This is a genomic window from Rarobacter incanus (genome assembly GCF_006715765.1).
In the GTDB taxonomy this organism is placed as follows: domain Bacteria; phylum Actinomycetota; class Actinomycetes; order Actinomycetales; family Cellulomonadaceae; genus Rarobacter; species Rarobacter incanus.
On record NZ_VFNV01000001.1, the window covers coordinates 1 to 115,343 of the forward strand.

94 protein-coding genes and 2 tRNA genes (1 of these 96 running past the window's edge) are annotated in these 115,343 nt (G+C 64.3%); 81 read left to right on the top strand and 15 right to left on the bottom strand.

The features are described from left to right. A partial coding sequence (locus tag FB389_RS00005) for a M1 family metallopeptidase (RefSeq protein WP_246043442.1) occupies window positions 1-1,010 on the bottom strand: 1,010 nt, incomplete at its 3' end. Window positions 1,011-1,138: 128 nt separating this feature from the next. Between FB389_RS00005 and FB389_RS00010 the strand changes: the two genes are divergently transcribed. Then, on the top strand, window positions 1,139-1,756 hold the full coding sequence (locus FB389_RS00010; protein ID WP_142110796.1) for a mycothiol-dependent nitroreductase Rv2466c family protein: 618 nt from the start codon (window positions 1,139-1,141) through the stop codon (window positions 1,754-1,756). 28 nt (window positions 1,757-1,784) lie between these two features. Here the strand turns inward: FB389_RS00010 and FB389_RS00015 are convergent, their stop codons facing one another. Both FB389_RS00015 and FB389_RS00020 read right to left on the bottom strand, forming a co-directional pair. Further along, the gene (locus FB389_RS00015; RefSeq protein ID WP_142110797.1) at window positions 1,785-3,053 is read right to left on the bottom strand and encodes an alpha-amylase family protein; all 1,269 of its coding nucleotides are present in this window, start codon (window positions 3,051-3,053) and stop codon (window positions 1,785-1,787) included. 51 nt (window positions 3,054-3,104) lie between these two features. Next, a complete protein-coding gene (locus tag FB389_RS00020; protein WP_142110798.1) occupies window positions 3,105-5,114 on the bottom strand; it encodes a M13 family metallopeptidase in 2,010 nt (669 codons plus the stop codon). 103 nt (window positions 5,115-5,217) lie between these two features. Between FB389_RS00020 and FB389_RS00025 the strand changes: the two genes are divergently transcribed. Then, window positions 5,218-5,667, top strand: coding sequence for a ribose-5-phosphate isomerase (locus FB389_RS00025; RefSeq protein ID WP_142110799.1), 450 nt, complete (start codon window positions 5,218-5,220; stop codon window positions 5,665-5,667). A gap of 105 nt (window positions 5,668-5,772) precedes the next feature. Beyond that, window positions 5,773-6,636 (top strand): Fpg/Nei family DNA glycosylase, encoded by an 864-nt coding sequence (locus tag FB389_RS00030; RefSeq protein WP_142110800.1) that lies wholly within the window; start codon window positions 5,773-5,775, stop codon window positions 6,634-6,636. A gap of 41 nt (window positions 6,637-6,677) precedes the next feature. Here the strand turns inward: FB389_RS00030 and epsC are convergent, their stop codons facing one another. The 4 genes from epsC to FB389_RS00050 form a co-directional block, all read right to left on the bottom strand. Further along, entirely contained in the window at window positions 6,678-7,271 is a 594-nt protein-coding gene (epsC, locus tag FB389_RS00035) for a serine O-acetyltransferase EpsC (RefSeq protein WP_142110801.1), read from the bottom strand. Window positions 7,272-7,406: 135 nt separating this feature from the next. Beyond that, entirely contained in the window at window positions 7,407-8,342 is a 936-nt protein-coding gene (cysK, locus tag FB389_RS00040) for a cysteine synthase A (RefSeq protein WP_142110802.1), read from the bottom strand. Window positions 8,343-8,647: 305 nt separating this feature from the next. Next, complete coding sequence (locus FB389_RS00045; protein ID WP_142110803.1) at window positions 8,648-8,971, bottom strand: hypothetical protein; 324 nt, start codon at window positions 8,969-8,971, stop codon at window positions 8,648-8,650. 118 nt (window positions 8,972-9,089) lie between these two features. Next, window positions 9,090-9,163: transfer RNA gene (locus FB389_RS00050), tRNA-Gly, on the bottom strand. A 206-nt stretch (window positions 9,164-9,369) separates the two neighbouring features. Here FB389_RS00050 and FB389_RS00055 point away from each other — a divergent pair. The 12 genes from FB389_RS00055 to FB389_RS00110 all read left to right on the top strand — a co-directional run bounded on the left by FB389_RS00055 (window position 9,370) and on the right by FB389_RS00110 (window position 24,332). After that, window positions 9,370-9,443 (top strand) — tRNA-Pro (locus FB389_RS00055). 447 nt (window positions 9,444-9,890) lie between these two features. Beyond that, the gene (locus tag FB389_RS00060) at window positions 9,891-10,517 is read left to right on the top strand and encodes a DUF4956 domain-containing protein (protein ID WP_142110804.1); all 627 of its coding nucleotides are present in this window, start codon (window positions 9,891-9,893) and stop codon (window positions 10,515-10,517) included. Further along, complete coding sequence (locus FB389_RS00065) at window positions 10,514-11,308, top strand: polyphosphate polymerase domain-containing protein (RefSeq protein WP_142110805.1); 795 nt, start codon at window positions 10,514-10,516, stop codon at window positions 11,306-11,308. Before FB389_RS00060 ends, FB389_RS00065 begins: the two co-directional genes overlap by 4 nt. Before the next feature lie 2 nt (window positions 11,309-11,310). Further along, entirely contained in the window at window positions 11,311-13,128 is a 1,818-nt protein-coding gene (locus FB389_RS00070) for a carbohydrate-binding domain-containing protein (RefSeq protein ID WP_170207797.1), read from the top strand. Window positions 13,129-13,389: 261 nt separating this feature from the next. Further along, on the top strand, window positions 13,390-14,280 hold the full coding sequence (locus tag FB389_RS00075) for an HNH endonuclease (RefSeq protein WP_142110807.1): 891 nt from the start codon (window positions 13,390-13,392) through the stop codon (window positions 14,278-14,280). A gap of 127 nt (window positions 14,281-14,407) precedes the next feature. Next, a complete protein-coding gene (locus FB389_RS00080; RefSeq protein WP_142110808.1) occupies window positions 14,408-15,004 on the top strand; it encodes a DNA-3-methyladenine glycosylase I in 597 nt (198 codons plus the stop codon). A gap of 87 nt (window positions 15,005-15,091) precedes the next feature. Beyond that, window positions 15,092-15,457, top strand: a complete 366-nt coding sequence (locus FB389_RS00085) for a VanZ family protein (protein ID WP_211344922.1) — start codon at window positions 15,092-15,094, stop codon at window positions 15,455-15,457. Between the two features lie 404 nt (window positions 15,458-15,861). Then, on the top strand, window positions 15,862-17,184 hold the full coding sequence (gene tig, locus FB389_RS00090; protein WP_142110810.1) for a trigger factor: 1,323 nt from the start codon (window positions 15,862-15,864) through the stop codon (window positions 17,182-17,184). A 226-nt stretch (window positions 17,185-17,410) separates the two neighbouring features. Beyond that, window positions 17,411-18,034 (top strand): ATP-dependent Clp protease proteolytic subunit, encoded by a 624-nt coding sequence (locus FB389_RS00095; RefSeq protein ID WP_142110811.1) that lies wholly within the window; start codon window positions 17,411-17,413, stop codon window positions 18,032-18,034. A 30-nt stretch (window positions 18,035-18,064) separates the two neighbouring features. Further along, entirely contained in the window at window positions 18,065-18,748 is a 684-nt protein-coding gene (locus FB389_RS00100) for an ATP-dependent Clp protease proteolytic subunit (protein ID WP_281282006.1), read from the top strand. A 153-nt stretch (window positions 18,749-18,901) separates the two neighbouring features. Then, window positions 18,902-20,173, top strand: coding sequence for an ATP-dependent Clp protease ATP-binding subunit ClpX (clpX, locus tag FB389_RS00105; protein WP_142110812.1), 1,272 nt, complete (start codon window positions 18,902-18,904; stop codon window positions 20,171-20,173). A 385-nt stretch (window positions 20,174-20,558) separates the two neighbouring features. Then, a complete protein-coding gene (locus tag FB389_RS00110) occupies window positions 20,559-24,332 on the top strand; it encodes a discoidin domain-containing protein (protein WP_170207798.1) in 3,774 nt (1,257 codons plus the stop codon). A gap of 50 nt (window positions 24,333-24,382) precedes the next feature. On the opposite strand, the gene valS is transcribed toward FB389_RS00110, so the two are convergent. Further along, on the bottom strand, window positions 24,383-27,118 hold the full coding sequence (gene valS / locus FB389_RS00115) for a valine--tRNA ligase (RefSeq protein WP_142110814.1): 2,736 nt from the start codon (window positions 27,116-27,118) through the stop codon (window positions 24,383-24,385). Between the two features lie 376 nt (window positions 27,119-27,494). On the opposite strand from valS, the gene FB389_RS10350 reads away from it, so the two are divergent. Further along, on the top strand, window positions 27,495-27,665 hold the full coding sequence (locus FB389_RS10350; RefSeq protein WP_170207799.1) for a hypothetical protein: 171 nt from the start codon (window positions 27,495-27,497) through the stop codon (window positions 27,663-27,665). Between the two features lie 131 nt (window positions 27,666-27,796). On the opposite strand, the gene proC is transcribed toward FB389_RS10350, so the two are convergent. Then, window positions 27,797-28,603: a pyrroline-5-carboxylate reductase gene (gene proC / locus FB389_RS00120; RefSeq protein WP_142110815.1), complete on the bottom strand. Its 807-nt coding sequence runs from the start codon at window positions 28,601-28,603 to the stop codon at window positions 27,797-27,799. Window positions 28,604-28,659: 56 nt separating this feature from the next. Continuing rightward, the gene (locus tag FB389_RS00125; RefSeq protein WP_211344923.1) at window positions 28,660-30,006 is read right to left on the bottom strand and encodes a serpin family protein; all 1,347 of its coding nucleotides are present in this window, start codon (window positions 30,004-30,006) and stop codon (window positions 28,660-28,662) included. Window positions 30,007-30,219: 213 nt separating this feature from the next. On the opposite strand from FB389_RS00125, the gene phoA reads away from it, so the two are divergent. The 4 genes from phoA to FB389_RS00145 all read left to right on the top strand — a co-directional run bounded on the left by phoA (window position 30,220) and on the right by FB389_RS00145 (window position 38,039). Beyond that, entirely contained in the window at window positions 30,220-32,481 is a 2,262-nt protein-coding gene (gene phoA, locus FB389_RS00130) for an alkaline phosphatase (RefSeq protein ID WP_142110816.1), read from the top strand. Window positions 32,482-32,895: 414 nt separating this feature from the next. Then, complete coding sequence (gene ileS, locus FB389_RS00135; protein ID WP_142110817.1) at window positions 32,896-36,165, top strand: isoleucine--tRNA ligase; 3,270 nt, start codon at window positions 32,896-32,898, stop codon at window positions 36,163-36,165. Continuing rightward, window positions 36,162-37,535 carry a bifunctional folylpolyglutamate synthase/dihydrofolate synthase gene (locus FB389_RS00140; protein ID WP_142110818.1) on the top strand — a complete coding sequence of 458 codons (1,374 nt, stop codon included), beginning with the start codon at window positions 36,162-36,164 and terminating at the stop codon, window positions 37,533-37,535. Before ileS ends, FB389_RS00140 begins: the two co-directional genes overlap by 4 nt. A gap of 54 nt (window positions 37,536-37,589) precedes the next feature. Then, entirely contained in the window at window positions 37,590-38,039 is a 450-nt protein-coding gene (locus FB389_RS00145) for a DUF4233 domain-containing protein (protein WP_142110819.1), read from the top strand. Window positions 38,040-38,377: 338 nt separating this feature from the next. On the opposite strand, the gene FB389_RS10885 is transcribed toward FB389_RS00145, so the two are convergent. Further along, window positions 38,378-39,292: an HNH endonuclease signature motif containing protein gene (locus FB389_RS10885; RefSeq protein ID WP_342776005.1), complete on the bottom strand. Its 915-nt coding sequence runs from the start codon at window positions 39,290-39,292 to the stop codon at window positions 38,378-38,380. A 439-nt stretch (window positions 39,293-39,731) separates the two neighbouring features. On the opposite strand from FB389_RS10885, the gene FB389_RS00150 reads away from it, so the two are divergent. The 22 genes from FB389_RS00150 to FB389_RS00255 all read left to right on the top strand — a co-directional run bounded on the left by FB389_RS00150 (window position 39,732) and on the right by FB389_RS00255 (window position 63,108). Continuing rightward, a complete protein-coding gene (locus FB389_RS00150; RefSeq protein ID WP_142110820.1) occupies window positions 39,732-39,938 on the top strand; it encodes a hypothetical protein in 207 nt (68 codons plus the stop codon). 1,457 nt (window positions 39,939-41,395) lie between these two features. Beyond that, window positions 41,396-41,830, top strand: a complete 435-nt coding sequence (gene ndk, locus FB389_RS00155) for a nucleoside-diphosphate kinase (protein WP_142110821.1) — start codon at window positions 41,396-41,398, stop codon at window positions 41,828-41,830. 51 nt (window positions 41,831-41,881) lie between these two features. Continuing rightward, window positions 41,882-45,430 carry a chromosome segregation protein SMC gene (gene smc / locus FB389_RS00160; RefSeq protein WP_142110822.1) on the top strand — a complete coding sequence of 1,183 codons (3,549 nt, stop codon included), beginning with the start codon at window positions 41,882-41,884 and terminating at the stop codon, window positions 45,428-45,430. Window positions 45,431-45,458: 28 nt separating this feature from the next. Further along, the gene (ftsY, locus tag FB389_RS00165; protein ID WP_142110823.1) at window positions 45,459-46,637 is read left to right on the top strand and encodes a signal recognition particle-docking protein FtsY; all 1,179 of its coding nucleotides are present in this window, start codon (window positions 45,459-45,461) and stop codon (window positions 46,635-46,637) included. A 193-nt stretch (window positions 46,638-46,830) separates the two neighbouring features. Beyond that, a complete protein-coding gene (locus tag FB389_RS00170; RefSeq protein ID WP_142110824.1) occupies window positions 46,831-48,114 on the top strand; it encodes an ammonium transporter in 1,284 nt (427 codons plus the stop codon). Next, on the top strand, window positions 48,114-48,452 hold the full coding sequence (locus FB389_RS00175) for a P-II family nitrogen regulator (RefSeq protein ID WP_142110825.1): 339 nt from the start codon (window positions 48,114-48,116) through the stop codon (window positions 48,450-48,452). The genes FB389_RS00170 and FB389_RS00175 overlap by 1 nt, the downstream gene beginning before the upstream one ends. A gap of 62 nt (window positions 48,453-48,514) precedes the next feature. Continuing rightward, on the top strand, window positions 48,515-50,320 hold the full coding sequence (locus FB389_RS00180; RefSeq protein WP_142110826.1) for a [protein-PII] uridylyltransferase family protein: 1,806 nt from the start codon (window positions 48,515-48,517) through the stop codon (window positions 50,318-50,320). Between the two features lie 62 nt (window positions 50,321-50,382). Beyond that, the gene (gene ffh, locus FB389_RS00185; RefSeq protein WP_142110827.1) at window positions 50,383-51,981 is read left to right on the top strand and encodes a signal recognition particle protein; all 1,599 of its coding nucleotides are present in this window, start codon (window positions 50,383-50,385) and stop codon (window positions 51,979-51,981) included. Window position 51,982: 1 nt separating this feature from the next. After that, window positions 51,983-53,095 carry an amidohydrolase family protein gene (locus FB389_RS00190; RefSeq protein ID WP_246043443.1) on the top strand — a complete coding sequence of 371 codons (1,113 nt, stop codon included), beginning with the start codon at window positions 51,983-51,985 and terminating at the stop codon, window positions 53,093-53,095. A gap of 213 nt (window positions 53,096-53,308) precedes the next feature. Beyond that, window positions 53,309-53,737 (top strand): 30S ribosomal protein S16, encoded by a 429-nt coding sequence (gene rpsP / locus FB389_RS00195; protein ID WP_142110829.1) that lies wholly within the window; start codon window positions 53,309-53,311, stop codon window positions 53,735-53,737. Then, window positions 53,737-53,976, top strand: coding sequence for an RNA-binding protein (locus tag FB389_RS00200; protein ID WP_142110830.1), 240 nt, complete (start codon window positions 53,737-53,739; stop codon window positions 53,974-53,976). The genes rpsP and FB389_RS00200 overlap by 1 nt, the downstream gene beginning before the upstream one ends. 109 nt (window positions 53,977-54,085) lie before the next feature. Then, window positions 54,086-54,619 (top strand): ribosome maturation factor RimM, encoded by a 534-nt coding sequence (gene rimM / locus FB389_RS00205; RefSeq protein ID WP_142110831.1) that lies wholly within the window; start codon window positions 54,086-54,088, stop codon window positions 54,617-54,619. Next, window positions 54,616-55,419: a tRNA (guanosine(37)-N1)-methyltransferase TrmD gene (gene trmD, locus FB389_RS00210; protein ID WP_142110832.1), complete on the top strand. Its 804-nt coding sequence runs from the start codon at window positions 54,616-54,618 to the stop codon at window positions 55,417-55,419. The genes rimM and trmD overlap by 4 nt, the downstream gene beginning before the upstream one ends. 170 nt (window positions 55,420-55,589) lie before the next feature. Then, on the top strand, window positions 55,590-55,952 hold the full coding sequence (gene rplS / locus FB389_RS00215) for a 50S ribosomal protein L19 (protein ID WP_142110833.1): 363 nt from the start codon (window positions 55,590-55,592) through the stop codon (window positions 55,950-55,952). Next, on the top strand, window positions 55,949-56,755 hold the full coding sequence (lepB, locus tag FB389_RS00220) for a signal peptidase I (RefSeq protein ID WP_246043444.1): 807 nt from the start codon (window positions 55,949-55,951) through the stop codon (window positions 56,753-56,755). The genes rplS and lepB overlap by 4 nt, the downstream gene beginning before the upstream one ends. Before the next feature lie 56 nt (window positions 56,756-56,811). Continuing rightward, window positions 56,812-57,534 (top strand): ribonuclease HII, encoded by a 723-nt coding sequence (locus tag FB389_RS00225; protein WP_246043445.1) that lies wholly within the window; start codon window positions 56,812-56,814, stop codon window positions 57,532-57,534. 34 nt (window positions 57,535-57,568) lie between these two features. Continuing rightward, window positions 57,569-57,868 carry a DUF2469 domain-containing protein gene (locus FB389_RS00230; RefSeq protein WP_142110834.1) on the top strand — a complete coding sequence of 100 codons (300 nt, stop codon included), beginning with the start codon at window positions 57,569-57,571 and terminating at the stop codon, window positions 57,866-57,868. Between the two features lie 70 nt (window positions 57,869-57,938). After that, the gene (locus tag FB389_RS00235) at window positions 57,939-58,331 is read left to right on the top strand and encodes a YraN family protein (protein ID WP_342776006.1); all 393 of its coding nucleotides are present in this window, start codon (window positions 57,939-57,941) and stop codon (window positions 58,329-58,331) included. Next, window positions 58,328-59,896, top strand: coding sequence for a YifB family Mg chelatase-like AAA ATPase (locus FB389_RS00240; RefSeq protein WP_142110835.1), 1,569 nt, complete (start codon window positions 58,328-58,330; stop codon window positions 59,894-59,896). Before FB389_RS00235 ends, FB389_RS00240 begins: the two co-directional genes overlap by 4 nt. Further along, on the top strand, window positions 59,896-61,086 hold the full coding sequence (gene dprA, locus FB389_RS00245) for a DNA-processing protein DprA (protein WP_142110836.1): 1,191 nt from the start codon (window positions 59,896-59,898) through the stop codon (window positions 61,084-61,086). Before FB389_RS00240 ends, dprA begins: the two co-directional genes overlap by 1 nt. 113 nt (window positions 61,087-61,199) lie before the next feature. After that, the gene (locus tag FB389_RS00250; protein ID WP_211344924.1) at window positions 61,200-62,147 is read left to right on the top strand and encodes a tyrosine-type recombinase/integrase; all 948 of its coding nucleotides are present in this window, start codon (window positions 61,200-61,202) and stop codon (window positions 62,145-62,147) included. A gap of 49 nt (window positions 62,148-62,196) precedes the next feature. Then, on the top strand, window positions 62,197-63,108 hold the full coding sequence (locus FB389_RS00255) for a FliA/WhiG family RNA polymerase sigma factor (protein ID WP_142110837.1): 912 nt from the start codon (window positions 62,197-62,199) through the stop codon (window positions 63,106-63,108). Between the two features lie 22 nt (window positions 63,109-63,130). Here the strand turns inward: FB389_RS00255 and FB389_RS00260 are convergent, their stop codons facing one another. Further along, on the bottom strand, window positions 63,131-63,715 hold the full coding sequence (locus FB389_RS00260; protein WP_170207800.1) for a M23 family metallopeptidase: 585 nt from the start codon (window positions 63,713-63,715) through the stop codon (window positions 63,131-63,133). A 285-nt stretch (window positions 63,716-64,000) separates the two neighbouring features. Between FB389_RS00260 and rpsB the strand changes: the two genes are divergently transcribed. From rpsB to FB389_RS00320, 12 genes are all read left to right on the top strand, one after another. Beyond that, window positions 64,001-64,846 carry a 30S ribosomal protein S2 gene (rpsB, locus tag FB389_RS00265; protein WP_142110839.1) on the top strand — a complete coding sequence of 282 codons (846 nt, stop codon included), beginning with the start codon at window positions 64,001-64,003 and terminating at the stop codon, window positions 64,844-64,846. Window positions 64,847-64,896: 50 nt separating this feature from the next. Next, window positions 64,897-65,748, top strand: coding sequence for a translation elongation factor Ts (gene tsf, locus FB389_RS00270; protein WP_142110840.1), 852 nt, complete (start codon window positions 64,897-64,899; stop codon window positions 65,746-65,748). Between the two features lie 78 nt (window positions 65,749-65,826). Next, entirely contained in the window at window positions 65,827-66,552 is a 726-nt protein-coding gene (gene pyrH / locus FB389_RS00275) for a UMP kinase (protein ID WP_142110841.1), read from the top strand. 25 nt (window positions 66,553-66,577) lie between these two features. Further along, window positions 66,578-67,135, top strand: coding sequence for a ribosome recycling factor (gene frr, locus FB389_RS00280; protein WP_142110842.1), 558 nt, complete (start codon window positions 66,578-66,580; stop codon window positions 67,133-67,135). Beyond that, window positions 67,135-68,001: a phosphatidate cytidylyltransferase gene (locus tag FB389_RS00285; RefSeq protein ID WP_142110843.1), complete on the top strand. Its 867-nt coding sequence runs from the start codon at window positions 67,135-67,137 to the stop codon at window positions 67,999-68,001. Before frr ends, FB389_RS00285 begins: the two co-directional genes overlap by 1 nt. A gap of 4 nt (window positions 68,002-68,005) precedes the next feature. Next, on the top strand, window positions 68,006-69,154 hold the full coding sequence (rlmN, locus tag FB389_RS00290) for a dual-specificity RNA methyltransferase RlmN (RefSeq protein WP_142110844.1): 1,149 nt from the start codon (window positions 68,006-68,008) through the stop codon (window positions 69,152-69,154). After that, window positions 69,151-69,696, top strand: coding sequence for a DivIVA domain-containing protein (locus tag FB389_RS00295; RefSeq protein ID WP_142110845.1), 546 nt, complete (start codon window positions 69,151-69,153; stop codon window positions 69,694-69,696). The genes rlmN and FB389_RS00295 overlap by 4 nt, the downstream gene beginning before the upstream one ends. Before the next feature lie 60 nt (window positions 69,697-69,756). Continuing rightward, window positions 69,757-70,947 (top strand): 1-deoxy-D-xylulose-5-phosphate reductoisomerase, encoded by a 1,191-nt coding sequence (dxr, locus tag FB389_RS00300; protein WP_246043446.1) that lies wholly within the window; start codon window positions 69,757-69,759, stop codon window positions 70,945-70,947. Between the two features lie 43 nt (window positions 70,948-70,990). Continuing rightward, complete coding sequence (locus FB389_RS00305; RefSeq protein ID WP_142110847.1) at window positions 70,991-72,274, top strand: M50 family metallopeptidase; 1,284 nt, start codon at window positions 70,991-70,993, stop codon at window positions 72,272-72,274. Between the two features lie 66 nt (window positions 72,275-72,340). Then, entirely contained in the window at window positions 72,341-73,474 is a 1,134-nt protein-coding gene (gene ispG, locus FB389_RS00310; protein WP_211344992.1) for a flavodoxin-dependent (E)-4-hydroxy-3-methylbut-2-enyl-diphosphate synthase, read from the top strand. A 13-nt stretch (window positions 73,475-73,487) separates the two neighbouring features. Further along, the gene (locus tag FB389_RS00315; protein ID WP_142110849.1) at window positions 73,488-74,378 is read left to right on the top strand and encodes a GNAT family N-acetyltransferase; all 891 of its coding nucleotides are present in this window, start codon (window positions 73,488-73,490) and stop codon (window positions 74,376-74,378) included. 112 nt (window positions 74,379-74,490) lie between these two features. After that, window positions 74,491-76,257, top strand: a complete 1,767-nt coding sequence (locus tag FB389_RS00320) for a proline--tRNA ligase (protein ID WP_142110850.1) — start codon at window positions 74,491-74,493, stop codon at window positions 76,255-76,257. Here FB389_RS00320 and FB389_RS00325 read toward each other — a convergent pair. Further along, a complete protein-coding gene (locus FB389_RS00325; protein WP_170207801.1) occupies window positions 76,254-77,291 on the bottom strand; it encodes a DUF4439 domain-containing protein in 1,038 nt (345 codons plus the stop codon). The genes FB389_RS00320 and FB389_RS00325 overlap by 4 nt on opposite strands. 145 nt (window positions 77,292-77,436) lie before the next feature. Here FB389_RS00325 and FB389_RS00330 point away from each other — a divergent pair, with 145 nt between their 5' ends. The 14 genes from FB389_RS00330 to FB389_RS00395 all read left to right on the top strand — a co-directional run bounded on the left by FB389_RS00330 (window position 77,437) and on the right by FB389_RS00395 (window position 100,024). Next, window positions 77,437-78,009 carry a ribosome maturation factor RimP gene (locus FB389_RS00330; RefSeq protein ID WP_142110852.1) on the top strand — a complete coding sequence of 191 codons (573 nt, stop codon included), beginning with the start codon at window positions 77,437-77,439 and terminating at the stop codon, window positions 78,007-78,009. A gap of 1 nt (window position 78,010) precedes the next feature. Next, a complete protein-coding gene (gene nusA, locus FB389_RS00335; RefSeq protein WP_142113335.1) occupies window positions 78,011-79,072 on the top strand; it encodes a transcription termination factor NusA in 1,062 nt (353 codons plus the stop codon). A gap of 27 nt (window positions 79,073-79,099) precedes the next feature. Continuing rightward, complete coding sequence (locus FB389_RS00340; protein WP_142110853.1) at window positions 79,100-79,468, top strand: YlxR family protein; 369 nt, start codon at window positions 79,100-79,102, stop codon at window positions 79,466-79,468. 50 nt (window positions 79,469-79,518) lie between these two features. Beyond that, window positions 79,519-82,407, top strand: coding sequence for a translation initiation factor IF-2 (infB, locus tag FB389_RS00345; protein WP_142110854.1), 2,889 nt, complete (start codon window positions 79,519-79,521; stop codon window positions 82,405-82,407). A 90-nt stretch (window positions 82,408-82,497) separates the two neighbouring features. Continuing rightward, window positions 82,498-82,938 (top strand): 30S ribosome-binding factor RbfA, encoded by a 441-nt coding sequence (gene rbfA / locus FB389_RS00350; RefSeq protein WP_142110855.1) that lies wholly within the window; start codon window positions 82,498-82,500, stop codon window positions 82,936-82,938. 134 nt (window positions 82,939-83,072) lie between these two features. After that, the gene (gene truB / locus FB389_RS00355) at window positions 83,073-84,047 is read left to right on the top strand and encodes a tRNA pseudouridine(55) synthase TruB (protein ID WP_170207802.1); all 975 of its coding nucleotides are present in this window, start codon (window positions 83,073-83,075) and stop codon (window positions 84,045-84,047) included. A 117-nt stretch (window positions 84,048-84,164) separates the two neighbouring features. Then, the gene (locus tag FB389_RS00360; RefSeq protein WP_142110856.1) at window positions 84,165-85,475 is read left to right on the top strand and encodes a TrpB-like pyridoxal phosphate-dependent enzyme; all 1,311 of its coding nucleotides are present in this window, start codon (window positions 84,165-84,167) and stop codon (window positions 85,473-85,475) included. A 34-nt stretch (window positions 85,476-85,509) separates the two neighbouring features. Further along, the gene (locus tag FB389_RS00365; protein WP_142110857.1) at window positions 85,510-86,466 is read left to right on the top strand and encodes a bifunctional riboflavin kinase/FAD synthetase; all 957 of its coding nucleotides are present in this window, start codon (window positions 85,510-85,512) and stop codon (window positions 86,464-86,466) included. 130 nt (window positions 86,467-86,596) lie between these two features. Next, window positions 86,597-86,866, top strand: a complete 270-nt coding sequence (gene rpsO / locus FB389_RS00370) for a 30S ribosomal protein S15 (protein WP_142110858.1) — start codon at window positions 86,597-86,599, stop codon at window positions 86,864-86,866. A gap of 240 nt (window positions 86,867-87,106) precedes the next feature. Continuing rightward, window positions 87,107-89,332 carry a polyribonucleotide nucleotidyltransferase gene (locus tag FB389_RS00375; RefSeq protein WP_142110859.1) on the top strand — a complete coding sequence of 742 codons (2,226 nt, stop codon included), beginning with the start codon at window positions 87,107-87,109 and terminating at the stop codon, window positions 89,330-89,332. Window positions 89,333-89,737: 405 nt separating this feature from the next. After that, a complete protein-coding gene (locus FB389_RS00380) occupies window positions 89,738-93,697 on the top strand; it encodes an MGH1-like glycoside hydrolase domain-containing protein (protein WP_142110860.1) in 3,960 nt (1,319 codons plus the stop codon). An 87-nt stretch (window positions 93,698-93,784) separates the two neighbouring features. Continuing rightward, entirely contained in the window at window positions 93,785-98,209 is a 4,425-nt protein-coding gene (locus tag FB389_RS00385) for a glycoside hydrolase family 97 N-terminal domain-containing protein (RefSeq protein WP_142110861.1), read from the top strand. Window positions 98,210-98,768: 559 nt separating this feature from the next. Then, the gene (gene dapB / locus FB389_RS00390; protein WP_281282007.1) at window positions 98,769-99,545 is read left to right on the top strand and encodes a 4-hydroxy-tetrahydrodipicolinate reductase; all 777 of its coding nucleotides are present in this window, start codon (window positions 98,769-98,771) and stop codon (window positions 99,543-99,545) included. Further along, window positions 99,545-100,024: a tetratricopeptide repeat protein gene (locus FB389_RS00395; RefSeq protein WP_142110862.1), complete on the top strand. Its 480-nt coding sequence runs from the start codon at window positions 99,545-99,547 to the stop codon at window positions 100,022-100,024. Before dapB ends, FB389_RS00395 begins: the two co-directional genes overlap by 1 nt. A 74-nt stretch (window positions 100,025-100,098) precedes the next feature. Here FB389_RS00395 and FB389_RS00400 read toward each other — a convergent pair whose 3' ends face one another. Then, a complete protein-coding gene (locus tag FB389_RS00400) occupies window positions 100,099-100,662 on the bottom strand; it encodes a TIGR00645 family protein (protein WP_142110863.1) in 564 nt (187 codons plus the stop codon). Between the two features lie 140 nt (window positions 100,663-100,802). Here FB389_RS00400 and FB389_RS00405 point away from each other — a divergent pair, with 140 nt between their 5' ends. The 5 genes from FB389_RS00405 to FB389_RS00425 all read left to right on the top strand — a co-directional run bounded on the left by FB389_RS00405 (window position 100,803) and on the right by FB389_RS00425 (window position 107,861). After that, complete coding sequence (locus FB389_RS00405) at window positions 100,803-101,621, top strand: thymidylate synthase (RefSeq protein WP_142110864.1); 819 nt, start codon at window positions 100,803-100,805, stop codon at window positions 101,619-101,621. Next, complete coding sequence (locus tag FB389_RS00410; protein WP_142110865.1) at window positions 101,618-102,232, top strand: dihydrofolate reductase; 615 nt, start codon at window positions 101,618-101,620, stop codon at window positions 102,230-102,232. Before FB389_RS00405 ends, FB389_RS00410 begins: the two co-directional genes overlap by 4 nt. 4 nt (window positions 102,233-102,236) lie before the next feature. Further along, entirely contained in the window at window positions 102,237-103,142 is a 906-nt protein-coding gene (gene dapA / locus FB389_RS00415; RefSeq protein ID WP_142110866.1) for a 4-hydroxy-tetrahydrodipicolinate synthase, read from the top strand. A gap of 31 nt (window positions 103,143-103,173) precedes the next feature. Further along, entirely contained in the window at window positions 103,174-104,856 is a 1,683-nt protein-coding gene (locus tag FB389_RS00420) for a ribonuclease J (RefSeq protein ID WP_142110867.1), read from the top strand. Window positions 104,857-105,044: 188 nt separating this feature from the next. Then, window positions 105,045-107,861: a DNA translocase FtsK gene (locus tag FB389_RS00425; protein WP_142110868.1), complete on the top strand. Its 2,817-nt coding sequence runs from the start codon at window positions 105,045-105,047 to the stop codon at window positions 107,859-107,861. A 138-nt stretch (window positions 107,862-107,999) separates the two neighbouring features. Here the strand turns inward: FB389_RS00425 and FB389_RS00430 are convergent, their stop codons facing one another. Next, window positions 108,000-109,307, bottom strand: coding sequence for a CapA family protein (locus FB389_RS00430; RefSeq protein WP_170207803.1), 1,308 nt, complete (start codon window positions 109,305-109,307; stop codon window positions 108,000-108,002). A 124-nt stretch (window positions 109,308-109,431) separates the two neighbouring features. On the opposite strand from FB389_RS00430, the gene pgsA reads away from it, so the two are divergent. From pgsA to miaB, 8 genes are all read left to right on the top strand, one after another. Then, window positions 109,432-110,022 carry a CDP-diacylglycerol--glycerol-3-phosphate 3-phosphatidyltransferase gene (gene pgsA, locus FB389_RS00435; protein ID WP_142110870.1) on the top strand — a complete coding sequence of 197 codons (591 nt, stop codon included), beginning with the start codon at window positions 109,432-109,434 and terminating at the stop codon, window positions 110,020-110,022. Beyond that, window positions 110,015-110,533 carry a CinA family protein gene (locus FB389_RS00440; protein ID WP_142110871.1) on the top strand — a complete coding sequence of 173 codons (519 nt, stop codon included), beginning with the start codon at window positions 110,015-110,017 and terminating at the stop codon, window positions 110,531-110,533. Before pgsA ends, FB389_RS00440 begins: the two co-directional genes overlap by 8 nt. Before the next feature lie 154 nt (window positions 110,534-110,687). Continuing rightward, the gene (locus FB389_RS00445) at window positions 110,688-111,017 is read left to right on the top strand and encodes a helix-turn-helix domain-containing protein (protein WP_142110872.1); all 330 of its coding nucleotides are present in this window, start codon (window positions 110,688-110,690) and stop codon (window positions 111,015-111,017) included. Between the two features lie 6 nt (window positions 111,018-111,023). Continuing rightward, a complete protein-coding gene (locus FB389_RS00450) occupies window positions 111,024-111,245 on the top strand; it encodes a DUF3046 domain-containing protein (RefSeq protein WP_142110873.1) in 222 nt (73 codons plus the stop codon). Window positions 111,246-111,513: 268 nt separating this feature from the next. Beyond that, entirely contained in the window at window positions 111,514-112,530 is a 1,017-nt protein-coding gene (recA, locus tag FB389_RS00455; RefSeq protein WP_142110874.1) for a recombinase RecA, read from the top strand. A 22-nt stretch (window positions 112,531-112,552) separates the two neighbouring features. Next, window positions 112,553-113,059 carry a regulatory protein RecX gene (locus tag FB389_RS00460; RefSeq protein ID WP_170207804.1) on the top strand — a complete coding sequence of 169 codons (507 nt, stop codon included), beginning with the start codon at window positions 112,553-112,555 and terminating at the stop codon, window positions 113,057-113,059. A 112-nt stretch (window positions 113,060-113,171) separates the two neighbouring features. Continuing rightward, window positions 113,172-114,725, top strand: a complete 1,554-nt coding sequence (gene rny / locus FB389_RS00465) for a ribonuclease Y (protein ID WP_142110876.1) — start codon at window positions 113,172-113,174, stop codon at window positions 114,723-114,725. Window positions 114,726-114,768: 43 nt separating this feature from the next. Continuing rightward, window positions 114,769-115,343, top strand: partial view of a tRNA (N6-isopentenyl adenosine(37)-C2)-methylthiotransferase MiaB gene (gene miaB / locus FB389_RS00470; protein ID WP_142110877.1) — the beginning only. The gene runs 1,027 nt beyond the window's last position; the window shows 575 of its 1,602 coding nt (coding positions 1-575); the start codon lies at window positions 114,769-114,771; the stop codon falls past the right edge of the window.

Sequence of the window (115,343 nt, forward strand, 5' to 3'; positions counted from 1 at the left end):
GCCTCGGCGGTGGCCAGGGTCGATGCCCATTCGGCAAACGATTCATTGAGCCACAGGTCGTTCCACCACTTCATCGTCACCAGGTCGCCGAACCACATGTGGGCGAGCTCGTGCAGAATCGTCACGACCCTGCGTTCGCGGATCGCGTCGGTGACCTTGGAGCGGAACACGTAGGTTTCCGTGAACGTGACGCATCCCGCGTTTTCCATTGCCCCCATGTTGTATTCGGGCACGAAGAGCTGGTCGTACTTTTCGAACGGGTAGGGAACATCGAAGCGCGCCTCGTAGAACTCAAATCCCGCGCGCGTGATGTCCATGATGTAGTCGGCGTCGAGGTGCTTGGCCAGGGATTCGCGGCAAAAGACACCCAGCGCGATGGTGCGTCCGTCGCGGCTAGTGAGTTCGCCGCGCTCGACGTGGTAGGGGCCCGCGACCAATGCGGTGATGTACGTCGAAATCTTCTGGGTTGGCGCGAAGGCCCAGGTGGCGGTGCCGTCCGCGTGATCCTGCGGGTCGGGGGTGGGTGAATTCGATACGACCTGCCAGTTGCTCGGTGCCTTCACCGTGAAGGTGAAAGTCGCCTTGAGGTCGGGCTGCTCGAAGGTTGCGTACATGCGGCGCGCGTCGGGCACCTCGAACTGGGAGTACACGTACGCCTGGTCATCGACGGGGTCAACGAAGCGATGCAGTCCCTCGCCGGTGTTGGTGTAGCCGCAGTCTGCGACGACCCGCACGGTGTTGTGCGCGTGCAGGCCGCGCAGGGCGATACGCGAGTCCGCGAACGCCGCGGCTGGGTCGACGGGTTCCCCGTTGAGCTCAATCTCGCGCACGCGCGGGGCGACCAGGTCAAGGAAGGTTGCTTGCCCCGGGGTCGCATCGAACTCGATGACCGTGGTCGAGGTGAACGTTTTGGGCCCCACCGTGAGATCGAGCGAGACGTCATAGGTCTTGACGTCGACGACCTTGGCGCGTTCGATGGCTTCTGATCGGGTCAGGTTTTCCCCAGGCATTGTGCTCCTTGATGTGGCAGCGAAATGGGTCATCGGTTTAGTTCCCTCAATCAATCTTTCCATGCATTTGCGTGGGGTGCCTAAAAGTTTGCGCCACTTTCGCTCTCGGCGTGCATTAGCGTTGAGTCATGACTGAAACAACCCAAGCAGGCATCGCCGACTTCTGGTTCGACCCTTCGTGCCCGTGGGCGTGGATGACGTCACGATGGATGGACGAGGTCACCGCTGTTCGGCCGGTTACGGTCCGGTGGCACGTCATGTCGCTTGCGGTGCTCAATGAGGGGCGGGACCTGCCCGAAAAGTACCAAGAGCTGATGAAGCGCGCCTGGGGCCCGGTCAGAGTCGTTATCGCGGCGCAAGCGGGCCACGGCGACGGCATCGTCAAGCCCCTCTATGACGCGCTGGGAGAACGCATCCACCTGGCCGGGCGCACCGACTTCGACGCCGTGATCGCCGAAGCGCTTGACCAGGTGGGCCTGCCCGCGTCGCTCGCCGCCGCGGCGCACACAGACCGTTTTGATGAGGCGCTGCGTGCCTCGCACGGCAAGGCGATCGAGTTAGTCGGGGACGACGTGGGGACCCCCGTGGTGGCTTTCGGCGGCGTTGCGTTCTTTGGGCCCGTCGTAACTCCCACCCCGCACGGGGAAGCGGCCGGCCGGTTGTGGGACGGCTGCGTCCTGGTCGCCTCCACGCCGGGCTTCTACGAGCTCAAGCGTTCGCGGACTCAGGGCCCGATCTTCGACTGACCCGGCCGCGGTACCCGGTTGCGCGCCGTCACTTTGGCCACCGCCACAGCACCGCACCGCAGTGGTCGCGGATCGATGCCGCGCCCTCCCCGGTCGCATCAATGGAGGTTTCGATCCAACGGTTTTCGGTGGCCTGCGCTGCCCGGGAGCGGTACACGATGGTGGTGTTGGTGAGTTCCGTGGTTTGGGTGCGTGCCGTGTGGAGCCACGGGTTGCGGCGGCGAATGGCGATCAGATCCTGGTAGGCGCGGTGGGTCCTGGCCCCCAAATCCGAAAGCTGCGCGGGCGACTGCGGAAACGGCGGCCTGATATCGTCGTCGCCCCCCTCGCGTTCCTGCTTCAGCCCGGTGAATCCCTGCTCGTCCCCCGCGTAAAGTGATGGGACGCCACCTACCGTGAACAAAATGGCGGCGGCCAGCACCGCGCGCGACTGCCCGATCCGCGATGCTATCCGGGTCACGTCGTGGTTGCCCACGAACGTTTGCGGTACAAAGGTTTCGAGGAATTCGTTATGCCGGCCCAGCGTCCAATCCAACTCGAATAGGTTGCGTTCGAGCAGCGACGACCACACCGCCTTCCACAACTCGTATTGGGTCAAAGAGTCGGCTCCGGACCCGGCGATGAACGCCGCATAGTCGCCGTGAATCACCTCGCCGAGGAACCAGGCACGCGGGTGGGCTACGCGCACTCTCGCCAGCGCCCGCGCCCAAAAGGAAACCGGGACGGAGTAGGCGGCGTCCAAGCGCCATCCATCCGCGCCGCGGTCCAGCCAGTAGTTCATGACCGAAACGACGAAGTCGATCGTCCGCGCCGACTCGTGGTTCAAGCGAACCAGGGATCCGTGCCCCTCAAACACCGCCGCGCGCGGGCCCCCGGGCGCATCCCAGTCGATGTCGAACAACTGGGCCGCGGGTGAATTGCGGCCTGCGGCAAGAGCCTGAAGGAATAGGGGATGACGATCCCCGACGTGGCTGAAAACCCCGTCGAGCACCACGCGCAACCCGCGGGCGCGGCAGCAAGAAACCAGCCGCGCGAAATCCTCTTCATCACCAAGTCGTGCATCGATCGCGAAGTGATCCGTCGTGTCGTACCCGTGCGACTGCGATGAAAAGACGGGCCCCAGCAAGAGCCCCGAGGCGCCCAGCTCAACGGCGTAGTCAAGCCACGCATCGATGCGGGCGAGCCGGTGATGCGGTCCCGGGCCCTGGTCGGGAACGCGGATCGGCGCTCCGCAAAAACCCAGCGGGTACAACTGCCACCAGATCACGTGATCGGTCCAGCCCGTATCCGAGTGCATGAAGAAGCCTCCTGCCTCTTATACCTAAGACGCCCAAGGTGCGCGTGGGCGCTACCAGATCGTCACGCGCGCTGCGGGATCCAGGTACAGGGCATCGGTGGGGGACACGTCGAAAGCCTCGTAGAACGCATCGACGTTGCTGACAATGCCGTTGCACCGGAACTCGTTGGGCGAATGGGGATCGACGCTGATTCGTTGGACGAGGGCCTCGTCCCTGATCTTTTGTCGCCATACCTGCGCCCACGAAAGGAACACCCGCTGAGCGCCGCTCAATCCATCGATTACGGGTGCCGAGTCGAGCGACCCGCCCAGCGCGAGTTCATACGCGCGCAGGGCGATGGACAGCCCGCCCAGATCGCCAATGTTTTCCCCGATCGTCAGTCCACCGTTGACGTGCGGGCCGTCAGGACCCAACTGGCGCGGAACAAACGCATCGTATTGGGCAATCAGTGCCTTGGTGCGGGACTCGAATTCCGCGCGGTCATTCTCCGTCCACCAATCGACCAGCCGTCCCTGCCCGTCGTACCGCGAGCCCTGGTCATCGAAGCCGTGGCCGATCTCGTGGCCGATAACGGCCCCGATGCCACCGTAATTGGCTGCATCGTCGGCGTCGATGTCGAAGAACGGCGGTTGCAAAATGGCGGCGGGGAAGACTATCTCATTCATGCCCGGGTTGTAGTACGCGTTGACGGTCTGGGGCGTCATGAACCATTCGTCGCGGTTGATCGGTCCACCCAGCTTGCGCAGTTCGAAATCGAGGTCGAACAGGTTCGAGGCCCGCACATTCCCGACCAGGTCCGCGGCGTCGAACTCCAGTCCCGCATAGTCGCGCCACACTGCCGGGTAGCCGATCTTCGGGGTGAAGCTGTCAAGCTTCGCGAGCGCACGCTGGCGGGTTTCGGCGCCCATCCACTCCAGGTTCGTGATCGATCGGCGGTACGCCTCAATCAGGTTCGCGACCAACTCATCCATGCGTGCCTTGTGCGTCGCGGGGAAGTGGCGTTCGACGTACAGCCTCCCGACAACCTCGCCCAGCGCGCCTTCCACCAAGGAAACCCCGCGCTTCCAGCGGGTCCGCACCTCGGTTGCCCCCGTGAGGGTGCGCCCGTAGAAATCGAAGTTGAGGTCCACCGCGGCGCCGTGCAGGTACGGCGAATACTTGCGCAGCACGTGGAAGACGGCCCACGCCTTAATGGTCTCCAGTTTGGCCTGCTCCCACACCTGGCCCAGGCCGGTAAAGAAGCTCGGCTCGCGCACGATCAGGCGCGGGAAAGCGGTTTGCGGAATACCGACCGCGTGAGCCCACGCCGACCAGTCGAAACCGGGCGCCGAGACGACCAGGTCCCCGAGCGACATCGGGTTATAGGTCGCCTGCGCGTCGCGCTTGCGCACCGCATCCCAGTGGTGTGAAGCGACCTCAGTTTCGAAGTCAACGATCGCTGCGGCCGCGCTCGCGGCGGCGGGGACCACATCGCCCAAGGCAGCCCCCGCTTGGGTCAGCACCTTTTCGATGTGCGCGCGGTAGGCGGCCAGGGTCTGTGCGTGCTGTTCCTCGCGGTAGTACGCCTCGTCGGGAAGGCCCAAGCCGGCCTGCATCAGGTAGAGCGCGTATTCATCCGGGTTCACGCGGTCCGTGTCGACCCAGAACCCGGCGAGGGCGGGCCCCCCCGCGCGTTGCAGCCTCGCGAGGGTGACAAGGGCCTCGTCCTTAATTGTGCATGCGGATATCGCCTCCAGGTCGGCCCGCAGGGGTTCGTAACCGGCCGACTCCAAGGCTGCCTCGTCCATGAAGCTGCCGAACAGCGCGGCCACCTTGCGCAAGTTGGGATTCGAATCTTCGCTGGAAGCCCCCGTGATGATGTCCCGCACCTGCTCCTCGGCGCGGTCGGCGAGTTGCCGGAAGGGGCCGTCGGCGGCGCGATCGGCCGGGATTTCGTAGGCATCGATCCACGGGCCGTTCACGTGCCGGTACAGGTCGTCCTGGGGGCGGATGCGGGGGTCGAACTGGCCGGTTGCTATGCCGCTTCGCTGCTGGTTGGGTGTGGATGTCGACTCAGTCATAGCCACAAGCCTACGTGTCGATGCTGAACGGTGACGCGCGCGCTCAGTTGCGGTGCCCGGCCCGGTTCCGCAGTTTGCGCATCGATGGGGCAAAATGGTGGCCATGCGCGTTCACATTGCCACTGACCATGCCGGATTCGAGATCAAGGAGCAGCTTAAGGCCGACCTGGGTTCCGACGGGCACGACGTTGTCGATCACGGCGCATTCGTTTTCGATGCCGAAGACGACTATCCGTCGTTCTGCTTCGCCGCAGGCGAGGCCGTCGTGGGCGAGCCGGGGTCCTTGGGCATCGTTATCGGCGGGTCGGGCAACGGCGAGCAAATTGCGGCCAATAAGGTGCGCGGCGTGCGCGCGGGCTTGGCCTGGTCGATCGAGACGGCGCGGCTCGCTCGCCAACACAATGACGCGAACATCGTCGCGGTTGGTGCAAGGCAACACACCTATGCCGAAATCCTCGAAATGATCCGGGTCTTCTTGGCGGAGCCGTTCACCGGTCTTCCGCGGCACCAGCGCCGCATCGACGAGGTCGCCGCCTACGAGGCGTCGCGCTGACCATCGAATTTTCACCGACGAGTTCCCCGCCTCCCGCCCGGCTGTCCACTGTTGTGGCGCCCGGTCGCTGGTTTACCCTGCGGTCGGTCGGGTCCGGAGGAAGCGATGCCTGAGGGGCACACTGTTCACCGGCTCGCGCGAGTCATCACGGAGCTGTTTCGCGGGTCCGCGCCAATAGCTTCGAGCCCGCAGGGCCGGTTCGCGGGCGGCGCCGCGCTGATTTCCGGGCGCATGTGTGCGGGCGCGGAGGCGTACGGAAAGCAGCTATTCGTCGCTTTCGAGTCCGCCGATCCCTTGTTCATGCAGGTGCACTTGGGCCTTTACGGATCGTGGACGTTCGCCGGAGACGGCACGGTCGCCGTTTCGCACGCCATTGGTGCGCCGCGCAAACGGGTAGGGGAGAAGGACACGAACCTGCCCGCGGGGGTCGCCTTTCCGCCGCCGCCGCGCGGGCAGGTGCGCGTGCGATTGTTGGGGCAGCACGCCGTGGCGGATCTGACGGGGCCCGCGGTGTGCAAGGTCATCACTGATGCCGAGCGGCAAGCGGTGATCGCGCGACTGGGACCAGATCCCATCCGCCCCGACGCGGATCCGCGTCGGTTCTTTGCCGCGATCGACCGGCGGTCAACGCCTATTGCGGTTGCGCTGATGGATCAGTCGGTCATCGCCGGGGTTGGCAACATCTACCGGGCGGAATCGCTTTTTCGCGCCGGGCTGGACCCGCATACGCCAAGCCGGAAGGTCGCAGCGGCGAGGGTTCTCGCGCTGTGGTCAGATCTTGTCGAGACAATGCGCCGGGGCGCCGCGACGGGAACGATCGTGACGACGCACGATCGGGATTCGGCGGGCGGTCCGTTCTACGTCTACCGCCGCCAGGGCTTGCCCTGCCTGGTGTGCGGCAATGCGGTGCGGGCGGAGGAATTGGCGGGTCGAAAACTGTACTGGTGCCCCTCATGTCAACGGGGGTAGGGGCCAGTTCGACGCTGCCGATTTTGCCGTTGCGCTGCCGATTAGATCACGTATTCAACGAGGAGCGCCGGGTCTTCCAAAGGTTCACCGGCGGTTCGCCGTCTTGCCGCCCGCGTCTTAGCTGGCACGCCGATCGCTACGGTTCCGGCCGGGACGTCTTTGACGACCACAGCGTTCGCCCCGATCTGCGATCCGTCGCCGATCCACACCGGTCCAAGGATTTTCGCGCCCGAGCCAACAACTACGCAGTCGCCGAGGGTTGGGTGGCGCTTGCCGCGGGACATGGAGCGTCCGCCGAGCGTGACTCCGTGAAACAGGACAACATCGTCGCCGATTTGGGCTGTTTCTCCAATGACAACGCCCATGCCGTGGTCGATGAACAGCCGACGTCCGATACGTGCACCGGGGTGGATCTCCACGCCGGTCAGCGTGCGGTTGAGCTGAGATACCAATCTGCCGACGAGCCTGCCCCCGGGCCGGCGCCACAGCGCGTGCGCGACGCGGTGCCCCCACACGGCGTGCAGGCCCGGGTATGACAGCACGATTTCCGCGGTAGTCCGGGCCGCGGGGTCCCCGCGTCGCACGGCATCAACATCCTCGCGGATCGTTTCCAGGATGCGTCCCAATCGGCTCATGCAAGCGGTTCCTTCTGCGGTGTTCTGGCGAGACTGGGCGTGGTGCCCGGGAAAGTGGCTAAGGCGCGGTTCGCGGTGCGACCATTGTGGGGCCGCGCCGCGAACCGCGCCAAACAGCTGCGCTAACAGGTGAGATCAGTCGGACAGGCCTTCGAATAGCGGGGTCGACAGGTAGCGCTCGCCGAAGTCGGGGACGATCACGACGACGTTCTTTCCCGCATTCTCGGGCCGGGCGGCAACATCCAGCCCGGCGCGGATCGCCGCGCCGGAGGAGATGCCAACCAGCAGCCCCTCGGCTGCCGCGGTCTGCTTGGCCGTATCGATTGCGACCTGGGAAGGAACCGCGATGACCTCGTCATAAATGTTGGTGTCAAGCACCTCTGGAACGAAGTTGGCACCAATCCCCTGGATCTTGTGCGGCCCGGCCTGTCCCTCGCTGAGCAGCGGAGATTCTGCGGGCTCCACCGCGACGATCTTGATGTCCGGGTTGTGTGCTTTGAGGGCCTCGCCCGCACCGGTGATGGTCCCGCCGGTGCCGATGCCTGCGACCAGGATATCGACCTTGCCGTCGGTGTCGTTCCAAATCTCTTCACCGGTCGTCTTGCGGTGGATCGCGGGGTTGGCGGGGTTGGCGAACTGGCTTGCCAGGATCGCGCCGGGGCGTTCGGAAGCAACCTTTTCTGCTGCCGCCACAGCGCCCTTCATGCCCTCCGATGCGGGAGTGAGGATCAACTCGGCGCCGAAGGCGCGCAACAGGGCACGGCGTTCCTTCGACATGGATTCGGGCATGGTGATCACGACGTTGTAGCCGCGGGCGGCCCCGACCCATGCCAGGGCGATCCCGGTGTTGCCGGAGGTTCCTTCGACAATCGTTCCGCCGGGCTTCAGGGCCCCTGATTCCTCCGCCGCATCGACGATCGCGACACCGATGCGGTCCTTGACCGAGTTGGCTGGGTTGTAGAACTCGAGCTTCGCAAGGACGTTGGCGTCGATGCCATCGGCTAGCTTGTTGAGGCGAACAAGTGGAGTGTTGCCGACCAATTCCGTTGCGTTGTCGAAAATGCGAGACATGTGTGGTTTCTCCTCGTGAGGTGTGTGCATGCAGAGGTACTGTGCGCGTGTGCCCGAATGGCTTTGCGGGGTGTGTGGGCGAGCGGCCGTGTCGCTCGGTTGCGGTGGTGCCGCAGGCATCAACAACAGCGACAACATGCGCGGGCAGTGAGGCAAGTGCCTGCCATCTGCGTGCGCACGATTCGAACTCCTGTGTTGGCTTGTGAGGAGGCGCTCCTTGGTTTGCGCCTTCGTCGATCATACGCGCTAGGTGCCGACGTAGCGCTATACGACGTCGCGATTCGTCTCACGATGTGGAACGGGGCCTACCTTACGATCATTGCCACCCACAGCAGCGTGGAGGCGGCGAGGCAAGCGGCGATGAAAACCCGAAGGAACTGGAACCAGTCGAAGCGGCCCTGTTTGCCGTCGTGCCCGCCATCGCCGCGCCCGGGGCGGCTCACGCGTCCGGTTCTCTTGGCGGCCCTGATGTCCGCGCGAATCGCGCGCCTATCGCGATGGGACAGTCCGCGGGGCCCGTTTTGTCCGCCGGGGAGCTGCTTGCGCGAATCGCGAACCTTGTATTCTTCGGGCTCGTGAGAGCCTGTCCCGCCCATGCGGTTCGAAACCCAGGGATCCAGTGGCGCCATGAAACCATTGTGACAGTTCTTTATGGATAGGTACCAAAGAGTGCAGGATGCTTGCGTCCGCCGACCGCCTTGCGGCCGCGATTCGTGCGGAAGCTCGCCGGGTCGGCCCGGGTTTGCGTGGAGCGGACGACGGGAATCGAACCCGCGTAATCAGTTTGGAAGACTGAGGCTCTACCATTGAGCTACGTCCGCAGGGCGCACTTTGGCGGTGCGTCCGCGTAGAACTATACCAATATGGGGCCCCGTTGCAGAATCGTTGCGATGGTGGGCGTTCGTGTAGGACGGGTTTCGTGGAGCGCTGCCGGGCGCCGCGTTTGGACTACTGACGATTCGCCATCCTTGGCTTCGCACGGCTACACTTGCCAGCGGTCGCGGTTCGGGCAAATGCCCTGAGCGAGCGGGGTGTGGCGCAGGTTGGTAGCGCGTCCGCTTTGGGAGCGGAAGGTCGCAGGTTCAAATCCTGTCACCCCGACAAATAGGAGGTCTGGCGTTTGCCGGTCGACCAGCGCGCGCTCTGGCCGGTTGAGTCGAGCGCGATGCGGTCGTAACGATCCCGCGCGCCTTGTCATTGATCTCGATACGCGCCTGCGGCGCACTCGATCGGCGGGGGGCGGCGCACTCGGTCAGCGGGGGGCGGCGCACTCGATCAGCGGGGGGCGGCGCACTCGATCAGCGGGGGGCGGCGCACTCGATCAGCGGGGGGCGGCGCACTCGATCAGCGGGGGGCGGCGCACTCGATCAGCGGGGGGCGGCGCACTCTATCAGCGCGCCCGCGGCCACTTGCTCAGCGGCTCGACCGAATACCCCGCCGCCCGCAAAGAGCGATACAAAGTTTTCACACTGAAGCCTCACAGGAACGACCTGGGTCGGTGCCCCCTAATGGATATCAACAGGAATCCACCGACGTTAGGAACCGGCCATGGCTACCCTCACCATGATCGCTGCAGACATAGTTGCGATCACCGTTTTGACATTCGCGATGTACTTCCGCCGCCACCGCAGGCGCGATCTGGTGGTCGCGTTCCTGGGCGTCAATATCGGCGTCTTGGCCGTCGCGATCGAACTGGGCCAAACGTCAGTCGGAATGGGTCTGGGCCTTGGCCTGTTCGGAGTCCTGTCAATCATCCGGCTGCGCTCGACGGAGATATCGCAACGCGAGGTCGCCTACTATTTTTCGGCCCTCGCGCTCGGCCTGATCGCGGGCTTGACCACCGCGGTCAATCCGGTCACGCTCGCACTCATGGCGGCGATAGTCGCGGTCATGTGGATCGGGGACAGCCCGAAGATGTTGCGCGGATACCGTTCGCAGGTCGTCGTCCTCGACCATGTTTACTCGGGCAGGACCCGCATCGCGGCGGCACTCGAAGAGCTGCTCGACGCGGACATTGAGGACTTCACGGTGCAAAAGACCGACACGGTCAACGATTCAATGATTGTCGAAGTGCGATACCGCACCAGGCCCGAACCCGCACGGGGAAGCCTAAGCGATCCCGAGGAAGCGGCGCTGGCGCGCCTGGCCGGGAGGCCGGGGGAGGTGGCACGGTGAACTCGTCCATAATTTCCGATTTGGCCAAGGACCTTCCCCTCATCGGGCTGGATCAATTGCCGCCCGAGGCCGCACTACTGTCCAGGATCGACCGCAAGTACGTGATGGAACACGATCGCGCGATCGACCTTCTAAGAGCAGCGCAGCGGCGAGCGAACCAGCAGGCGGCAACCTACGGTTCAATCGTCGCCGGCGCGCAGGCGATCGCGCGATATCAGTCGCTCTATTTCGACACGCAAGATCGCGCGAGTTACCAGGGTGCCGCCGCCCGACGCAGGCGCCGTTTCAAGGTGCGCACGCGATCGTACCTGGATACCGGCACCAGCTTCCTCGAGGTGAAGACCAGGCAAAATCGCGCCGGGTCGGTCAAAACCAGGATCCCCATCGCCTTTGCCCCCGGCATGCACCAACTCACCGCCGTCGAACGCAACTTTGTCGATGAGCGCCTGCAGGACGCTCGGATCACGGCCACGGATGTGGGTGCGCTGGCGCCGGTCATCTCGACGCGCTACGACCGATTGAGCCTTTTGCAGCCGGACGGAGCCAGCCGCGTCACCATCGACACCGACTTGCAGTGGGGGGCGGGCGGCCAGATCACGACGGCCGGCGGGTTGGTAGTTGTCGAAACGAAATCCACAACGGGACGCAGCGAGTTCGACAGGCTCCTGTGGGAACGCAGGATCAGGCCCACGAAAATATCGAAGTTTGGCACCGGATGCGCACTGATGTGGCCGGAACTGCCGGGAAATGCTTGGGCTCGCGTCGTGCGGACCATCAACGGAGGGAAATGAAAATGGCTACGAAACTGAAGAAGACACGCAGGCGCGTCGGTATTGCGGCGGGTGCCGCAGCGGCGCTGATCGCGCTGGCCGCGTGCGGATCGGGAACCAGCGGGACCACCAATGCTGCGACGTCAACGCCCGCAGCCCAAACCGTCGCGGCGGGCCAAACGGCCGCGGAACTGATCGCTGCGAACGCGGATGTGAACGTCGTTGATTCTTCTGCCTGGGACGGGGCAACGCCAACGGAAGTGTCCTTGTCGGGGACGAATGCCACGGTTACCGGCGACAACGCCACCTCAGTTTCCACCTCGTCTGACGGGGTCACAACGATCAGCGCCGCTGGCGTGTACCGGCTTGGCGGGGACTCTTCCGGTCGCGTTGTGATCGATGCGCGGGACGAGGCCACCGTCATCCTGATCCTGGACAACGTCACAATCGACACCGACTTGGGCCCAGCTATTCAGGTTGATTCCGCTGACGCGGTTGCACTGGTGACCGCGGCAAATTCGCAAAACACCCTCAGCGACGCTTCGTCGTACGAAGAGGACGCGGATGCTAACGCGGCGGTCTATTCGCAGGCGGATCTGACGATCGCCGGAACCGGCGAACTGACTGTCAACGGGCGCGGGAATGATGGCATTTCGTCGCGCGACGATCTGGTGATCGCTTCGGGGACGCTCACGGTCACGGCGGCCGATGATGCGCTGGTGGGCAAGGACGCGGTGAAGATCGTTGACGGGACCATCACGCTCAATGCCACAGGCGATGGCATCAAATCGAGTCAGGACGAGGACGATACCAAGGGATTTGTCTGGCTGGCCGGTGGCTCGGTGAGTGTGACAGCCGGAGACGATGGCGTGCAAGCGGCCACGGATGTGGCGGTCACCGGCGGCACGTATTCCGTCGCGGCCACCGACGATGGCATGCACGCGGACGTCGCCTTGAGCGTCGACGACGGGACGATCGACATAGCCAAATCCGAAGAGGGGCTTGAGGGGTTCGCGGTCACCCTGGGCGGCGGCGCCACATCGGTTGTCTCAAGTGACGACGGAATCAATGCGGCGGGCGACGCCCCGGGCACCGAAACCGATAGCACGGACGAGGCCACCGACGAATCTACAAACGCCTCTTCAGACCCCGGCAGCGCGAGCTATTCCGATGTGTCCGCGCAGACCGTAGCAACCGAGGACTCCACCGGTGATTCCGCGAGTCAGCAGGCAACCGCCGATTCGTCGAACGGGCAGGTGCAGGCGGACGGGCAGGCGCAGGCGGACGGGCAGACGCCGGCAAATGGGCAAGGCGATGGCACGCCGCCTGCGGGGAGCGGCTCCGACAATGGCGCCGGCGGGGGGCAAGGCGGGCCCGGCGGTGGACCTGGTGGCGGCGGCGGTGATGAAGCGGACGGCGGACAGTCCTTGACCATCACCGGCGGAACTATCACCCTGCAAGTCGGCGGCGATGGGCTCGATTCGAACGGGTCCTTGAACATCACCGGGGGGACAACCACGATTTCGGGCCCGGCTGGTTCCGGGAACGGGGCACTCGACGCCAATGGTGATTTCACGGTGTCGGGTGGGACTCTGGTTGCCGCATGGTCCGGCGACATGTCGATCAGTCCGACGGGACAGGCGTTCGTGCAAATCTCGCTCGATTCGCAACAGGCCGCCGGATCCGAGATCGAGATAGTGGACGAGGCCGCCGCCACCGTTGCCTCCGTCACCCCGACGGAGGCTGTGAAGGCCGTATTCGTGTCGACCCCGGACATTGCGTCTGGGACGACGTATACGGCAAAGGTCGGTGACACCACTGTGGGTAGCGCATCCGCGTAAGCCATCGGTCGACCGCGTAATCGACCCCCGGTTTCGCGGCTGTTGGCCGATAGGGCACCGGCGCCGCAGGCGCGCAACGTGATCCGTGCAAGTTGCTGGCGGGATCGCGCTGCGCGCCTGTTCTTTGTTGCGCAGGCACCCTGGTAATTACGTGCGGCGGACCGGCCCACGACGCAAACTTGGTCGTGGTCTGCAATTTCCAGAAATGGATAGGGGAGAAAGTCCATTGATCTTGCTCATGATGCATGAAAAGCTGCCCGCGTGGAATCGGTAGTTGAGCACGAGCTGCGAGGGCGCATCATCGAGGAGGTTTTGTCGAATGCTGGTGCGAACGGCGGATTTCTACACCGTGATGAATTACTGAATTTCAGCGTCGACGGCCGCAAGTTCCCGCTCATCGACTTTTCACGTGGAATCCGCAACCCACGTGACTTTGCGTCAACATTTTCGGTTGTGCAGTCCGTCCACGGACCCTACGAAGATCTTGAATCCGAAGACGGGCTATTGCATTACGCATACGAGAAGGGGGATCCGTGGGGCGGATCGAACGTCAAGCTCCGCAATGCAATTGAAACCGGGGTCCCGCTTGTCTTGTTTCGGAAAGAGACCGTCGGGATCTACACGCCGATCGCTCCGGTGTACGTTGTGGACGAGTACCCAGAGGATCGTGTCTTTGTGATCGCGCTTGATGAGGCATTCCGTTTCATGGGCGACGTGCGGCAACTCACGCCACCCCAGCGGGACTATGCGCGGCGGTTGGCGAAGGTTCGGTTGCACCAGCCCGCCTTCCGGACGCGCGTTCTCACCGCATACCGCATTCGCTGCGCGATCTGCTCCCTTGCTCATGGATCGTTGCTCGATGCAGCCCATATAATCCCGGATTCTGAACCTGATGGGTCACCGACAGTTTCAAATGGCCTGGCGCTATGCAAGATCCATCATGCCGCTTACGACCAGGATCTCATTGGGGTATCTCCCGATCTACGCGTAGTTGTCGATGCCGAACTGTTAGCGGAGCGGGATGGGCCAATGCTCCTTCATGGTCTTCAGGAAATGCACGGCCGTTTGCTGACGACGCCTAGTAGATCGGTTCACCACCCTGACCGCGAAAAACTCGAATGGCGGTACAAACGATTCCTATCCTTTGCGTAGTTGGGAGGTACCGAGTCCTTAACATTGTCGGATGCGTGCCTACGGGGCGCACTTCGATAGCGAAATATCTTCCACAGGTTGCCCGCGCGGCGGGCCCGGGGCGCGGGCAACCTGACAGAATCGGTTTATGGAAGGCATCCTCGCGGCAGACTCGGGCCTCGTTCTTGGCATAGATGGTTTAGCGCGCCCTGGCTGGGCGGCGACCGACCCGCTCATGCGCGACTATTACGACCGTGAATGGGGAAACCCCGTGCGCGACGAGGCCGGCCTCTTCGAAAGACTATCCCTGGAGGTCTTTCAATCCGGGTTGGCATGGGCGACTATTCTGCGAAAGCGTGAGGCATTTCGCTCCGCGTTCCGCGGGTTCGCGCCCGACGCTGTGGCGGGGTTCGACGACCGCGACGTGGACCGCCTGCTTGCGGACTCGTCGATCGTGCGCAACCGCCGCAAGATAGAGGCGACAATAGCGAATGCACAGGCGACCGTGGCGTTGCGTGCGGAGGGCGGGTTATCGGCACTCATCTGGGGATTCGCTTCGCCGCAGCGGTACACGCCCCGCTCCGTGACGGAAATCCCCACCGAATCCCCGGAATCGGTGGCGCTCGCGAAGCAATTGCGTGACCACGGTTTCAGGCATGTTGGTCCCGTCACGATGTTCGCGCTCATGGAGGCGGTGGGCGTCGTAAATACCCACGTCGTTGGCTCGCATCGGCGCGCTTGCTGAAGCAGGCGCGAATCCGGTCCTTGGCGGTCCGCTTGCTGGGGTGAATCGTGGATACGTGTGTGGGACCATGGTGCGGTGCCAAATCGAGTGAGGGTTCCCAGGTGGTTGCTGTGGGTTGCCTTCATTGGTGCGGTCGCGGTCCAGCTCTATGGCTTGTACGCGCCTGACGCCCCGGGGCCCGACGCGGGAATACCCCATTTCGACAAGGTCGGTCACTTCTCGATTTTCGCCGCGGTCGCTGTTACGGGGACATGGCTCTGCTTCAGTTCCTGGTGGCTGGGTCTGGCATTGGTCATCCACGCGGGAGCCTCGGAAGTGCTCCAGACAGCTTTTCTTCCTCACCGCGCCGGGGATCCGGCGGACTTCGTAACGGACCTCATCGGCATCGCTGTCGGACTATGGGTGGGTCACCTCACCCGAAGAATGGTCGCCCCGCGCACCTCAGACTGCTAGCGCGGGGGCGCACGTCGTTGTGGCAATGCGACTCGGCGACGCCTTGCGGAGGTGGGGGGATTTTCGCGGGTTGTTCTCTCGGGTTGTTCTCGCGCGGTGCTTTCGTAGGGCGTTCTGTGGGGCCTTCTGTGGGGCGTTCCTCGAGAGCCTCCGCGCCGATACCAAGGTGTCTCGGACCACACCCCCACGGCCGCCCGCTTGGCAGCCGAATCGAAGAAAACGGACGCGTCCATGGGCGACGACGCTCATCGGCCGGAGCATGTGTATTAGACTGTTGTGGTTGCGCCTGTATCGATGCAAAATTCAGTGAAATTCGCCGGAGCGAACATCGAAACGCGGTGCCACAGGCAATCCATCATCCATAGCGCCGGTCGCGGCGCGTCAACCCGTTGGAGTACACCGAAGTGAAGAGCGCTGTCGAAACCCTTGAACCCACCAAGGTCAAGTTGACCGTTGAGGTCACCTACGACGAGCTCAAGCCGAGCATCGACGAGGCGTACAAGGTCATTGGCAACCAGATCCAGGTTCCCGGTTTCCGCAAGGGAAAGGTGCCCGCGCGCATCATTGACCAGCGCATCGGCCGCGGTGCGGTACTTGAGCAGGCCATCAATGAGTCGCTGGGCGGCTTCTACGGGGAAGCGGCACGCGACGCGAAGCTGCGTCCGCTGGGTCGCCCGGACGTGGAAATCACCCGCGTACCCGACACCGATGACCCCACCGGAGAACTCCACTTCACGGCCGAGGTCGAGGTTCGCCCCGAAATCGAACTTCCCGAGCTAGAGACGATCACCGTCACGGTCGGCGATATCGAGGTTGCCGACGAGGACGTCGAGCAGCGACTAACCTCGCTGCGCGAGCGCTTCGGCAGCCTAGTGGGAACCGATCGCCCGGCCGCCGACGGCGACTTTGTTGTCATCGACTTGGAAGCCAAGACCGATGACGAGGTCCTTGACACGGTCAAGGGTGTCAGCTACCAGATCGGCTCCAACACGATGCTTGACGGTCTAGATGAGGCGCTGGACGGGCTGTCTGCCGGCGAATCGACAACGTTCGAATCGTCGTTGGTTGCGGGCGAGCACGCTGGCGCTTCCACGCAGATCACGGTGACGGTTGAGCAGGTCAAGGAGCGCCAGCTCCCCGAGGCTGACGACGACTTTGCCCAACTCGCGAGCGAGTTCGACACCCTTGCCGAACTGCGCGATGACTTGCGCGAGCAGATCGCCGAGCAGAAGAAGCAGGGACGAGCAACCGAGGCGCGCGACCTGCTGCTCGAAGAATTCAAGGGCATCGAGGTTCCGTTGCCGCAGGGAGTCATCGACGCGGAGGTCAACAATCACCTCGAGGGCGAGGGACGCCTTGAGGACGACGAGCACCGTGCCGAGGTGACCAAGGAAGTCAGCGAGGGCTTGCGCAACCAGATCGTTCTCGACACGCTGGCCGAAAAGCTCGCGGTCAAGGTTGGCCAGGGCGAATTGATCGAATTCTTGCTGAACGCGGCGCGTCAATATGGGCAGGACCCCAACGAGTTCATCAAGAACATTGACCAATCGGGCCAGATCCCCGCGGTCGTCGCCGAGGTTGCTCGATCGAAGGGTGTAGTTCTTGCCCTCCGCGAGATCAAGGTCGTCGATGGTGCGGGAGAGGCCGTGGATCTGTCCGAGTACCTGGTTGTTCCGGAGGACGGCGAGGGCGACGACGAAGACGAAGCCGAGACCACCGAAGACTGACGCATACGCACGTTTCGAGGGACGCTTTCACGAAATGCCGTGAAAGCGTCCCTTTTGCGTCATCCATGTCCAATGGTCACCGCGGCAAATGGGTGCGCCGTCAGCGAAACAAGGTGCGAAAGTGCGCATTCGGTCTCGTGATCGCGCTAGTGTCTCAGCGTGGGCCGAACTTCGGCCGCTATGACAGGCCCGGACCATCCGGGGTCCGAACGTGTGAGGAGAAGGCGTGAGCGATTTTGTGCCTGAGGCAGCCCGAGGCGAAGCCGGTGGGTTCGGTCTCAACGACAGTATTTACAACAGGTTGCTCAAGGAGCGCATCATTTGGCTCGGCTCGGAGGTTCGTGACGAGAACGCAAACGCGATTTGCGCCCAGTTGATGCTGCTCGCAGCGGAGGACCCCGAAAAGGACATCTACCTGTACATCAATTCGCCGGGCGGATCGATTACCGCCGGTATGGCGATCTACGACACCATGCAGTTCATCAAGCCCGATGTGGCCACGGTCGCCATGGGCCTCGCCGCTTCGATGGGACAGTTCCTCCTCTCGTCGGGCGCTCCGGGCAAGCGGTATGCCACCCCGCACGCGCGGATCATGATGCACCAGCCCTCCGGCGGCGTTGCAGGCACCGCCACCGACGTTCGCATCAATGCGAAGCTGATCATGCACATGAAGCAGGTGCTCTCCGAACTGACGGCGGAACAAACCGGGCAGTCGCTCGAGAAGATTCTTGCCGACAACGATCGTGACAATTGGTTCACGGCCCAGGAGGCCCTGGAATACGGCTTCATCGACCAGGTTGTGGAAACTTCGCAAGCCGTCGCCGGTGGCGGCGGAACCGCCCAGTCCTGACCAATCGCCCATCTCTTAAAGGAGTAAAACGTGAGTATCGAATCACAGTATCGAGAGACTGCAAGGCGATTGGCCGGCGACGGGGGATTGATGACACCGTCAGCGCGCTACATCCTGCCGCAGTTCGAAGAACGCACGGCCTACGGAGTCAAGCACCTCGACCCGTACACCAAGCTCTTCGAAGACCGCATCATTTTCCTCGGGGTCCAGGTTGACGACGCATCCGCGGATGACGTCATGGCGCAGATGCTCGTCTTGGAGAGCCAGGACCCGGATCTCGACATCAAGATGTACATCAATTCGCCTGGCGGTTCTTTCACCGCAATGACCGCGATCTACGACACGATGCAGTTCGTCAAGTCCCGGATTCAAACAGTCTGCCTTGGGCAGGCGGCCAGCGCCGCATCCGTGCTGCTCGCCGCCGGGCACCCCGGCCTGCGACTCGCTTTGCCGAACGCGCGCGTGCTGATTCACCAACCCGCGATCTACGAGGGCTCGTACGCGCAGGCGACTGACATCGAGATTCAGGCGAACGAATTGGACCGGATGCGCAGCTGGCTGGAGTCAACGCTTGCCGCGCACACCGGGCAGGATATCGAGCAGGTTCGCAAGGACATCGAGCGCGACAAGATCTTGTCGGCTCAGCAGGCCAAGGAGTACGGCCTGGTCGATCAGGTCCTGGAGAGCCGCAAACCCATTGCCGTCTCGCTCTGATCAAGGTTGCCCCGTTTTCGGGGCGGCATGCTGACTTTCGCTGCGAGTTAGTGTGCAATGGGTAGACCAGATGAGTGGATTGATCCCCGCGTTTGATCGGTCGGGGCAACGGTGGACGCCGTTTCCCCGACCGGCGGCATTGGAAGGAAAGTGATGACTCGAGTTTCGGACGGCTCGGACTTGCTGAAGTGCTCTTTTTGCGGAAAGACGCAAAAGCAGGTCAAGCGCCTGATAGCGGGTCCGGGCGTCTACATCTGCGACGAATGCATCGAGTTGTGCAACGAAATCGTCGAAGAAGAACTCAACACCGACTCCGCCACGCAGGACTTGGAGCTACCAAAACCGCAAGAGATCTTCGCTTTCCTGGAAGAGTTCATTGTTGGCCAAGAATCGGCGAAGAAGGCACTCTCCGTCGCCGTCTACAACCACTACAAGCGAGTGCGAGCAGAAAGCGCGGCGCGGGGCGTGGGCGATGAACCCCCCGTAGAGATCGCGAAGTCGAATATCTTGCTGCTAGGCCCAACCGGCACCGGCAAAACCTATCTGGCTCAAACCTTGGCAAAGCTCCTCAACGTTCCCTTCGCGATCGCGGACGCGACTGCGCTGACCGAAGCCGGATACGTCGGCGAGGACGTTGAGAACATCCTCCTCAAGCTGCTGCAGGCCGCTGATTTTGACGTCGAACGCGCCCAGCGAGGCATCATCTACATCGACGAGATCGACAAGATCGCGCGCAAGGCCGAGAACCCATCAATCACCAGGGACGTGTCCGGCGAAGGCGTTCAACAGGCGCTTCTCAAGATCATCGAGGGAACCGTGGCATCGGTGCCGCCGCAGGGCGGACGTAAGCACCCCCACCAGGAGTTCATTCAGATAGACACCTCGGGCGTGCTGTTCATATGCGCCGGCGCATTTGCGGGCCTTGAGGACATAGTCGCACAGCGCGCACGCAAGCGGGGAATCGGCTTCGGCGCCCCGCTGGTATCCAAGGACGAGGGCGATCTTTTCGCGGAGGTGAAACCCGAGGACCTGCACAAATTCGGGCTGATCCCCGAATTCATCGGTCGACTCCCCGTCGTTGCCAATGTCGCAAAGCTGGACCGCTCGGCCCTCATTGCCATCCTGACGGTGCCACGTAACGCCCTGGTGCGGCAATACCAAAAGATGTTCGAGCTCGACGGCGTCGAACTGGAATTCACCGACGACGCGGTCGGCGCGATCGCGGACCAGGCGCTCGAACGGGGCACTGGCGCGCGCGGACTGCGGTCGATCATGGAAGACGTATTGCAGCAGGTCATGTTCGAGGTTCCGAGCCGCGATGATGTCGAGAAGGTCGTTGTCACGGAGCAGACCGTAGCCGACCGCTCGTATCCGACGATAGTGCTGCGCACCCGCAAGCGCGCTCATCAAGAAAAGACAGCCTGACCGGCTCGTCGATTTACCCCCTCGGGGCGGGGGCCGGCTTCTTGGGTTCTAGTGATCGTTGCAGCACCTGCCCGACCGGAAGGTTCCCGGGCAGATGGAATCCAAGGAATACCAAGGCGTTTTCTACGCCACTGTGAGGCAAGCGCAAGCCGCACGATAGGCGCGCAGAAGTCACTGGTCCCTCACCGCTGCTCCCAAGAAATGCCGTCGGCGAATAATAGGCGCCGCCAACGAGTCAAACCGGTTTGATTCCTGCTATGCTCGATCACGACACGGTTACCCGGGGAGCGGGAGTGTCGCAAGAGGCGCGCGACGATGCGGGCTAATGGTACGGACGCGATGGAGCGGTGTAGTGCGTGCGAGACGTGTGATTTCAACAATAGTCGTGACAATTCTGGCGGTGGGAGCGGCAATGACGCCCAGTGCCCACGCGTCCTCATCGGTGCAGGCATCATCGTGGAGCATCGACGGTTTCACGACCAATCCAAGTCCCAGCTTCGGCGACTTCTCGTGGCAGGATCGGGCGAAGGCGTTCGACGATTTTGCATACGACTGGACCGATCGAGGCGTCTACTCGACCATCCGGACCGACTCGACGGCACTGAACATGCCGGCCGGGGAAACCACCTACAAGATGCCCGCCTACTACGGTGATCAGCGCGTCCAGAGCGCCGGCCCCAACGGTGGGGACGGTTACCAAGAATCGGTGACCCAGCTCGCCTCCGTCATCAGCGCGACGCTGGTCGGCATCGACAAGTCCGATCAAGCCTGCGACCAACCGGGCAATGCGGCGAAGCGCTGCGACTACGTGCGCATGCTGCAGACCTTTTTCCGAGGTGCTTCAACCCAGGTGGCTGGGAACACTCCGATCGCAGGCGGCGATGGTGTGCCCGGGACGCTAGACGGGTGGTATCAATTCCTCCCCAACGTGCTCTACTCGATGGTCGGCGAGCAGTACCCCGACTCGCAGAACATGGATGCGATCCAACGATCCATCGCGAATAAGTTCTACGACATGGTCGTGGAACGAGGCTCCGCCAACGCAAATTTCAACATGTGGGACTACGACTTTGTCGCAATGAAACCGTACTTGAAAGGTAACTCGTCGGCCGACAACAAGTCGCAGGCGGCGGAACTGGCCGTTGCCACCGCGTTCGTGCTGGTCAATGCGCACGAACGATTCGGTGACCAGAAGTACCTGACCGCTGCCAAATGGGCCATGGACGCCATCGAGCGATCACAGGTCAATACGTACTACGAGGTCATGACGTTGCTGCAACCGTACATGGCGGCCCGGATGAACGCCCTGTACGGGACCCATTACGACGTCGCCAAGGGATTCCGCTGGCTCATGGAGGGCTCGGCGGTGCGCGGCAATTGGGGCACGCTCGGGTCGCGGACGGGGCAGGACACCGTGTGGGGAGGAAAGACGGTTTCCGGGCTGCAAGGCAGCCTATCGGATAAGGGACCCGGCGACGGCACCGACAGGGAGAGCGGATACGTCTTCGCGATGAACTCCTTCGCGAGCCCGTGGTTCGCCGCGACGGCGAAGTACGACACGCAGTACGCCAATCTCGTTGGAAAGTGGTTGCTCAACGTCAACAGCGCCGCACGCTTCTTCTTTGCCGACCAACTCGCCGCGAGCGAACAATACTACGGCGCGGACTTCATAGACGGCTCATCTACGGGCGGGGCGGGCTCGGCAACCGGTTGGGACAAGGACGACCGGGCCGCGGCGATCGCGTACGAATCCCTACAGTCTTACCCTAACAAGGGAATCCGGGCGCTCTCTGATGTGCCGGAACGATCGGGCAACTGGGGGGTCGGATCCGCAGCAAAGGGCCTCGGTATGTACGGGTCAGCCTGGATCGGCTTCATGTCCGTCATCCACCCAACGAACGTGTCGAATGTGCTGCGGATCGACCTTAACAAGCTGGATACGTACGGGGAGACAACCTACCCGACGTCCTTGATTTATAACCCGACATCGACTCCGCAGCAGATCGAGGTGCCGGTTCAAGGCAAGGGCAAGGACCTGTACGACTCCATAACCGGCAAGGTCGTGGCACCGGGCGTCGACACAACGGCCCGCGTGCAAGTGCCGGCAGGGAACTCAGTAGTCCTCGTCGAAATCCCGAGCACGGCGACGGTGGCCTCGTCGGGGATTATGACACTGGCAGATGGCGCGCCGATCGCATACGACGTCGCCGACACCGGCAACATCGCTGAGCACAAGGCGGTAACCACCATCCCCGCCAGTGCCGCGGCAAGCGCGCTGGTCGATGGCGACCGATCCACCGCATGGAAGAGTGCGGGGGGAATCGAAGCGAGCGCCGTGGTGGACACCGGGTCCGTGCGCGGGCTGGGACGCGTGACCCTAGCCTGGGGTAGTACACACCCGCGAACCGTTGCGATCGCGACTTCGACGGACGGGTTCACGTGGACCGAACCGCAATCGTATGCCTCGTTGGGCGGCACCGAGACCATCACTTTGGCGGCCCGCGATGCCCGCTACGTGCGAGTCGCGGTGAGCGACGACGCGTTCGAACTGGGGGAGATCGGGGTGTCTATAGCCGATGTGGCCCGCGGTGCGCGGGTGAGCGTGGCGGGGACGGCGGGAGCCGGCGTCAATGCCGCTCAGTACATCACGGATGGTTCACGCGGGACGCGCTGGGAGTCGCGTACGTCCGATGATCAGTGGGCGGTGGTCGACCTCGGCTCGCGGCAGGCCCTCGGCGCGGTCAACATCGACTGGGAGGGCGCCTACGGGAAGGATTACTCGATCGAGACGTCTATCGATGGGGTCAACTGGTCGGTGGCGGCCGTCGAGGTGGGCAATAGCTCGGCGGGCGTGCGCACCACCTCGTTGGCGCCGGGCAGCAGCGGACGATACGTCAGGTGGGCTGGCACGAAGCGGGGCACCTCCTGGGCCTATTCGATGTGGTCGCTTGAGGTTTACGGCCGCGAAGGGGTCACCCGCGTGGGGCAGGCGTACTTCCCCGCTGGACAGGTCGTAGCGGGCAGCGAGTTCACCGTGACCGGGGCCGGATACGACCCGGGGGAGGCCGTGCGGATCTCCGTTGGCGGCGTGCTATCCACGCAGGTCACGGCGGACGGCAATGGCGGATTCGCGGCCACGCTCACGGCACCTGCGGAGGCTGGTGACAAGGAAATTGCCGCATTAGGGACGAGTTCCGGGTCCTCCACCGCCGGCTCGATCCACATCGTTGCGGCGCCCGTGGAGCCGGGCGATCCCGGCGACCCCGGCGACCCCGGAACGCCCGGCGCTACCACGACGACCGTTAAGGTGTCCGCGGGCACGATCGAGGCCGACGGCCAGGACGGGTCGGTGCTGGTGAGCGTGAGCGGGACGGGCGACACGATCCCGGTTGGGCAGGCAGGCGTGTCCATCGACGGCGCTGCATCGCAGGTTAGTGAAATCCGCGAGGACGGAACAGCGCGGTTCACGATTCCCGCCACTCTTTCGGTAGGCAGCCACCGAATCGTCGCCACCTTCACCCCCAGCGACGACGAAGCTTGGCAACCGTCCCAGAGCGCGGCCGCCACGGTTGTGGTCGTGAAGGCAAACGCGACCCTTTCCGTCAGCACGGGGACCGCGTGGGTCGGTGAGGCCTTGACCGCGACCGTGCGCGTGAGCACAACGAGCGCCTGGACCCGAGGTCGCGTGTGGGTGACCGCGTCGTCCGGGGGTGGAACCTGGGTGAGCGTCGGGAGGTCTAAGACGGCGGTCGTGCGGTTGCCCGCCCCGCGGCGCGCCGGAAAGATCACTGTCAGCGCCGTGCTACCGGTGCAAGATCGCATGGCGCAGGCCTCGGCCGTGGCGAGCACGCACGCGGCCAAGGCGCGCGCGAAGGTCACGGCGAAGGCGTCCAAGAAGCGGGTCAAGTGGGGGGCGAAAGTGCGCATCCGCGTGCGAGTCACGTCCAAGGTCACGCTGCAACGGGCGGGCACCGTCACGATCTCGGTCAATGGCAAGAAGGCAGCGCGAATCCGCGTGCAGGCCAATGGCAAGGCGACGGCGACGATCCGCATCCGGGAAAAGACACGCGTCGCAAAGATCCGCGCCGCATACAGCGGGTCGGCGAACGTGCAGGCGGCGAAATCGCGGACGACGAAAGTCAAGGTGCGAAAGGGCTAGCCAAGAACAGCAGGGCATCCGATCGAGATCGGAAAGGCGACGGTGAGCGGCTAGTTCGCTGATCGCTTCGCCGGCGGCTCACCGAGCTCAACCGCTAGAACCGCGATGCCGCCCTGCGTGGAAGCATCCACTTCCGCATCCGGAACGGTTGCGATGTCGACCGGGCCCGTGACGCGACCGGCAGAACGGACATCGTCAAGTACCGCCGCTAGGGCAGCATCTGCCGACGTGGGCACTGCAAGCGATACATCAAGAATCGGCGTCTTCATCGAGACCTTCGCTTCGGACTTGGTTCGGCGCAACGCGGCCAGCGCGTGACCGGCAACGGAAAGCAGCGCGGGATCCGTGTCCCGGGCCGCAGCCCGAAGGTGATCGGACGTCGGCCACGCGGTTGCGTGAATGGAACCTTGCCGCCACCATGACCACACCTCGTCCGTAGCGAACGGCAGGTACGGGGCGAACAATCGCAGCATCGTATCGATCGCCAGGGCAAGGGCCGTGCGGGCCGACTGCGTTAGCGCCGAAAGCTGCTCGTCACCCGCGCCGTAAGCTCGGTCCTTGACCAGTTCGACGTAGTCATCGCAGAACGCCCAGAAGAATGTCTCAGCCAGTTCCAGGGCGCGGGTGTGATCGTAGGCGCGCAGCGCGGCAGTCGCCGAGTCTACGACATCGGCCAGACCCGCCAGCATCGCCCTGTCGAGAGGGACAGTGACCGCTGCGGGGTCCAAATCGATCGTGCTGATGCCTTCCGCATCGGCGCCGTAGGAAAGGGCCAGCTTCGACGCGTTGAGAATTTTGATCGCCAGGCGGCGTCCAATTTTCATCTGACCGACCTCGAACGCGGCGTCGGTGCCGAGCCGCGCGGATGCGGCCCAGTATCGAACGGCGTCCGAGCCGTGCTCGAGGAGCAGCCCCATGGGGGTCACAACGTTGCCCTTCGACTTCGACATTTTCTTGCGATCCGGGTCCAATATCCAGCCAGAGATCGCGGCATCGGACCACGGCAGTTCGCCGAACTCCAGGTGAGAGCGCACGACAGTTGAGAAAAGCCAGGTGCGGATGATGTCCTGACCCTGCGGGCGAACGTCCATGGGGAAGACCTTGGCAAAAAGCTCCGGGTCATCGAGCCACCCACCCGCGATCTGCGGGGTGAGAGAGCTGGTCGCCCACGTGTCCATGATGTCGGGGTCCCCAACAAATCCGCCGGCCTGTCCGCGCTGCTGTGCCGTGTATCCCGCGGGCACGTGGCTGGAGGGATCGATCGGCAGCTCATCCTCGCTGGGTACGATCGGCGCATCCCAGTGCGTTTCGCCCGCGGCGTCCACCGGGTACCAAACCGGGAACGGCACGCCGAAGAAGCGCTGGCGGGAGATGAGCCAATCGCCGTTGAGCCCGGAAACCCAGTTGGCGTAGCGCACCCGCATGAAATCGGGGTGGAACTCAAGGTCTTCGCCCGCGGCCAGAAGTTCGCCCCGCAGATCGCGGGCGCTCCCGTCGGCGCGCACCCAGTCGCGGCCTCCGTTGCGCAAGTACCACTGGCGGGAGGTCACGATTTCGAGTGGCTTGTCGCCCTTCTCGAAGAAATTGGTCATCCGCTGCGTTGCCTTGGGTTCGCCGTCTAGATCGCCCGCGTCGCGCAGCGCATCGACGACGATCTTGCGTGCGGAAAACGTTGTCTTTCCCTCAAGCTCGGAGAAAACCGCGCGGGCGGCCTCGTCCTTGATCCACTCGGGTATTTCGGCCACGATGCGCCCGTCGCGGCGAATGATTGAACGGGTAGGCAACTGCAACTCGCGCCACCACTGCACGTCGGTCAGGTCACCGAAAGTACAGCACATGGCGATGCCTGCGCCCTTGTCGATCTCGGCGCCGGGGTGCGCCAGGACGGGAACCTCGACGTTGAAAACGGGCGACGTCACCGTGGTGCCGAACAGGTGCTGGTAGCGCTCATCGTCGGGGTGGGCAATGAGGGCGACGCACGCGGCCAACAGTTCGGGCCGGGTCGTTTCGATGTAGACGGGTGTGCCATCGCTCTGGTGGAAGGCGACCCGGTGATAGTGGCCGGGGTATTCGCGGGCTTCGAGTTCGGCCTGCGCAACCGCGGTCTGGAACGTCACGTCCCAAAGGCCCGGGGCCTGCGCCTGGTACGCCTCGCCGCGCGCGAGATTCCGCAAGAATGCGGCCTGCGCAACCTTCTGCGCCCGCTTGCCGATCGTCTGGTAGGTGTGCTCCCAATCCACCGAGAGCCCGAGCCTGCGCCACAGCGCCTCGAACTGCTTTTCATCCTCGACGGTGAGCCGCTCACACAACTCAACGAAATTGCGGCGCGAGATGGGTTGCTGATCGGCCGCCTTGACGCTTTTGCCTTCGGCGCCCTGCAACGGCGGCTCGTAGCCCTCGACGTAGGGAAGAGACGGGTCGCAGCGCACGCCGTAATAGTTCTGCACCCGCCGTTCGGTGGGCAGGCCGTTGTCGTCCCACCCCATCGGGTAGAACACCTTCTTGCCGTTCATCCGCATGAAGCGCGCGATGACGTCGGTGTGCGTGTAGCTGAAGACATGGCCGACGTGCAGCGACCCCGAGACCGTCGGCGGCGGCGTGTCGATCGCGAAGACCTGTTCGCGCGTCGCTGTGCGGTCGAAGGCATAGGTGCCATCCTGCGCCCACTGCGCGTCGAATTTTTCTTCCAGTCCGTCCGTGCTCACCCTGTCCGGGACGCCCGCGACCGTGGCGGTCAGCGGGTATTCGGGCACGGCCAAATCATTGTTTGCAGGGGAGGTGCTCATGGTGTCCTATTCTTCCACAACGCTGGGGTGCACAATCGATGGGCGGGCGCGGGGCCTTTGGTTGTCATTTGATCGACGAGGCCGCCCATTGTCCGCATAGTGAGAATCGCTGGTGGTGCGGTTGCGGCCGGGGTGCCCCCGCACCACCATGGACGGTATGAGCGAATCACACACGACGAATGCGCGCCGCACGCGCCGCCGCGTCGTTCTCGCTCGAATGTCCTGTTGTTGTTGATGCGGCCCGCGCGGCGCTGATCGAGCCGCCGCCACCCCGCACGCGCCGCCGCGCTGCCAGCGTCCGATCCGGGTGATCCGCTGGCGTTTCCGGCGGGGCGGGAATCCACTATCGACAAGAACTATTCTTGAGGACCCCGACATGACACCGGCAGCACACCTAGAACGCTACCTTTCGAGTCTTATTCAATCGGTTCGTTCCGAGACGCTTTCCGGGGAGGAAGGCACGCGCGCCGCATCCGCCGTGATCGTCAGCATCGAGCACCTGGTCGCGCAGGATATTGAAGCCTACACGCGCCGGCGCAGCGCGTAGAGATCGCCCCGTCGCTTGGCGTTAGGCGCCGAGCGTGTGGTGTTTAGGCGCCGAGCGTGTGGTGGTTGGGCGCCGGGCGTGTGGTGTTTAGGCGCCGAGCGTGTGGTGGTTGGGCGCCGGGCGTGTGGTGTTTAGGCGCCGAGCGCGCGATCCTTGGCAATGGTTGCGCGCACTCCGGCGACTACGGCGCTATAGAAGCCCTGGTCTTCCATCGCGAGCAGTCCCGCGACCGTTGTGCCGCCGGGGGATGACACCACGTCTGCAAGTTCCCACGGGTTCTTGCCGGATTCGAGCAATAGTGTGGCGCTTCCCAGCACGGCCTGCGCGGCAGCTTCCGTCGCAAGCGCTTTTGGCATGCCGGCTTCGACTGCCGCGCGCGCCAGGGCATCAATGAAGACGAAAACGAATGCAGGCGACGATCCCGCAATTGCGGTGAATGCGGAGAACTGGGCTTCCGGAAGCTCAATGACCCGGCCGACCGCGCCGAATATGCGCAATGCGGCCTCCTTGTGAGCATCCGTGACCAGGTCATTGTGCGCGATCGCCGACATTGCGGCACCCACGGTCGCGTTGACGTTCGGCATCACGCGGACCAACGGCACCTCGATTCCAGCCAGGTGCCGTAGTCGTTCCAGCGTCAGCCCCGCCGCTATCGAGACGATGACCGCGCCTGCGTCGCTGGCTGCGGCTGCGACCTGCGGCAAGACCTCGGGGACCACGTTGGGCTTAACTGCAATCACGACCACATCGGCGCGGGCCGCCGCTTCCAGCGAGGCTGCCACATTTGCCCCGCCGATCTCCTTCGCTAGATCGGCGGCCTTAGTCGCGGTTCGGTCGAAAAGCGTGACATCCGAAGCCGCCACGAAACCCGATCCCGTAATGCCCCGCACTATCGCGCTCGCCATGTTTCCGGTGCCGATGAATCCCACAGTAGTCATAGGAACAAGGCTACCGCGACGTGCGGATAAGGCGGCCGCGGTAGCGAGCCGGAGCCTTAGACCGCCGGATTGCGGACCGCCGCATAAAACAGCGGCCACCCGGTGTCCGCTTGGTTGATCGTCAGCAAGTACGGCCGATCGAACTCGATGGTTCGAACGGGATCGACCGCTGCTCCAGCCGCATCCATGCCGAGTTCGGTGACTGCCGCAGCTTTGGTCCCGTCTTCACTGACGTGGAGCGCTACCTGCTGAGCGACCTGCTGTACGCAAAGGTCGCCCGGCGAACCGGCGATGCCTGACAAATCGGCGTCGGGAGCATCGCATAGCGCGGATCCGAGGCCGAGCGCTTGCAGCGTCTGCGGCGAGCTCAGATCGACCGTGCCCGTGAAATCTAGAATTGGGAGCGCGACTTTTGTGGGTCCAGGTGTGGCAGCGGCCAGTTTGTCCGCGGCCTGCGCAAGCAGGTCGGCCGTCGCAGTTGCCGGGTCCGTCCCCTTCGGTGGCAACAAGAGATCGGCGTATGCCCCCTCAGAATAGGGAAGCCGCAATGCCACCCAACCGCCCGTCAGGTCAGCATATGCGGCGGATTCGTCATTCCAGCCCATCATGGGAACGGTGACTTTGGAACCGTCCAACAACGTGAACGTGCGGTCGGTGGTGTCCCGTTCAAGGAACGGGACCGCCCACTTCGCGGCAAATACGATTGCGCTTTGCAATACGACACGGAGCGAATCGTTGGCTTCGATCGCGGACTGCTTGATCAGCCCGCCGGTGTTCTTCTTCACCCACGAATCCAGGATTTTCTTGCCGGATGCATCGGATAGTTCCGCCTGCTGCATGTTGGCTCCAAACCCGTCAGCCAGGGCGTTCAGGTAGGAGTCGTTGACTGCGAAACCGGTATCGATGACGACGCGATCCGCCTGATGAATGAGGGCGCTATCCGGGAGCGAATCCTTGCCGGCCAGTGCGGGATCGCCGTCGTACTTTCTCATGGCGCTCAAGATCGCGGCGAACGCGTCGCGGCGATCCTCGCCGCTAGCCCCCAACGCGGAGTCGAGATCGCTGAGCGTCTTTCCTTTGGCACCCTCCGCGAGCATCGCCAGTGCGACCGCGAAACTCGAAGGCGAAGAGACCGCCGTCGGGTCTGTGTCACTTCCCAGCGTCGCAAGGCCCAGTGTTCGCGCGGCGGCAACAACCTTGGGCAGCGACGACGCATCCGCGATCGCGACGGTGCGCATTGTCACGTCCTTTGCCGCGAGCGTGCCGCCTCGGGCCGGATCGTATGGCCTGGCGCCGCAGGCGGTCATCGCCAGCACGCTCAGCGCGGCGGCCGTCGCGGCGATGACGCGCCACGAAGGAGACGGCTTGTATGGGGCATCCGGAGCTTCATCGCGTGGACTCATCGCCTCATTCTACGGTCATTTCGTTGTCTCCGACAGTGTTGCTTCTGTCGGATCGCGGCAATGTGAGCGCGGCGAAGTTTGTGCATTGTTTGCGCAAGGTTTGGTGACCATCACCCGCGACTTAGTCGCCTATCCACGTTTCCTTGGTTGCGTTACACCGTGCGCACCACGGGGTGCGTTGTCCGGGAATCTCACGAGGAAAAAGGGACACATATGCGGAAGAAAGTCAGCTCGTTGCGCGGCATGGGTACGGCGGCAGTCGCCGGCGCCATGGTCGGCGCGTTAGCGGTCGGCGGCGCGGTTGCGGTTGCGGCGCAAACCTCCACACCGGCGTCCGTCGCCGATCACGGTGGCGCCCGCCGCAACACCGGCGACAAGACGGCGCAGATCAAAGCATCGCTCGACAATTCGAAGGCAAAGAATGTCATCTTGCTCATCGGCGATGGCATGGGCGATTCCGAGATCACCGCAGCGCGAAACTACGAGTACGGCGCAGCGGGCACGCTGCCGGGGATCGATGCGCTGCCGCTCACGGGCCAGTACACGACTTATTCGGTTCAAAAGGGAACTAACAAGGTTGACTACGTGCCGGATTCCGCAGCGACGGGATCAGCGTGGGCCACAGGCACCAAGACCTACGACAACGCCATCTCCGTGGACACATACGGGAAACCGCAAGCAAGCCTGCTTGAGCTTGCCAAGGCCGCAGGGCTCAAGACCGGAAACGTTTCGACGGCAGAGATCCAAGACGCCACCCCTGCGGTCCAGGCCGCGCACATTTCCGCCCGCTCCTGCTACGGGCCCGAAAAGACCACCGCTTCGTGCACCTCAGAGGCGCTGGAGAACGGTGGCCTCGGCTCAATTTCCGAGCAGTACCTTGCGACTCGCGCGGATGTGACGCTCGGCGGCGGCGCCAAGACATTCTCCGAGAAGGCGAAGGCGGGCGAGTGGAAGGATAAGACGCTGCAGGAACAGGCCGTCGATCGTGGATACCAGATTGTCACGAATAAGAATGAACTCGCCGCAATCAGCAAGGCCGATCAGACCACTCCCGTGCTCGGATTGTTCGCGAGCGGGAACCTCGAGACGCGGTGGAAGCCTGCGATCGCAACCGCGGGCGGCGCGGACAGCACCGTGACGCCGCAGCGTTGCGAGGACAACCCGTCGCGTGACAAGGAAACCCAGCCCACGCTTGCCGAAATGACCACCAAGGCGATTGACCTGTTGGATAACGACAACGGGTTCTTCTTGCAGGTCGAAGGCGCCAGCATTGATAAGAAGGACCACGCCGCTGACGCGTGCGGCCAAATCGGGGAAACCATTGACCTCGACGAAGCTGTGCAGGTGGCTTTGGCCTTCGCCAAGAAGCAGGGCAACACCACCGTGATCGTGACGGCGGATCACGCGCACACCAGCCAGATCGTTGATGGTGCGGTTCCCGGGCTCGGGATCGCGCTTGAGACAAACGAAGGATCCGTCATGCGCATGTCGTATGGGACATCGCCGGCGGGCGGCTCGCAGCAGCACACGGGTTCGCAATTGCGAGTGGCCGGTTACGGACCGGGAGCTGCCAACGTCGTGGGCCTGACAGACCAGACGGACCTTTTCTACACGATTCGCGACGCGCTCGGGCTGCAATCCACCGCCGATCCGACGGCCGCGCCGACATTCCTCACCCAGCCGCAATCGACACAGGTTGCCGAGGGAGGGACCGCATCATTCGCGGCGAGCACAAACGACGCGATCGGATCGATTCAATGGCAAATAAAGCGGAGCAGCGACAAGGAATTCTCGTCGATCGTCGGTGGCACGGGTTCGTACCTCAGCCTTCCTGCGGTGTCTGCGACCGATGATGGCGCGCAAATTCGCGCGGTCGTGACGAATGCGAAGGGGAGTGCAACCTCCCAGATTGCAACCCTGAGCGTGGTGAAGACGAATGCAGGCAAGATCGCATCGAGCAACCAACCCGTCATCGCCGGAACGGTTCGGGTCGGCTCTACGCTTACCGCCACGGCAGGTTCATGGAATGCCGCGGGAGTAGCAACGACCTATCAGTGGATGCGTGCAGGTAAGCCCATCGCCGGAGCTATCCGTTCGACGTACGCGGTGTCGAAGTCAGATATCGGCACGGCGCTGAGCGTAAAGGTGACGGCGGCGAAGGCAGGATACGCCCCGGGAACGGCTAACTCGCTCGCGACCGTCACTGTCCCGATGCTGGCCGTGTCAATCTCGGCGAAGGCCAAGAAGGGCAAACTGACCGTGCGCGTGACAGGGGCTGACGGTGTGAAGGCCGCGGGGTCGGTAGCTGTTACGGCCGGCAAGATTTCCCTGGCATCGGCCAAGAAGCTCTCGCAGGGTAAAGCCACGATCTCGTTGAAGGCCCTGCGGAAGGGCAAGAAGGCGAAGATTACGGTGCGGTACTTCGGGTCCGCGACATACGGCGCGGCAACCAAGAAAGCTACCGTGAAGCGGTAGTAGCGTCGGCTTTCGCCGAATGGCGGGTTGGTCTCCTCACGCGCTGGGGGGACCAGCCCGTTTTCCTTTTCGGTGGTCGACGCACAGGGGGACTGGCCCATTCTCGTTTGGGCCCGGCGGGTAAGACCCGGATGGCGTCCCAGCGGTGTAAAATTGTGGGCAAACGACGTCGATCCGGCTATCACCGGGGAGTCTTCGGAAGAAAAGTGCGACGCGCAGTGCGCGGCACCCAGTAGACCCGAACGGGTGGGCCCGTTATCGCCCATAGTGGAGTGGTTGCGGAGCCTCGGTCCAGATTCTTGGAGCGAGCGAAGCGGCAAGCGGGGTGGTACCGCGGGATTCCGGACTGACTGGGAACTCGTCCTCGCAATGATTGGCCCAGCAACACTCACTTACTCAGGAGACACCAGAGCAATGGTTTACCCTCGCCATCGCGACGATTCGCCCATCCCCGCATCACCCCGTTTCCCCGCCATCGAGGAAGCGACCCTGAAATTCTGGGCCAAGGACGACACATTCAAGGCCTCGCTCGAACAGCGTCCCGCAGGCGAAAACGGTTCGAACGAATTCGTGTTCTACGACGGTCCGCCGTTCGCCAATGGCCTGCCGCACTACGGGCACCTACTGACCGGGTACGTCAAGGACATCATCCCGCGGTTCAAGACGATGCGAGGCCAACGCGTTGATCGCCGCTTCGGTTGGGACACGCACGGGCTCCCGGCGGAGCTCGAGGCGGAGCGCGAACTGGACATTCAGGGTAAACCCGACATCGAGCGCATTGGCATCGATACGTTCAACGCCGCCTGCCGCGCCTCGGTGCTCAAATACACGCGCGAGTGGGAAGACTACGTCACCAGGCAGGCACGCTGGGTCGACTTCGAAAACGACTATAAGACCCTCGACGTCACGTACATGGAGTCCGTCATCTGGGCGTTCAAGACCCTCTATGACAAGGGGCTTGCCTACGAAGATTACCGGGTCCTGCCGTATTGCTGGAACGACCAAACACCGCTGTCCAACCACGAGCTTCGCATGGACGACGATGTCTATCAGGACCGGCAGGACAACACGGTCACGGTCGGTGTTCGTCTCGAAACGGGAGAGTTGGCGTTGATCTGGACAACGACGCCGTGGACGCTGCCATCGAATCTGGCCATCGCAGTGGGACCGGAGGTTGAGTACGTCACCGTCGAACCCGTCGCAGGTGCCCTTGCCGGTGAAAAGGTGATTCTTGCCAAGGCGCTCGTGAGTTCCTACGCGCGTGAGCTTGGCGAGGACGCCCGGATCACCGCCACCTACCCCGGTGCCGACTTGGTGGGCCGACGTTACGCCCCGATTTTCGACTATTTTGCTGACAGGGATCCCGCGGAGGCCCCCGGCCCCCATGCATTTACCGTCCTCGCCGGCGATTTTGTGACAACTGAGGACGGCACCGGGATCGTCCACATGGCACCGGCGTTCGGTGAGGACGACATGGCCGTTTGCCGCGCTGCGGGAATCAGGGCGGTTGTCCCGGTCGACGACGGCGCAGTGTTTACCGCTGAGGTTCCCGACTACCAGGGCTTGCAGGTTTTCGAGGCCAACAAGCCGATCATCACCGACCTGCGTGACGGTTCCGGGCCGCTCGCTCAGCGTCCCGCGGCCGAACGGGCGGTGCTTGTGCGCCAGGCAAGCTACGTCCACAGCTATCCGCATTGCTGGCGGTGCCGTAAACCGCTGGTCTACAAGGCCGTCACCAGCTGGTTCGTCGCCGTCACCAAGTTCCGCGATCGGATGGTCGAGCTTAACCAGCAAATCGATTGGACCCCGGAAAACGTCAAGGACGGGCAGTTTGGCAAATGGTTGCAGGGCGCTCGTGACTGGTCGATCAGCCGCAACCGCTACTGGGGATCGCCCATCCCCGTTTGGGTTAGCGACGATCCGACTTACCCGCGCACCGACGTCTACGGTTCGCTTGCGGAATTGGAGAAGGACTTCGGGCGACTGCCGCTGAACCACGAGGGCAAGCCCGATCTGCACCGTCCTTTCATCGACGAGTTGACCCGACCCAACCCGGACGACCCGACCGGAAAATCGACAATGCGGCGCATCCCCGATGTTCTGGACGTGTGGTTCGATTCCGGTTCCATGCCCTACGCGCAGGTTCACTACCCGTTCGAGAACCGTGACTGGTTCGAGCACCACTACCCGGGCGACTTCATTGTCGAATATATTGGGCAGACGCGCGGGTGGTTTTACCTGTTGCACGTCCTTGCAACGGCGCTCTTCGACCGCCCGGCGTTCCGTTCGTGTGTGAGCCACGGCATCGTGCTTGGGTCCGACGGGCGCAAGATGAGCAAATCGTTGCGCAATTACCCTGACGTTTCCGAAGTGTTCGATAGGGACGGCGCGGATGCCATGCGCTGGTTCTTGATGTCCAGTCCCATCCTGCGCGGCGGCAACCTCATCGTCACCGAAGAGGGTATCCGCGAGGCCACTCGGCAGGTGCTGTTGCCGCTGTGGAGTACCTATTACTTCTTCACGCTGTACGCGAACGCCACGAACGGCGGTTCCGGTTACGAGGCGAAGCGTTTGGAGGCGGAAGCGGTAGGCGACCTCGGTGCGATCGACCGCTACCTGCTGGCGCGCACGCGCGCGCTTGTCGAAGGGGTGCAGGGCGACCTGGACGCCTACGACGTCCCCGCGGCCTGTGAAAGATCACGCGAATTCATGGATGTGCTCACCAATTGGTACGTGCGCACGCAGCGCACGCGATTTTGGGACGAGGACCCCGTCGCCTTCGACGTCTTGTTCACCGTTTTGGAAACCGTCACGCGCGTGATTGCGCCGCTGGCGCCCTTGGTGACCGAGGAGGTTTGGAAGGGTCTTACCGGGGGACGGAGCGTCCACCTCACCGATTGGCCGGACCTGAAAGGAGCGCTGGGGGAGATCCTGGTGGCCGATGACGATTTGGTCGCCGTCATGGATGAGGTGCGGCAGGTGGTTTCCGTGACGCTGTCTTTGCGTAAGGCGCACCACAGGCGCGTCCGCCAGCCGCTTTCCGCGCTGGCTGTTTCGGTGGCCAACGCCGAACGCCTACAGCCGTACATTGAGCTGCTCAAATCGGAACTCAACATCAAGGACGTCGTATTGGTCGAACACACTGCGGCGGCGGAGACTGAGTACGGCATCTCTCGGCGCCTGACCGTCAATGCCCGCGCGGCCGGACCGCGCCTTGGGAAGAATGTGCAGGTGGTCATCAAGGCGGCCAAAGCAGGGGCTTGGCACACCAGCGCAGAGGGGGATGTCGTGATCGATACCGACGGCGGTCCGATTGCGCTGCAAGAGCCCGAATATAAGCTAGAGACCGTTGTCGAGGTGGACGCAACTCAGGACGAGCCAACGCGGGCGGCCGCGGTACTTAGCGCCGGCGGGTTCATCGTGGTAGATCTGGAATTGACTCCCGAATTGTTGGCGGAAGGTTACGCCCGCGACGTCATCCGCGAGGTGCAAGAATCCCGCAAGCAGGCGGGCCTGGAGGTTACCGACCGCATAGTCTTGACCCTTGAGGTGCCGAAAGAACATGCCGCGGCGGTTCACGCGCACAAGAGCATGATTGCCGAGGAAACGCTTGCCACGGCTGTTCAGGTGATCGAATCCGAGGCGGCAAACATCAGCGCCTCCGTGGCGAAGGCGGCCAAGTGAGCGGACCCGATCCCGACGCCGTCCACGACAGGCTGGGCGTCGTATATGCGGAAATACTCTCGCGCGCGCCCGAACATGATATTGACCCGACTCTCGACCGGGTCCGCGACGTCTTGGACCTGCTGGGCAACCCACAGCGCGCCTACAAGGCAGTCCACGTCACCGGTACCAACGGGAAGACATCGACGTCACGCATGGTTGAGTCCTTGGTTCGCGCGCACGGGTTGCGGACAGGGCGGTTCACCTCGCCTCATTTGACAAGCGTGACCGAGCGAATCGCGATTGACGGCGAGCCGATCAGCGCCGAGCGATTCATTGAAACGTACGACGATGTGATCCCATACATCTCGATGATCGACGAACGGTCGGTTGCCGGTGGAGGCCCCAGGCTGAGCTTCTTTGAGGTGCTCACGGTCATGGCGTATGCGGCTTTCGCGGACGCCCCCATCGACGTCGCTATCGTCGAGGTGGGCATGGGGGGACGCTGGGATTCGACTAACGTCATAGATGCGCAGGTGTCTGTGATTACGCCGATTGCGCTTGACCACGTCCGTTGGCTCGGTTCTTCGATCGCGGAAATTGCGGCCGAAAAGGCCGGCATCATCAAATCGGGTGCTACGGCTATAGTCGCCACGCAGCCGCCCGCCGCTCGCCGGGTCATTGAAGCCCGCATCGCAGAACTAGGGGTGCTGGAAGTCAGCGAACCGGACGGCTACTGCGTGATGGACCGCACGGTCGCGGTTGGTGGCCAGGTCGTCACTGTCCGCACGCCCGCAGCAGTCTACGAGGACGTCATGATTCCGCTGCACGGCCGCTATCAGGCGCACAATGCCGCCGCGGCGCTCGCGGCTACCGAGGCGCTTATGGGTTCCGGTCGCGCGCTCGACGGCGCCGTGGTGCAAGAGGCCTTCGGCACCGTTACGTCGCCAGGGCGATTGGAATTGGTGTCCTCGTCCCCTGTGGTTATCGTTGATGCCGCACACAATCCTGCGGGCGCCCAAGCGCTTGTGGAGAGTCTGGACGAGGCCTTTGCATTGCGGAGGGTGGTCGCCGTTGTGGCGATGATGTCCGATAAGGAGGCCGAGGGGTTCCTTGCCGAACTGGAGCCGCACGTCAGCGACGTTGTGGTCACGTCGATGCCCACGGATCGTGCGTTTGAGATAGAGGAACTCGCCGAGATCGCCGATGATGTCTTTGGCGACGATCGGGTCTACCGCGCGTCGACACTGGCCGACGCGATCGACGCGGCTGCTGCGCTCGCGGAATCGGACATGGCGGAAGTCTCCGGTGTCGGCGGTGGTGTAATAGTCACCGGCTCGGTGGTCCTGGCGGCACATGCCCGCACGCTGTTCGGGCGCGACACCGCGTGAAGCAAATCGGCTGGGCATTTTGTTGGCCCGCGCCGACGTGGAGGGGAATGACAGATGAGCGGACAACGCAGGCCAGCGCCAATTCCAGTGCCCGGCGACCGTATCAAGGCCAAGCAGAGCGCCAAGAAGCAGTTCACGCAGAGCACCTTGTTGCTTGAGGCGTTTGTGATGCTTTTCGCGACATTGGTGGTCAATTCGCTGCGCTCGGTGCCGACCCTGTGGCAGGGCGATCCCCCGACCGCCGCGCGTGTTTGGGTTGCGGGCGGCGGACTGGTCGTGTTCCTGATCGTCATCTCGCGGATGTGCGGGACGCTGGCAGGGGACGTCGCCGGGTCTGTGGCACAGATCCCGGTGCTACTCAGCGCGCTGGTGGTCGAGATGATGCTCATTTTGGCGGTGATTTTCGTGATCATTTGGATCGCATCGTTATATTGGGGCGCCAAGATCGACCGCGAGCGTGCGCAGTATGACGCAGCGCACCCCGAAACGGCCCCGAACGTCTAGCTGTCTCGGGCCCGGGGATCGAGGCTCCAGGCATCTGGTCGGCGCGGACGGGGCCTGGTCCGGGGTGGCTAGTCAGCGCCAGCAACCTGTCGCGCAGGCGTGCGTGCGATACCTGTTGTGGAGGCGTGCGGGCGATACCTGTCGTGCAGGCGTGCGTGCAATAACTGTCGTGCAGGCGGGCGCCAACAACTAGCCAAGGAACTAGTCACCGAATACCTTACGGCTCAATCGGCAGGCCCTGACGTTGCTGGTCGGCTTCGCTGACCCGCCTCACCCTCATGCTGTAGTCAGCCTCCTTCGGATTGGCCTAACCTCTTAGGTGGACCACGCGATACCCCCTACGGAGGCAGCGGCGGCTGCGGTTGCTGTGGCTGTGGCTGCTGCAACATCCTTGACTGCGGTTGCTGCGGTTGCTGCGGTTGCTGCAGCATCCCTGACTGCAGTTGCTGCACCCGCATCCTTACATACGACCCAGGTCGTGACAGTGGCTCTGGCACTACCGGTGAGCGCGCATACCGCTGCCGCTCCATCGGCAGCCCCGGCGACCCCGGTCGCGCCCCCGACGCTATCGGTGACTGCGCATACGGCTGCGGTAACAGTGGCGATCGCGTCCGCCACTGTGATCCCGGCTCGACCGGTGACTGCGCATATGGCTGCGGTGAGCCCGGTTCCACGGATGGTATCTGTATTTGCGCGTGTGCTTGTGGCCGTGTTCGCGCCAGTGGCCGTGACTGCGCCCTTGGCGATACTCGCACCTGCGCGTCCTGCGTCGATGCCCGCGCCCCCCACGCTTCTGGTGACTGCGCCCGTAATCCCGGCGATCCCGGTGGCGTTGGTGGCCGCGGTGGTCTTGCTGGTCCGGGTTGTTGGGGTGGGCGTGGTGGGTTGTTACCACCTGCGGGGGACCGCGGGTGGAAAGAGCGTATCGCGTGCGTGATCACGGGTCTGCCGTGACGCATAGTGATGGCCCAATACCCATTCTCGATCGTGCGGTGGTGCGACCAACACAAAAGCACACCGTTATCGACCACGGTCTTACCACCCAACGCCCACGCAGTCACGTGATGGGCCTCACAAGCCAGAGCCGGGATAGTGCAATGCGGAATCACACACGTATTACCATCACGAGCCGCGATCGCTCTTCGCTGATGCGCAGAAAAAACCCGCGAGGGGGTCTCTAAAACCACAACCCGCCCACCAGGCTCCGTCCACACACGCTGAATACCACCATTACAAGCCCACTGCTCAATCATCGAGCGAGGAACAGACTCATCCCCAATCAAACCCGCCGGCGCCAACACATCACTACCCCGGTCAGCCGCAATCGTCACCAACACAGGCACAACCCCACCAAACCTGCCCGACCCCACCGAGCGTGGTCCACCCTCAGACCACTGACCCGACCCCACCGGGTGTGGTCTACCATCAGGCTGTTGACCCGACCCCACCGAGCTTGACAGGTCCTGGGGTTGTTGACCCGACTCGTCAACACACCCAAGCACTGTTGCCGGGCGTGATAGGTCCTCGAGTTGGTGGGCCGCCAGACACTGCGTCACAAGAGCAGCAAACAAATCCGCACCAATTTGGCGAAGCGTCCTACGATCATCACGCGCCCGCACAACATCACCACCCACCACCACCCCCACACCAGACGCACCACCCGCCGTAGACACACCAGCCGCACCACCCGCAGTGGACGCCGTGGACGCGGTGGACGCGGTAGACGCGGTGGACGCGGTGGCCGTACCGCCCGCGGTGGTCGTACCGCCAGCGGTGGCCGTACCGCCCGCGGTGGTCGTACCGCCAGCGGTGGCCGTACCGCCCGCGGTGGTCGCGTCGCCCGCGGTGGCCGTCAGCCCGCCCGTGCTGGTCGTGTTGGTGGGGGTGGGTGGTTCTTGAGGGCCTGTTTCGCGTGTAGTAACCAGACGGGCTCTTTGCGCATCCATCATCGCGTGGAAACGAGCAGCAACATCCGAAGGCACCCCACCACGAACAGCATGCAACCCCCCAACAGCACGCGTCGAGACCCACAACTGCCGATTCTTATGCGCTACATCCCCACGCGGCTCAACACCATCAGGATCAATCCGGTCTTTCCACACCCTAGCCGCACGAGCAACAAGATCACACGAATACGCCACACCAGCACCCGGACCATCCTGAATACCACCAGTAGCCATATCAACCAAACCACGCTGCGCAGCCACAAAACTACCCTCATCAGCCCGACCCCACGCATCCGACAAACCCACCACAATCGCATTCGCAGTCTCTAAACCAACCCCACCCCGACCCACCACACCAGCCACAACACTAAACCGCGGCTCCAACACCTCACCGGTAAGCATCACCCGATCCGCCGTAGCCCCCGCAACACCAACCAACATCCGAGCACACCGCGCACTAACACCAGTCACACCCTCAACCAACGACACCGCATTCCTATACCCATGCCGAACCGCCACATCCTGATCACCATCACCAACCCCACACCGGCCAACAATCTGACCAACCAACCCCACCGCCTCACACTCCAACACCCGAATACGCTCATACACCCCCGCCAACCGCCCCACCAACACATCACCAACATCAACACCAACACCAACGGCATCGGCAGTGGAGGCGGCAACGTCGGCGGCAACGTCGGCGACAGCAGCAGTGGAGGCTTTGACGGCAGCAGCCGTGGCGGCAGCGGCAGAGGCAGAGGCGGCAGAGGCAGAGGCGGTGGGGGCGTCAACGGCAGCGGATGCGGCAGCGCCAGCCGTGGCGGCAGCGGCAGAGGCAGAGGCGGCAGAGGCAGAGGCGGTGGGGGCGTCAACGGCAGCGGATGCGGCAGCGCCAGCCGTGGCGCTAGCGCCACCGCCCGCAGGAACGCCAGCGCTCTTGCGGGCTCGCACGCCGCCAGCACCCGCGCGGTCACCCCCGCCGGGCGCGACCGCGCGGGCCGAGGGTACGTCGGCCCTTGTTACAACATTCTCCCCATCCATGAAACAAGTGTTGCATGAGCCTGTGACATTGTCGCGCCCAAAGCCCAACCAAACCAGCCCACCCCACGACCAATCGCCACCGCGACCAGCACTTTCAGACCCAACAAATTCACCACAAAACACACGCCACGACACCCCGAGACGACGCCACAGCACACAGCCGCCAGCCACCGCCCCACCAGCCGCCCAGCCGCCCAGCCGCCAGCCACCGCCCCACCGGCCGCCTACGCGCCCACGCGTCCACGGGCCACGCGCCCACGGACCGCGCCACACTGAACCGTTCCTCCAACGCAGGCAAAGGGACGCCACAACCGCCCCAATCCGACCCTCGCGCCGGCCGGCGCGCCGACCTTTATGCTGGTTGGTATGACTTTTGAACAAGAACGCACACTGATCCTTGTCAAGCCCGACGGGGTTGAGCGGGGACTCACTGGCGAGGTGGTGCGCCGCATCGAGGCCAAAGGCTACCGTTTGGTTGCTGTAGAAATGCGGACCGCACCCCGCGACCTCTTAGAACTGCACTACGCGGAACATGCGGGCAAGTCGTTCTTCGAACCGCTAGTTGAGTTCATGGCGTCGGGGCCGGTCGTGGCCATCGTCGCCCAAGGTGACCGGGTGATAGAAGGATTTCGTTCGCTCGCTGGGGCGACGGACCCAACCAAGGCCGCACCCGGCACGATCCGGGGCGATCTCGGGCGGGCCTGGCCGACCGCCGTTACGCAGAACATTGTCCACGGGTCGGATTCTCCTGAATCCGCGGAGCGCGAAATCGGGATCTGGTTCCCGCTGCTCGGCGAATGAATGGGCGCGGTTGCGCCCTGCGGCGCCTCGCGCGCGTAGGCGGCTAACACCATGTATCTCAAGACACTCACGCTGCGCGGGTTCAAGTCGTTCGCTTCGGCGACAACCTTGCAATTCGAGCCTGGTGTCACGTGCGTCGTTGGACCGAACGGCTCGGGCAAATCCAATGTCGTCGATGCACTCGCGTGGGTTATGGGGGAGCAGGGCGCAAAGACACTGCGCGGCGGCAAGATGGAGGATGTCATCTTCGCCGGGACGGCGGGGCGCGCACCCTTGGGGCGCGCTGAGGTTTCGCTCACGATCGACAACGGCGATGGGGCGCTGCCCATCGACTTCGCCGAGGTAACTATCTCGCGCACGTTGTTTCGCAATGGCGGGTCCGAATACGCGATCAATGGCTCACCGTGCCGCCTCCTTGATGTGCAGGAATTGCTCTCCGACACCGGTATGGGTCGACAGATGCATGTCATCGTCGGGCAGGGACAATTGGACGCAATCCTGCGTGCCACCCCCGAGGAACGCCGCGGTTTCATCGAGGAGGCCGCCGGCGTGCTCAAACACCGTCGCCGCAAAGAAAAGGCACTGCGCAAGCTAGATTCGATGGCAGCGCACCTGACGCGCCTGCAAGACCTGACGGCAGAGGTACGGAGGCAATTGGGGCCGCTCGCCAAGCAGGCGCAGGTCGCTCGCAAGGCAACGCTCATCCAGGCGGACTTGCGCGACGCTGCCGCACGGCTCCTCGCCGACGACCTGGCGCAGGTGATGGCAAGTCACGCCCGGGAGGAAGCCGATCTCGCCGAATTCGAGCGGCAGCGGCGCGAAGTTGCGGCCGACCTCGATGCGTTGGAGACCGAGATTCAACAGGCCCGCGAACGCATCTCGCGGGCCGCGCCGGAAGCCGACGCCGCCGCCGAAACCTGGTACAGGCTATCGTCGGTGCGGGAACGGTTGCGCGCGCTGCGGGCGCTCGCAGTGCAGCGGGTGCAGTTGCTGTCGGAGGTGAAACCCGAATCCCTGGGAACCGATCCGCAGGATCTGGTCGATCAGTCCGAGCGTGTCCGTGCCGCGGAGAGGGCACTTGGCATCGAGGTCGCCGAAGCGGAAGAGACCGTGAGGATCGCTGCGGCGGCCACTGCTGCCGCGGAGACGTTGGCGCGCGCAACCTCCCAAGAACTGCGGGATCTGCAACGCGCCATTGCCGATCGTCGCGAGGGCGTTGCGAAACTGGCCGGGGCCGTTGACACGCACCGCGGCAGACTCGAATCAGCCCAGGCAGAAATCGCGGCAGACGACCAGCGGCTCGCGGCGCTGGCGGCATCCATCTCGTCCCTGGAGCGTGAGTACCGTGCCGTCGAGATGGAAGTGGCGGACGTCGAGGCCGGTGAAGTAGATCTCGATGAGGCCTATGAGCGTGCGAGTTCGGAGCTGGACAGGGCGAAGGCCGTGCGGAACCAATACGCCGCGGAAATCCGCGAGTGCGAACGCGAGGTCGCATCGACCCGCGCGCGGCGAGAGGCACTCGACATGGCGCTGACCCGCCGTGACGGCGCGGGCGCCCTACTCGCTGAAGAATCCGGGGACCTTGTTCTGGGGTCGTTGGCCGCTGCCATCTCGATCACAGCGGGGTACGAGGCGGCCGTGAACGCAGCGTTGGGCACCTACGCGGATGCGGTTATCGTTGCCGATGCGCAGCGGGCGACCGCTGCCCTCGCGTGGTTGCGCTTGGAGGAGGCGGGCCGCTCCGCGATCATTATCGACGACGGCGGGCCCAGCGCGGAGCCACCGGCATCCGTCGCGGGGACTGCCCTGCTCGACGTGGTTGCCCCGGCAGATCACGTGCGTGCCGCCCTCACCGCATTGCTGGCCGACGTCGTGGTCACCCAAGATATGGACGAGGCCCGCCAGGTTCTGGCGGAACATCCCCAGGTGCGGGTCGTGACGATGCAGGGGGACCTGCTGTCGACCACCCACGCGTGGGGCGGATCGGAATCCGCGCCGTCGGTGCTGCAACTCCAGGCCGAATTCGATGCAACTAATCGTCGCTTGGACGAGACCGAAAGGAGGTTGGCGGCGCTCGTCGAAAGGAAAAATGAAGCCGACCGCGCCGTTGCTGCCAACCAATCCGCCTACGATATTGCGCTTTCGACGCTGCACGAGTCGGACGCGAAAATCAGCGGGGTGGCGGCGCGCCTGGCGCGTTTGGGAGAACAGATCCGCACCGCGAAGGCGGGCGTGGCCGATCGCACCAAGGCGCGGGAGACCCGGATCGCGCAGATCGAGATCCTGAACGCCGCGCTGCGCGGGGCCGAAGAGAGGCTGGCCGCTGCAGACCTGGACCCGCGAGAATCGAATGATCGCATCGACCAGCTCGGGCGCCGGGCCGCCGAGCTCGAACGCGATCTGGCCGCTGCACGTGCGTCGGAAACCGAGGCGAAACTGGTGCTGCGCACCAGCCAGGAGCGCGCGCGGGCGCTGGCGGGCAAGGCCGATTCGCTGTTGCGGGCGGCCGATAAGGAACAAGCGCGGCGCCGAGAGATGAGGGCGCAGGCCGCCGCACGGGAGAGCGGAATTGCGCGGGCTCATGAAGTCGTGGACGGCGTCGACATGACGCTGCAAAGGATCGAGGGATCGCTGGAGCAGGCGGCGCAGGTACGCGACGCGCTGCAATCCGAGCGCAAGAAGCTCGACGCTGACGTGATCGCGCTGCAGCAACGCAAAGAGGAACTGCGTACGCGTGGCGCGAGGATTATTGATCGTGCCCACAGGGAAGAAATTGCGCAGGCGCAACGCCAGGCGCAGCTGGCCCAGGTGCGGGCGCGCGCGGGCGACGAACTGGGCATCGACCCGGACGTGCTGATCGAGGAGTACGGCCCGCACGTGCCGGTGCCGACTCCCGCGCCGACCGATGACGACCCCGATGCGCTGGCATCGCGGCCGTATGTCCGCGCCGAGCAGGAAAAACGGCTGAAGGCCGCCCAGCGGGCCATGACGTTGCTGGGGCGGGTCAACCCGCTGGCCATGGAGGAACACGCGGCACTCGACGAACGGCACCGTTTCCTCACGGAGCAGTTGGCGGACCTGAAGCGGTCCCGTGCCGACCTGCTGCACATCGTCGCCGAGGTGGATGAACGCGTTGAACGGGTGTTCACGGAGGCCTTCGCCGACATGCAGGAGCAGTTTGCACACGTCTTTTCGCGGCTCTTTCCCGGGGGCGAGGGCAAGCTCGTATTGACCGACCCGACGGACATGCTGGCGACCGGCATTGAGGTCGAGGCCCGCCCGGCCGGTAAGAAGGTCAAGCGGCTCTCGCTCCTGTCCGGTGGTGAACGGTCGTTGGCGGCGATCGCGATGCTGGTGGCGATTTTCAAGGCGCGCCCCAGCCCGTTCTATGTGATGGACGAGGTCGAGGCCGCCCTTGACGACGTGAACCTCGGGCGATTGCTGGGGATCTTCCGCGAACTGCAACACGACTCGCAACTAATTGTGATCACACACCAGAAACGAACCATGGAAATCGCAGATGCCCTGTACGGCGTCACCATGCGCGGCGACGGGGTGACCACGGTCATCTCGCAGAAACTCACCGAGGCCGCCGAATGAGGTGACGCGTTCGTGCCACACTTGATGCGTGAATGAACTGACTTCGACTCCAGGCCTGATCGTCATCGCAATCGCTCTGATCGCGATCGTCACCGTAAGTTTGACGTTGGTGCGCCAGCGCCGGCGCCCCAGCGACACGATAGAGACCCCGCCCACCGCCCCGAGGGCGCAGACGGCGGTCGACCAAGAGATCGAAATCGTAGATGAGGGGCTGGCTCCGGACGCGGTTGCCGGGCCGCCCGCACCCGCAATCGAAGAGCCGGAACCCGTCGTCGGCCGGTTCCGCCGACTCAAGGCGCGCTTGGCCCGCTCGGGTTCGCCCCTGGGCGCGAAGCTGCTAGAGGTTTTGAGCAGGGATTCGCTCAGCGAAGACGACTGGGATGAAATCGAGGAACTACTGCTTCTTGCCGACATGGGGGCGGGGCCTGCCGGGGAACTCCTCGACGATCTGCGCACGGAGGTGCGGGTGCGCGGGCTTGCCGATCCCGCGCAGGTGCGCGACCTACTGCGCGAAAAGCTCGTGGCCCTGGTCAACCCGGATCTGGATCGTACGCTCAACCTGGCCGGGGGCACTGACGAACAAGGGGAGCCCTTGCCCGCAGTCGTGCTCGTGGTCGGGGTCAATGGTGCCGGGAAGACGACAACGGTGGGGAAGCTGACACGCGTGCTCGTGGCTGAAGACAAATCCGTGTTGCTCGGCGCTGCCGACACTTTCCGCGCCGCGGCCGCGGACCAGTTGCAAACGTGGGGAGCCCGAGTTGGCGTCGAGACCGTGCGATCGCAACGCGACGGCGCCGATCCCGCCTCGGTTGCATTCGACGCGGTCAAGGAGGCGAAGGCGCAGGGCGTCGATGTGGTGCTTGTCGATACTGCCGGACGATTGCAGAACAAGACCGGACTCATGGATGAGCTCGGCAAGGTTTCTCGCGTCATCCAAAAGGAAGCGCCGCTGAGCGAGGTGCTCTTGGTGCTCGACGCCACCACCGGACAAAACGGATTGACGCAGGCGCGGGTGTTCACCGAAGTTGCGGGGGTGACCGGAATCGTTCTAACAAAACTGGACGGCACCGCAAAGGGCGGAATCGTCGTTGCCGTGCAGCGTGAGCTCGGGGTTCCCGTCAAGTTGGTGGGATTGGGCGAGGGGCCGGACGATCTAGCTCCGTTCGATCCGGACCAGTTCGTCGACGGATTGTTGGGCGACCAGTAGGCGGCGGGCTCCCATGTGAGGGCGCCGCGTAACGCAGTGTTTACTTTCGCTGCGACAGCGATACAAAGCTGAAACGTGGATGCGCGCCAAATGAAATCCCCCTCGACCAGAGTTATTGCTGAGGCCAGCCACAAGGCTGGTCAAGGTCCAACAAAATCCTGCTAGCAATGCTGGCGAGGGGAGAGTGAACTACATGGACGCGCTCAATACGGGCAACACCGCATGGATGCTCACATCAGCGAGTTTAGTGCTGCTCATGACGCCAGGCCTGGCCTTCTTCTATGGTGGCATGGTCCGCAGCAAGTCAGTCTTGAACATCATGATGATGTCGTTTGGCGCGATGGGCGTCGTCGGTATCATCTACGTGCTGTGGGGCTATTCGATGTCCTTCGGCTCCGACATCGCCGGAATCTTCGGTAACCCAGCGGACTTCTTCGGCCTCAAGGGCATGGACGACAACGCGAACGCTCTGTTCTCGTTCGAAGACTCTGGGGTTCCCGCTTACGTGTGGGTAGCCTTCCAGGCCACCTTCGCCATCATCACCGTCGCACTGATTTCGGGTTCCATCCCGGAGCGGGTGAAGTTCGGTTCGTGGATGGTGTTCGTTGCAGCATGGGTAACGTTCGTCTACTTCCCCATGGCACACATGGTCTGGGGCGGCGGCCTGCTCACCAAGGGCCCCTCGACCCCGCTGGACTTCGCTGGAGGTACCGTCGTTCACATTAACGCCGGTGTCGCCGGTTTGATACTCGCGCTCATCATAGGCAAGCGCAAGGGCTTCGGTAAGGAGCCGATGCGCCCGCACAACCTGCCGTTCGTCATGCTGGGTGCCGCGCTTCTGTGGTTCGGCTGGTTCGGATTCAACGCCGGTTCGGCCGGTGCCGCTAATGACCAGGCGGGCCTTGCCTGGATCACGACTACGGTTGCGACCGCTGCCGCCATGGTCGGATGGCTCGCAACCGAGAAGATCCGTGACGGCCACGCCACTTCGCTGGGCGCCGCATCGGGTATCGTCGCCGGTCTGGTCGCAATCACCCCGGCCGCGGGATTCGTTTCGCCTGTCGGTTCGATTTTCATCGGCCTCATCGCCGGTGTCGTGTGCGCCCTTGCGGTGGGCCTCAAGTACAAGCTCGGCTATGACGACTCGCTCGACGTGGTCGGCGTCCACCTCGTCGGTGGTCTGTGGGGAACCCTTTCCGTAGGATTCTTCGCAACGGCCGACGACCTGTGGGAGGGTTCGAAGGCGGGGCTGTTCTACGGCGGCGGCCTGACACAGCTAGCAACCCAGGCGATTATCGCTATCGCAGCCATCGCCTTCTCGGCAGTGGTGACCGCTATCATCGGCTACATCATCAAGGCCACAATGGGATGGCGTGTAAGCGAAGAAGTCGAGGTCGGCGGCATTGACCTCGCGGTCCACGGTGAGTCGGCCTACGAGAACATCTCGTCCGGTCGCATTGTCTCGGAGGTGAAGTAATGAAACTAGTGACTGGGATTATCCAGCCGCACCGGCTCGACGACGTCAAGTCCGCCCTCGAAGCGGCAGGCGTGCGCGGCATGACGGTCTCGGAAGCCAGCGGCTACGGCCGCCAGAAGGGGCACACCGAGGTGTACCGCGGTGCCGAATACACGGTCGATTTGGTTCCGAAGATCCGCATCGAGGTGCTGGTCGATGACGAGGATGCCAACGCGGTTACGGACGTCATCGTCAAGGCGGCACAAACCGGAAAGATCGGCGATGGCAAGGTCTGGACGGCTTCGGTCGAAGACGTTGCCCGCGTCCGGACCGGGGAGCGCGGAGAACAGGCTCTCTGAGCCCAACGCTCGCAGGTCAAAGCAGAACAGTTCGTCAATACCGTGGGGGGAAGAGTTAGGTCATGAACCGGATTGAAACCCCCGGTAGTGATGAGCCTGAGGCCCTGCACACCGATGGTGTGCAGGGCCTCAGGGCTGCGATGCTGGATGCGGCGTGGCGCATCACCCGCGAAGGGACGGCCGGGCCCGACAACCACAGTGTTGGCGAGCGACGCCGTTCCCACCTGGTCGCATTGGTCACAGGTCGCCTGCAAGAGCTTTGGGATAAGGCGCTCGAGGGGGAATCCGCGCAGGGGATAGCCCTCGCGGCCGTTGGCTCCCTGGGGCGCGGCGACCTTGGCCCGGTTTCAGATTTGGACCTTGTCTTAGTGCATGACGGGCGCGCCCACGGCTCCGACGCCCTGCAAAGCATCGCGGAACGCCTCTGGTACCCACTGTGGGACGAAGGCATCGATCTAGATCACTCGGTGCGCACCTACGCGCAGTGCCGCAACGTTGCCAGCAAGGACGTGCCAGCCGCCGTCGGAATGTTGGACGTGCGCGCGATCGCTGGCGATCGAGTGGTAGTGCATCGGGCCAGTTCCGACGTGCTCAGCGACTGGCGTTCATCGGCGCGCCGCAGGCTCCCCGACCTGTTGGCCTCGATTAAGACGCGCGCGGAGCAGTTTGGCGAACTCGCCTACCTGATCGAACCCAATCTCAAGGAAGCCCGCGGCGGAATCCGGGACGCGGTTGTCCTAGACGCGCTCGCGGCCACCTGGCTCACCGACCGCCCGCACGGCGCCGTTGACCATGCGCGCGGGGTGCTTCTCGACGCGCGCGACATGGTGCAACTAGTGACGAAACGGCACACCAACCAGCTTCTGCTCGCCGACCTTGACGAGGTCGCAGAATTATCCGGGTACCCCGACTCCGACGACTTCTTGGCGACATTGGCAGAAGCCGGCCGTGAGGTCAGCTACGCGCTGGATTCGACAATCAGGCGCGCTCGGCAGGCCCTGCAACGACCGTCGCCGATCGCGAGACCGTTCATCATCAGGGGGCGGCGCTCTGCCCCGCGACTGCGTGCAGTTGCGGACGGCCTTGTCGAGCACGACGGGGAACTCGTCCTTGCGATCGATGCCAAACCGGAGGGCGACCCGCTGCTGCCGTTGCGGGCGGCGGCGACGGCGGTGCGAACGGGGCTGGTGATGTCGCCTGTCTCGGTGGCGAGCCTCGCGAAGTGCCCGCCATTGCCGACCCCGTGGCCCAAGCAAGCCCGCACCTACCTACTGTCTTTGCTGGCCGCGGGGCCGTCGCAGATTCCGGTATGGGAAGCGTTGGACCTGGCGGGCGTCGTCACGCGGTGGATACCGCAATGGGAGGGAATCCGCAACCGGCCGCAACGGGCGGCGGCGCACAGGCATACGGTGGATCGGCACATCATCGAGGTGGTCTCGCGTTGTCACGGGCGTGAACCGGACGGCGGCAAGCCAGAGGTGTTGCTGCTGTCCGCGCTGCTCCACGACATCGGCAAGCGCGCTGGGGCACAGGATCATTCGGTGACCGGAGCCGAACTGGTGGGACCGATCCTGGAACGCATGGGGTTCGAGCCAGACGTGCGCGAGGATGTCGAACGGATCGTGCGGCATCACTTGACGCTGTCCAGGCTGGCGCTCGGGGCGGATCCCGACGATCCGCAGACGGTCCGGGAGTTGGTTGCGGCAATCGACGGACGAGTTTTTCTCCTGCGAGTGCTGCGCGAACTGACGGAGGCGGATTCTTCTTCGCTCGGCAAGCAGGGGTGGACCGCGTGGCGCGCCCGCCTGGTAGATGATCTGGTCGCGCGCGCGCAGCGCGCTATCGAGCTGGGAACCGGTACCCTGTAACCAGACTGTTGCGCGCCTGCGGGCGCGCTTTCTTCTGGAAGTACGGCTGAAGGAATCCATTCGTGTTTGCCACATTGTCCGACCGTCTCACCTCGACGTTCAAGAACCTGCGCAACAAGGGACGTCTCAGCGAAGCTGACATAGACGCCACCGTCCGCCAGATCCGGCGCGCGCTCTTGGATGCTGACGTCGCCGTTCCCGTCGTGCGCGAATTCACCGGTCGCGTGCGCGAACGCGCGCTTTCCGCGGAGGTATCGGGTGCGCTGAACCCGGCCCAACAGGTCGTGAAGATCGTCAACGACGAGTTGATCTCGATCCTGGGTGGAAGCGCGCGTCCGCTCAGCTTCGCGAAGGTCCCCCCGACGGTCATCATGCTCGCGGGCTTGCAGGGTGCGGGCAAGACCACGTTGGCTGGCAAGCTAGCGCTGCACCTGCGCGAGCAAGGGCACACTCCGCTGCTCGTGGCGGCCGACCTGCAGCGTCCCAATGCCGTCACGCAGCTTTCGGTGGTTGGCGAGCGCGCGGGCGTTCCCGTATATGCGCCGCACCCGGGCGTCGCGTCCGAGCTGGAGGTCCCGACCGGTGACCCGGTGCAGGTCGCTATCGACGGCGTTGCCGAGGCGCGCGCGAAGGTGCACGATGTCGTAATTATTGACACCGCCGGCCGGCTCGGCGTTGACGGGGAATTGATGGCGCAGGCGGCCGACATCCGCGCGGCCACCAACCCCGACGAGGTTTTGTTCGTCATCGACGCGATGATCGGTCAGGACGCGGTGACGACCGCGAAGGCGTTCCTGGACGGGGTCGATTTCACCGGCGTCGTCCTGTCCAAGCTCGATGGCGATGCGCGCGGCGGCGCCGCCCTGTCGGTCGCATCGGTTACGGGTCGGCCGATCATGTTCGCGTCGACCGGCGAACAACTGCGGGACTTCGAGGCGTTCTATCCCGATCGCATGGCGTCGCGCATTTTGGACATGGGTGACATCCTCACCCTCATTGAGCAGGCCGAGAAGGCGTTCGATGCCGAGCAGGCCGCCTCGATGGCGAAGAAGATCGTCTCCGGCGACGGCTTCACCCTCGAGGATTTCCTGGTGCAGATGCAGCAACTGCGCAAGCTCGGGTCGATGAAGAAGATGCTCGGCATGCTTCCCGGAATGGGACAGATGCGTGAAGCGATCGATAACTTCGACGAACGTGAGGTCGACCGCGTCGAGGCGATCGTGCGGTCCATGACGCCGATGGAGCGCGCCAACCCGAAGATCCTCAACGGATCGCGCAAGGCGCGCGTGGCTCGCGGCTCGGGCGTCACCCCGGCAGAGGTGAACCAGCTTCTAGTCCGCTTCGAAAGCGCGCAAAAGATGATGAAGCACATGGGAAAGACCGGCGGACTGCCCGGAATGGGCGGCATGCCGGGCATGGGGTCGCTGCCGGGATCGGGCAAGCGGGCGGGCGCGCGCGCGGCGGGCGGCGCAAAGAAAAACAAGGCCGCCCAGCGCAAGGCGTCCGTGCAGGCGATGAAGGCGCGTAAGGCGGCGCTTGCCGCGAGCGAAGAATCCGCCCAGCGGCCCAATGGCAGCGCCTTCGGGATCAACCAGCGGGCGGATGCGACCACCAACGTCGACGACCTCAACATCGATCTCAGCAAGTACTTGGGCAAGTAGCGTGGCAGTACTGCACCTGACCGGAACGATCGCCCTCGGCGATGGCGAGGAGGTTGGGCAGGCCTGGGTGGTCGGTGATCGGCTCACCTTGCAGCGGCCGGCAGGCATCCCGGATGCCACGGCGGCCGGGTTCTTCTTTCCGGGTTTGGCCGATGCGCACTGCCACATCGGGCTCGGCCCAGGTGGGGCGGTGGATCGCGCCGAGTCGCTGCAGCAGGCGATCGCCGATCGCAGCGCGGGGGTCTTGGCGATTCGCGATGCGGGTTCGCCCGCCGATACCAGGTGGCTGGATGAGGATACGCGGATGCCCCGCATTATCCGCGCGGGTCGGCACCTGGCGCTCCCGAAGCGGTACCTGCGCCACTACGCGCGCGAACTCGCCTCATCCACGCAGCTTCCGCAAGCGATGGCAGATGAGGCCAGTCGCGCCGATGGGTGGGTGAAGCTGGTCGGTGACTGGATCGACAGGTCCATGGGCGCTCGCGCCGACTTGCGGCCGCTGTGGGGCGGCGATGACCTGGTTGCTGGGGTGGATGCGGCACACGCGCTCGGCGCGCGGGTGACAGTGCACACTTTCGCCGCCGCAACCATTGCGGACCTGCTGGCGGCGAGTGTCGATTGCATCGAACATGGCACCGGGCTGCGCGAGGCCGATCTGCCCGTTCTCACCCAGCGTGGCATCGCGGTGACTCCCACCATGTTGCAAATCGCGCAGTTCGACCGGATCGCGGCACAGGGGGAGCTGAAGTACCCGGTCTTTTCCGCTCACATGCGCGCCATGCACGCGCGACGCTACGATCACGTGCGCATGCTCTACGATGCCGGGGTCGCGCTGCTGGTCGGCACTGACGCGGGGGGAACCATCGGGCACGGGCGAATTGCCGACGAGTGCTCCGAGCTCGTGCGAGCGGGCATACCAGCGCAGCAGGTGGTGGCCATGGCGAGCTGGCGCACCCGGGCCTTCATCGGGGCGCCCGCGGTCGCGGAATCGGCCCGTGCGGACCTGGTGGGATACGACCGGGACCCGCGTCGCGACATAGGGGTGCTGAGATCGCCAAAGTACGTCATCGCGGCGGGCACCGTGGTCGGGCCGGGACCGGCGCGCGGAGCGTAATCGGGTTCAGCGCCGAATCATCCCACGGGGCCGCACCCGGTCGTGTTTGCGGGCTTGCATCCTTGCCCACAAGCCTGGCATAATTTACCGCTGTACTCGGCATGCCCGACCCCTCTCATCGGTGCGTTGCTGTGTCCCGAACTCGCCGAGCGGTGGCCCCACCACCTGCGACCGCCATGTTCACCTCACATAGAACCAGGAGAGACCACACAAGTGGCCACCAAAATTCGTTTGAAGCGCCTCGGTAAGATCCGGGCACCCTACTACCGTGTCGTTGTTGCGGACTCACGCGCCAAGCGCGATGGCCGCGTCATCGAAGAGATCGGCAAGTACCACCCCACCGAGGAACCGTCGCTGATCGACATCGACTCCGAGCGTGCGCAGTACTGGCTGGGCGTCGGTGCGCAGCCGAGCGAGCCCGTTCTGGCGCTGCTCAAGGTCACGGGTGACTGGCAGAAGCACAAGGGCCTGCCGGGTACCGAAGGCACGCTGAAGGTCAAGGAAGGCGCCTACGACGCGCAGGCCGCGATCGAGAAGGCGAACGCCGAGGCCGAAAAGATCAAGGCCGACGCGAGCGCCGCCAAGGCGGCCGCTGCGGATGAGTCCGCCAGTGAAGAAGCCGCCGGGGACGAGCAGGCCTGATGCTGGCCGACGCACTCGAGCACCTAGTGCGCGGTATCGTCGATCACCCAGATGATGTCTCCGTCACCACGAAGCGCACGCAACGTTTGGAGATCCTGCAGGTTCACGTCCACCCGGACGACCTGGGACGGGTCATCGGACGTTCGGGCAGGACTGCCCGGGCGCTTCGCACCGTCATCACCGGAATCGCCCCGCGTGGGAACGTGCGCGTCGACGTCGTCGACGTGGATCGCGCCTAGAAGGTATTCATAGTTGAGCGAGGTGGCCCGGACCCGGCAGGGTTCGGGCCACCTCGCTTTGTCGCACGGCGTGCCGCACCGCGGGTCGCCCGGGTTGGAAGGACCCTCGATGGAGCTCATTGTGGCGCGCATCGATCGCGCGCAGGGACTTCGCGGAGAAGTCGCAATTACGGTTCGCACCGACGACCCGGATCGCAGATTCGTGCCCGGACGCGCGCTGCGCGTGGAGCGGGCGCCCCTCAAATCGCTTACGATCGCGGCGGCGCGCACGTACAAGGGCCGCTGGTACTTGCGATTCGACGAGGTCTCGGACCGCGATGGGGCCGAGCAACTGCGCGGTGCGGTGCTCAGCGCGGACATCGAGGCGCTCGACGACGGCGGTGACGAGGACGCCTGGTACCCCCACGAACTCATCGGGTTGCGGGTCGAACGCGTCGATGGCCGCCAGGTGGGTACCGTGACGGGACTCGAACACATGCCCGCCCAAGATTTGTTGGTGGTACGCGAGCCGGGGGGCTCGTCACTGATCCCGCTGGTACGCCAGATCGTGCCCATCGTTGATACTGCGGGCGGCCGCGTCGTTATCGATCCGCCCGGGGGGCTGCTGCACGCGGATGGAGAGGACGGGGAATCCGCTTCGTGAAAATCGACGTCATTTCGATCTTCCCGGCCTATCTGGACGCCCTCAAACTGTCGCTGGTCGGAAAGGCGCAGGAATCGGGCCTATTGGACGTCAACGTCCGCGACCTGCGGGATTGGACGACCGATCGCCACCGCACCGTCGATGACACCCCCACCGGTGGCGGCGCCGGGATGGTGATGAAACCGGACGTGTGGGGGAACGCCCTGGACGACGTGTTGCAGCGGGAGTCAACCCTGGTTATTCCTACACCGTCGGGCGAGGTCTTCACCCAAGCGCTCGCGGCGCGGTTGGCGCAGCGTCCGCACCTGGTGTTCGCGTGCGGCCGCTACGAGGGCATCGACGCGCGGGTGGCCCAGCACTATCGCGCCGCGGGAATCGCGACCGTCGAGGCGTCAATCGGAGATTATGTGCTCAACGGGGGCGAGGTGGCCGCCCTGGTGATGATCGAGGCCGTCGCGCGGCTCATACCGGGCATGGTCGGCAACCCGGAGTCGCTGGTGGAGGAGTCGCACGGGGAAGCGGGGCTGCTTGAGTATCCCGTGTATACAAAGCCGGTGTCCTGGCGCGGAATCGAGATACCCGCGCCCTTGCTCAGCGGTCACCACGCCAACATCGCCCGGTGGCGGCGCGATCGGGCGCTGGAAAAAACGGCAGCGATCCGGCCGGACATGCTCGCAGCGCTGCGCGACCGTGGCGGACTGTCGCAAACCGACGAGGCAGTCGTGCGCGCTGCGGACGAGGTTCTCCGCGCGGGCGGCGTCCCCGCGACGGAAGGCGAGGGCGGGGCCGACTTTTCATAGTCGCGGCCCTTGGGGTAGTATTTTTTGTTGGTCTGTGTCGCCTACCTGCCATGGGGGGAATCGGCGGCGCGCGGTTGGATACCCAACCGCGGATTGCGGGCCGCTTATTGATCGCGATTGCCGAGTTTCGGCCCGACCCTGTCTGACCCGTGGCAGGCAATGGAGAAAAAATGCACACCCTAGACCACGTAGACGCAGCCTCGCTGCGCACCGACATCCCCGAATTTCGCGCCGGCGACACCGTGCGTGTCAACGTGAAGGTTATCGAAGGTAACCGCTCGCGTATCCAGGCGTTCCAAGGCGTCGTTATCGCGCGCCAGGGGTCGGGCGTCCGCGAGACCTTCACCGTTCGCAAGGTCAGCTTCGCGGTTGGCGTTGAGCGGACGTTCCCGCTGCACGCGCCGACCATCGAATCGGTCGAGGTCGTCACCCGCGGTGATGTCCGTCGCGCCAAGCTCTACTACCTGCGCGAGCTGCGCGGCAAGAAGGCGAAGATCAAGGAAAAGCGCGAGTCGGTTCCCACCAAGAAGTGAGCGACTCAGTGATTGACTCGGCGGCGGACAACCAGGATGGGGGTTCGTCGCCGAGTTCGCATAGCGACGATAACGGCGCGGGCAAGGCGGCCCGTACGCCGTGGGGGCGCGCCTTCGACAGGTGGCGTTCCGAGCATCCGCAGGCGGGGCACGTCATCGACTTCGCCGTCGTCGTGGTCATCGCGCTGGTGCTCTCGTTCATCATTAAGACCTTCCTCGTGCAACCGTTCGTCATACCGAGCGAGTCGATGGAGGATACCTTTCTCGAGGGTGATCGGGTCGTCGTGTCGAAACTGTCGACATCGGTTTCGCACGTGCGCCGCGGCGACATCATCGTGTTCCGGGACACGGACGGTTGGCTCACGGAGTCCAACGAACCGACCAGCAATCCCGTCCGCAAGGGCCTGGAGATGGTCGGACTGCTGCCCGAAACCGGCACGCAATACTTGATTAAGAGAATCATCGGGGTCGGCGGCGATCGCGTCGTTTGCTGCACCGATGATGGGCGCGTGAGCGTCAATGGGACGGCCATATCCGAGACGTACCTCAAACCCGGGTCGATCCCGAGCGAGAAGGAATTCGATGTCACCGTCCCGCAAGGCAAGCTGTGGGTGATGGGCGACAACCGGCAACATTCGGGCGATTCGCGGTACCACATGGGCGACGCGGGGGGCGGATTTGTCGACGACGATCAGGTCGTCGGAACCGCGTTCGCGACGGTGTGGCCGCTCAATAGGCTCTCGTGGCACACCAACCCCGAATCGGTATTCGGCACGGTCGATGCGCAATCCGCCGCCAAATAGGGACTCCCTACCTGTACGCGCGGTGCAGCCCGCATCCGCGCAAGAGGGGCGGGGCGTTGGCTCCGCCGGCTAGGGAACGACGAGCCGCGAAGCCGGTGCGGCAGGCCACGCTCGCGGTCGAACGATCGATCGGTGCCGATTCGGTGCTCCTGGTGGGCATGGATGAGGTGGGTCGCGGGGCGCTCGCCGGTCCCGTCTGCGTCGGCGTCGTGGGCGTTTTTGATTTGCGGCGAGAGGTCCCCGCCGGGCTCACCGATTCGAAGTTGCTGTCGGCCGCCCGCAGGGCGGAACTCGTCGATCCGATCAAGGCTTGGGCCGACGTGTGGGCGATTGGGGAGGCCAGCCCCGGCGAGGTCGAACAGTGCGGGATCATCGAGGCTCTGCGCAGGGCGGGGCGACGAGCGCTCCTGGCGGTCGCGGGCGGTGGCACCTGCGCGGATGCGGTCTTGCTTGACGGCAGCCACGATTGGCTCTCGGCGCCCGCGGCGCGCCAGGACTCCCTGTGGGAAGCGGGTTTTGCCGAGCAGAGCGGCGAACCCTGGCCACCAGTGGTGCCAAGGGTGACGACTCGGGTGAAGGCGGACGTGGAATGCGCGACCGTCGCCGCCGCCTCGGTCCTTGCGAAGTGCTATCGCGATGCCCTGATGGTCGAACTTGCCCGGCAACACCCGGAGTATGGCTGGGATTCCAACGTCGGGTACGGTTCGGCGGCACACCGGGCGGCCATCGCGGCATACGGCGTCACGGATCACCACCGCGCATCGTGGTGCCGGCGGTGACGCATCGCACCGGGAAATGGTCCATGATGGATGCGTGAGTGGAGATGATCTAGAGCAGTACGAAACCGACATGGAGCTGGCCCTCTACCGCGAGTATCGCGATGTGGTGCGGCTGTTTTCCTATGTGGTCGAGACCGAGCGCCGGTTCTACCTGGCGAACGGCGTTGACCTGCAGGTTCGTTCGGCGGCCGGTGAGGTGTATTTCGAACTGCGTCTGCAAGATGCGTGGGTCTGGGACGTGTATCGCTCCAAGAGGTTTGTGAAATCGGTGCGCGTGGTCACGTTCAAGGACGTCAACGTCGAGGAATTGACCAAGACGGACATCGATATCTGACGGCGTGAAGTTATCCACAGTGGCATAGATCGACGAGTTCCCCGCCTCACTTTCTTGCAGATTTGAGTGCGTGAACCTCATACATGAAGCGCAAGCAATGCCACCGCGTTCCAGGCGGAATCTGGGACGAGGCGGGGAAGATCACGTGGCCATGTACCTTGCAGAGCGAGGGTGGGTCATCGTCGAGCGCAACTGGCGCTGTCGTTACGGCGAATTGGACATCATCGCGCTGGACGGCGCAACGCTCGTTGTCGTTGAAGTCAAGACAAGGTCATCGCTGACTTTTGGGCATCCGGCCGAGGCCGTCGATGGCCGAAAGCTCGCCCGGATACGCCGGTTGACGGGCCTGTGGCTGGCCCAAGCGGAGCATCCGGCCTACGACGCGGTCCGCATCGATGTGGCGGCAGTTATTGCCTCCAGCGATGGCCTGGCAGTGTCGATGGTTACGGTTGGGCACCGATGAGCGCCGCGCCGAGCGCGCAGACGCTCAAGGTGACCGATGCGGGCCAGCGCGGGTGGGCCCGGGCGCAATCCGTGGCGCTGGTGGGCGTTGTCGGGCACGTAATCGACATCGAGGTGCACCTGGGGTCGGGCATACCCGGCCTCACCATAGTGGGGCTACCCGATGCGTCCCTCAGCGAGGCAAAGGACCGCGTCCGGGCCGCGATGGCGAGCACCGGCGTGCCGCTTCCCCAGCGCAGAATCACGGTCAACCTCGCTCCCGCATCGCTGCCGAAGCGCGGCAGCGGATTCGACCTTGCGATAGCGCTGAGCGTCTTGATCGCCGCGGGGATGATCCAGCCGGAGGCTTTGCGGGAGGTCGTGGTGATCGGGGAGCTGGGGCTCGACGGATCGGTTCACGGCGTGCGTGGAATCCTGCCCGCGGTCGTGGCGGCCGCGAACGAGGGCATCGCAACCATTGTCGTGCCGGCCGAGAACGCGGCGGAGGCTTGCCTGGTCCCAGGTATGCGCGTGATCGGTGCGCAGTCGCTGGGCCAGGTAGCGAGCGAGCTAGGGGTCAGCGTCCCGCTGCGGGCACCGGCATCGCGAAGAACCCGCGAACACGCCGCTGGCGGACCCCAGCGCCACGGGGATATGGCGGATGTCATCGGGCAACCCGAAGCGAAGCTAGCGATTGAGGTGGCGGCGGCGGGCGGTCACAATCTGCTCATGACGGGGGAGCCCGGGGTGGGCAAGACCATGCTGGCATCGCGTTTGCCCACCCTCCTGCCTGACCTCACTGACCAGCAATCCGTGGAGGTCACCTCGATCCACTCGCTCGCCGGTGAATTCGATTCATCGGCGGGTTTGATCCGCCGCCCGCCCTTCCAGGCACCGCACCACACGGCTACCGCCGCCGCAATAGTCGGCGGGGGTTCGGGTATTCCGCGACCCGGGGCGATCTCGTTGGCACACCACGGGGTCCTATTCCTCGACGAGGCGCCGGAGTTTTCCGCGCGGGTCCTCCAGACGCTGCGGCAGCCGCTCGAGGCAGGCGAGCTTACGATCCACCGCAGCGGTGCCATCGCACGGTTTCCCGCCTCATTTCAGCTAGTCATGGCCGCAAATCCCTGCCCATGCGGCAAGCCAGGTGACCAGTGCGGATGCACGTCCCTGACCCAACGCCGCTACTTTTCACGCCTGTCGGGGCCGCTCTTGGACCGCGTGGACCTGTACACGACGCTCACGCGGGTGTCGGGGGTCCGCACCGATGTCGCGCACGAGTCCAGCCGCGTCATCGCGGCGCGGGTCGCTCGCGCGCGCGACGCTGCCGCTGAAAGGCTGCGTGGGACTCCCTGGTCCGTCAATGGGAACACCCCCGGCAGTTGGCTAAGAAGCCGGTGGAGGCCGGATCCGCGCATCACCCAGCCCCTCGATCAAGCACTGACACGGGGCCACATGTCGCTGCGCGCGGCAGACCGGGTCGTCAAGGTCGCCTGGACGCTCGCGGACCTCGACGGCGAGCAATCCCCGAATCGAGCGCACATAGCGCAGGCGGTCGCTATGCGAACGATGGGACCAGCCTGATGAACAAGCTAGTACAGGTGGAAGGGGAACGCCAGGCGCGCATGGCGTGGTCCTGCGTCGTGGAACCTGCCGAGACGGCGGCAATCGCATTTGTCGAGACCATGGGAGCGGTGGATGCGTGGTCATGGCTCGATGAGCAGGGCGGACGTCTTAGCGATGGTCGAACAAGTGAGGTGCCTAAGCGATTGCGCAAGTCCGTGCTCCGCTGGCACGCAGCGGCGTCGCATGTGACCGCGAGCAGCCTCGAGGGGCGCCTCGCCCGATGCGGTGAGGTCCGGGTGGTGATACCGGGCGATGCCGATTGGCCGGTGATCCTCGACGACTTGCAGGGCACGCGGCCGTTGGCCCTGTGGGTGCGGGGAAACGGGAACCTCGCGGAGCTCTTCGCCAGGGGAGCGTCGGTGGTGGGAGCGCGGGCGGCGAGCGCATATGGGATTGCCGCCACCACGGAAATCGTTTGCGGGCTGGCGGCGCGGGGCCACGCGATCATATCCGGCGGGGCCTATGGCATCGATGCGGCCGCGCATCGGGCGGCTCTTAGCGTCGGCGGTGGAACCGTCGCGTTCATGCCCGGGGGCGTTGATGTCGATTATCCGGCTGCCCACGGCGCGCTTTTCCGCAGGATCTGCGAGCAGGGGGGCTTGGTGATGGCCGAAATGGGGCCGTCGGCGCGCCCCTGGAAGTCGCGCTTCTTGCACCGCAATAGGCTCATCGCCGCGGCCGGCCGGGCCGCGGTGGTCATCGAAGCCGGGATTCGGTCGGGCGCCATGTCGACCGCGCGCCAGAGCGCGCTGCTGTCGCGACCCGTCGGCGCCGTGCCCGGTCCCATCACATCGCGCGTGTCCCAAGGATGCCACGAACTCATGCGCACGGGGGTCGCAACGTGCGTCTACGACGCCGACCACGTCGTCGAGATGATTGCGAGCTTGACCGCGCAGTGGGACGAAGGCCGGGCAGCGACACAGGGAACGCTGGCGATCGGAGCTTACCGCGGCCGGCCCCGGTGGTTGGAGTCCGCCGCGAGAGGCGTCGCGGCATGCGTCGAAAGCAGCGCGCACGGTGCGCGTGTGGGCGACGTAATCGCTGCGACTGGACTCGCCGCGAACACGGTGATGACCGCACTCGGAGAACTTGAGGCGGCCGGATTGGTTGCGTGGGACAAAGGCATGTGGGTGAGCACCCGGCAGTGAGATCGAGCCCGCGAAGCGGCAGGCGGACCTGTGGGCCGCCATTTTCGGAAAAAATCTCAACGATACGGCAGGTCCACTTGCGCTCGGCGGGATTGTGGACCACGGTAAAGACCATGACCGCGAGGCGCACGTTCGAGCCCAATGCCGACGGACCGCATTGCGCCGACATGTGCGCCCAATTCGAGAGCTACCTCGTCGGGCGCAAAGGCCTCAGCGTCGCCACCGCCCGCGCCTACACGGCGGATCTGCGCGGGTTCGCGGCCTTCCTTGGCACGGATTGCATTGAACCGGCGGATCTAGGCGTGGCAAACGTCCGTCGGTGGCTCTCCGACATGGTCTCGCGGGGATTGGCCAAGTCAACGCTTGCGCGCGCTAGGGCGAGCCTGCGCGCCTACGCCGCCTGGCTTACGGCAACCCAGGGCGCCGACGATATCGGCGTCGCAAGGATCCAATCGCCGCGCATCCCCGCCCGGCTCCCCGCGGTCGTGACACCCGGCGAGTCGATCCGATTGCTGGACGAGGAGCGCGCGGCCGCGCAGGACAAGGAGCCGCATCGTCTGCGGCGGTGGGCCCTACTTGAGCTGCTCTATGGTGCGGGGGCGCGTATCGCAGAGGCTCATGCGGCAAATCTGGCGGATATCAACGTCGCCTCCGCCACGATTTTGCTGCACGGGAAGGGAAACAAAGACCGCGTGGTTCCGCTCGGCGAACCCGCTCGCGATGCGCTCGCGATGTGGATCGAACATGGCCGTCCTGTCATCGCTGCGAACCTCGAACCGCCACACGCCGAGGCGCTCTTTCTCACCCCGCGCGGGCGCAGGTGGGGCGTGCGCCAGATGCGCGAAGCCGTCCACCAGGCATGTGCCGCGGCGGGAACGCCCGACATTTCTCCGCACGGGTTGCGCCACAGCGCCGCGACGCACCTGCTCGAAGGCGGGGCGGACTTGCGATCGGTGCAAGAAATCCTCGGTCACGCCAGCGTCGCCACCACCCAGCGTTACACGCACGTAACGGCGGCACGACTACGGTCGTCGTATAGGCAGGCGTTCCCGCGTGCGTGACCGTAGCGTGGGTAGCGACGCGCCGACCGGAGGTGAATCCGTAGCCGCGATGAGGGGACCGACATTGCCAGGACACGACCGTGCGCTTTCTGGACTGGTGTTCGCGCGCCGTGATCGTGCTGACGATCCAACCGCGGCGGGAAGCGCCGACGACCTTGCCCACCCCGCGGCAGCTGCACGCGGCCAAGTCATCGACTTGGAAAACGGGCCGATCGATGCTGTGTGGACCTATTTCCGGATGACGGCGGCCAGCGCCGCGCGAGAGAAGCTCATACTGCATTACGGGTCGATCGTGAGTCACGTCGCCGCGCGCGTCGCCACGCGTTTACCCAACAACATTGAACAGGCGGATCTGGTCTCATGGGGCATGTTCGGTCTCATCGACGCCATTGACAAGTTCGAGCCGGATCGCGATGTGCGCTTTGAAACCTATGCGCAGACTCGCATCCGCGGAGCGATCATTGATGGCCTGCGGTCCATGGACTGGGTCCCGCGCTCGGTCCGCTCGAAGGCTCGCTCGGTCGAGCGCGCGATCAGCGATCTCGAGTCGGCGTTGCTGCGCGAACCAACTCGCCAAGAGATTGCAGATCATCTGGGGATCGCTGCAGCTGAACTATCCGCAATAGAATCCAACAATTCGACGACGTCAGTCGTCGCCCTCGACGAACTGCTGGCCGTCGGCGACGCTATCGAACAGCGGCTCGCGCCCAACGAGCCCGCACTGCACAACGACGACCCCGCGCGCTCGATCGAGAACGCCGAGCAACGCGAAATCCTCTTTCAGATGGTCGGCACTCTCGGAAACCGCGATCGCCTGGTCTTAATGCTGTACTACTTTGAACGCATGACTCTCAGCGACATCGGCAGGGTTCTGGGAGTAACGGAATCTCGCATCTCGCAGTTGCATTCGAACGCCATGAAGCAGCTGCGGATCCGGGTGACCGAATATGGGCTGCGTTGAGGTCCCATTGCCGCTCGTCGGCCTACTCTTCGTTGCGCGGCAGCAAGACGATCTTTCCCCCGCGAATCAGCGAGATCGGATCGATGTAGTCACCGGCCGACGTGCGGACTCCCCAGTGCAAGCATGCGGCTAGGCCCCGGCAATCGTGTCCCGCCGCGACCTTGCCGACGGCCTGCCCGCTTTCGACCGCGTCCCCCCGGCTGAGCGCGGTCGAGACCGCTTCGAGGGTGGAGCGAAGGCCGTCCGGGTGGCTGATCACCAGGACCCCGCGACCGGCGACTTGCCCGGCAAAGGTGACGGTTCCGGATCGCGGAGCGAAAACGGTGCGACCCTCATCGGCAGCGATATCTACCCCGCGATGCCCACGCGAGTACGTCGTCGCGGGCGGTTCGAAACGGCGAACGACATCAGCAATCGCGGCACCGGCGAGCGGGAGGCTATATGACGCCCGGTCGCGCGGGACCGCGCCGAAAGTGGTGTGCTGATTCACCGGCGCGGCGCCAGCGTACGGAATGCCGCTCCCCGTGGCTGCAGGGCCGGCGGCCTGGATGCCGGTGATGAACGGCGCCACCAGGACGATCGCAACGAACACGGAGAACTCGTTCATGGAAATATCGTGGCAGCGGATCCGCGCCCCGAAACGGCGTATCGCGGTGGTGTGGAAAACAATCTCGGTTGGCTCGGGTAGTATGGACACAGCGGCCGAACCATTTCGGCTGACTTCGCGTGCCATCTTGCACCCGACAGGGTGCGATGAGTCGCTTCGGTGTGCGCCTAGCGCACTGCGACGAACCTGGCACCAGGGGATCGCCCCCACGGCGGTCCGACAACCGATTGCGGCGCTCACGCGCCGCCCAAAGATGCGCCCCGAGGGGCGCGAAGGAGGACAGTCATGGCCGTCGTGACCATGCGTCAACTGCTCGAGAGCGGTGTCCACTTCGGACACCAGACCCGTCGTTGGAACCCGAAGATGAAGCGTTTCATCTTCACCGAGCGTAACGGCATCTACATCATCGATCTGCAGCAGTCGCTGTCTTACATCGACAACGCCTACGAGTTCGTCAAGGAGACGGTGACCCGCGGCGGGACCGTCCTGTTCGTCGGTACCAAGAAGCAGGCCCAGGAAGCGATCGCCGAGCAGGCAACCCGCGTCGGCATGCCCTACGTCAACTACCGCTGGCTCGGTGGTTTGCTGACCAACTTCTCCACCGTGCACAAGCGCTTGCAGCGACTCAAGGAACTGGAGCAGCTCGACTTCGACAACGTTTCGGGTTCCGGCTACACGAAGAAGGAACTGCTGGTTCTGCGCCGCGAGAAGGACAAGCTTGCCCGCACCCTCGGTGGCATTCGCGACCTGAGCCGGGTTCCGAACGCGATTTGGATCGTCGACACGAACAAGGAGCACCTTGCCGTCGACGAGGCCCGCAAGCTGGGTATTCCCGTTGTCGCTATCCTCGACACCAACTGCGACCCCGACGTGGTCGACTTCCCGATCCCGGGGAACGACGACGCGATTCGTTCCGTCGCGTTGCTCACCCGCGTCATCGCGGACGCCGTTGCGCAGGGCGTCATCGACCGGTCGGCCGGCGCCGCTAAGAGCGAGAACGCGGAGTCGGGCGCGGCCGCCGAGCCGCTTCCCGACTGGGAGGCCGACCTGCTTGCCGGGGCCGATGCGCCAGCCGAGGCCGCCGCTGCGCCAGCCGAGGCCGCCGAGCCCGTGGCCAGCGAGCAAGCCTGACCCTAATTTTCACTGAACTTCATTCACTCAAGTAAGGAACGGACAGCATTATGGCGAAAGTAAACGCCGCTGATATCAAGGCCCTGCGCGAGCGTACGGGCGCTGGTCTGCTCGATGTCAAGAAGGCTCTCGAAGAAGCCGAGGGTGACGTTGACAAGGCACTCGAAATTATCCGCGTCAAGGGGCTCAAGGGCGTCGCGAAGCGGGAAGGCCGATCCACCTCGGAGGGCCTGATCGCCCTGAGCGTGCGGCAGTCAGAGGAAGTCGAGGGCGAGGTCGCCACGATGATCGAGCTCAACTCTGAGACCGACTTCGTTGCTAAGTCTGACCCCTTCATCAACCTGGCGGCGCGGGTTCTGGACGCAGTCGTTGCTGACGGAGCTGCCAACGAAACCGATGCGCTCAACGCGGACGCGGATGGCAAGACCGTGCAAGAGGTTATCGACTCCACCGCCGCTACGCTCGGCGAAAAGGTGCAATTGCGCCGCGTAGCGCGCGTCTCCGGGGAGCGCGTTGCCAGCTACGTGCACCACACCGCGGCCGACCTTCCGCCCACGATCGGTGTCCTGGTTGCCACCGATGCGGCCGGCGCCACCGTTGCCAAGGACATCGCGCAGCACATCGCGGCGCTTTCGCCCGAATACTTGAGCCGTGAAGACGTCCCCGCTGACGTCGTTGCCAACGAGCGACGCATCGTTGAAGAGACTGCTCGCAACGAGGGTGGCAACAAGCCCGAGCACATCATCGCGAAGATCGCCGACAACAGGCTCAACAAGTTCTTCGAGGACACGGTTCTCCTTGAGCAGCCCCTCGCGAAGGACCCGAGTAAGACGGTCGGTCAGCTTCTCAAGGAAGCCGGCGGCAGCATTTCCGAGTTCGTTCGGTTCCGCGTAGGCGCCTGATCGACTCAATCGGCCCGGTTCACCCCTGCGGTGAGCCGGGCCGATCCACACCCACTTGCCCGCAAAGGAGAAACCCCGGTGCCACTAACGCAAACTACGCCACGACGAGTTCTACTTAAGCTGTCCGGTGAGGCCTTCGGCGGTGGCACGATCGGAGTTGCTCCGAACGTTGTGCGCCGGATTGCGGAGGAAATCGCGGTCGCCGTCGACCGGGGGGTACAGGTGGCGATCGTTGTCGGCGGGGGAAACTTTTTCCGCGGCGCCGAACTCGCGAACAATGGCATGGACCGCGCGCGCGCCGATTACATGGGCATGCTCGGTACAGTGATGAACTGCCTCGCGCTGCAGGACTTCCTCGAGCAATCGGGTGTTACCACCCGCGTTCAGACGGCTATCGCAATGGGGCAGGTGGCGGAGGCATACATTCCGCTGCGGGCCATTAGGCACCTCGAAAAGGGCCGCGTTGTCATATTCGGCGCCGGTGCCGGAATGCCGTACTTCTCCACCGATACGGTGGCGGTGCAACGCCTCCTGGAGACCGGGGGGCAAGAGGTCCTCATGGCGAAGAACGGGGTCGATGGGGTCTACACCGCCGATCCGCACAAGGACGCGACCGCAACCAAGATCGACGTGCTGGGATACAACGAGGCGCTGGTCAAGGGCCTCAACGTTGTTGACTCGACCGCATTTAGCCTGTGCCGAGACAACGATGTCCGGATGCGGGTGTTCGGGATGGACGCCCCCGGCAACGTGACCCGGGCCTTGCTCGGTGAGGAAATCGGCACGCTAGTTGTCGCCGACTAGACTGAACCCAACGATTGGAGCCCCTGTGATTGACGAAATACTCCTCGAAGCTGAGGAAAAGATGGACAAAGCGGTTGACGTGGCAAAGGAAGAATTTGCCGCTATCCGCACCGGACGTGCTAACGCGGCGCTCTTTGCGAAGATCACCGTCGATTACTACGGCGCTCCGACTCCGTTGCAGCAACTGGCTTCGTTCACCGTTCCAGAAGCCCGCACCATCATTCTTTCGCCGTTCGATAAGTCTGCGATGGCGGGAATCGAAAAGGCCCTGCGCGAATCCGATCTCGGCGTGAACCCGACCAACGACGGGAACATAATTCGCGTCACGCTTCCCGCGCTCACCGAGGAACGCCGCAAGGAATACGTCAAGCTCGCCAAGACCAAGTCCGAGGAAGCGCGCGTCTCCGTGCGCGCCGTGCGTCGCAAGGCGAAGGATGGACTTGACCGGCTGGAGAAGGACGGAGACGCGGGCGAGGACGAGGTCGCACGCGCAGAGAAGGAACTCGAATCCCTGACCAAGGCGCACGTCGAGCAGATAGACGTCCTGCTCACGCACAAGGAAAAGGAACTGCTCGAGGTCTGATGCCCGAATTAGACGCCCCCGTGGTCGCCGCCACCACGAAGAAGCGGGGCGGCCGCGACCTGCGCGTAGCAGTCCCCGTTGGGCTTGGCCTACTCGCAATCGTCGGCGTCTCGTTGTTCATCTCGAAGGCATACTTCATCATCGTTGCGGCGCTGGCCGTGGGCTTGGCGATGTGGGAATTGGACCAGGCGCTTTCGCGTAAGGGCATACGGATTCCGGTTGTTCCGCTCGCCGTCGGCGGCGCGGGAGTGTGCATCTCCTCGTACCAAATCGGCCTCGAAGGCCTGCTCATCGCCTGCGTGCTCACGATCGTGGCGGCAGTGGTGTGGCGCCTGATGGAGGGCGGCGGTCAGGGCGCGGTGCGCGACCTGACCGGCATCGCGTTCGCGGTCGCCTACTTGCCGTTGATGGCCGGATTTGTGGTGATCATACTCGCCGAACCGGGCGGGCAGTATCGCGTGGCCTTGCTGCTGCTCCTCGCGGTTGCCTCGGACGTCGGTGGGTTCTTCGCGGGCGTGTTTTTGGGCAAGCATCCGCTGGCGCCCAGCGTCTCTCCCAAGAAGACGTGGGAGGGACTGGCCGGTTCGTTTGCCCTGGCAATTGCCGTCGCCTTGGTGGGAGCCAAGCTCATAGGGATCGATCCGATTTCCGCAGCGATGCTGGGGATCATAGTTCCCGTCACCGCGACGCTGGGCGACCTGGGAGAGTCGCTATTGAAGCGGGATCTGGGGCTCAAAGACATGGGGAGCCTCTTGCCCGGCCACGGCGGAGTGCTGGATCGTATCGATTCGATGCTTCTGACGGCTCCATTCGTATACGTGGTGTTCGCTGTAGCGGACCGCATGAGCGCGGTTGCGGGAGGATAGAAACATGGCAGTAAGGCCACAGCCTCTAGGGCTACCGCTGGATTTTTCGACGCGCACAAAGGGGCGCCGGGGCAAACCACCCCGGCACTTCGCGGACATCGCGGGAGCGGACCTGGTCGCCGAATTTGCGGAGATTGGCCTCCCTAAGTACCGCGCTAGCCAGGTCGCCAAGCACTATTACGAACGATTCAACGCCGATCCATCGACCATGACCGATCTGCCGCAGGGCGTTCGCGATGACGTCAAGGCGGCGTTCTTTCCGGACCTGTTGCGGCCGGTTCGCGCTCTCAAAGCTGACGGTGGCACCACCGTCAAGACACTGTGGAACCTGTTTGATGACGCGAAGGTCGAATCGGTTCTTATGCGTTACCCCAAGCGCACAACCCTGTGCATTTCGAGCCAGGCCGGATGCGGTATGGCTTGCCCGTTCTGCGCGACGGGGCAGATGGGTCTGACACGCAACCTTTCCGCCGCCGAAATCATCGACCAGGTGCGCAACGCTGAGCGATCGCTCGCCGCGGGGGAGATTCCCGGCGGGCCAACGCGCCTATCCAATATCGTGTTCATGGGGATGGGTGAGCCGCTGGCCAACTACAAGGCGATCATGGCAACCGTCAGGGCTCTTACAACCGAAGGACCGTGGGGGATGGGCATGTCGGCCCGCAACGTAACGGTTTCGACGGTCGGATTGGTACCGGCGATGCGGAAGCTGGCCGACGAAGGCATCCCGGTGACGTTGGCACTATCCCTGCACGCACCCGATGACGATCTGCGGTCCGAACTCGTGCCCATCAACACCAGGTGGTCGGTTGGGGAGGCCCTTGACGCCGCCAGGCACTATTTCGACGTCACGGGCAGGCGCGTGTCGATCGAATACGCGATGATCAAGGACATGAACGATCATGCATGGCGCGCCGATCTGCTTGCGAAGAAGCTCAACGCGCGGGGTCGCGCCTGGGTGCACGTGAATCCCATTCCGCTGAACCCAACACCCGGGTCGATTTGGACGGCGCCTGACCTCGACGTCGAACGCGAATTCGTGCGTCGCCTTCGTGCCCAGGGGATTCCCACAACAATTCGTGATACTCGTGGAAGCGACATCGACGGGGCGTGCGGGCAACTCGCTGCCGCCAAAGAGGAGCAATCGGCATGACAGCATTCAAGAAGGTGCGACTTTTTGCGTATGGCTACGATCCCGAGGAAGTGGATGACTTCTTCGACCTGGCACGGGCGACCTACGAAGGGCAGCCGGGAGCGGAGCTATCGGTTGACGAGATTCAGCGGGCCTCCTTCGACCTAGTGCACCGCGGATATCAGTGTCCCGCAGTGGACGCGGCGCTGGACCGGCTCGCCGCGGCCATGGTTGCCAAGGATCGGGCGGAGATTGCCGCAACCCGGGGGCAGGCCGAGTGGAACGCGCAACTCGCCGCCCAAGCCACAACCCTTTACGGCCGCCTGACACGTCCGCGCGGCGAGCGTTTCAAGCCCGGTAGCGGCGGCTACTCGTACGACACGGCGCAGGTCGATGACGTTCTGGATAGGCTCACCGCATTCTTCGACAACGGCGTGCCGCTGACGGCCCGCGACATACAGCAGGCGGTGTTCCGCCGCCGCCGGGGCAAAAAGGGCTACGACGAGGCGTCGGTGGATGCCTTTATGCGCCGGGCCGCGCGGGTGCTGCTGGGCGCGGCCTGATACGGCATGCACCCGATCAGTCAATCACCAGAATCGGCGCCCAGTGACGGCGTTCACCGGGTGGCAGCGACCGGGCGTGCGCGCGCCCTCGCCATCATCGGGTCCACGGGATCGATCGGCACGCAGGCGCTCGATGTCGTCGCGCGCAATCGTGCGGCGTATCGCGTGAGTGGGTTGGCGGCGACGGGATCGCGACCGGACTTGCTCGCACGCCAGGTGGCGCAGTTCGAAGTGCCCGCCGTCGCAATCGCTGACCCCGATAGGCTCGCAGACGTCAAAGAGGCGTTGGAGGCGCACGGCGTTGGCCACGTGAGCGTCGAGGCAGGTCCCCGTTCGCCCGCTGACCTTGCCGGCGGGGGCCACGACATCGTCTTGAACGCGGCCAACGGCTCGATCGGGCTCGGCCCGACGCTCGCAGCGCTCGAATCCGGGGCAACGCTCGCCTTGGCGAACAAGGAGTCCTTGGTGGCGGGCGCGCCGCTGGTCAAGCGCGCGATTAGGCGCGAGGGGCAACTCGTTCCGGTCGATTCCGAGCACTCGGCGATGGCGCAGGCCATGCGTGCGGGGCGCCGAGATGAGGTCAGCCGGTTAATCCTGACGGCTTCCGGGGGCCCGTTTCGCGGGTACACGCGCCGGCAGCTCGCCACCGTCACCCTCGCGCAAGCGCTGGCGCACCCGACGTGGAGCATGGGGCCGGTGGTGACGATCAACTCCGCGACGCTCATGAATAAGGCGCTCGAATTGATCGAGGCGCACGCGCTCTTCGACGTTCCCGCGGCCGACATCGAAGTCGTGGTTCACCCCCAATCGATCGTGCACTCCGCGGTCGAATTCTTCGATGGTTCCTCTCTTGCGCAGGTTTCGACTCCCGATATGCGCCTGCCGATCGCGGTGGCGCTGGCGTGGCCCGACAGGATCCCGGGCGCGATTGGAGCTTTCCCCTGGACGGATGCGGGAGCCTGGACATTCGAGCCGCTGGACGGCGAGACTTTCCCGGCCGTATCCCTGGCGCGCGAAGCCGTTGCGGAATCCGCGTGGCACACCGCGGCGATGAACGCGGCCAACGAGGTCGCGGTCGATGCGTTTCGCTGCGGACGCATAGGGTTCCTGAAAATCACCGAAACGGTCGAAGGCGTCCTAGAGTCCGTCGGAAACGTCGTGCGCGGATCGAGCGATCCCGCAACGATCGATGACATCGCGGGAATCGAGCAGTGGGCGCGGGCCAGGGCCAGGGAATCCACAGGCGGATAGCCGAAACTGACGTGCATCGTCGTAACGCTGGGAGGGGACACGTATGAGTTCGGTCGTGGGCATCATTGTCATCGTCGTCGGAGTTTTGGCGTCGATAGCGCTGCACGAGGTCGGCCACATGGTTCCCGCCAAGCGGTTCGGCGTCCGCGTTCCGCAGTACTTTGTGGGATTTGGCCCGCGGATCTGGTCATTGAGACGTGGCGAAACCGAGTACGGCATCAGGGCGATTCCGCTCGGGGGATACGTCCGCCTGGTCGGCATGTACCCGCCTGCGGACCCCGACGCGAAGCCGCGGCGGGGACGAATCGCCGCGCTGATCACCAACGCGCGCGCCGCCTCGATGAGCGAGGTATTGCCGGGGCAGGAAGGCCGCGCGTTCTACAACCTCGCGCCGTGGAAGAAGATGATCGTGATGCTCGGTGGGCCGGTCATGAACCTGTTCATCGCGATCGTGTTGCTCACGATCACCCAAGTCGGTTTCGGGGAACTCGCGCTTTCGACGACTATCGCGCAACCGGCCGCGTGCATCACGGGCACCGCAACAAGCGAAACAGCCGCGGGTGATTGCCCCAGCGGGCAGGTTGCGGCACCGGCGTATCAGGCGGGTTTGCGTGCCGGAGACGTGATCGAAGCGGTTGGGGGCACGCAGACAAAAACATGGGACGAGGTGGCCTCATCCCTGCAAAAACTCGATTCCGCGACGGTTTCCCTCACCGTCGAGCGCGATGGGGCGCTGCGCGAGGTCCAAGTCGCCCCCGTGACCCTGTCCCGCGAACAATCCGATGGGACAAGGACGACGCGATCCTACATCGGCATATCGCCCACCTACCAGTGGCAGCCCCAATCGATCGCCACCGTGCCGGGCGTGGTGTGGGACCAGGTGGCGGGCACGGCGCGAATCATCATCGACCTGCCCCAAAAGGTCTACCAGAGCGCCAAGGCCGCCTTCGGCCACGAGGAGCGCGGGACCGACGCGGTGGTCTCGGTCGTCGGGGTCGGTCGCATTGCCGGCGAAATCACATCGATGCCGACAACCAACATTCCCGCGCAGGCCACCTGGGTGAGCCTCGCGCAGCTGCTTGCCGGGCTGAACATCGCGCTGTTCGTATTCAACCTCATCCCGCTTGTTCCGCTCGACGGCGGCCACGTCGCAGGTGCGATCTACGAAATGCTCAAACGCGCTCTTGCGCGGGCGCGCGGCAAGGTGGTCCCGCGCCCCGCGGACACCGCGCGAATGGTTCCTGTCGCCTACGGGATGTTCTTCGTTCTGCTTGCGATGGGTGTGGTCATGATCTACGCGGATATCGTTGCGCCGGTGCAAATCTAGCGCTGCGTTCGATTCCCAGCGTCAGTGGGGGATAATTGGCGGGTGAGCACTACAATCAACCTCGGCATGCCGGCCGCACCCGCGACAGTTCTAGCCCCGCGCAGAAAGTCGCGGAAGATAAAGGTTGGGCGCGTCGACGTCGGCGGTGATGCGCCCGTCTCGGTGCAATCGATGACCACCACTCCAACCACCGACATCAACGCGACTCTGCAACAAATCGCGGAGCTGACCGCCGCCGGATGCGACATAGTGCGCGTTGCCTGCCCCTCCCAGGACGACGCAGACGCGCTGCCGATCATCGCGAAGAAATCGCAGATTCCCGTCATCGCCGACATCCACTTTCAGCCGCGATACGTCTTCGCTGCGATCGACGCGGGGTGCGCGGCGGTGCGCGTGAATCCCGGCAATATCCGCAAGTTCGATGACCAGGTGGGAGCGATAGCGCGCGCGGCCAAGGACGCCGGGGTTTCGCTGCGCATCGGAGTCAACGCGGGCTCGCTGGACAAGCGGCTGTTGGAGAAGTACGGCAAGGCGACTCCGGAGGCGTTGGTTGAATCCGCCGTCTGGGAGGCATCCCTATTCGAAGAGCATGATTTCCATGACTTCAAGATCTCCGTCAAGCACCACGATCCGGTCATCATGGTCCGCGCCTACGAACTGCTCGCCGAACGCGGCGATTGGCCGCTCCACCTCGGCGTCACCGAGGCGGGACCAACATTCCAGGGAACGATCAAGTCGGCCACCGCGTTCGGGGCGCTACTTTCGCGCGGCATCGGCGATACCATCAGGGTCTCGCTGTCGGCGCCGCCCGTCGAAGAGGTCAAGGTCGGTATCCAGATTCTGCAGAGCCTGAACCTGCGCGAGCGCAAGCTCGAGATCGTATCGTGCCCATCGTGCGGGCGGGCACAGGTGGACGTCTACACCCTCGCGGAGCGCGTCAGCGCAGGTCTCGAGGGGCTCCCGGTTCCCCTGCGGGTCGCCGTCATGGGGTGCGTCGTCAACGGTCCAGGGGAGGCGCGCGAGGCCGATCTGGGTGTCGCATCGGGCAACGGCAAGGGGCAGATCTTTGTCAAGGGGGAGGTCATCAAGACGGTTCCCGAGGCTTTGATCGTGGAAACCCTCATCGAGGAGGCGTTGCGGCTAGCCGAGGACATGCCGCACAATCCCGACGCCGCCCCCGTGGTCACGGTCGGCAAGTAGGCCGCGGAACGCGATGGCCTGGCTGGTCGGTCGGGGCAGGGCTGCGCCCGCGCCCGCGATGAGGCCGCTGGCCGATGAGGACTTGGCTAGCGCGCGGGCGCTGTGCGCCCACGATCCCGTGGGAAGCATGCTGGCCGCCGCGAAGATTCAGCAGGCCTGCGCCCGCGGCACGCTCACTGATGCGGGCGGCGCGCTGTGGGGCTTGCCTGCAACTGGGGATCTGCGCGCACTGCTGTGGGTGGGCGGGAACGTGGTCCCGGTCAACCCGCACCGAGCGTCCGGATTCCACGCCGCGGCCGCGGCAGTGCTGCGGCCCATCCGCGCTCTCGCGTCGATGGTCGGCCCCGCCTTGGACGTCCTGCCCGTGTGGCGCACGCTCGGCCCCGGGTGGATCACGCCCCGCGCGGTGCGCGAGCACCAGCTCTCGATGGTGATGCGCGGGCGCGCCAAGGTTCCCGCGCATCCGGCGGCCAGGCAGTCTCAGGCGGCCGATTTCGCTGACCTGTTGCCCGCGTGCGTGGAGATGTTCACGGGGGAGATCGGTTACTCGCCCCTACAGACCGCCCCCGTCGCGTACCCCGCGCGCGTGCGCGCCCTGATCGGCGCAGGCAGATCGTGGATGATTCCGCTGGCGGCGATCGTACCGGGGAGCCGGGGGATTGCCTTCAAGGCCGAAATCGGCGCCTACTTCGAGGGCGTCGCGCAATTGCAAGGCGTGTGGGTCAATCCCCGGGTGCGAGGCCAGGGCATTGGCACGGCGGGCGTCGCCGCGATCGTCAACGCGCTCGCGGAGCGGCAGATGGCCTCGTCCCTGTATGTCAATGACTTCAACGCGGCGGCGATCCGCGCCTACGAGCGCGTGGGGTTCAGGCAGGTCGGCGAGTACGCGACGGTGATCTTCTAGCGTCAGTGATAGGACAAACGAGGCCCGCGCACCCCCGGCCGGCGCCGGGGCCGACTGCGCGGATCGGGGTGAGCGTGGCCTCGCGCGCAAAAAATGTTAGTAGGCTGGAGGCATGCTCATGCGGATGTCAACACTGTTCCTGCGCACTTTGCGCGAAGATCCGGCCGAGGCCGAGGTAACGAGCCACAAGCTCCTGGTGCGGGCGGGGTATATCCGCAGGGCGGCTCCGGGGATCTACACGTGGTTACCGCTAGGGTTGCGGGTGCTGGCCAAGGTGGAGGCCATTGTGCGCGAGGAGATGCAGGCCGCGGGCGCGCAAGAGGTGCACTTCCCGGCACTGTTGCCGCGCGAACCGTACGAGCTCACCGACCGGTGGACCGAGTACGGTCCCAACCTGTTCCGGTTGAAGGATCGCAGGGACAACGACTACCTGCTGGCGCCGACCCACGAGGAGATGTTTACGCTCCTGGTCAAGGACTTGTACTCGTCGTACAAGGACCTGCCGCTAACGCTCTTCCAGATTCAAACGAAGTACAGGGACGAGGCCCGCCCGCGGGCGGGTTTGCTGCGCGGGCGCGAATTCATCATGAAGGACGCGTACTCCTTCGACGTCAGCGACGAGGGCCTGGAAGCGTCCTACCGCAAGCAGCGCGACGCCTACGAACGCATCTTTACCCGGCTCGGCCTGGAGTACGTCATCGTGGCGGCAACATCGGGCGCGATGGGCGGGTCGCGCAGCGAGGAATTCCTGTCGCCGACCCCGATCGGCGAAGACACCTTTGTGCGCTCCGCCGGTGGTTACGCGGCAAACGTCGAGGCGGTCACCACGCCAGTTCCAGCACCGCTTGACTATGCGGGCGCGCCGGCGCCACGCACGATCGATACGCCCGGGACACCCACCATCGACTCGCTGGTCGCGCGGCTCAACGAAACGGAGCCGCGCGATGACAGATCGTGGAACGCCGCCGACACGCTCAAGAACGTCGTGTTCGCGTTAGTTCATCCAGACGGCGAGCGCGAACTTGTTGTGATTGGAGTTCCCGGGGACCGGGAAGTCGACATGAAGCGGCTTGAGGCGGCCTTGGCGCCGGCAGAAATCGAGCAGGCTGGCGACAAGGATTTCGAAAAGCACCCGTACCTGGTGCGTGGATACATCGGGCCGCAGGTCCTGGGCGTCCGCAACACGGGCAGTGAAACGGCGGTGCGCTACCTGGTCGACCCGCGAGTCGTCGATGGCACCCGCTGGGTGACAGGCGCGAACGAGGCCGATCGGCACGTCGTGGGCCTGGTGGCCGGGCGCGACTTTGTGGCCGATGGCGTGGTCGAGGCGGCCGAGGTCCGGGCCGGGGACCCCGCGCCGGACGGATCGGGGCCGCTCGAATTGGCGCGCGGCATCGAGATCGGGCACATCTTCCAGCTGGGGCGCAAGTACGCCGAGGCGCTCGGTTTGAAGGTTCTGGATGTCAACGGCAAGCAGGTGACCGTCACCATGGGGTCCTACGGCATCGGGGTGACCCGCGCGCTGGCGGCCCTGGCCGAGGCGAACAACGACGAGCGCGGCCTGGTGTGGCCGCGCCACCTGGCCCCCGCGGACGTGCACGTGGTGGCGACGGGACGCGACGAGGCCGTCTTCGCGGCGAGCGAGGATTTGGTCGGTGAGTTCGAGGCGGCGGGCCTGGACGTGCTATTCGACGACCGCCGCAAGGTTTCGCCTGGGGTGAAGTTCGCCGATGCCGAGTTGCTTGGCGTTCCCGTCATCGTCGTGGTCGGACGCGGCCTCGCCGACGGGGTCGTCGAAGTCAAGGTGCGTGCCACCGGCGAGACTCAATTGGTTTCGCTCGGCGACGCGGTCGCCGTGGTTCGGGGCGACTTGTCCTAGGCGTTCGCGGGGTATTCGGGCATTCCCGGGTAGCCGGTGCGATGCGCTCCCTGCGCGAGCGCATCGGCATATGCGGATGTCATCAGGTCGAAGGCCGCGATGCGTTGGTCGGCGTCGACAACAGAAATGGCGGCCGATAGGCGGTGGGTCTGGTCTTGTTGGACGGATGCGATAGCCGCGGTCAGTTGCTTGGAACTGGTCGGGTCTTTCACCAGGACATAGAACACTTCCCGCGGGTCGTCGCTGGTTCCATCAAGGTCGTATTGCTGCGCCCACTTCGTTGCCTGCGAGCGGTAGTCGCGGGAAAGCGAGAGGATCTTTTCGGATTTGGACTTCGCGGCGCGCAGGCCAATGTGTTCTCTGGCGTATCCGATCGCGTCCTGCGCGGCGATCAGATCCGCCGCCTGCCGGTCCGAAAGGCCCTGCGGTAGTGCGGCGGAGAGTGCCTGCGCCCGCGCCTCGACGATGTCTATATCCGGCAGCGATTCCTTGGTCGCCTTTGCCAAACGGGTGGCGGCGTCCAGCTGATTGACCGCGATGGTGGCGTACAGCCTTGCCCGCAGCGGGTCGGCGACTGTGGGCAGCGAGGATCGAACCCGGTTCGCGTACGTTGCCAGCGCGGTCGCGAGCGATTGCGTCGAGACGTTTTCGGCGTCGAACGAAGTCGTGGGCGCGGGGTCTGCGATGTAGTCAGGACCCGGATCGTACACGCTGCCGAGGGCGGTGTAGTGGTCGCGCGCATCGGATCCGATATCGGTCACGATCCGCGTGACGGCATCCGGAAGCTGGGCATCGGCCGCGAGGGTGTCCGTCATCGCGACCGTGGCAAGCGCATCCGCAACCAAGGATTGACGAGTGGCCTCGGCCGCGTCGGGAGTGGGTGCCGCCGCGGGAGGCGAATCGATGCGCAGGCCGCAGGCTGTCACAGCGATCAACGACAACAAGACAACCGCGATCGTGGCGGCGAGGCGGTAGGGCGCACTGTCGCGTGAACGTTCGGATGGGGCGGTCGGTGTCGCGGGTGTAGATAGCATCGTGATGATCATTCCATGGTGTGCGGGCGCGGTGGAAGCGGACACCCGCGCAGCGTTTCCATTGATAGTACGGTTACCCTTGTAAGCCGAACGTGCGCCGCCGCGTCGGCACGCGGAACTCACAACGGTAGAGAGGCATTCCCACATGGCCCGTGGTCCCAAGGCAAAATCGAAGGCCCCTAAGCGCACCTACCGGGAAGAACCGGTAGCGCCCCCCGCAGATCCCGATGCCGTGCTGGCCGTCGCGCGCGAAGCCGCCGCCGCAGCGGGTGCGGATGTCGAGGACGTACAGGTCAAGCGCGCGGGGTCGCGCACCTTGGTGCGAGTCACGGTGGATCTGCCCGAGGACGCGATCGGTTCGATGCCGCTCGACGACGTGGCCGCGGCCTCCAAAGCCGTATCGAAGGCGTTGGATGCGGCCAATCTGTTCGCCGGATCGTATACTTTGGAGGTTTCCACCCCCGGGACAGGCCGTGAATTGCGGGAGCTGCGGCATTTCAAGCGGGCTCGCACGCGGATGGTGCACTTGACGCTCAACGATGGCCGGACGGAAACCGGAAGGCTGACTAAGGTGTCTGACAGCGAGCTCACGCTCGTGAACGAAGACAGCGGTGCCGCCCGTTTGGTGCCGTTGGCCGACGTTGTGAAGGGCAAGATCGAGGTGGAACTCTCGAAGGCGGCACTGGCTGACTTCGGCGATGAGGACGGAGAGGCTTGAGATGGATATCGACATGACTGCATTGCGCGCGCTCGAACGCGAGCGCGACCTCAGCTTGGACATGATGATCGAGGCCATCGAGCAGGCACTGCTCCTTGCCTACCAGAAGAATCCGGGCGCGCAGCGCAACGCGCGCATCGAGGTGGACCGGGCATCCGGTCACGTCGTCGTGTGGGCTCGCGAAACCATCGAAACCGAGGTTCCCATCGATGCCGACGAGTTGGACCGCGACGACCCGGATGCGCCCACCACGCGAATCCAGCGCACGTATGGCCCGGAATTCGACGACACGCCGAGTGATTTCGGACGCATCGCCACGGCCACGGCCCGGCAGGTCATTGTCCAGCGGTTACGCGATGCCGAGGACGACCAGGTGCTCGGTTCCTTCCGGGACAAGCAGGGTGAATTAGTAGCCGGCGTAGTGCAGCAGTCGCTCGATCCGCGCACGATCAAGGTGGATGTCGGAGGCACCGAGGCGATCCTGCCGCCGCACGAGCAGGTTTTCAACGAGACGTACCGGCACGGCGACCGCCTGCGGACGTACGTCGTCGAGGTGGCCCGCGGGCCCCGCGGGCCACAGGTGGTGTTGTCTCGGTCGCACCCGGAACTCGTCCGCAAATTGTTCGAACTCGAGGTCCCGGAAATTGCTGACGGGAGCGTTGAATTGGTTTCGATAGCGCGTGAGGCCGGTCACCGGACCAAGGTTGCCGTGCGGTCGACGGTCGCCGGGCTGAACCCCAAGGGTGCTTGCATCGGACCGATGGGTCAGCGGGTGCGGGCCGTCATGGCTGAGATCAACGGCGAGAAGATTGACATCGTCGACTTCGACCAAGATCCGGCCACATTCGTCGCGAACGCGCTGTCGCCCGCGAAGGTTTCGCAGGTGCGGGTGTCGGAAGACGACGCCAAGACCGTGCAGGCGATCGTCCCCGAATACCAGCTGTCCCTCGCCATCGGCAAGGAAGGGCAGAACGCCCGTCTGGCAGCCAAGCTCACGGGATTACGCATCGATATTCGGTCGGATGCAGAGGGCCGCAACGAGGCCGCGAACGACCGAGCGTAGAATCGCGATAGACTGAGGGACGGTGCAATGCCTGACAGTGGGTCGGTAGGGCGGACGCGTTCGGGCCGTCAAGCGATCCGCACGTGTGTGGGATGCCGCCAGCGCGATGCCCGTGATTCGTTGATCCGGCTCGTCGCTTCGGTCGGTGGCCCGGACGGTGTCGTCGTTATTGATACCAAGAAATGCCTCCCGGGCCGCGGCGCGTGGGTGCACGCGGCATGCGTGCGCCGTGCGCTCGACAGGCGCGCACTGGGTAGGGCGTTTCGCCTGAGAACTGCGCCCAGCGTCTCTGCGGAGGTGCTGCGGAAAGCACAAGAGGGGGCCAACAGGTCCTCGATCGTCGATATGGAAAGCGGGTTGGAAGCCGATGGGCACCCGATGAGCACCCAGCGATGAGTTTCTAACGACGGTCCACCCTGTCCGGGGCGGGCCGAGACAGGAGAGAAGTGGCTAAGGTCCGCGTATACGAGCTCGCGAAAGAGCTCGGAAAAAGCAGTAAAGAGGTCATGGCGAAGCTGACCGAACTCGGGGAGTTCGTGCGTTCTGCCTCGTCAACGATCGAGCCGCCGGTCGTGCGCAAGCTCAAGGACGCGTTCCCGTCCGAGGCTCCGGCGCAGGCAGCGGCGACCCCAGTCGTTCAGGCCGCGAGCGAAGCGAAGAGCCCGGAGCGCGCGGCGGCGGCGCCGCAAGCCGCACCCGCGGCTCCGCAGCCCGCCACGAACGCGGCTGCGACCCCCGCGCAAAAGGCGGCGACGCCCGCCCCCGGCGTGAAGCCCGGCCCCGTCAAGCCGGCGCCGAAGGCACCGGCCAACAAGGCGGCGGACGCAAAGGCGCCCACCGGGAAGGAAACGCAGCCCAAGGCGCCTGCGGCCGCCAAGGGGCAGGAATCCGCGACCGGTACGCCCGCGCCGCGCCCGGCCGCCACCCCCAAACCGCGCAACGCTAGCGGGCAGGGCAACCGTCCCGCGCCGCGCGCCGGAAACAACCCGTACGCTTCCTCGCAGGGGATGCCGCGCGCGGCAGGCCCGCGGGCCGGGAATAACCCGTACGCGTCCTCGCAGGGGATGCCCCGCCCGGCGGGATCATCCGAGCGTTCCGCCGGTGGAACCGGTGGGCCTCGCCCCAGTGCCCCGCGTCCAGCGGCTTCGCCGCGTCCCGCGGGTGGCCCCGGGCCGCGTCCCGGTGCACCGCGGCCCAACCCGGGCATGATGCCCGGTAAGACGTCCTTGCGTCCCGGCGAGAAGCAGGGCGGCGGCAACGCGCCAGCCGGCGGCCGCGGCGGTGGTCGCGGTGGTTTCAACGCTAACCGCGGCGGAGCGCCGGGTGCCGGAGGCGGTGCCGGGTTCGGCGGTCGCCCCGGTGGCGGCGGTGGCGGTCGCGGCGGCGCTGGCCGCGGGACCACGCAGGGGGCCTTCGGGCGCCAGGGCGGAAAGCCTGCTCGCGGGCGGAAGTCGAAGCGCGCGAAGCGGCAGGAATTCGAGGCAATGCAGGCGCCGTCGCTTGGCGGCGTGCAGGTTCCTCGCGGCGATGGCTCAACCATCGTGCGTTTGCGCCGCGGCTCGTCCTTGGCCGACTTCGCAGACAAGATCGATGCGAACCCCGCGAGCTTGGTGACTGTGCTGTTCCACCTCGGTGAGATGGCAACCGCCACCCAATCGCTCGATGAGGACACGTTCGGCACGCTTGGCGCTGAACTCGGTTACCAGATCGAGATGGTCTCGGCGGAGGACGAGGATCGCGAACTGCTCGAGGCGTTCGACATCGATTTGGAGGCCGAGGAAGCGGCGGAATCGGACGAGATGCTAGAACCTCGTCCGCCGGTCGTCACGGTCATGGGTCACGTCGACCACGGTAAGACCCGCCTGCTCGACGCGATCCGTCACTCCGACGTGATCGCGGGCGAGGCCGGGGGGATCACCCAGCACATCGGTGCCTACCAGATCCGCCACGAATACGAAGGCGAGACGCGGCCGATCACGTTCATTGACACCCCCGGTCACGAGGCGTTCACGGCCATGCGTGCACGCGGCGCCCAGGTAACTGACCTGGCGATTTTGGTTGTTGCCGCGGATGACGGCGTCATGCCGCAAACCATTGAGGCGTTGAACCACGCGCAGGCCGCTGGCGTGCCAGTGGTGGTAGCGGTCAACAAGATCGATAAGCCCGAGGCAAACCCCGCCAAGATCAGGCAGCAACTGACCGAATACAACCTCGTTGCCGAAGAGTACGGTGGCGACACGGTATTCGTCGATGTCTCGGCGCGCCAGGGCAAGGGCATCGGCGAACTGCTCGACTCGGTGCTGTTGGTCGCCGACGCGGAATTGGATCTGCGGGCCAACCCCGATAAGGACGCCCGCGGTGTGGCCATTGAGGCGAACCTCGATAAGGGCCGCGGAGCCGTGGCGACCGTCCTGGTTCAGTCCGGAACGCTTGCGGTCGGAGATTCCATCGTCGCCGGTACGTCCTACGGGCGGGTGCGGGCGATGTTCGACGAGCATGGTGACACGCTCGATGTGGCCTTGCCTTCGCGCCCGGTGCAGGTCTTGGGTCTGACCTCTGTGCCCCGCGCGGGCGATACGTTCCTTGTCGCCCCGGAGGACCGCACGGCCCGCCAGATCGCCGAGAAGCGTGAGGCCGCCGAGCGTGCCGCCACGCTGGCCAAGCGGCGTAAGCGCGTATCGCTGGAGGACTTCACGCAGGCGCTTGAGCAGGGCAAGGTCGAGACGCTCAACCTTGTCCTCAAGGGCGATGTGTCGGGTGCCGTCGAAGCGCTCGAGGACGCACTCGTCAAGATTGACGTGGGTGACGAAGTACAGTTGCGCATCATTCACCGCGGCGTCGGTGCGATCACGCAAAACGACGTCAACCTCGCCACCGTCGACAATGCGATCATTATCGGCTTCAACGTGAAGCCGGCCGAACGCGTGACGGAACTGGCCGACCGTGAGGGCGTTGACATTCGCTTCTACTCGGTCATTTACCAGGCAATCGACGATGTCGAGGCGGCCCTCAAGGGAATGCTCAAGCCGGAATACGAGGAGGTCCAACTCGGTACCGCTGAAATCCGGCAGGTATTCCGCTCCTCGAAGTTCGGCAACATCGCCGGTTCGATCATTCGCTCGGGCACCATCAAGCGTGGTTCCAAGGCGCGCGTGCTGCGTAATGGCGTTGTGATCGGCGATAACCTCTCGGTTGAGTCGTTGCGCCGGGAAAAGGACGATGTTACGGAGGTCCGCGAGGGCTTCGAGTGTGGTATCGGTCTCGGGTCGTTCAATGATGTCACCGAAGGCGACGTCATCGAGACGTTCGAGGTCCGCGAGAAGCCGCGCGACTGACGAGATTGCGTGGTGGTGGGGCGCGGCCGGTTAGGTCGCGCCCCACCACACGGCATCCGCCCCGCGTGGGGCGGCAAGGAGGAGATAAACATGGCTGAAAACCCCCGTGCCATCAGGCTGGCCGAGCGCACGCAACAGATCGTGGCGAGCCTGCTGGAGTCGCGCATCAAGGATCCGCGCCTCGGTTTCATCACGATCACCGACGTGAAAATGACGGGCGACTGCCAGCACGCCTCCGTTTTCTATACCGTCTTCGGTTCCGATGAAGACCGTGCCGGTACCGAGGCGGCGCTGAAGAGCGCGAAGGGATTGATTCGCTCAGAGGTAGGCAAGCAACTGGGAATGCGGCTTACCCCGACAATTGAATTTCACCTGGATTCCGTACCGCAGGAAGCGCAGCACATCACCGATGCTCTGGCTGAGGCGCGCCGCCGAGATGAGGAACTGGCCAGGCTGCGCGAGGGGGCAACGCCCGCAGGCGACGCGGATCCGTACCGCAAACCGGCCGACCCGACCCGCGCGGAGGACTGATCGCGCCGCCCGCCGGGGCGTGCCTGGCGGCGCGTTGAGCGGAGTGCGGGCGGTCCCGGTTGGTGCTTGCCCGCCGCCGGAATCGCGAGCTCGGGTGCCCGCTGTCACGCATCAACCTGGTAGCGTGGCACGCCGTGAACACCAAGCGCATCGACACCCGACCGTGGGCCAAGACCGATAACGGCGTCATCGTCGTCGATAAACCGCAGGGGTGGACCAGCCACGACGTGGTCGGCAAGATCCGCTCGCTGGCGAAGAATCGCCGCGTGGGTCACGCAGGAACCCTCGACCCGATGGCCACCGGCGTTCTGGTCGTCGGCATCGGCCGCGGAACCAAGCTGCTGCAGTACATCGTCGACGCGCCAAAGGAGTACGTTGCGACGGTGCGGTTGGGGGTCGCCACTTCCACCGAGGATGCGGAGGGCGAGGTGACGCTCGCACCGGGTTGTGGCGGCGTGGACGCGGACCACCTCGCGCGGGTGGTGGAGCGTTTCGTGGGCGATATCCAGCAGGTGCCATCGGCGGTGAGCGCCATCAAGGTGGACGGGAAGCGCGCGTACGCCCGTGTGCGCGCCGGCGAAACCGTCGAACTGGCGGCCCGCCCGATCACGATCCACTCGATCTTCGTTCTCGGATACGAGCCGCAATTTCACCGCGATAGCGAAAGGCCCAACGAGGCCCCCGTCCCCGTTATGGACGTGACGATCGCGGTGCGCTGCGGCGCTGGAACCTACATCCGGGCGCTCGGCCGCGATATCGCCCATGCGTTGGGCACCGTCGGCCACCTAACGGCGCTGCGGCGCACCAGCGTCGGCGGCTTTTCGAGCGCGCAGGCTCGCACGCCCACCCAACTCGAGGGCGAGACGATTAGCGCCGGCGCACTGGCCGTAACAACGCTCGCCGACGCGGCCGCGAAGGTGCTTCCGGTCCGACTCATTGACGAGAACGAGTCCGCGGAGCTGGGCTACGGGCGTTCGATCGACCCGAGCGATACACCCGGCGTCGTGGCCGCGATCGGTGGCGACGGGGAACTCGTCGCTTTGGTCAATAACCAATCGGAGCGGGCGCAGGTGCGCGCAAGGCCGGTGCTCGTGGTGATGCCCCGCTAGCGTTCCCGCGCTCGTCGCGGCGCGAGCGAAGCGAACGGTCCGTAGTGCGGCGCGATATCATCGTGAGGTTGCGCCTATGCGCGCCGCAACTGCCACTGCCGACTCGAAGGAATCCGCATGTCCGCCTACGAAGCTGCTCCCGCCGCCGGATCGACCGCCGCTGTCCCGACGCACTGGTACAACATCGCCGCGGACTTTCCCGAGCCCATTCCGCCTCACTTGCACCCCGGCACCAAGGAGCCGGTGACGGTCGAGGACCTTTGCGGGCTCTTCCCGCGGGCACTCGCCGAGCAAGAACTCAGCACCGAGCGATACATCCAGATTCCGCGGGAGGTCCGCAGCGTTTACGGGATCTGGCGCGGGACGCCGCTGATCCGCGCATCTCGCCTCGAGAGGGCACTGGGCACCGCATCCCAGATTTTCTTGAAGTACGAGGGCGTGTCGCCCGTCGGCAGCCACAAGCCGAATTCCGCGGTCGCGCAGGCGTACTACAACCGCGAGGAGGCGATCACGAAGCTGACCACCGAGACTGGTGCGGGGCAGTGGGGAAGCTCCCTCGCCTTTGCCGGATCGCTTTTCGGCATCGACGTCGAGGTTTGGCAGGTGCGGGCCAGCTACGAATCAAAGCCCTACCGGCGGTATCTGATGGAGCTGTACGGTGGCACCGTGCACTCCAGCCCGTCCGAATTGACGGAGGCCGGACGCGCGATCCTGGAATCCGACTCCGAGACAACCGGATCCTTGGGGATGGCGGTTTCGGAGGCCGTGGAGGTTGCGCTCAAGGATCCCGCGGCGCGGTACGCGCTTGGCAGCGTTTTGAACCACGTCGCGTTGCACCAAACCGTGATCGGGCAAGAGACCATCGCGCAGCTGGCCCGGCTAGGCATCGGCCACGCGGATGTCGTGTTTGGTTGCGCCGGGGGTGGCTCTAACCTTGCGGGCCTGTCGTTCCCGTTCCTGCGCGAGGTGTTGATGAACAAGGCGAAGACCCGGGTCATTGCCGCCGAACCGGCCGCGTGCCCGTCGCTAACGCAGGGCGAGTACCGCTACGACTTCGGTGACTTCAGTGGCATGACCCCACTGCTCAAGATGTACACCCTGGGCAAGGATTTCGTCCCGGATCCGATCCACGCCGGCGGGTTGCGCTACCACGGCATGGCGCCGGCATTGAGCCACGCGGTCCACCTGGGGCTCGTTGACGCGGTCGCGATCGAGCAGACTACCGCCTTCCACGCCGGCATATTGCTGGCACGCACCGAAGGCATAGTCCCGGCTCCCGAATCGACCCATGCGCTGGCGGCCGCGTTCCAGTACCTGGCCCACAGCGACCGCGCCGAGACCATCGTCATCGGGGTTTCCGGCCACGGACAATTGGATCTGCCGTCGTACCAGGGATTCCTGGAGTCCTACCAACCGCCCGTAGGCTAGGGCGCTCAAGGTCTACTTGCATAAGGACATAGGTGTGCTCGTTTTTTCCGATATCTCGGAGGTTCCCGCTGACTTCGGCCCGAGCGTGGTCACCATCGGCAACTTCGATGGGGTCCACCGGGGTCACCAGGAGGTGCTGCGGCGCGTAGTTCACGAGGCGCGGCGCCGCGACCTGACCGCTACCGTGATGACGTTCGACCCGCATCCGGCGCGCGTGCATCGCCCGCTCACGCCGCTTGCGCGCCTGTGCTCGCTAGACGAACGCCTCGAATTAATCGCCGCTGCGGGCATCGACGCCACGCTGGTCGTTCCGTACACCCTTGACTTTGCTAGGCAAACGCCGCAGGGGTTCGTGCTGACCTATCTGCTTAAGGTGCTCTCGATGCGCGCGATCGTCGCCGGGCACGACATCCGATTCGGATGGGACAACGTCGGGAACTTTCAAACCCTGCAAGAGCTCGGCGCCGAATACGGGTTCGACGTCATCGCGATCGACGACGTGGGGCACAAGGAGACCGGTGCGCTCAGGTGGTCGTCCACGTTGGTCCGCGACGCTCTGCGGGCGGGGGACGTCGCTTCGGCAGGGGCGATGCTGGGACGAGAGCCCAGTGTGCGCGGCACCATCGTCGCGGGGGACCGGCGGGGCCGGGAATTGGGATTCCCGACCGCAAACCTTGACGTGCCCGCGGGCGCAATGATTCCTGCCGATGGCGTGTATGCGGGGTGGCTCACGGTCTCGGAGGAGCTGAGCCGGGTCGCGGCGGCCATCTCCGTCGGCACGAATCCGACCTTTCACGGCACCGAGCGCAGGGTGGAAGCGTACGCGATTGGCCGCTCGGGGCTCGATCTGTACGGCAAGGAGGCGAAGGTCGAGTTCGTGGAGCGGGTCCGAGGGCAGGCCGTTTTTTCGGGCGTTGCCGAACTCATCGCGGCGATGCGCGACGACGTCGCACAGTGCGAGCGGATTTTGCGAGGCACGGCCGGGCGATGAACGCGAATGCGATGCGCCCGGGAACTATCTTTGGTAGACTTGAGCGTTGCCGTTTGATCGGCCGCGGATGAGTAAGAGCCCGGGTGAACAGGCCCCGGCGCACCGCGCAACGGAAAATACAAGGAGAACCGTGCCACTCGATACTGCCACGAAGGCTGAAATCATCAAGCAATATGGGACCAGCGAGGGCGACACCGGTTCGCCGGAGGTGCAGGTCGCGCTGCTCACGCAGCGCATCAAGGACCTCACCGAGCACCTCAAAGAGCACAAGCACGACCACCACTCGCGCCGCGGGCTCTTGTTGCTGGTCGGTCAGCGTCGTCGCCTGCTGGGCTACCTGCAAAAGATCGACATCGAGCGCTACCGTAGCCTCATTGAGCGACTTGGCTTGCGCCGATAACCGCACATCTTTCGCTGCCAGCCCGGAACGGTCATCGTTCCGGGCTGGCGGTCGAAATGGGGAATGATGCGGGCGCGATGGGCGCCCGCAGGCCCCGAGCCAGCTTGTCTGGCTAAACCGACAACCCGTCCCTGATGGTTCTGGTTCGGTCCTCGGTAGTGGCCTCCGCACTAGGTGCGTGGGCCTCGATCGAAGACCGCCGAAGGACGAACGGGACACTTCGAGAAAAGGAGGGAACCTGTGTCAGGTTCCGAATATGCAGTGGAGGCCCGCATCGACAACGGTCGATTCGGCGTCCGCACCATCCGCTTTGAGACCGGCCGTTTGGCGAAGCAGGCGGGGGGAGCCGTTTTGGCTTTCCTCGACGGCGAAACCGCGCTGCTTTCCACCACCACCGCCGGCAAGCACCCCAAGGACCAGTTCGACTTCTTCCCGCTGACGGTGGACGTGGAAGAGCGCCAGTACGCTGCCGGTAAGATCCCGGGCTCCTTCTTCCGCCGCGAGGGCCGTCCTTCGACAGACGCGATCCTGGCCTGCCGCCTCATCGACCGCCCGCTGCGCCCGCTCTTCGTCAAGGGTCTGCGTAACGAGGTGCAGGTCGTGGCGACCGTCATGGCGATTCACCCCGACGATGCATACGACGTGCTTGCTATCAACGCTGCGTCGGCATCGACACAGATTTCGGGCCTGCCGTTCTCCGGCCCCGTTGGTGCGGTTCGCCTGGCGCTGATCGAGGGCCAGTGGGTCGCCTTCCCGAAGTACTCCGAGAAGGAAAAGGCTGTCTTCGAGATCGTCATCGCCGGACGCAAGATCGTGGACCGCAACGGCAACCCCGACATTGCGATCGCGATGATCGAGGCCGAGGCGACCGAAGCCGCCTGGAACCTCATTAAGAACGAGGGCGCCCAGGCGCCAACCGAGGCCGTGGTCGCCGAGGGAATCGAAGCCTCCAAGCCCTTCATCCGCGTCCTGATCGATGCGCAGGAAGACTTGGCGGCCAACGCCGCCAAGGAAGTACAGAACTTCCCGCTGTTCCCCGACTATCAAGACGACGCATTGGCCGCCGTCGAGGCCGCGGCCTCGGAGCGCCTGGGTGAGGCGCTGTCGATCGCAGACAAGCAAGCCCGCGAGAGCCGCCTTGACGAAATCAAGGATGAGGTCTTGGGCGAGTTCGCTACCAGCTTCGAGGGCCGCGAGAAGGAAATCTCGGCTGCGTACCGCGCGGTGCAAAAGGCCATCATCCGGCGTCGCATCCTCACCGACGGGTTCCGCATCGACGGCCGCTCGCTCACGGACATTCGCTCTTTGGCGGCAGAGGTGGATGTCCTGCCGCGCGTCCACGGTTCCGCGCTGTTCGAGCGCGGTGAGACACAGATCCTCGGTGTGACGACGCTCAACATGCTCCGCATGGAACAGCAGATCGACTCGCTGAGCCCCGAGACGCGCAAGCGTTACATGCACAACTACAACTTCCCGCCGTATTCGACCGGTGAGACCGGCCGTGTTGGCAGCCCCAAGCGTCGCGAAATCGGCCACGGGGCGCTGGCGGAGAGGGCGCTCGTTCCTGTCCTGCCATCGCGTGAGGAATTCCCGTACGCCATCCGGCAGGTGTCCGAGGCGCTCGGATCTAACGGTTCCACCTCGATGGGATCGGTGTGCGCATCGACCCTTGCGCTGCTCAACGCGGGTGTGCCGCTGCGGGCGCCCGTCGCGGGTATCGCGATGGGGCTGGTTTCCGGTGAGATCGATGGCGAGACCAAGTACGCCGCGCTGACCGATATCCTCGGTGCCGAAGACGCTTTCGGTGACATGGACTTCAAGGTGGCCGGAACCTCCGAGTTCGTCACCGCAATCCAGCTGGACACCAAGCTCGACGGCATCCCCGCCTCGGTGCTGGCCGGTGCACTGAGCCAGGCGAAGGAAGCTCGCCTGGAAATCCTGGACCTGATCAACGAAACGATCGACGCCCCCGACGACATGGCGGACACCGCTCCGCGCGTGCTCGCGGTCAAGATTCCCGTCGACAAGATCGGCGAGGTCATTGGCCCCAAGGGCAAGATGATCAACCAGATCCAAGAGGAGACGGGCGCGGACATCACGATCGAGGATGACGGCACGGTCTACATCGGCGCCGTCGATGGGCCGTCGGCGGAGGCCGCTCGTTCGCAGATCAACGCGATCGCCAACCCGATGGTTCCGGAGGTGGGCGAACGCTACCTCGGAACGGTCGTGAAGACCACCTCGTTCGGGGCCTTCATTTCGCTCACCCCCGGCAAGGACGGTCTGCTGCACATCAGCCAGATCCGCAAGCTGGTCGGTGGCAAGCGCGTGGAGAACGTGGACGACGTCTTGACGATCGGCCAGAAGATTCAGGTCGAGATCGGCGAGATCGATCCGCGCGGCAAGCTGTCGCTGCTGGCGGTCACCGATGCAGACGGCGACAAGGAAGCTCCCGCCGGCGAATAGTTGAACCGTCGCCGCGGAGGGCGTCCCGCGGCGCAACATATGACGCCCAATGGTTGTGTAAGGCCGCGGGGGCGGCGCGAAGAAATTATCGCGCCGCCCCCGCGGCCTTCCGTCGTTCTCGGGTGCTTGCCGCATGGGGGCGCCGCGTCGCGGCGAAAACTGAGGTCGAAGCCGCTACTTTGATGCGCGCTTTTGGGCGTATATCCGCCCAAAATGGGTAATGCTGTAACCTCTCAACGCGGGTAACCCGCCAACCATTTGGACCTTGAAGGTTCATTTCACGATGACAATAGTTGTGGTAGCCGTCGGAACTCTGGCATGATAGCGGCATGTATTGGTCTTCCATGGCGGAAGGCCAATCGTCAGGGGCATCCCGCCCAATCGATTGTCATCAAAGGAGAGACAATGCACAGACGCACGCGCGAACGTACGGTCGCGCTCGGAGCCGGCATTGCTGTTGCATTCGGGGGCTTGGCCACGTCGGTGGCTGCACCCGCGGCGCAGGCGCACGAGGTATCATCGGCGGCCGCATGCCAGTCATCGCCAAAAACCGGGCAGTACTCGGACGGGGTTGAGACGGCAACCGTCAAAATCCTGGCGACTGATCCGGTCACCTGCCTGCGCACGTATTCGCTGAGCAGCGACCGCAGCAGTGCCCAGACCTTCACCGAGTCGGCGGACGACCCGATCGTGCGGACCGGGTCCACGGTGCTCGACGGCCTGTACGCATTCGCGCTCCACGAGGAGAAGCTGCTGCGCAAGGACTCGATCACCACCGATAACTACAACGGTGGGCAAACCATTTCGTGCAACCCGTCGGATGTCGACGAGAGCGAGCAGGTGGGTTGCTACATCACGGGTAAGAACTGGACCTACATCTGGACCCGCGACCTGTCGTACGCATCGGATCTGGGAATGGCATCCATCGACCCCATTCGCATGCGCAATACACTGGAATTCAAGCTCTCCGAACGGCGCACCGACGGCTTCAAGCGATCCGGAGAATCGGTCACGACGCCGTTCGCGGACGCAACCGGTTCGGACCTGCAGATCATTCAGGACACCGGAACCGGCGGCAGCTACCCGAACTCGACCGACCGGGTTTCGTGGGCGCTGGGAGCCGAAGAGCTGCTCAAGTGGCTGCCGCAGGAGCAGCGCGAGGCGTTCGCTGCAAAGTCTCTCGAAGCGGTCAAGAACACGATCGACCACGACAGGCAGGTTGTTTTCAACACATCCACCGGCCTCTACACGGGTGAGACGTCCTTCCTCGACTGGCGCCAGCAGACGTACCCGGACTGGACGGGCTCGGACGTCATTGACATCACGGATTCGCAGTCGCTGTCGACCAACATCACCCACTGGTACGCGATCGACCTGGTGGCGAAGCTGTCGCAGGCGGCGGGCAACGAGGCCGACGCGACGAAGTACCGTGGCTGGGCCGACACGCTGGCGCAGACAATCCGGGACCGATTCTGGCTCGCCGAACGCGGACAGTTTTCTGCTGTCGTGGGCACGACCCTCAACCCGGTTGCCGACGATCGCTACGACGCGCTCGCAACCTCCTTCGCGGTCCTCAGCGGAATAGCCACACAGGAGCAGGCGGCACAGGCGATCGCGAACTACCCGCAGACCTTCACCGGCCCCTCGGTCATATGGCCGCAGCAGCAATTCGACGGTTCGTACCACAATGACGGATCGTGGCCGTTCGTGACGGTGTACATGCTGCGCGCCGCTGCGGCGGTCGCAAACGACACTGCCGCAACCCGCCAGTTCGAATCCATGCTGCGGACCCCGGCGATATTCGGTTCGAACTACGAGAACATGAACATCACGACGACCGAAACCAACACGCGGCTCAATTCGAAGTATCAGACCTGGTCGGTTGCCGGATTCCACGGGATGTTCCAGGACGTACTCTTCGGCGTGCACGCTCAGGACGACGGCCTGAAGGTAAACCCGTTCGTGACCGCCCAAATTCGCGACAAGTACTTCGCCGACAGTGACTCGATCACCATGTCGAATATCATCTATCTCGGCAAGAAAGTAACCATAAAGGTTGACCTGCCCGAATCCGCGGCGACTGCGGGTGCGTACGCCGTCACCGGCCTCGAGGTCGACGGTGCAACAGTGGCGGTGGACTCGACCATCGCGGCGGGCGATCTGAGCGACGACTCGACCATCGAGGTTTCGCTGGGCGACGCGAAGGCGAGCAAGTCGGCCGCCCCGATCACGGACACGAAGGACGATGAGGCGCTTTACGGGCCCAAGACCCCGAGCGCGAGCGTTTCGGTTGCCGAATCTGGCTCCTTGCAGTTGACAGTCGGGCTTGCGGGCGAGAAGCAGAACGCGCTCGGAATGGACATCGTCCGCGACGGCAAGGTCATTGCGCGCGGCTTGGATGCGAGTACCCAATGGGTCGATCAGACGTCGAATGGGAAGGAACAGAACTCCTACTGCTACGTGGTGCGTACCTACTACAAGTCGAGTGGCAACGCGTCGCAGGACTCCAAGCCCGCGTGCTATTGGGGCCCGGAAAACGACCGGGTGATCACCGTGGACGCCGCCGACTTCACGAACGTGACCACCGGCGCAGTGGCAGCGGACACGACTTCCACCAAGTGGGGCGGTGACCACTACTACGATTTCGGCAACGACCTTGCCGACGAGGTCACGGCCCAGGTAACGCCAACGGTCTCGGGTGATTACCTGCTGCGCGCCAACTACGCCAAGGGCGGGGATCTGCGAAACGGAGTGGATTCGGGAATCAAGCGCGTGAGCGTCACCGAAGACGGATCCGATACCGCAGTGTCGACCGGGTTCTTCATGATGCCGCGCACCGACGGCTGGAGCAACAAGCGGGACTCAACGTTCGTCAAGGCGCACCTGGAGGCGGGCAAGACCTACAACATCAAGGTGTACCAGGACGCGCTCTCGGTCAACATGAGCTACTTCGAGGCGAACCGTTGGCACAACGAGCAAACGGGCGGCGCCTCGAATGTCATGGACATATTCAGCGTGTCTGCCTCGCTGAAGACAGCGGACGAGGCACCCGCGTTGGAGGCAACCGACGGTGGGTCGCAGACCTTTATCGAGCAGGGGAGCGCGGCACTCGTTAAGGTGCAACTGGCCGGTACCGAGGCGGCCGCGGCAGCTTCCAAGGCCGTAACGGTCACCTCCCAGGACGGTACCGAGGCAAACCTGGATGTCACGAAGGATGAGGGCGCCGACACCTATACCGCGGCGGGATCGATAGTTCTCGGTGCGGTCGGTCGGCAAACCCTCACGGTCAAGGTCGACGGGCAGCCGGTTTTGACGCTGCCGGTAACGGTGCGTGCACTGCCGACGGCAGTTGTTGCGCCAACCGACCCCGACGGCGAAGCCGGTTGGTACACCACGACACCCACCGTTACCGTGACGCCCGCCGCACTAACTACGGCGCAGATTCGGTTCAACGGTGGCACGTGGCAGGCGGCCGAAGGCGCCGTTGCTGTACCCGACGGCGAAGACGTCAATGTCGAGGTGCGGGCCGTCGATGCGGGCGGATCGGTCGGTGCCGTGACGACCGTCGCCACACTCGATGTCGACGCGACCGCGCCGACCCTGAGCACAGATGTAACGAACGACGGCGTCACCGCGACCGTGGTAGCGAATGCCACCGATGCGTCGTCGGGGATCGCCGCGATCGAATACCGACTGCCAGGATCCAACACGTGGGTTGCGGAATCGGCCGGTGTGCGCCTCGCGCTGAAGACAACCAAACAGAAAGTCGAAATCCGCGCTATTGATGTCGCGGGCAACGTCTCGCAGGTGTTCACGGTCGCCGTTCCCTTGGCGTCAAAGAACCCGGCGGCCAGTGGATCGGTCTCGGTGGTTGGCATTGTTGCAGTCGGCTCCCAGGTTGTCGCTTACGCCAAGAATTGGGGCTCCGGCACATCGCTGCGCTACCAGTGGTACGCGGACGGAAAGGCGATTGCTGGTGCCACCGGCGACGTGCTGACCATCGCCGCAGCCCACCAGGGCAAGCAACTTAGCGTCACGGTGACCGGCACTGCCGGCGACATGGCGGCCGTTACTAAGACCGCCAAGGCGAGCGCCTGGAAGATCAGCGCGGGCACTGTGAAGATCACGGGCAAGCGCAGGGCGGGCGCGAAGCTCAAGGCGGTCGTCAAGGACTTCGATCCGGCAAAGGTTACGTACACCTATCGCTGGTACGCGGGCGGAAAGGCGATCAAGAAGGCGACCAAGAAGACCTTCAAGGTCAAGAAGGCCCAACGCGGCAAGAAGATCATCGTCAAGGTGACCGCGAAGCGGGCCGGGTTCGCCTCGGTCACCAAGAAGTCGAAGGCCGTGAAGATCAAGAAGTAGCCGGGGGCAGGTGGTGCGGTGCCGAAGGGCGCCGCACCACCCCTCCACCTCGAAATATCAGTGTAGGCGTAAAGGAGCGCAACCATAATGCAGGGAAGAAGAGACTCCCGGGTCGTCAGATCCGGTGCGAGTCGCGGGCTATTCGCCATTGCGGCCGCAGCGTGCGTAGCAGTGACACCGTTGTTGGCGGTGGGAGCGGGCGTGGCCTACGCGGACCCCGCGCCGGTGACTGTTCCCGGCGAAGCGACCACATCACCCGACGGAAAAACCGCGCTGGGGGTAACGGTCGATGATGACGGCAACCTCTACTACGAGGTGGTCGCCCGCGGAGAAAAGCTGGTAAAGAAATCCCAGCTTGGGCTGGACCTATCCGACGTTGGTGTTCTGGGCGATAACTCGGAAGTGACCGCCGTGAGCGATCCGACGACAACGGACGAAACGTGGGAATCGTACGCAGGCACCGACAAGGAGGTGCGGAACTACTACACGGAGCGGACGTATTCCGTAACCGATGACGGGATCAACTTCCAGGTCATCGTGCGGGCATACGACGATGGCGTTGCCTTCCGCTACAAGGTGCCGAACCAGACGGGGCTCAGCGAACTGAAGATTAAGGACGAGGTCACCCAGTTCCAATTGGAGGGTAACCCCACGGCGTGGTGGACCGGCCAGAACTTCAACTCCGACGAGGGCGAGTGGAAGTCCACGAGCTACGCCGAGATGGGCAGCGCGAACGCGCCCGCGACATTCAAGTTCGCCGATGGTGACAACTTCCTGTCGATTCACGAAGCAGACCTCGATAACTACTCCGCGATGACGCTGAAGAAGGAAGATGGCCACCTGCGCGTGGAACTCGTCCCTTCCCTGACTCGCACCGAGGCCGTCATTCGCGACACCGCGGCGATGGCCGACGCGACGCCATGGCGGTCGCTGACGATTGCGTCGTCGGCAGCCGGCCTAGCCAATTCGCACCTGCTCGAGAACCTGAACCCGGCCCCGGACGAGGACCTCTATGCGGATGCCGAGTCCTGGGTCAAGGGTGCCACCTACGTTGGCGTTTGGTGGGAGCTGCAACAAGACCAGGCATCCTGGGAAGAGGGGAGCAAGCACGGCGCAACGACGGCCCGCGTCAAGCAATACATCGACCTGGCCGCCGCCAACGGAATCCAAGGCGTGCTTGCCGAAGGCTGGAACAAGGGATGGAATTCCAAGGAGTGGAAGCAACAGACCTATTACGTGACGGCCGATGACTTCGACGTCGACGAAGTGACGGCCTACGCCGCATCCAAGGGCGTGCAGTTCATTGCGCACGCCGAAACGGGGGGTAACCCCTGGCGCTTCGAACAGCAGATTAAGGGCGAGCTGGGACCGGAAAAGGAAGTCGGCAGCGACACGATTCTGCCGGGTCAAAACGGCAAGCCGCTGTTCGAGCAGTACAAGGAGTGGGGAATCCACTACGTGAAGACCGGCTACGTGGGCGACACCCCCAACATCCCCTCGAAACAGGACGCGCTTTCCGACGATTTCGATCCCAACAACTACACCGCGGCCCACAACCGATACGACCAAGATATGGTCAACCACTACCGGTATGTTCTCAAGGAGGCAGCGAAGTACCAGGTCAACATTAACTGCCACGAGTGCGTGCACGGCACCGGCGAGACACGGACTTTCCCCAACGCGGTGGCCCGCGAGGCCGTGCGCGGGCAGGAATATGACGCCTTCACAGGCACAGGGAACAGCCCCGAACACACGCTGATTCTGCCGTTCACGCGGGGGTTGACCGCACCCATGGACTACACCCCTGGCGTCATGGACGTCTTGAACAACAAGCGCGACAGCTCCTGGCGTGTACACACCACCGCCGCGAAGCAGCTGGCCATGACCGTGAACTATCACTCGGGTGTCACGATGGCTGCAGACATTCTGGAGAATTTCAAGGTCAATAAGGGAATCACCTGGTACAACGGGTTTCCATCGCAGTGGGACGAATCGCGGGTGCTGCAGGCGGAAATTGGCGATTACATGATCACTGCGCGCCGCAACGGCACCGGTTGGTGGGTCGGGGCGATGAACGGCGAAAGCCCCAGGAACTTGACCTATTCGCTTGACTTCCTCGGGAGCGGGGAATTCGTTGCGGACGTGTTCGAGGACCCGGCGTCAACGACCTACACCGAGAACCCGTCCGCGCTTTCGATCAAGTCATACCGCGTCACGAGCGCCACGCAACTGGTCGCCTCGCTCCCGAAGTCCGGCGGGCAGGCTGCGCGCATCCGCCCGGCCACGGCCGCGGACGCGACGCTGCCGCAGTACGTGTCGCCTCTCGCGCAGGTCACGTCCATTGCTGCCCCGTCCAGCATCGCCGCCGGTGACATTGTCAATGTCAGCGCGGTGGTGACGAACCCGGGGACGGGCGTTGCTTCGTACGAGGCCGTGTTGAAGGTCAACGGAAAAGAAGCCGCCTCCAAGACCGTGCGTGTTGCGGGTGGCGACAGCGAAACCGTTACCTTCCAGCAGCGTATTCTCGCGGCCGGAACGGTCCAATTCGCGATCGGCGACAAGTCGGTCAGCGTGGTTGCGGGCAGTGCCGTGGCCGCACCGACCGGACTTCGCCTGGTCTCGGTCGGCACCAGCAAGCTGACGTTCGAATGGGATGGCGTCGACGGCGCCAGCTACGAAATCTATCGGCGATCGGATCAGGGAACGTATCCCACGACGCCCATGGCAACCGTTGCCGCGGGAACCACCTCCTTTACGGACATCATCAGGTCGAACGGAAACACCTACGTGATCAGGGCGGTTAAGGACGGGGTGCGTTCGGCCGCCTCCGCCGAGCTGAGCCAGCACGGTGCGGTCGTCGCGTCGTTTACCGATCCTGCCGGTGATGACAACGGTCCGGGCACCTACACCTATCCGACGAACGGAACGTTTGTCGCGGGTGCGTACGACATCACGGGAGTCACCATCGCTGATACGGGGAATGCCTACACCTTCGTGACCAAGATTCGCGGCGAAGTGACGAACCCGTGGGGCGGCGATGCGATCACGCTGCAGAACATTCACTTCTACCTCGGAGAAGGGGACGCAGAGCCCACGACTCCGGCTCTCGCCGGGACCAATCTCTACACGACGAACACCTGGCAGAAGGTCATTGTCGTTGACGGTCGCGGCGCGGCGGGAATCTACGGCACCGACGGAAACAAGACGGCGGACGTGTCCTTGGGCGCGAGCGCCACCGATCACACGATCAGCGTCACCGTGGCGAAGTCCGACCTGCCCGCGGGCTACGACGCGGCAACGGGCAAGATCGCGGTCGCCATGTTCTCTGACGCCGATTGGGGAGAAGGGATCAACCGGATTCGACCCGTGTACGACATGACTTTGGCCTGCAACAGTGGGTGGATCCCCGAGTGGCGTCCGGGCGGCGGTGCTGGCTGCATGGACGATTCGCTTCCGGCGAAGGACACCGACACGTCCGACGGCAACGCGTTCGACATTCTGGTTCCGGCCGGCCAAACCCAGGCGGCGGCACTGGCGTGGACAGGCGATGCGACCCCGACGCTCCCGTTCGTGGAGCCTGCTGCCCCCGAACAGCCCACTGTGGCCGGCTTGCTGGCAAATGGCACAGCGTCCAGTGCGAAGCCTGGAGCAACGGTCGATTCCGTTCTCGGTGTGTCGGCGCTTGCGGCTTCGGGTGCGCCGATCGAGGGCACCGCGGTCACTTTCACGATCGAAGGCCCCGGGTCATTCGCGGGGGGCGCGAAGATTGTCGTGGTGGAGACGAATAGCGCCGGGTATGCCGCAGTTCCCGAAATCACCGCGGGGACAACCGCGGGGACGATTGTCGTGACTGCGACGGTTGGCGATTCGACGGCCGTTGTGTCGTCCATCACCATTGAGGATGAACCCGCCACCGAACCTGTCGTAACCGTGGCCGCGCCCGTCTTCTCAAGCTCCGTGCAGACATACGGCTCCATATCTGCCACAGTGACGGCAACGGTGCAGGGCGCTGCAGCGGGCGTCGTGACGTTCACCGCAGGCGGGACCAAGCTGGGCACGGCGACCGTTCAGGCGAATGGGTCTGGTGGCAAGGCCACCTTGACGCTCCCGAAGAAGCTCGCGGCGGGCACATACACCAACGTGATCGCAACCCTGGTTGACTCTCGTGGCGAGGTCGCTGTTTCCAAGGCCGGGCTGCCAATCACGATCCTGAAGGCCAAGGCCAAGAAGGTGACCGTCAAGGCGAAGCGGTACAAGAAGGGCAAGAAGGTCAAGGTGACCGTCAAGGTCTCGAAGGTACCCGCCGGAGTGGGCGCCGTTGGCAAGGTCCGCCTCTACGTTGGCAAGAAGGCCGTGAAGACCGCGCGCCTGAAGAATGGCAAGGTCACGGTCAAGCTGGCCAAGAAGTATTCGTCGAAGAAGAAACTCAAGCTCAGGGCTAAGTTCATTGCGGCGGATGCGAAGAACGTGGCATCGTCGAAGTCAGCGCGAGTCACAGTGAAGCGAAAGTAGACCGTCGCTGCACGAGCGGGGTGGGAGTCACCGGTTGGTGGCTCCCACCCCGCTTGCGTTGGTCGAGTTGCCCGCTTGCGTTGGTCGAGTTGCCCGCTTGCGTTGGTCGAGTTGCCCGCTTGCGTTGGTCGAGTTGCCCGCTTGCGTTGGTCGAGTTGCCCGCTTGCGTTGGTCGAGTTGCCCGCTTGCGTTGGTCGAGTTGCCCGCTTGCGTTGGTCGAGTTGCCCGCTTGCGTTGGTCGAGTTGCCCGCTTGCGTTGGTCGAGTTGCCCGCGGAGCGGGCGTATCGAGACCATGCGCCCAGTCGAGTGGCGTGAGTTGCACGCTTGCCGGGGCTATCTTGTCTTGATCTCGATATGCGCCTTCGGCGCACTCGATCGGCGGGGGATGGCGCATTCGATCGGTGGGGGATGGCGCATTCGATCGGTGGGGGATGGCGCATTCGATCGGTGGGGGATGGCGCATTCGATCGGTGGGGGATGGCGCATTCGATCGGCGGCGTTGAGCCCGGCAACCACTAAGCAAGGATTGGTAGGGTTTTACCCGTGAATGATCAACGCGTGAAAGAGCCACAAACGGACCCTGCCGGCATTCGGGTGGCGGTGATCGGAGCGCGCGGTCGAATGGGATCGACTGTGTGCAAAGCGGTGGCGGATGCGCCCGACATGGCCCTCGTGGCGGAAATCGATCAGCACGATGACCTGGCGCGGACGCTCAGGGATTCTCGCGCCGACGTGGCGGTGGACTTTTCGGTGCCCTCCGCGACCGAGGCGAACGTGATGACAGCGATCGACGCGGGAGTCCATATCGTCGTCGGCGCAACCGGCTGGGACGACGATTCGTTGGGACGCGTGGCCGCTCGGCTTCGGGAGGCGGCGAATGGCGCCGGCGTTTTGGTCGCCCCAAACTTCTCGTTGAGCGCCGTGTTGACGATGACATTTGCCGCCAAGGCCGCGCGATACTTCGAATCGGTCGAGATCATCGAACTCCACCACCCCGCCAAGGTCGACGCCCCGTCAGGAACGGCCAAGCACACGGCTGCGGCAATCGCGAGGGCGCGCCGTGATGCCGGACGAGGCCCATCACCCGACGCCACCGAGTCGGGCTTCGAGGCGCGCGGCGCCGTGGTCGATGGCGTCCACGTCCACGCGGTTCGCCTGCGCGGGCTGGTCGCCCACGAGGAGGTCCTGCTCGGCAACCCCGGCGAGCAGTTGGTGATTCGCCAGGACTCTTTTGAGAGGACCTCGTTCATGCCAGGAGTGCTGCTGGGGATCAGGCAGATAGCCTCCCGGCCAGGCCTGACGGTGGGGCTGGAACACTTCTTGGATTTGGCCTGATGCGCAAGTTGAAGGCGATTTTGCCCGCCGCATTCGTGACGGCGCTGCTGGCAATCTACCTGTGGGCGGTTCAGGCGCGCGCCATGACTCTCATCCAGACCGGCAACTGGGCGGGGATAGGCATCGGCGTCGCGGCGCTGGCGTTGCCCGTCATCATCGTCGTCTTCGTCGTGCGGGAGATCGTTTTGGCCATCGAAGTGCAACGGATGGCCGATCAACTTGCCGCCGCCGGCGAATTGCCGACCGACGACCTGCCGCGGTCCCCCGGCGGGCGTATCGATCGTGATGCTGCCGATGCGGCCTTCATCGCGGTGCGCGAACAGGTCGAGCGGGACCCGGACAACTGGAAATGCTGGTACCACCTGGCTTTTGCCTACGAGGCGGCCGGGGACAAGACGCGAGCACGTCAGACACTACGAAAGGCAGCCGGTATGTGGCGGGTCGCCAGGCGCGCCAGCGGCCGTTCGGGCGAAAAGTAGGGCATGCGCCCCCCGCGCAACACCGCACCGCTAGGGCCAACGGTGCGCCCGGAGGGCGGGGCTCGTCCCGGCTCTTAGTGCTTTGTCTGGGACATCTTGTCGATCAGCGCAAGCGCCAGCGCCGAGACAACAAACGTCAGGTGGATCAGGGTCTGCCACAGCATCGTTTCCGGCGAAATCCGGCCGCTATCGGATTCGATGAACGTTCGCAGCAGGTGAATGGACGAGATTCCCACGATGCTCATCGCCAGCTTCGTCTTGAGGACGTTCGCATTCACGTGGCTGAGCCATTCCGGCTGGTCGGGGTGGTCCGCCAGGTTGATGCGCGAGACAAACGTCTCGTATCCGCCGATGATCACCATGATCAACAGATTTGAGATCATCACCACGTCCACCAGGCCCAATACCAGGAGCATGGTCGAAGATTCGTTGAGGGCCTCGCCGTGCCCGAAGGCGCCTTCGACCAGGTGCCACAGTTCCTTGAGGAACTGCCATACGTAGACGGCTTGGGCAACGATGAGGCCAAAGTAGAGGGGCGCTTGGAGCCAGCGAGAGGCAAAAATGGCCATGCCGATCGTCGATCGTTGGCGTGGTGTGGGCGAGGCCTGTGGCGTTGTGGTCGTTGTCGTTTCGGGCATCAGAACTCCTAGCGTCGTCAAAGGGATCGACACATGGTACCGGTCAAAAGACGGACATTCCTGAACGTATCCGGCGACGAAAGCGCGCCAGTGGTGCCGCTCACCGCCGCGACTTCGTCCCATGCCGATAGAATTGGCGGGTGCATGCTGAATCGAACACACCGGTACCCACGCCGTACGAGGACCTGCTTCGTTTAGTCCTCGAAACCGGGACGCCAAAGGCCGATAGGACGGGGGTCGGAACTCGTTCGATCTTCGGACACCAGATGCGATTCGACCTGCAAAAGGGATTTCCGCTGGTCACTACCAAGCGGGTCTTTGTTCGCGGCGTCGTCGGCGAACTGCTGTGGTTCTTGCGGGGCGATTCCAATGTGACCTGGCTGCAGGACCACGGTATTCACATTTGGGACGAGTGGGCGGATAAGGACGGCGAACTAGGCCCGGTCTACGGCGTGCAGTGGCGCAGCTGGCCGACGCCCGATGGTGGGCACATCGACCAGATTCAGGCAGTTGTGGACCAATTGCGATCCGATCCCAATTCGCGCCGAATCCTCGTCTCCGCCTGGAACGTGGGAGAGCTAGACCGCATGGCGCTGCAACCATGCCACGCCTTTTTCCAGTTCTACGTCGCGAACGGGAAGCTCAGCTGTCAGCTGTATCAACGCAGCGCCGACCTGTTCTTGGGGGTCCCGTTCAACATAGCTTCGTACGCATTGTTGACGCACATGGTCGCGCAGCAGGTGGGGTTGGAGGTGGACGAGTTCATCTGGACCGGGGGAGACTGCCACATATACGACAACCACACCGACCAGGTCTTAGAGCAGCTTGACCGCGAACCCTATCCGCTACCGCAACTCAAGCTTCGCCGGGCCGCAAGCCTGTTCGACTACGATTTCGACGACGTCGTAATCGAGGGATACCGGCACCACCCGGCGATCAGCGCGCCGGTTGCCGTATGAATCCGGCCACCGGGCCGCGGATCGGACTAATCTGGGCGCAGGCGCGTGATCGTGTCATCGGTTCACAAGGGAAAATGCCCTGGCATATTCCGGAGGACTTGGCATATTTCCGCACGGTGACCACGGGCAGTCCCGTCATCATGGGACGCCGCACGTGGGAGTCGTTGCCGCCGCGGTTTCGCCCGTTGCCGGGTCGCGACAACATCGTCGTTTCGTCGACTATTCGCGCTTTGCCCGGCGCCCGCGTGGTCGGTTCGCTGGCGGACGCGTACAAGGTCGCGCAAGCGGTCACATCTGCCACCGGTCGGCGCAGCGGCGCGGGTGCGGGCAGCGGCGGGCAGCGCGGGGCCGCCGAGGAGCATTGCGCTAAAGACGCCACGGTCTGGGTCGTCGGTGGCGGGCAGCTGTACGCGGCATCGATCCGCGACGCCGCGGTTATTCACGTGACCGAAATCGACGCCACGATCGTGGGCGACACCCGTGCCCCGCAGATTCCGGCGCACTGGGTCCCAAGCAGCGTCGGCAGGTGGCAGGAATCTGCATCCGGGCAGCGGTTTCGGCACGTCGTGTACGAGCCTGCCGATTCCGTCGATCGGTTAGCGGTACCGTAGGATCATGCGTGTGATTGCTGACTCCACCCCGCCCTTTGGTCAACTGTTGACCGCGATGGTTACCCCGTTCACCGACAAGGGTGTGGTTGACGTCGAGGCGGCAGTGTCACTCGCGAAACACCTGGTCGATCAGGGGAACGACGGTTTGGTGCTGCACGGCACGACCGGTGAAGCGCCAACCACGCACTCGCCCGAGAAGTCCGAAGTCATAAGCGCGGTCGTCGAGGCCGTGGGCGAACGCGCCGTCGTTATCGCGGGCGCCGGATCGAACGATACCGTGCACGCGGTGCGCATGGCCGAACAGGCCGCGGCCGCCGGGGCGCACGGTCTGCTGGTGGTCACCCCCTACTACTCGCGGCCCTCGCAGGCTGGCGCGGCTGCCCACTTCAAGGCGGTTGCGGGCGCCAGCGACCTACCGGTCATGCTCTACGACATCCCTGGCCGCGCCGGCCTGCGTATTGCGCCGCAGACGTATGACGATGTCGCGCAGTTGGACAATGTCGTTGCGGTAAAGGACGCGACCGGGGACGTATACACGGCGGCGCTGAACCAAGCCCGGACGGGTCTTGCGCTCTACAGCGGCGACGACGGGTTGTACCTGCCGTTCTTGTCGGTCGGGGCGGTGGGCCTGGTTTCGGTCGTGTCGCACATCGCGACACCCAGCTTCGTCAAGATCCGCCAGGCATGGGAACGCGGCGACCACACCGCCGCGATAGCGGAATTCCACGCGGTGACGCCGCTCATTGAGGCAATCATGGGCGGCGGAATTGGGGCGGTCATGGCTAAGGAGGCCCTGCACATCATGGGCCTGCTCCCGTCGGCCGCCCTTCGTCTACCTCAGGTTGGCGCTGAACCTCAACAGCGCAAAGAACTAGAAACTACGCTGCGCGCGTTTGGGCTGACATCCTAGTGCACCGCGCGGCATCGACCTCAGGAGGGTCATGAGCGCATTACCAACTGATCTATTGCCGCCGCCACCACTGGAACCGGGGACGCTTCGCGTTGTCGCGTTGGGCGGGCTGGGCGAAGTCGGACGAAACATGTCCGTTCTCGAATACGACGGCAAACTGCTCCTCATCGATTGCGGAGTCCTGTTTCCGGAAGAACACCAGCCGGGCGTCGACGTTATCCTGCCCGATTTTGACTACATCGCCGACCGATTGGGCGACGTGGAAGCCTTGGTCCTCACCCACGGCCACGAGGACCACATCGGGGCCGTTCCGTACCTGCTTGCCTTGCGCCCAGACATACCAGTGATCGGGTCCAGGCTGACGCTAGCGTTTGTGGCGGCCAAGCTAAAGGAACACCGGATCTCTGCCACAACCCGGGAAGTCAAGGAAGGCGAACGCGCGGCGTTCGGCGATTTTCACTGCGAGTTTGTGGCGGTCAACCACTCCATACCCGATGCGCTTGCGGTGGCCGTCACAACGCCTGCCGGAACGGTGCTGAACACCGGCGACTTCAAGATGGACCAGCTTCCGCTGGACGGCCGGATCACGGATTTGCGTGCGTTCGCGCGGCTCGGAACCGAAGGCGTCGACCTGTTTATGGTCGATTCGACCAATGCCGAAGTGCCGGGATTCGTCACGCCCGAACGCGAGATAGGCCCCGTACTCGATCAAGTGTTCGCCGAATCGCAGCAGCGAATCGTGGTTGCCTCGTTCGCCTCGCACGTTCACCGCGTTCAACAGGTGCTCAACGCCGCCCACGCGCACGGCCGCAAGGTGGCCCTGGTGGGGCGGTCTATGGTCCGCAATATGGGGGTCGCGGTCGACCTCGGTTACCTGACGCTTCCCGGTGACGTTCTTATCGATCTGCGCCAGGTCACCGATTTGCCGGATGACCAAGTGGTCCTCATGTGCACCGGTTCCCAGGGTGAGCCGATGGCGGCGCTCAGCCGCATGGCGAACGGGAATCACAAGGTGTCGATCGAACCCGGCGATACCGTGATCCTGGCCTCGTCCCTGATCCCCGGAAACGAAAACGCCGTGTACCGGGTCATCAACGGGCTCATGCGGCTCGGAGCGCGGGTCGTCCACTCGGGCAACGCAAAGGTCCACGTTTCGGGCCACTCGGCCGCCGGCGAACTGCTGTACTGCTACAACATCCTGCGGCCCAAGAACGTCATGCCGATACACGGGGAGACGCGGCACCTGATCGCCAACGGGGCGCTCGCGGTCAAGACCGGCGTACCGCCGGAACGCGTGATGATTGCCGAAGACGGCGTGGTCGTTGATCTGCGGGACGGTAAGGCAAACATCGTCGGTGCGGTTCCTTGCGGGTTCGTCTACGTGGATGGTTCATCCGTGGGCAAGCTCACCGACGACGAACTGCAGGATCGGCGCGTCTTGGGCGAGGAGGGATTCATCTCGGTATTCGTCGCGGCCGATTTCGCGGCGAAGACGATTGTGGCGGGCCCGACCATACGCGCGCGCGGGGTGGCCGAGGATGACGCGGTGCTCGACTCTCTGGTGGAGCAGGTGCGCCAGAGCGTCGAAACCTCCCTCGCCGAGGGCGCCAATCCGCATCAGGCCCAACAAGCCGTGCGCCGGGTGGTTGGTCGCTTCGCCTCCAACCGCCTCCGTCGGCGCCCGATGATCGTCCCCGTGGTGCTAGGCGTGTAGAGGATCCGCAGTCTCTAGGTGGTGCGGGAAGTCCAACGGGACCTCCCGCACCACCCCGAATTGCCGTCTTTGCGCGCGCCACAGCGCTGTGACCGGGGCAACCTGCGGTAGCTTTAGCAACGAGTGCTGTTCGTATCTCGCGCCGCGGACACCAGTGAAGCGGTAGTGGGCCAGTGGGGAAGGAACTGATGGCATCCTCGTCTAGCACGCGCAACCCAAGGAAGGGCTCCGCCGCGCCCAAGGCGCCCGCCGCGGGAGCTAAGAGGGCCGCAAGCGCAGCCAAAATCCCGGCGCAGCAGGCCCCCACCGGCCAAGACCAGCACCGCGCACCGTGGATTATGCGGGCGGTGGGCGCGTTCTTTTCTTCGATCGCTCACGTCATCGGCGCGGGCGTGCGCCGGATCGGGGCAGACGCCCGCGAACTGGATCCCGCACACCGACGAGACGGAACCGCTCTGGTGCTCTTGATCCTGGCGCTCCTGAGCGGTGCCGCGGGTTGGTTCCACGGGGGAGGCCCGGTCTCGGCCTGGGTCTATTTCGGATTCGCTTTCGTCATTGGACTGCTCGCGAAAGCCGTGCCCGTAGCGCTGGCGGCATTCGCCGTCGTGCTGATGCGGCGCCCCCAAGACGGGCAGATGCGTGGCCGGATCTCCATCGGGTTAGGTGCGATCTGCGTTGGGCTAGCCGGGATCGTGCACATAGCTCGCGGGACGCCGTCGATCAAGGGAACCTCCACCGGATGGAGCAGCACCATCGACGCTGGTGGCGCACTCGGGTGGGCGGTCGGAACTCCGCTCAATGCCGGCCTGACGCCCTGGCTCGCCATTCCCGTTCTGGTGCTCGTCGTCGTATTCGGGGTGCTGGTGGCGACGGCAACGCCGGTTTCCCAGATCGGAGCCCGTATTCGCTCCGGGGTCGATGAACCGCAACAGCTAGAGCCCGAAAGTGACGATGAGGGACTCGTTTTCGCGCAGGGCGTCGATCCGCACGACGGGACCGGTGAAGTCGCCTCCACCCCGGTCAGGCGCCGGCGATGGTGGCGCGGGCGCCGTGATCAGCATGGCCCCGCCACTTCCGACGCTGCCGCCACAGGTTTTGCCGGAGACGAGGCTTTCGTCAAGGCCGCCGTGGTCGAAGCGCCGACCGCCGTGGCGGATGGCGCTACCGCGTCCTCACCTTTGACCGCGATGAGCCGCGCGGAAGAAGACGCCACCCAGGTCTACGACCTCGATGACGACCCCATCGACCCCGCCGCGGTCCCACGCGACCCGCAAGACTCGCTGTCGCAAGCGGCTGCGACCACTCGGATTGTCCAGGATGCGAACTCGACATCTGTAGTCGTTACCCACGGGGAGACGGAGGCCTCGTCCTTAATCGACCCCGCGCCGCCGGAGCCCCGCGGGGTACCCGCGGGCGAGCAACCGGTGTTCGGCGGGGACGTTGTCTACGAACTGCCATCGACCTCTCTGCTGGTGGCGGGGCCACCGCACAAGGCGCGTTCGGCGGCGAATGACCGCGTCGTCGAGGCGCTCACGGGTGTCTTTGAGCAGTTCAATATCGATGCGAAAGTGACCGGTTTTAGCCGCGGGCCGACGGTTACTCGTTACGAGGTCGAGGTCGGCAACGCGGTCAAGGTCGAACGCGTCACCGCGCTGGAAAAGAACATCGCGTACGCCGTGGCGAGCGCGGACGTCCGCATACATTCGCCCATACCCGGCAAGTCCGCGATCGGCATCGAGATCCCCAACACCGATAGAGAGACGGTTGTGCTGGGCGATGTTCTGCGATCGGCGCCCGCGCGGCGAACCGACCACCCCATGGTCATCGGCGTGGGAAAGGACGTCGAGGGTGGCTACGTCGTGGCCAACCTGGCCAAGATGCCCCACATCCTGGTGGCGGGGGCCACCGGTGCCGGAAAATCGAGCTTCATCAACTCGATGATTGTCTCGGTGATGATCAGGGCGACCCCGGACCAGGTGAGAATGATCCTGGTCGACCCCAAGCGCGTCGAATTGACCATCTACAACGGCATTCCCCACCTGATTACGCCTATCATCACCAATCCGAAGAAGGCCGCGGAGGCCCTGGAGTGGGTCGTCAGTGAGATGGACGCCCGCTACGACGACCTCGCAACCTTCGGGTTCAAGCACATCGATGATTTCAATGCCGCCGTGCGGTCCGGGAAGGTCAAACCGCTGCCGGGCTCCGAACGAAAAATCGCCCCGTACCCCTATCTGCTGGTTGTGGTGGACGAGTTGGCCGACCTCATGATGGTTGCCCCCCGCGATGTCGAGGCGTCCATTCAGCGCATCACGCAGCTTGCGCGTGCCGCGGGCATTCACCTGGTGCTCGCAACGCAGCGACCGAGCGTGGACGTCGTGACAGGTCTGATCAAGGCAAATGTGCCCTCGCGGCTCGCTTTTGCGACGTCGTCGGCGACGGATTCGCGGGTCGTTCTCGACCAAGTCGGGGCGGAAAAGCTCATCGGGCAGGGTGATGCGTTGTTCCTGCCGATGGGAGAGTCGAAGCCCCGCCGCGTGCAGGGAGCCTGGGTCAGCGAATCCGAGATACACGAGGTCGTAGACCACGTCAAGAAGCAGCTCAAGCCGGTTTACCGCCAGGACATCGCTGTTGCCGCGGCGAAGAAGGTCGTCGAGGAGGACATCGGTGACGACCTGGACGTGTTGCTGCAGGCAGCGGAATTGGTGGTAACCACGCAGTTTGGGTCGACATCGATGCTGCAACGAAAGCTGCGTGTGGGCTTCGCCAAGGCGGGCAGGCTCATGGACCTGCTGGAATCCCGCGAGATCGTCGGGCCCTCCGAAGGATCGAAGGCCCGCGAGGTTCTGGTGAGCCCGGAACAGCTGCCCAGCGTGTTGGCTTCGCTGCGGGGGGAGCCCGACCCGGCGCCCGCTGACGATCCGAATGACCAGGTCTTCGACGGGCAGACGCTCGAAGAGGAACACGCCTCCGAGGACGCGTGGGAGCTGACCGGGCGGCAGTAACAGTGGCGTCGCTGGGGTCAGTTGGCGCAGGAACGGCGCGGGTGCCCCTTACAGCGGGGCCCGCGCGCACGGAAGCGGCGCGCGGGAATGCCCCGATCTCATCCGGGCGTGACCCGGCGCGGCGGTGAACCCCGCCGCTCACTTGGCCTGCGTGCGCTCTTCCACCGCCGGCGGCTCACCCGTGGCCGTCGGCGGCTTCTGGATTTCCGCCACGTCGTCGCCGACCTCGGTTGCAACCCGCTGTTCGCGTTGTTTCAACGTCGCCGAGCTCAGCGTACCGACCGCGGAGTTCTTTTTGGTGAACGGGTAGACATGATGCTTACCGCCCTTATCGACGGTGATACCGTGCCAACGAATCTGCGTCACCTCGGCGGGTCCATCGACTGGCTTGGTCACATCGGCGACCATCATGAGCCCCGATTCGGTCCCGGCCACGCAACACGACGCATCCTGATTCGAGAGCATATTGCCGAGCCCGTAGGCAACCCACATGCCGTTGCCGCCCGGGCCGCCGGCGAGTTTTGTCATGGGTTGGGGAATGTGGGCGTGATGCCCGATAACCAGGTCAACCTGCTGTGACTTCGCCAATTCTTGGGTGACCGTTAATTGTTGCTCGGTCGGGGCCACCCGGTATTCCTGCCCGAAGTGCAAACTGACGAGGACAAGATCGGCACCGTTCTCGCGTTCGCGTCTTGCCTGTTCGATGATGGCGTCGGTGTCGATGATGTTCACCGACCAGGGCTTGCCGGCAGGCACCGGCAGGCCGTTCGTGCCGTAAGTGGCGCCAATGTGCGATACGTGGATGGTCTGGCCGCCGCGTTCCAGCACGTAGCGCTGGGGAGTCTGCTGTTCCTTCTTGCTCGTGGCGGTGCCGGTGTAGCCCAAGCCGTTTGCCTTGAAGGCGTCGATCGTGGCCTGGATCCCCGCGAACCCGCGGTCGACCGAGTGATTCGACGACGTCGAGCAGCCGTCCCACCCCTGCTTGGCCAGCGCCTTAACGATCTGCTTCGGCGCACCGAACATCGGATACCCGGACGGCTGGGTCCCCGCTGGAGCAACGGGGGTTTCCATGTGGCACAAGGCAAGATCCGCTCCCTGGACCCACTCGTCGATGCCCGCAAGCAGGGGCGAAAAATTGTACGAGCTTCCCGACCGGGCCGAGGACATGACCGGGCCGTGAATCAGTACGTCTCCGGCGGCGAGGATGGTGAAGCGCGCCGGTTCGCTCTCAACTTGGTCCGGAGTCACCGTTGCCGGGGTTTGGGGCTCATTCGCGGGCTCACTCGTCGATGAAGCGGGGGAGGTCTGGGTGTTGGGCGCGGGGGCGCTCGTCGATTCTGCGACGTCGTGGCCGGACGCCTTGCGCAGGGGCCAGCCGCCCGCGGCTACCGAACTCCCCGCAAATGCCACCGCGAAAACAAGCAGCGCAAGGGTGAGTGTTGACAAGGCGGAGGCAACGCGGCGGCGCTGCGGCTGTTGATTCGCGTGGTGAGGCACCATTGCACAATACCGAGGTTTGGTCCCGGGTGGCGATGTCGTGGTTTGCGGCTCAAGCGCCTAGGCTGGTGTTGTGAGCGCGACGAACCGGGAAGCCAGTCAGTGGAATCTCGCCAACTTCGTTACGCTCGTTAGGATCGTTCTCGCGCCCGTACTCGGGCTGGTGCTCTTTGCCTTTGTGGGTCCGCACGATTCGTTAGTGCGGTGGAGCGCCGCGGTGCTGTTTCTTGCCACGGCGCTGACGGACAGGCTCGATGGGCACCTCGCCCGGAGCCGAAACATGGTGACGGATCTGGGGAAGATCCTCGATCCCATCGCCGATAAGCTGCTCATCGGCGTCGCCTTGTGTTCGCTGTCGATCATCGGCGACGTGTGGTGGTGGGTCACGATCGTCGTGCTCGCCCGCGAACTGGGTATCACCCTGGTGCGCGTGGCCCTTCTCCGCGTGGAGGTGATGGCCGCATCATGGGGTGGCAAAATCAAGACCGCGCTGCAGGTGGTGGCGATCACGTTGTGCCTCTTGCCGCTGTGGACGCTGCCGACTTGGGTGGCCGCAACGGCCCATGTGCTGCTCGGCGCGGCGGTGGCCGTAACGATTGGAACCGGATTGCAGTACCTTGTTTCCGCCTGGTGGATTGTTCGTCGCAAGCGCCGCAATGGCTGACCGATCCAGTGCAGTAGCCCGCGGGATCATTGACCGTGCTCGCGCAATGTCGCTGACCGTGGCGGCGGCAGAATCGCTCACCGGCGGTTTGGTCGCCGCGGCGTTGGTGGCTGTCCCCGGCGCATCCCATGTATTCCGCGGCGGGGTGGTTGCCTATGCGACCGACCTCAAACACTCAGTCCTGGGCGTCGATGCCGAGCTGCTGGCCAACAGGGGTCCCGTCGATGCTGAAGTGGCGCGACAGATGGCGGTCGGCGTTGCGAAACTGATGGGCGCCGATATCGGGATCTCAACAACCGGTGCGGCCGGACCCGAACCGCAAGACGGACATGCGCCGGGCGAGGTCTACATTGCCGTTGCCGCATTTTCGCGCGGCGTGGGTGTCGTCGATGTCACGCGCCGCCTTCGCCTATCCGGCACTCGAGACGAGGTCCGGAGCGCCACTGTTGCCAGTCTATTGTCAGAGGTGCTGGCTACCCTGGAAACCGCCAGCCCGCCGGGACCGGAATAATACCGGAACCGAACGGGTTGTAAACACCAGAGAAATAAGTGGCCGGTAGGCTGGAGCTCAGCGCGGGTGGGGACACCGGGCGATGGGCGGGCCGTGCGGGCCGGAGTTGTTGCGAAAGTGAGCGAGTGAGTCTTTCGGGAATGGGAGGAACGAAATGATCGTTTTACGCAGGGAAATTGGGGATGTATTGCGCGATTTGCGGCGGCGTCAGGGACGCACTCTCCGTGAAGTTTCCTCCCAGGCGCGGGTGTCCCTTGGATACTTGAGCGAGGTTGAGCGAGGGCAAAAGGAAGCATCGTCGGAGCTGCTCGGTTCGATTTGCGAGGCTCTTGACATCCCGATGTCGTCGGTGTTGCACCGCGTCGCCGACCGCCTCGAGATTGCGGAGGCACTTGCTAACTCCGATCTCGCCGCAGCCGGTCTGACCATGGACGATCTGCGGGACCCGGCTCGGGAATTGAGCGCCGCCGGATCGCGCTACTGAGCCGGCGTGGATCTTCGCGAGTTCCATCGGTGCGTCGACCACGTGTTCGGTGTTGGCCACGGGCGCACGATCATCGAGAGTCACGTGATCGCAACGCTGGGGAGTGCGACCCCTGCACAGCTGTTAGCGGATGGCGTACGACCGGACCACGTGTGGGGCGCGTTGTGGGCGGAGTTTGAGATTAGCGACGAGTTCCGCTGGGGCCTGCCGGAGCCGCGCGCGAAGTGACTGTTCTACCTAGAAATGCCTGGTGGGGTTGTCCTCCACCAGGCATTTGTGCGCGCGCAGGCGCGCCACTGCGCGCGACACGCGGGGTAGCGGTTCGAACATGTGTGCGATATTAGGCTATGGTTGTCAGCAGGAAAGTTATCCACAATTGCTCGTTCGCGCTTCGGCGCGCAAGTGAATCTGGTGATGTCAGAGGTGGCACGTACCTTTGGGGAAGTCCCCGGTACGGACAATGACTTTGGCGTAGACCAATAGAAAGGCAAGTAACATGGCGGCTCCCGTAGATCGTGAAAAGGCGCTTGAGGCGGCGCTTGCGCAAATCGACCGCAGCTTCGGTAAGGGCTCGGTTATGCGGCTTGGCGCGGAGGATCGCGCCAAGGTTGCAGTTATTCCCACGGGTTCGATAGCGCTCGATGTGGCTCTCGGGATCGGTGGTCTGCCACGCGGGCGTGTCATTGAGGTCTATGGCCCGGAATCTTCCGGAAAGACGACGGTTGCGTTGCATGCCGTCGCGAACGCGCAACGGGCCGGCGGAATCGCGGCATTCATCGATGCGGAACACGCGCTCGACCCCGAATATGCCAAGAAACTCGGGGTCGATACCGACGCTCTCTTGGTGTCGCAGCCGGATACTGGCGAACAAGCGCTCGAAATCGCGGACATGTTGATCCGCTCCGGGGCGATCGACATTATCGTGATCGACTCTGTGGCAGCGTTGGTTCCGAAGGCGGAAATCGAAGGCGAAATGGGCGATAGCCACGTGGGCCTCCAGGCGCGTCTTATGTCCCAGGCATTGCGCAAGATCACCGGAGCCCTATCGGGATCCGGTACGACCGCCATCTTCATTAACCAGTTGCGCGAGAAGATCGGCGTGTTTTTTGGCTCGCCCGAAACGACTACTGGCGGCAAGGCACTGAAGTTCTATGCGTCCGTGCGGTTGGACATCCGCCGAATCGAAACGCTGAAGGAAGGCACCAATCCCGTAGGCAACCGGACGCGAGTCAAGGTCGTCAAGAACAAGATGGCTCCGCCGTTCAAGCAGGCCGAATTCGACATCCTCTACGGGATCGGAATCTCCCGCGAAGGCAGCCTAATTGACCTGGGGGTCGAACACGGGATCGTCCGCAAGTCCGGATCGTGGTTCACCTACGACGGCGACCAACTCGGACAGGGTAAGGAGAACGTCCGTGCATTCCTGCGAGACAACCCAGACTTGGCCGCCGAGATCGAAGACAAAATTCGCACCAAGCTTGGCATAGGTGACGTCCCCGAATCAGAAGATTAGAAAGATGCGGGGGGCGCGGGCGATGACGGCGGGCACAAAGAGCAAGGAACCGGTGGACGCAAGCGACTACGATGGCGCGCGCGAGCGCGCTTTGAGGATTCTCACCGCCGCCCCGCAGTCGACGGGGACGATACTGCATCGCCTCGTCGAAAGTGGGTACAGCGATGACGTGGCCAGGTGCGTGACGCAGCGTTTGGTCGAGGTCGCGCTCATCGACGATTGGGCGTATGCCGCTGCCAGGGTGCGTTCGCGGCGCGATGCGTCCGGCTGGTCGCGGCGGGCGGTATCCCAGGAGCTTGCGCAAAAGCGAGTCCCGGCTGACGTTCGGGCAGCGGTTTTGGATGCGGAATACCCGGCGGATCTGGAGGCAGACGTCGCGGCCAAGGCGGCGCTGGCGATGGTACGCAAACTGGCGGGCCGCGAAGCGACCGAGGCGGCCCGCGCGATACACGCGCGCCTTATGCGCAGGGGATTTGGGTCTGGTGTATGCCAAGATGCCGTTAGGCGCGCGGGCTTCGATCGTTACTAGCCGGCGGGGCCTAGCTCGGTGACGCGCGGCACATATAACTCGCATCCTATTCCCAGGAATTGTTAGGCCTGGTGGCGTAGGCTTCCGTAGAGGACGGTCTTGGAGGCGAGCGATGTTTGGCGTACTGGAGTGGGGCTACGTGCTTGCGCTCCTGAGCGCCTGTCTCATCGCTCTAGTGCTTGTATTAGTGGCTCGCCGCGAGGCGGCGGCGGTTAGGCGGCGAGCGGCCGACGAGACCGCCGAACAGCGTCAGCGTCTGCGCGAACGCGAGGCGGAACTGGCCCAGCGGCGTCAGGAAGTGCGATCGCTCGAACACGAGTTGTCGGATGAGCGCAGGGCTTTGCGCAAGCAGCGCGGGCGGATCGCGCGGCGCGAAGAGGAACTTGTGGCGGAACGCGCGAGGCTCAGCGAGTTGCGGGCCGAACACGTTGGGCGGATGGCCAGGGAGCTTGAATCGCTGGCGGGCATGACTTCCGACGAGGCACGGCGCCAGCTAGCCGAGCAGCAGATCGAAGAAGCACGGGCCGCTGCGGCGGCCGTGATTCGGTCCGTTGAGGATGAGGCCCGCCGCACCGCGGACGAGCGTTCCCGGCAGATCGTGGTCGAGGCCATGAGCAGGGTGGCCGTCCCGGAGAGTTCCAGCAGCGCGACCGTCGTGATCGCGCTGCCAAACTCCGAGATGCGTGGTCGTATCATCGGAAAAGAGGGGCGCAACATCCGCACTTTCGAGGCCAGCGCGGGCGTCGACGTGCTGATCGAGGACACCAGTACGCACGTCATGGTGTCAACATTCGACCCGGAACGACGTGAAATCGCTGCGGTGGCGCTGCAATCCTTGGTCGATGACGGCAGGATCAACCCGCAAAGGATCGAGGATGCACTCGTGAGCGCGCGGGCGTCCACGGCCGAACGCGGTATGGAAGCCGGGCAGGCCGCGGCCCGCGACGCTGGGGTGCGCGATGTCGATCCGGCGATAATCGAAGTGATGGGTAGGCTGCGGTTTCGGACCTCGTTCGGGCAAAATGTCCTGCGGCACTGCGTTGAGGCGGCGCATATCGCCGCCCACGTCGCCGAACAGGTGAACGCCGACGTCGACATTGCCCGGCGGGCAGCATTCTTTCATGATATAGGCAAGGCCTTCACGGGAGAGGGCGGCGGCACGCATGCCCTCCAGGGCGCCTGGTTTATCGAACAGCACGGAGAATCGGCCCCGGTGGTTGCAGCCGTGGCGGCACACCACGACGAGGTGCCGCACCACAGTGTGGAATCGGTGCTGGTGCAGATCGCGGACGCCGTCTCCGCGTCGCGTCCTGGCGCCAGGCGTGACGAGCAGGAACACCTAGTGCAGCGGATGCAGGACTTGGAGAACGTGGCACTGACGGTTGGCGGTGTGCAGAGCGCGTACGCGATGGCGGCCGGCCGGGAATTGCGCGTGGTGGTTGAGCCGACTGCGGTGGCGGACGGCGACATGGGATGGATAGCCAGGGAAGTGGCGCGGCGCATCGAATCCAAAGCGGAGCGCAGTGCTGTGGTGCGGGTCACCGTCGTTCGCGAGGTGCGGGCAACGGCCACAACCGACGGGCTGTCCCATAGTGAACCGGAGAACGCCGCGGACCGCGGCGGGCAGGCCGGCACGCGAGTCTCCGTCAACGAGAGCGTTGCCTAGAGTCGCTCCGGTTCGCAACCCGCAGCGATTAGAATGATCGGCGATGTCTACCTCCACCCTAGAAAACGCATCGAGCAAGCCAACCTACGTCGTCAAGACGCTCGGCTGCCAGATGAACGTCCACGATTCCGAGCACCTAGCAGGAATGCTTGAACAGGCCGGTTACGCCGCCGCCGACCCGGAGCACGCAGCGGCCTCGGACGCAGACGTCGTCGTGATCAACACGTGTGCCGTCCGTGAAAATGCGTCCGGCAAACTTTACGGCATGCTCGGGCACCTGGCCTCGACAAAGGCGGCTCGCCCCGGGATGCAGATAGCCGTTGGCGGATGCTTGGCGCAAAAGGACCGCGGGACGATTGCCAAGCGCGCCCCGTGGGTTGACGTTGTGATCGGCACGCACAACCTCGATGCGCTGGTTCCTATGCTCGAACGAGCGCGACACAATCGGCGAGCGGAGGTGGAGATCGCAGAGTCGTTGCAGGTCTTCCCCTCGACGCTGCCTACCAAACGTGAGTCGGTCTACGCCGGGTGGGTCTCCATATCTGTTGGCTGCAACAACACCTGCACCTTCTGCATCGTCCCGCATCTGCGCGGCAAGGAGCGCGACAGGCGTCCCGG

Coding starts and splice junctions, on each gene's coding strand:
- FB389_RS00010 (WP_142110796.1), top strand. CDS start 1,139: ATGACTGAAACAACCCAAGCAGGCATCGCCGACTTCTGGTTCGACCCT.
- FB389_RS00015 (WP_142110797.1), bottom strand. CDS start 3,053: ATGCACTCGGATACGGGCTGGACCGATCACGTGATCTGGTGGCAGTTG.
- FB389_RS00020 (WP_142110798.1), bottom strand. CDS start 5,114: ATGACTGAGTCGACATCCACACCCAACCAGCAGCGAAGCGGCATAGCA.
- FB389_RS00025 (WP_142110799.1), top strand. CDS start 5,218: ATGCGCGTTCACATTGCCACTGACCATGCCGGATTCGAGATCAAGGAG.
- FB389_RS00030 (WP_142110800.1), top strand. CDS start 5,773: ATGCCTGAGGGGCACACTGTTCACCGGCTCGCGCGAGTCATCACGGAG.
- epsC (WP_142110801.1), bottom strand. CDS start 7,271: ATGAGCCGATTGGGACGCATCCTGGAAACGATCCGCGAGGATGTTGAT.
- cysK (WP_142110802.1), bottom strand. CDS start 8,342: ATGTCTCGCATTTTCGACAACGCAACGGAATTGGTCGGCAACACTCCA.
- FB389_RS00045 (WP_142110803.1), bottom strand. CDS start 8,971: ATGGCGCCACTGGATCCCTGGGTTTCGAACCGCATGGGCGGGACAGGC.
- FB389_RS00060 (WP_142110804.1), top strand. CDS start 9,891: ATGGCTACCCTCACCATGATCGCTGCAGACATAGTTGCGATCACCGTT.
- FB389_RS00070 (WP_170207797.1), top strand. CDS start 11,311: ATGGCTACGAAACTGAAGAAGACACGCAGGCGCGTCGGTATTGCGGCG.
- FB389_RS00080 (WP_142110808.1), top strand. CDS start 14,408: ATGGAAGGCATCCTCGCGGCAGACTCGGGCCTCGTTCTTGGCATAGAT.
- clpX (WP_142110812.1), top strand. CDS start 18,902: ATGACTCGAGTTTCGGACGGCTCGGACTTGCTGAAGTGCTCTTTTTGC.
- valS (WP_142110814.1), bottom strand. CDS start 27,118: ATGAGCACCTCCCCTGCAAACAATGATTTGGCCGTGCCCGAATACCCG.
- FB389_RS10350 (WP_170207799.1), top strand. CDS start 27,495: ATGACACCGGCAGCACACCTAGAACGCTACCTTTCGAGTCTTATTCAA.
- proC (WP_142110815.1), bottom strand. CDS start 28,603: ATGACTACTGTGGGATTCATCGGCACCGGAAACATGGCGAGCGCGATA.
- FB389_RS00125 (WP_211344923.1), bottom strand. CDS start 30,006: ATGAGTCCACGCGATGAAGCTCCGGATGCCCCATACAAGCCGTCTCCT.
- phoA (WP_142110816.1), top strand. CDS start 30,220: ATGCGGAAGAAAGTCAGCTCGTTGCGCGGCATGGGTACGGCGGCAGTC.
- ileS (WP_142110817.1), top strand. CDS start 32,896: ATGGTTTACCCTCGCCATCGCGACGATTCGCCCATCCCCGCATCACCC.
- FB389_RS00145 (WP_142110819.1), top strand. CDS start 37,590: ATGAGCGGACAACGCAGGCCAGCGCCAATTCCAGTGCCCGGCGACCGT.
- FB389_RS10885 (WP_342776005.1), bottom strand. CDS start 39,292: ATGATTGAGCAGTGGGCTTGTAATGGTGGTATTCAGCGTGTGTGGACG.
- ndk (WP_142110821.1), top strand. CDS start 41,396: ATGACTTTTGAACAAGAACGCACACTGATCCTTGTCAAGCCCGACGGG.
- smc (WP_142110822.1), top strand. CDS start 41,882: ATGTATCTCAAGACACTCACGCTGCGCGGGTTCAAGTCGTTCGCTTCG.
- FB389_RS00170 (WP_142110824.1), top strand. CDS start 46,831: ATGGACGCGCTCAATACGGGCAACACCGCATGGATGCTCACATCAGCG.
- FB389_RS00175 (WP_142110825.1), top strand. CDS start 48,114: ATGAAACTAGTGACTGGGATTATCCAGCCGCACCGGCTCGACGACGTC.
- FB389_RS00180 (WP_142110826.1), top strand. CDS start 48,515: ATGAACCGGATTGAAACCCCCGGTAGTGATGAGCCTGAGGCCCTGCAC.
- FB389_RS00200 (WP_142110830.1), top strand. CDS start 53,737: ATGCTGGCCGACGCACTCGAGCACCTAGTGCGCGGTATCGTCGATCAC.
- rimM (WP_142110831.1), top strand. CDS start 54,086: ATGGAGCTCATTGTGGCGCGCATCGATCGCGCGCAGGGACTTCGCGGA.
- rplS (WP_142110833.1), top strand. CDS start 55,590: ATGCACACCCTAGACCACGTAGACGCAGCCTCGCTGCGCACCGACATC.
- FB389_RS00240 (WP_142110835.1), top strand. CDS start 58,328: ATGAGCGCCGCGCCGAGCGCGCAGACGCTCAAGGTGACCGATGCGGGC.
- dprA (WP_142110836.1), top strand. CDS start 59,896: ATGAACAAGCTAGTACAGGTGGAAGGGGAACGCCAGGCGCGCATGGCG.
- FB389_RS00250 (WP_211344924.1), top strand. CDS start 61,200: ATGACCGCGAGGCGCACGTTCGAGCCCAATGCCGACGGACCGCATTGC.
- FB389_RS00255 (WP_142110837.1), top strand. CDS start 62,197: ATGAGGGGACCGACATTGCCAGGACACGACCGTGCGCTTTCTGGACTG.
- FB389_RS00260 (WP_170207800.1), bottom strand. CDS start 63,715: ATGAACGAGTTCTCCGTGTTCGTTGCGATCGTCCTGGTGGCGCCGTTC.
- rpsB (WP_142110839.1), top strand. CDS start 64,001: ATGGCCGTCGTGACCATGCGTCAACTGCTCGAGAGCGGTGTCCACTTC.
- tsf (WP_142110840.1), top strand. CDS start 64,897: ATGGCGAAAGTAAACGCCGCTGATATCAAGGCCCTGCGCGAGCGTACG.
- FB389_RS00285 (WP_142110843.1), top strand. CDS start 67,135: ATGCCCGAATTAGACGCCCCCGTGGTCGCCGCCACCACGAAGAAGCGG.
- rlmN (WP_142110844.1), top strand. CDS start 68,006: ATGGCAGTAAGGCCACAGCCTCTAGGGCTACCGCTGGATTTTTCGACG.
- FB389_RS00295 (WP_142110845.1), top strand. CDS start 69,151: ATGACAGCATTCAAGAAGGTGCGACTTTTTGCGTATGGCTACGATCCC.
- FB389_RS00305 (WP_142110847.1), top strand. CDS start 70,991: ATGAGTTCGGTCGTGGGCATCATTGTCATCGTCGTCGGAGTTTTGGCG.
- ispG (WP_211344992.1), top strand. CDS start 72,341: ATGCCGGCCGCACCCGCGACAGTTCTAGCCCCGCGCAGAAAGTCGCGG.
- FB389_RS00315 (WP_142110849.1), top strand. CDS start 73,488: ATGGCCTGGCTGGTCGGTCGGGGCAGGGCTGCGCCCGCGCCCGCGATG.
- FB389_RS00320 (WP_142110850.1), top strand. CDS start 74,491: ATGCTCATGCGGATGTCAACACTGTTCCTGCGCACTTTGCGCGAAGAT.
- FB389_RS00325 (WP_170207801.1), bottom strand. CDS start 77,291: ATGCTATCTACACCCGCGACACCGACCGCCCCATCCGAACGTTCACGC.
- FB389_RS00330 (WP_142110852.1), top strand. CDS start 77,437: ATGGCCCGTGGTCCCAAGGCAAAATCGAAGGCCCCTAAGCGCACCTAC.
- nusA (WP_142113335.1), top strand. CDS start 78,011: ATGGATATCGACATGACTGCATTGCGCGCGCTCGAACGCGAGCGCGAC.
- FB389_RS00340 (WP_142110853.1), top strand. CDS start 79,100: ATGCCTGACAGTGGGTCGGTAGGGCGGACGCGTTCGGGCCGTCAAGCG.
- rbfA (WP_142110855.1), top strand. CDS start 82,498: ATGGCTGAAAACCCCCGTGCCATCAGGCTGGCCGAGCGCACGCAACAG.
- FB389_RS00360 (WP_142110856.1), top strand. CDS start 84,165: ATGTCCGCCTACGAAGCTGCTCCCGCCGCCGGATCGACCGCCGCTGTC.
- FB389_RS00380 (WP_142110860.1), top strand. CDS start 89,738: ATGCACAGACGCACGCGCGAACGTACGGTCGCGCTCGGAGCCGGCATT.
- FB389_RS00385 (WP_142110861.1), top strand. CDS start 93,785: ATGCAGGGAAGAAGAGACTCCCGGGTCGTCAGATCCGGTGCGAGTCGC.
- FB389_RS00395 (WP_142110862.1), top strand. CDS start 99,545: ATGCGCAAGTTGAAGGCGATTTTGCCCGCCGCATTCGTGACGGCGCTG.
- FB389_RS00400 (WP_142110863.1), bottom strand. CDS start 100,662: ATGCCCGAAACGACAACGACCACAACGCCACAGGCCTCGCCCACACCA.
- FB389_RS00410 (WP_142110865.1), top strand. CDS start 101,618: ATGAATCCGGCCACCGGGCCGCGGATCGGACTAATCTGGGCGCAGGCG.
- dapA (WP_142110866.1), top strand. CDS start 102,237: ATGCGTGTGATTGCTGACTCCACCCCGCCCTTTGGTCAACTGTTGACC.
- FB389_RS00420 (WP_142110867.1), top strand. CDS start 103,174: ATGAGCGCATTACCAACTGATCTATTGCCGCCGCCACCACTGGAACCG.
- FB389_RS00425 (WP_142110868.1), top strand. CDS start 105,045: ATGGCATCCTCGTCTAGCACGCGCAACCCAAGGAAGGGCTCCGCCGCG.
- FB389_RS00440 (WP_142110871.1), top strand. CDS start 110,015: ATGGCTGACCGATCCAGTGCAGTAGCCCGCGGGATCATTGACCGTGCT.
- FB389_RS00445 (WP_142110872.1), top strand. CDS start 110,688: ATGATCGTTTTACGCAGGGAAATTGGGGATGTATTGCGCGATTTGCGG.
- recA (WP_142110874.1), top strand. CDS start 111,514: ATGGCGGCTCCCGTAGATCGTGAAAAGGCGCTTGAGGCGGCGCTTGCG.
- FB389_RS00460 (WP_170207804.1), top strand. CDS start 112,553: ATGACGGCGGGCACAAAGAGCAAGGAACCGGTGGACGCAAGCGACTAC.
- rny (WP_142110876.1), top strand. CDS start 113,172: ATGTTTGGCGTACTGGAGTGGGGCTACGTGCTTGCGCTCCTGAGCGCC.